This window comes from Nonomuraea sp. B208, from assembly GCF_057536035.1.
On record NZ_BAAJOU010000021.1, the window covers coordinates 276,030 to 388,506 of the forward strand.

Below are 112,477 nucleotides of genomic sequence, written 5' to 3' on the forward strand. Positions count from 1 at the left end.
GACCAGCCGTGGCAACCTTGCTGCTGCGCTGGGAGGGCTGGGGCGGTTGGAGGAGGCGGAGGCGGAGGGCCGGGCGGTCTGGCAGAGCCTGGTACGGGTTCTAGGCGCAGAGCACCCCAATACCAGAGCCAGCCGTCAGAACCTGGACAATGTGATTCTTGCGCGCAGGAGTCGGTCCGCCGAAAGCGCTCAAGCCCGAAATCGTGGTGTGAGTCGCAACGCTCTGTGCCCGTGTGGTTCGGGCCGGAAGTTCAAACGCTGCCATGGCGTTGGCGCGGCATCCTGAACGGTACGCCCGGCGTCCGGCGCGGGGGCTAGCCCCAGGTGAGCGGGGGATTCATGGATTTCCCGAGGATGCAGCGGTTCCGAACCGTACAGCAGTGGCGTACAGCAACGGCGGGGTTCGAATCCTCAAGGCGGCTCCGATCAAAGGCCCCTTCGCTTTCGCCAGCGGGTTTTGCCACGCAAGGATCTTGTGCGGGCACGCTCCAGACAACCCATGCCGACAGAGCGATCCGGCCCGGTGCGCTAACGAGGTCACCGTCTTCGGCCGGTTGGTTTCATCGGGGCGAGACCGAGGGCGGCGAGGGCGGCGGCGCCGCGTTCGGCGTGGGCGCCGCCGGCGAGTACGAGGGTCCGCGCGAACTGGTAGTGGCAGCCGGTGGTGTCGAACGCGTCCGCCGTGGCGAGCAGCGCCTCCCGGTCGCCGTCGAGCAGGGCGCCGGCTCGTTCCACAATGGCAGCGGCGACCGGGTTGCCGGCCACGACGGTGCGGGCATCGGCCACGATGGCGCGGGCGTTGCGGCTTTCGGCGAGTACGGCGGACTCGCTGCGCAGCGCGACATACCAGTGGTGCCAGATCCAGGTGATCCACTTCCACATCTGCCGGGGCTCGGGGGCCATCCGTTCCAGCGCCTCCGCTGCCTGCCCGTGGTGCAGCAGGAGCATCGCGTCGAAGACCGCCCCGTAGCCGTAGGTGTGCTCCGGTGAGGTGCCGAGCCGGCCCAGTATCTCCTGCCATGCGCGTCTGGCGTCGTGGTCGCCGCGCAGGCCGTGGATCATCGCCACCCCGGCCGCCGCCGGGGCGAGGATGGACCGGGCGGGGCCGCCTGCCCGCTGCCACGCTTCGAGGAACCGGACGCTGCCGGTGAGCACCTCGTCGACGTCGCCCGCCAGCGCGGCAACCATCAGCAGCCGGCACGTAGCGCGATGACCTACCTCCGCCAGCGATGGGTGATCGGCCAGTTGCCGTGCCCATCGGCGGGCGGCCTGCACGTCTCCCGCCCCGAGGGCGGCCTCGGCGACGATCCCGAGCGCGTCGATCAGCTCGTGGGTGCCGGCCGGAGTGTTCGGCAGGGGCGACAGGAGCATGATCCGGCGCCGGGCCGTGGCCGCGGCGGCGAACGTGTCGCCGGCCCAGCTCTGAGCGCCGGTGAGCGCGTCGAGTGCGGCCGACTCGGCGAGCGGATCGCCCGTCCGGCGGGCGAGTTCGACCGCGTGCTCGGCGCGTTCACGCGTCTCCGGTACGGCGTTGCCGGGCGGGCCCTGGACGGCGCCGAACGCGTCGGTGAGCACCGCGGCCTCGGCCAGTGCGACCGCAGCGTGCGCGGCCGGATCGTCGCCGGCCTGCTCCCGCGCCTCCGTGATCAGCTGGAGCGTCTCCTCCTGGGACGGGCGTCGTACGAATGTGGTCGAGAACCGGAACGCGATGGTGGCGGCGGTCGCCAGGTCGGTGGCGGCAGTGGCGCCGGACGCGCGGGCGGCGTCCGCGGCCGCGCGGCGCAGACGGTACATGTCATCACCGGCCGTCCGGCATCCGGCTACGGCTGCGGCCTGCCGGAGCATCGACGCGGAGGCGGCCCGGTCGGTCGCGAGTGCGGCGGCCTGCTCATAGCGCCGCTGGGACTCGCCGGTCAGGTGACGGGTGAAGGTCAGCTCGGCCAGGCACCGGGCGAGCTCGAACGCGTCGGCGCGCCGCTCCGGGCGGTCGGCCGCCCACGCCAGGGCGGCGCGGAGGTCGTCGGCCACCAGGTCGAACCGGGCCCGCCAATCTGGGTCCACCACTGCCAAGCCGGCCGCCTGCGCCAGGCACCAGCGAAGGTGCCGGGTTCGAGCGTCGATCAGCTCACCGGCCTCGGACAGCCGCTCCATGCCGTACTGGCGGATGGTCTCCAGCGCCCGGTACTCGGTCCTGCCCAGGGACGTCGTCACCGTCAGCAGACTCTGTCCGGCGAGCCGGGCCAGGCCGTCGGCGACCAGGCCCTCCTCGTCCTCGTCCCCGGTCACCTGCGCCGCGGCCGTGGCGGTGAAGGGTGCCACGAACACTGACACCCGGCGCAGCAGCGCCCGGCCGGCGGGCTCCAGCAGGGCGTGGCTCCAGTCCAGCGCCGCCCGTACCGAGCGGTGCCGGTCATCGGCACGGGAGCCGCCGGTGAGCATCCGCAGAGGGTGGGACAGGGCGGCGGTGATGCCGTCGAACCCGAGCATCGGACAGCGGGCGGCGGCCAGCTCGATCGCCAGCGCCATCCCGTCCAGCCGCTCGCAGATCGCGGCAACCTGGTCGCGCAGCGGCGGATCCAGCGGCCAGCCGACCGCCGCCGCCCGTTCCATGAACAACGCGACCGCGTCCGAGTCGCCGTCGGCGGCCAGCGACAGCGGCGGGACCGGATACACCCGCTCGAACGGCACCATCAGCCGGGCCCGGCTGGTCGCCAGCACCGTCACCCGCGGGCACGTCGCCAACAGCCGTTCGAGAAACAGCGTCACCCCGTCCGCCACGTGCTCGCAGTTGTCCAGCACCAGCAGCGCATGGCGGTCGGCCAGCGCGGCGAGCACGGACTCGGTCATGTCGCGGCCAGGCTGCTCACCGAGGCCGAGCGCTCCCGCGACCGCGGTCGCGGTCGCGATCAGGCCCGGATCGGTGACCGGGACCAGGTCGACGAACCACACTCCGTCGGCGTACTCACCGCTCACCTCCGCGGCCACCGCCAGCGCCAACCGGGTCTTGCCCACTCCGCCGGGACCGACCGCGGTCACCTGCCGGTGCGCCCTGGTCATCCCGGTCAGTTCGGCCCGCTCGCTCGCCCGGCCGATGAACGAGGTCAGCGGGGTGGGCAGGAACGGTGCCGGGACGGCACCGGCCGGCGTGGGCGTACGCCGGGCGAGCGCCCGCCTGTCCGGCACCTCCAGCTTTCGCAGCAGCGAGGAGACGTGGCTTTCCACGGTGCGTACCGAGATGCACAGCCGGGCCGCGATCTCGGCATTGCTGAGATGGGCACCGACCAGCTCCAGCACTTCGGTTTCCCGAGGCGAGATCTCCGCTTCTGTCACCACCGCCCCAGTTTGCCGCAGTCCCTCCTCGGGAAGCCGGGCAGGGCGGCAACGGTCTCAATCGCGAATCAGCGCGCTTCCCAGAGAAACGGTGCTGCCAGGGCGCAGCCCGAGGTCGCGGATTCTGAGCGACGCTCCAGAATGGACGTTGACCCGATAATAGCCGAATGATCCACCGCCCTCAGGCGCTCCGGCTTCGACGATGTATTCGTCATCGGTCAGCCAGACATGGCCGATCGCATCGCTCGGTTCCGAGAGGAGATGGAGCTTCAATTTCTTGATGATTTTTCCGGTCATGACGTCACGAGTGACAAGATAATCATCGCCGTCGTCGGAGCCGGCCTGTATGTCCACGAGGAACTGGCCGTCCGGGGAGAGACTTTCGGCGGAGTAGCCTTCTCGCCGTTCGCTGATGACGGCGCCATCGCGCTTCAGGATGGTCACCGTGCTCGGCTCGCTGATGCCGGAACACGTTCGTTGTGCCGCTATCCGTGCCGCATCACGGCTCATGCCGATGATCGCACAGAATCCTTGAAGGGTGGTGGTCTGTCCGGTGGCGAACTCGGTGATGAGCAAGCGAGGTCGGCTCCCGGCGAAGGACACCGCAAAGAATCCTCCGTCCGGTGAGATGTCCAGGTCGCGTACATCACCGAGTGCTTGGGCGTCGAGGCGCGGGGAGATCGCCTTTCGCTGCGCCGTCGGCAGATCCCAACCCACGAACTGCATGTATTGCTTGCTGAAGTAAGCGATGCGATGGCCGTCACGCGCGATCCGGAGCGTGACCCCGCGTCCCTTGGTAATGTTCAGCTGTACCTGACTGGCCGCGTCGTAAAGGTCGATGTTGCTGGTGCAATCGTCATCGCCGACACTGACCCCTTTTCGGTACCCGCCGCATCCCACCCCGTACGGGACGCCGATGTCCTGCCTTCCTCTACCGAGCTTGAGATTGACGTGTAACCGCCACTCGGTGCAAGTCACCAGCGGAGGTTCGTCTTCTTCCGCTGCATCGGGGGACCAGCCAGGACAGTTCGAATTCTCGGGAATGAAGGCGTATTGTACAGGCGGATCGAAAGGCTCCGGTGTCCATTCCCATGTCGATCGTGGCGACGCGTTCTGATTCACGTACAGCAAGCCGGCTCCGGCTATGCATATGAGGAGGAGAATGCCGGGCCACTTGGCACGCGGGCGTCTCGCGACTCCACCAGCCTCGGACGCATTCGTATTGATGGATGTCCTCATGGTTCCCAGGCATCTCGATCCGATGTCGATCGACACGGTAATCGAGTCAAGTAACGAGCGGATCACTCTGCAGAATTGTCACAAGAAATCAGGTTCGGCTCCTGTCCAGATGGTGCGCGACGCGCTGAGCCACTCCTGCCGCCCACTCGTATCCCATCTCGCCCAGGAAATCCCCCAGTTCCGCCCAGGCGCGGTGGCTGCCGGGGCGCAGCGTCAGCGCTTTCACCAGGAGGTTCACCGCCTCGTCCTGGTCACCTGTCCGCCGAACCGCCCGGGCGAGGATGCGGTAGGCAGGCGCGCACCACGGATAAGCGCTCAGCAAGTCCCTGAGCAGGGCCACGGCCTCGGGGGCGTTGTCTTGGCGCATGGCGTCCGCCGCCTCCAGCGTGCGGCGGACCTCCGCCGTACGTTGCTCCAGATCCGGTCTGCGCATGCTCTCCAGGCGGCCCTCGCCGCTCGTCCGGCCGAACGGCGAGCGGAGGAACGCTGTGTCGGACTCGCCCGCCAGGTAGGCGAAGAGGTTCGCCGGCCGCGGGTCCGGGATTCGCCACTTCGCGTCCAGAGGTGCGTCGAGCAGTTCCGGGGGGACGAGCATGCGTTCGCGGCGGAAGCGTCTCTCGGCGGCGGCCAGGTCGCCGGTCCGATGCGCGATGGCCTCGATGACGCCGGTCTCGTAGTCGATCACGCCTTCCATCGAGTCCAGCTCCATCGCCACCGTGATCGCGAACACGTCGGCGGCCAGCTCATCCAACTGGTCCAGGGCCGCCTCCACCGCCTGTGACGGCGAGGCGAGAGTCCACCAGAAGACGGACGGCACGAACCTCAGGTACGCGGTCAAACCGGTGAGCGCGCACCACCACTCGCCTGCGTCGGAGGCGGCCCGGATCACGGCGACGCGCCGCCAGGCGTCGGACAACAGCCCTTCCAGTAAGGGGGTGACCCGGGAGGAGGAACGCGGGACGGGTTGCTGGAACCGTTCGTCGAACAGGTCGGCGCCATAGGCGATCAGGCCGATGCCGTCCTCCGGGGGGTCGCCGAGGATCTCGTCGAACAGTTCGGCGTCGTCCCTGGTGACGGCGGCGGCCCGGAGCAAGGTCGACGCCGCGGAGGCCGCGGCGGACACGTCGAGGATCTGGCCGGTGTCGATCAGGTCAACGATGTGGCGCAGGCCGGCCGCCAGGCCGTGGCGGTGACCGACCAGGAGCGCCGGGTGCAGGATGCCTACGAACTCGTCATGGTCGTCGTCGCGCTCGATGATGAGCTGCCAGCGCCTCATGGTCGCGTACAGGACGGCGCCGACGGGCGGTGCCGGGTCGAGGGCCACGTCGCCGGCGAGCGGCACGCCTGGCGGCCGTGTCGCCAGGTGGAAGCGGTAGGGGAAACCGCGGCGTCCGGAGAACCTGAGCCCGGCCTCTCGTTCCAGGACGACCGTGAGGTAGCCGACGACGGGGTCGGCGCGCTCCAGGTAGGTGGCCATCAGTTGTCTCGCGCGGTCAGCGTCCCGGCCGTTTGCGGCGTGGTCCGCCGCGTGGCGGCCGGCCAGGAAGCGCTGATCGAGCAGTGCTTCGGCGATCGCCAGGATGGGCCCGGCCTGCTCGGGCCGTTCGCAGGTGAGCAGCGGCTCGGCGGGCTCGGCGGGCACTGTCAGAGCCCCAGGAGGCTGACGAGGTCCCAGCCGCGTTCGGACAGGAACCGACGGCCGTGGATCAGCCACTCCCGCAGGCTCGTACGTCCGGAGCGGGTGTAGGGGATGCGCTCGTTCAGCAGGCCGGCGGCGAGCACCGCCTGCCTGCCGGACCCTGGTGACCGGCTCGCGGCCTGGGCGGCGATCGAGAGGACCTTCCGCAGTTTGGCCCGCACCGCCTCCGGTTCGTGGTCGTCGACGAGGTGGACGTACACCACTTCGTCGTCGTGCCCGATGCCCTCGAAGAACGCGATGCCGGGCAGCGGCGGCACGGGCGAGGCGCCGAAGAGATGCCGCACCATCGTGTACGCGGGAGGGGCGGTCGTCTCCAGCGTCAGCCAGGACCCGAAGGAGGAGTCGTCCAACGGCGTGGGGGTGTCGGCGGTCTCGTCGAGGCAGAACATCACCAGGACATCCGGTCCGCTGTCCGCCGAGAGCGACCCGGAGAGCACGTATTCCTTGATCGCCTGATCGACACCGGGGTGAAAGGCAAGAAAGGCGTAGAAGGTGGCTACCTTCTCCAGAGCTGCCAGCCCTTCTGGCTGCAGCAATTTTTCCAGGTTTTCTATCTTTCCTGTTTGTCGATGCTCATCCGTCGCCGCGGACTCCAAGAGCGTGGCTATTGACAGTGCCAGCACGCCAGTCAGAATCGCACCGATCATTCGCCGTGTACAGGGCGGGATCTTGTTGTCCGAGTTCTGGGCGTGCCTTTGTCGGGGCGCGGGCAGCCTGGCCGGTATGGATGGTGCAAGACGGACAAAGGTCATCATCGGCACCGTTTTCATGGGCTCGGCCCTGGCCGGTTTCACGGCGCCCTCGGAGCCGCCGGGCGGTACGGGGGCGGGCGAGAGGGCGAGTGCCGCGGCCATGGACGCCGTCAAGGACTCCAAGGTCCTCTCGGTCCAGTCGAACAACGAGGGCCGGGTCTGGGAGGTGCAGCTCGCCGGGCCCGACGGCACCGAGCGGATGCTGGAGGTGGACGCGTCGGGGAAGGTCTCGGCGGCCAGGGTCAAGGACACCGGTGAGGGTGAGAAGGCCAGGGTGATGGGCCTCAGCAAGGACGCCCGGCTCAGCTTCAGGGACGCGGCGGCGAAGGTGTCGTCCGCGGTGCCGGAAGGCAGGATCACGCACATGAGCCTGGATCGGTACGGCGACGAGGCACTCGTCTGGGATGCCGATGTCCTCACTTCGGAGGGCGCCTGGCACGGGGTCAAGGTCGATGCCAGGACCGGGAACGTGACGAGGATCGGTTAGTGGAGCGCGTCGGCCTCCGGGCCGGCAGCGGCGGCGGCGGTCAGGTTGCGGGCGAGGCGGGCGGCGGCCTCACGGAGTCCAGGGGGGTCGAGGATCTGGGTCTCGAAGCCCAGGGCGGCGATGTGCACGGCGAGCCAGTTCAGATCGTCGCCCCCGGCTGTGAGCAGGCACCAGCCGTCCTCGGCGTCGGCCTCGACGCGGCCCACCTGTGGGGGGATGCGGTCGCGGACCTGGTCGGGGTGGGCGCGCAGGCGTACGCGGGCGTGGTGGCGGTAGGGGGACTCGGTCACGGAGCGCTGGACGTAGGCGGCCGGGTCGGGGTGGTTCCTGGGGCGGAAGCGCCAGGTCGTGGCGGTCACGTCGCGCATGCGGTCGAGGCGGAAGGTGCGCCAGTCGTCGCGGTCGACGTCCCAGGCCATGAGGTACCAGCGGCGGGCGGTGGCGACCAGGCGGACCGGCTCGACCGTGCGTTCGCGGGGTGACTGGGCGTTGCGGGGTTCGGCGTTGCCGGGCTGCGCGGCGTTGCGGGGTTCGGCGTTGCCGGGCTGCGGGGGGTTGCGGGGCTCGGCGTTGCCGGGCTGCGCGGCGTTGCGGGGTTCGGCGTTGCTGGGCTGCGCGGCGTTGCGGGGCCGGGCGTCGGGAGGCCGGGAGTCGCGGGGTTCGCGGTAGTGGGCGGTGTAGTGGAAGCGGACGCGGACCGCGTCGCGGCAGGCGCGGGCCAGGGTCACCAGCAGCTCAGGGTCGATCTCGATGCCGGGGCCGACCAGGGTGTCCATGGCCCCGTGCACGGCCCGGACCTCGGCGCGCAGCCGGGGCGGCATCACCTGGTCGAGCTTGGCGAGGGCGCGCAGGGCCGCCTCGCCCGCGCCGGCGACCGTCCCCCCGGACGCCAGCCGCAGGGACACCGCGGTCGCGATCGCCTCCTCGTCGTCGAGGAGCAGCGGCGGCAGCCGGGTGCCCGCGCCGAGCTGGTAGCCGCCGCCGACGCCTGCCGCGGCGTGCACCGGGTAGCCGAGGGCGCGCAGGCGCTCGACGTCGCGGCGGATCGAACGGTCGGTGACGCGCAGCTCGGCGGCCAGCTCGGTGGCGGTCCATGACGGGCGGCGCTGGAGCAGGGCCAGCAGGCGGAGCACGCGTTCGGTGGTTCCCTCGACGGTCACGTACGTCAGGGTTTCACGGATCGCGGACCGTACCTGTCCGGGAAAGGAGGGAAAGTGGGTTCCGTGAGCGAGGAAATCATCTGGAACCCGCTGTTGCGGGATCAGTTCGCGTGGCATTGGACCCAGCAGCTACGGCCGCGGCTCGACGGGCTCAGCGACGAGGAGTACTTCTGGGAGCCGGCGCCCGGCTCCTGGAACGTGCGGCCCCGGGGCACGGGGTCCGCGCCGATTCAGGGCGGGACGGGGGAGGTGACGATCGACTTCGCGTTCCCGATGCCCGAGCCGGCGCCGTTCACCACGATCGCCTGGCGGCTCGGGCACGTGATCGTCGGCGTGCTCGCGATGCGCAACGCCGCGCACTTCGGCCGCGCGGCCACCGACTACCACTCGTACGAGTACGCCGCCACCGCCGCCGAGGCGCTGGCACAGCTCGACGAGGAGTACGCACGGTGGGCGGCCGGCGTCGAGGCGCTCGGCGAGGCCGGCCTCGCCCGTCCCTGCGGGGAGGCGGAGGGCGAGTGGGCCGCCCACCCCATGGCGGCGCTGGTGCTGCACATCAACAGGGAGCTGATCCACCACCTCTCCGAGGTGTGCCTGCTCCGCGACCTCTACCTGCACACGACCGGACAGAAGGAGAAGAGCGACCATGGCGCTTGAGGTGCAGATCACGTTCGACTGCGCGGACCCGGCGAAGCTGTCGGCGTTCTGGGCCGAGGCGCTCGGCTACCGGCTGCAGGACCCGCCGCCCGGCTTCGCGTCCTGGGAGGAGGCGCTGGAGGCGATGGGCGTGCCGCCCGAGCGGCGCAACGACGCCTCCGCGCTGCTCGACCCGGAGGGGGCGGGGCCGCGGCTGTTCTTCCAGCGGGTGCCGGAGGGCAAGCAGGTCAAGAACCGGCTGCACCTCGACGTACGGGCCGCGCCGGGCCTGGAGGGCGAGGAGCGCATGGCGGCGCTGGAGGCGGAGGCCGAGCGGCTGGTGGGGCATGGCGCGACGCGGCTGGAGCGGCACGAGCCGGCCCCTCCGATGGCCGGCGGGCACATCATCATGGCCGACCCGGAGGGGAACGAGTTCTGCCTCGATTGACCCTCGCCGGAGCAGGAGTGCCATGCTGATGTGCTGGTGACCAGGAGCCGTGGGAGGGCGAGGCGGATGGCGGCGCGGGTGCTGGTGGTCGGGCTCGATCCGGCCACGCTGAAGGACTGGGATCCCGAGCCGGTGCGGGCGGCCATCGCCCGTGGCCGGGCCAGGTTCGCCGAGCGGGGCGTCGAGGCCGACTACTGTCTGGTCGACCTCGCCGCGGACCCCGAGGGAGCGCTGGTGGAGGCGCTGAGAAGGGGCGGTCATGAGTGCGTGGTGATCGGCGGCGGCATCCGAGGGCACGAGCCGGCACTGCACATTTTCGAGCGCATGATCAACTTGGTACGGGAGCACGCGCCGGACGCGGCCATCGCCTTCAACACCAGCCCGGAGGACTGCCTCGACGCGGCCCTGCGCTGGCTACGGCCCTAGAGCAGCAGGGCGCGGGCCTGGGCCAGCAGGTCCACCTGGGCCCGCCAGTCGTCGCCCGCCACGCCGACGACCGCGTGGTTCGCCCCGGCCTCCCGGTACGCGGCCAGCCTCTCCGCCGCCTGCTCAGGGGTGCCGGTGAGCGGAATGTCCATGACGTCGGCCAACGGCCGGTCGTAGACGGAGGCGATCCCCGCGGCCAGCTCGGCCCGGGAGGGCGCCCCGGCCCCCAGGGCCGCGCTGCAGCCGATGGCGATGACCGGCGCGGGGCGGCCGTGCCCGGCGGCCAGGTCGTTCAGCCGCGCGCGCCCGTCGGCCACCGCGCGCGGGGAGATCAGGGACGGGAACCAGCCGTCGCCGAGGCGCGCGGCCCGGCGCAGGGCGGCCGGGGAGGCGTTCCCCACCCACACCGCAGGCATCGGCACGGACAGGGACAGCTCGGCGGCCGAGCCGTCAGGCAGCGGCGTCCGCTCGCCGCACAGGAGGCTCGGGAGCAGCGTGAGCGCCGTGTCGGTACGGGCGCCGCGCTCGGCGTACGGCACCCCGGCCGCGGCCCACTGCGCCGGCCCGCCGCCCGATCCGACGCCGAGGACGAGGCGGCCGCCGGAGACGTGCTGGAGGGTCGCGATCTGCTTGGCGGCCCAGGCGAGGGGGCGGAGGGCGGGGACGAGCACGCTGGTGCCGATGGCGACGCGGCTGGTGACGGCAGCGGCGGTGGCGAGGGCGACGGGCGCGTCGAGGGTGGGGGCGCCGATGGCGAGGTGGTCGCCGTGCCAGACGCCGTCGAGGCCGGCCTGCTCGGCGTGCCGGGCGGCGGCGGGCAGGTCGAGGCCGTCGCGGCGCTGCACCGGGATGCCGGGCAGGATGACGCCGATCGTGAAGGGTTCCATGGGGATCCACCATGCAAGCTCAAGTCCGGTTGATGTCAAAGGAGAGCTTGCGCCCGCAGGAGAAATCGTCAACTCTTAGGAAAGTTTCCTGTAAGAAGAGGGGTGACGAGAGTGCGCGGGATTGCGGTCGTCGTCCTCGGGATCGTGCTGGCCGTCGCCGGCTGCGGCGCCCCGCCCGCCGAGCCCCCGCTGAACGCCGACGACGTGATGTTCGTCCAGATGATGGTCCAGCACCACCGCCAGGGCATCGAGATCGCGAAGCTGGGCGCCGAGCGCGCCAGGTCGCCCGAGGTCAGAACGCTCACCGCCGCCATCGAGACGACCCAGCAGGACGAGGTCGAGATGATGCTGCGCTGGCTGCATGACTGGGAGCAGCCGTTGCAGGCCGGCGAGGGGGCGCACGACCACCACGGCGGCATGCCGGAGACCGACGTGAAACGGATCCGGGCGCTGAAGAAGTCGAAGGACTTCGAACGGGACCTGCTCGACCTCCTCATAGCGCACCAGGGCGACGCGGTCAGGATGGCGCAGGAGGAGGTCGCGAGCGGGATCAACCCGGCGGCCAAGGCGTGGGCCGGGCAGGTGGAGAGCTCGCGGCGCGGCCAAGTGGAGATGATGAAAAAGCTGGTCCAAGGCTGAAAAACGAGGAAACAGCCAACTCCTCATAGACGCCGCCCGCGAGAAGTGATTAGATCACTTGATATGTCCGAGGTGACGCGGCCGACACTGTCCGACGCTCTGACCGAGCGCATGCTGGAGCTCATCCGTACGGGCGGGCACCGGCCGGGCGACCGGCTGCCGTCCACAAGGGAGCTGTCGCAGCGCTTCGCCGTCACCACGCCGACGCTGCGCGAGGCGCTCCGCAGGCTGGAGGCGACCGGCGCGATCGAGCTGCGCCACGGCTCCGGCATCTACGTCGGCGCCGACATCGAGCGCCTGGTCCTGCCCAACCCCAACATGCGCGAGATCCGCGCCGCCCGGCTGCTGGAGCTGCTGGAGGCCCGCCTCGTCATCGAGCCCCCGCTGGCCGCACTGGCCGCCGAGCGGGCCGGCGACGAGGAGCTGGCCGCGTTCCGGCGGGTGCTCGACGAGGCGGGGCGGCACCTGCGCGGCGAGGACGCCGAGCTGCACGACGCCAACATGGCCTTCCACCGGGCCACCGCCCGTACGGCGGGCAACGGCGTCCTGCACGAGGTGGTCGACTCGCTGCTCACCGTTCACGGCCCCGAGCAGCGCGAGATCCTGCAGATCTTCGACGACCGGCGGCGCGACTACGACGAGCACCTGGCGATCCTCGCGGCCATCGAAGCGCGTGACGCGGCGGCGGCCGAGGCCCGCATGCGGGCTCACCTGGCCGACGTGAAGACGGTCGTCGAGCGTCGGCTCCAGTCTCCTCCGGGAGACGCATCCCCCCGATAGAACCAAGAACCAAGGAGGCCGGCCCATGTTCCGGTCACGTGTTGCCACGCTGGGCGTGGCGGCGCTCGTCCTCGCCGCGTGCGGCGGCAACGGCGCCACCACGCAGGAGAAGAAGACCGAGCTGACGCTCTACAACGACAAGGGCGCGTGGACGAAGTTCTTCGACGAGATGGGCGCCCTGTCCAAGCAGCGGATCGGCCTGGGCATGAAGCCGACGGGATACACGGACTCGGCGCAGTACCAGGCGTTCATCAAGGCGTCGTTCCGCACGAACGTCAAGCCCGACCTGTTCACCTGGCAGACCGGGGGGATGCTGGAGGAGATCGTCAAGCAGAAGCAGGTGGCCGACACCACGGCCGTCTGGCAGGAGGCGATCAAGGCGGGCGACCTGTCGCAGGACCTCGCGCCCTACTACACGATCGGCGGCAAGCAGTACTGCGTGCCGATGAACGTCGCCTACTGGGGGATGTTCTACAACAAGAAGGTCTTCGACCAGCACGGCCTGACCCCGCCGCAGACCTGGGACGAGCTGATCAAGGTCGCCGACACCCTCAAGCAGAACGGCGTCAAGGCGTTCTACCACACGAGCGTGCTGTTCTCGTTCGTCTGGTTCGAGCAGCTCATGGCCGGCACCGACCCCGACCTGTACGACCGCCTGTCCACCGGCCAGGCGAAGTACACCGACCCCGGCGTGGTCCAGGTGATGGAGCGCTGGAAGTCGATGATCGACGCCGGCTACTTCATCAACCCGGGCGACAAGACCGACCCCGGTGACGTGCTGAAGAACGGCAAGGCGGCGATGGTGTCGTTCGGCACCTGGTTCAACACCAGCATGACGCAGCGGGACATGAAGGCCGGCACCGACTACGGCTTCTTCGTCATCCCCAACGTCAACGCGGCACTCCCCAAGACGTCGATGATCTTCGAGAGCGGGCCGCTCTGCTCGCTCACCAAGGCCGCCGACCCCGAGGCGAGCATGAAGTACCTCAAGTGGTGGACCAGCGCCGAGGCGCAGGAGAAGTGGGCCACCAGCCGCGGCGACGTGAGCGCCAACCCCAAGGTCGCCATCCAGGACGAGGCGCTCGGCGCGGTCACCAAGGACGCGGGCAGCGGAAAATACCGCCTGGTCAACCGCTACTTCGAGGCGACGCCGCCGCCGGTGCTGACGGCCGCGCTCGACGGGTTCGGCAAGTTCGTCACCGAGCCCGGCAGCTACAAGGAGGTCCTGGAGACCATCCAGAAGGCCGCCGACGAGTACTGGAGCACGCATCAGTGACCCGTTCACCGGTGCTCGGGAGGTTCCGGCACGGGTACGTGGCGCCCGCGGCCATCCTGGTCGCGGTGCTGCTCTACGCGCCGTTCGTGTGGACCGCCTACCTGAGCCTCACCCGGTACGACGGGCTGGAGCCCCCGGCATGGGCCGGCCTGGACAACTTCGTCAAGCTGTTCGGCGACCCGGCCCTGCTCACCTCGGTCCGCAACACGCTGATCTGGGTGGCCGGCACGATGGTGCTGCCGGTCGGGCTCGGCCTGCTGGTGGCGGTCCTGTCGTACGACCTCAAGGGCGGCGTCTGGTACCGCGTGCCGTTCATGCTGCCGTACGCGCTGAGCGGCGCGGGCCTCGCCATGGTGTGGAGCCCGGTCCTGTCCCATGACGGGATCGCGAACCTGCTGCTCGGCGTGGACACCGCGTTCCTCCAGGAGGCGCCGCAGAACACCCTCGCCATGCTGCTGGTCTGGACCTGGCAGCAGCTCGGCGTGAACACGCTGCTGTTCGTCGTCGGCCTGCAGTCCATCCCGAAGGAGCCGATCGAGGCGGCCCGGCTGGACGGCGCGTCGGGGTGGCGGCTGTTCCGGCACGTGATCTGGCCGCTGATGCGCCCGCTGACGGCGGTCGTGGTGGGCCTCGCGCTGGTGGCGAGCCTGAAGACGTTCGACATCGTGTGGGTGCTGACGCAGGGCGGGCCCGGGCGCAACTCCGAGACGCTGGCGGTGACGATGTACAAGGAGACGTTCGTGGCCAGCCAGTACGGCTACGGCTCGGCCGTGGCGGTGCTGCTCACGGTGGTGACCGGCCTCGCGTCCTACCTCTACCTGAAGAGGCAGGTGCGATGATCCGCAGGGCCGTGCTCATCGTGCTCGGGCTGATCTGGCTCGGGCCCACCTACCTGCTGCTGGTCAACGCCGCGCGGCCGGCCGAGTCGTACGACCCGTCGCGGGCGTGGGCGCCCGCCGGCGACTTCGCGCTGCTCGACAACGTGGCGAGGGCCGTCGAGGGCGCGGACCTCGGCGGCAGCCTGGCCAGCACCGCGCTCTACGCCGTGGTCTCGCCGCTGCTGGGCGTGCTGATCGGGGCGCTGGCCGGCTACACGATCGTGGTGCTGCGGCTGCGGCACGGCTTCTGGTGGTTCCTGCTGATCTTCGGCGGCACCGTGTTCCCGTCCCAGATGCTGCTGGTGCCGCTGTTCGTCAGCTACAGCGACGCCGGTCTGTACGACACCCGCCTCGGCCTCATCATCGTCTACACCGCGATCAACGTGCCGCTCGGCGCGTTCGTGCTGCGCAACTTCTACCAGGGCGTCGCCTTCTCCATCTTCGAGGCGGCCCGCATGGACGGCGCGTCCACCTGGCGCATCTTCTGGCGGATCTACCTGCCGATGTCGGCCAGCGCGCTGACCGCCGTGTTCATCCTGGAGTTCACCTTCATCTGGAACGACCTCGTCTTCGGCCTGACCCTCAGCCAGACCGCGGACGTACGGCCGGTCATGACCGCCATCGCGGGGCTCATGACCGACGTCTACGCCGGCATCCCGGTGCCGGTCGGCCTCGCGGCGGGCCTGGTGGTCTCGCTGCCGACGGTCGTGCTGTTCCTCGCCACCCAGCGCCTCTTCGCCCGAGGCCTTTCCCTAGGGAGTGTGCAATGACCAGCCGGTTGCTCCAGCGGAGCCTCGGGAGCCCCGACTACGACGGGATCAGGCAGGCGCTGCGGGACGACACCTCGACGCCCGTGATCAGCGAGCGCGGGCTGGAGGTGCGGGTGGCGGTGGTGCCGCTGTTCACCCACGACGGGCGTCAGGCGGTCAGGGTGTCGAGCACCGTGCCGCTGACGCACGTGCTGGTGGGCGTGGACAGCGCGACGGGCACGGACGTGACGCTGCTGGTGCCCGAGGTGGACGCGCCGCGCGCGCTGACGCTGGAGTGCCGCGACGAGAGCGGCGTGGTCGGCACCGCCCGGGTGACGGTGACGCCGCAGCGCAAGTGGAGCGTGTTCGTCGTGCACCACTCGCATCTCGACATCGGCTACACCGACCCGCAGGGCACGGTGCTCCGTCACCACCTCGACTACCTCGACGCGGCGGTGCGGCTGGCGGAGGAGACCGCGTCCTGGCCGGACGACGCGAAGTTCCGCTGGACGGTCGAGTCGTCGTGGCCGGCGCAGAAGTGGCTGGCCGCGCGGCCCGCCGAGGCGGTGGAGTCGTTCCGCCGCTTCGCGCGGGAGGGCGTGATCGAGGTGACGGCGCTGCCGTTCCAGCTCCACACCGAGGCGTGCTCGACGGAGGAGCTGCACCGGCAGCTCCGCTTCGCCCGCGAGTCGGGGCTGCCGGTCACCTCCGCCATGCACACCGACGTGCCGGGCGCGGTCGTCGGGCTGGTGGACGCGCTCAGCGCGGCCGGCGTCCGCTACCTCGCGGCGGCGCACAACTGGGCCGGGCGGTCGGTGCCCTACCTGCACGGCGGCGACAAGCTCACCCGGCCGTTCCGGTGGCGGGCGCCGAGCGGGAACGAGATCCTCGTGTGGTTCACGGACACGCCGCACGGGATGGCGTACATGGAGGGCAACACGGTCGGGCTGACCGACTCCTACGAGCTGGCCGACGACCTGCTGCCGCGCTACCTGGCGGCGCTGGCCACGCGCGGTTACCCGTACGGGCCGGGGACGTTCGGCTGGCAGGGTCCTGACGCGCCCCGGGAGCCGTACGAGCTGGACGTGCTGCACCTGCGGGTGCAGGGCGCGCACGCCGACAACGCGGGGCCGTCGATCGTGCCCGCCTCGATCGCCCGCCGCTGGAACGAGCAGTGGGCCTGGCCGCGGCTGCGCTCGGCGGTCAACAGCGACTTCTTCGCGCACGTCGAGGAGCACCACCTGGACCGGCTGGCGGTGCACGAGGGCGACTGGACCGACTGGTGGGCCGACGGGCTCGGCTCGGGCGCCCGGCCGCTCGGCTACGTACGCCGGGCGCAGTCGGCGCTGCGGGTGGCCGAGACGCTGCACACGCTGGCCGGCGTGGACGTCACCGCGCAGGTGGACGCCGCCTACGACGGGGTCGCCCTGTTCAACGAGCACACCTGGGGCGCGGCCAACCCGTGGGAGGACGCCGAGGAGGCCGGCGACTCCGGCGGCCTGCAGTGGACGCGCAAGTCCTCCGGCGCCTACCAGGCCCAGGACGACGCGGCGGACCTGCTGCACGCGGCCGTGCGCCGCTTCGCCGCCGCGCTGGCCGAGGGGGAGGGCCGGCCCGCGTTCGCGGTGTTCAACCCGGCGACCCGCGCGCGGACGGACGTCGTGCGCGCGTTCCTGCCGCGTGACGTGGTGCCGGTGGACGTGCCGATCGCGCTGGTGGACGCGCGGACCGGGGAGACGGTGCCGCACCACGAGGAGTTCGTGGACCCCGACGACTGGCCGACCCGGCCGATCGGGCGGCACATCCACGCGGTGGTCCGTGACGTGCCGGGCTTCGGGCACGTCCGGCTCGACGTGGTGCGGGCCGAGGCGCAGCCTCCCGAGCCCGCCGAGCCGCCGGCCGACGCGGTCATCGAGAACGAGTTCTACCGGGTGGCCTACGACGTGCGCGAGGGCCACCTCAGCTCGGTCTTCGACAAGCGGGCCGGGCGCGAGCTGGTCAACGGCGACGCCGCGGCCGGCTTCGGCCAGTACGTCTACGACCAGTACGCCACCGCCCCCCACTTCAACCACCTGTCCGGTCACGTCGGCGCGCACGACCGCACGCTGCTCGGCGACCGGGCCATCGGCCGGCACGCCACGGTCACCGAGTGCCGGCGCACGGCGGTCGGCGAGCGGCTGGTGGTCGAGCTGCGAGGCAAGGGCGTCGACTGGATCCGCACCACGATCGAGCTGCACTACGGCGTGCCCAGGCTCGACCTGACCTACCAGCTCGCCAAGCAGGGCACCCCGGCCAAGGAGGCGGTGTTCCTGGCCTTCCCGTTCGCCGCGGGGCCGCCCTCGGCATGGGAGCTGACCGGCGGCGTCGGCGGGCCCGACGTGCCGCGGGTGCCGGGTTCGGCGGCGTACATGCTGCCCATCAGGCACTGGATCGCCTTCGAGGACCCCGAGCTGACCGTCGCCTGGGCCACGCTGGAGGCTCCGCTGGTGCAGCTCGGCACCATCCACATGCCGTACGCGCCGTTCCCGCCCACGCTCGACCAGGAGGACGGCACGGTCTACTCCTGGGCGCTCAACAACATCTGGGACACCAACTTCCCCGCGCAGCAGCAGGGCGAGACCACGTTCAGGTACGCCGTGGCCTCCGAGGCGGGCGCCCCCGCCCGCCGGCTGGGCGCGGCGGCGGCGGCCGGGCTCACCGAGCCGTTCGTCGGCGCGCTGGTCACCGACGCCGCGCCGGTCACCACCACGTACGCCTCGGTGGACCATCCCGACGTGCTCATCACCTCGATCGGGCAGAACGGGGTCAGGCTCCAGTCGCTGGCCGCCGAGCCGGTCGAGGCGACGGTCGCCCTGGGGAACGAGACCACAACGGTACGGCTGCCCGCCTGCGGGGTGGCGGTCGCGGAGGGAACGCGCCTGTGAAGATCGTCGACGTCCGGGCCACCACGGTGGCCGTGCCGCTGGAGGCGCCGCTGCGGCACAGCAACGGCGCGCACTGGGGGCGCTTCGTCCGTACGATCGTCGAGGTCGAGGCCGACAACGGGCTCGTCGGCCTGGGCGAGATGGGCGGCGGCGGCGAGAGCGCGGAGTCGGCCTTCCGCGCGCTGCTGCCGTACCTGAAGGGCCACGACCCGTTCCAGCTCGAAGCCCTGCGGTTCAAGATCGCCAACCCGACGGCCTCGCTCTACAACAACCGCACCCAGCTCCTCGCCGCGATCGAGTTCGCCTGCCTCGACCTCATGGGGCGGCACCTCGGGGTGGCGGTGTGCGACCTGCTCGGCGGGCGGGTGCGGGAGGAGGTGCCGTTCGCCTCCTACCTGTTCTTCCGTTATGCCGACGACGGGTACGCCGAGGTCCGGACGCCGGACCAGCTCGTGGAGCACACCCGGCGGCTGAAGGAGGCGCACGGCTTCACCGTCCACAAGCTGAAGGGCGGCGTCTTCCCGCCGGACTACGAGCTGGAGTGCTACCGGGCGCTCGCCGAGGCGTTCCCCGGCGACCGGCTCAGGTACGACCCCAACGCCGTGCTGTCGGTCGCCGAGGGCCTGCGCTTCGGCAAGGCCATCGAGGGGCTGAACAACGACTACCTGGAGGACCCGGTCTGGGGCCTGGAGGGGCTGCGCGCGGTGCGCGAGCAGGTACGGGTGCCGCTCGCGACCAACACCGTCGTCGTCAACTTCGAGCAGCTCGCCTCCAACGTGCTGCGCAGGGCCGCCGACGTGGTGCTGCTGGACACCACGTTCTGGGGCGGGATCCGGCCGTGCGTGAAGGCGGCGGGGGTGTGCGAGACGTTCCAGCTCGGCGTGGCCGTGCACTCGTCGGGGGAGCTGGGCATCCAGCTCGCGACCATGCTGCACCTCGGCGCGGTGCTGCCCAACCTCACCTACTCCGCCGACGCCCACTACCACCAGCTCCGCGACGACGTCATCGAGGGCGGCAAGCTCGCCTACGCGGGCGGGGCCATCGCGGTGCCGACCGGGCCGGGGCTCGGGGTGGAGCTGGACCGCGAGCGGGTGGAGCGCTACGCCGAGCTGTACCGGGAGCTGGGCGGTTATCCGTACGACCGCGATCCCGGCCGGCCCGGCTGGTACGCCACCGTCCCGAACGAGCGTTTCGCGGACCCCGAGGTAGCCACCCCATAATGGGGCGCTATGTCGGAAACATCACAGCCTGCCCCTCCCGCTGACAACCTGGTGACCACCTCCCATTCCCTCCCCTCCGGCCAGACCTACACCGCCGTGACCGGCACGATGGTGCTGCGCGAGGAGGTGTTCACCGAAGGCAGGTTCGACGGGCTCCGGCCGAAGGCCGAGGTGTTCGTGACGGCGTACACGCTGGACGGCGCCGACCCCGCGAGCCGGCCCGTCACCTTCGCCTTCAACGGCGGGCCCGGCTCGTCCAGCGTGTGGCTGCACCTCGGCGTGCTGGGGCCGCGCCGGGTGGTGATGGGCGACGCGGGAGCGCTGCTGCCGCCCCCGTACGGGCTGGCCGACAACGAGGAAACCCTGCTCGCGGTGAGCGACCTCGTCTTCATCGACCCGGTCTCCACCGGCTACTCGCGGGCCGCCGAAGGGGAGAAGGCGGAGCCGTACCACGGCTTCACCGGCGACCTGGAGTCCGTCGGCGAGATCATCCGGCTCTGGACCACCAGGAACGGGCGCTGGATGTCGCCGAAGTTCCTGGCCGGCGAGTCGTACGGCACGGTCAGGGCGGCCGGCCTCGCCGACCACCTGCAGTCGCGCTACGGCATGTACCTCAACGGCGTCATGCTGATCTCCTCGGTGCTCGACTTCATCACCGGCGAGTTCAACCAGGGCAACGACCTCGCCTACGCCCTCTACCTGCCGACCTACGCCGCCATCGCCCACTACCACGGGCTGCACGGCGACCGGCCGCTCGCCGACGTGCTGCGCGAGGCAGAGGAGTACGCCGCCCGCGACTACCTGTGGGCGCTGGCCCGCGGCGCCCGCCTCACCCCGGAGGAGCGCGCCGCCGCCGTCGCGAAGATCGCCGCGCTGACCGGGCTGAGCGAGGACTACGTCGACCGGGTGGACCTGCGCGTCGAGCACATCAGGTTCTTCACCGAGCTGCTGCGCTCGCGCCGCCAGGTCGTCGGGCGGCTCGACGGCCGCTTCGTCGGCTGGGACCCCGACTCCGGGCGCGAGCACTTCACGGCCGACCCCAGCATGAACGCGATCATGGGGCCGTACAGCGCCGCGCTCAACCACTACCTGCGGACCGAGCTGGACTACGCGAACGACCTGCCGTACGAGCTGCTCACCTCGCGGGTGCGGCCGTGGTCGTACAAGGAGTTCGAGGGCGCGCACGTGCAGGTCGTCGACAAGCTGGCGGCGGCCATGCGGGCCAACCCGCACCTGCGGGTGCACGTGGCCTGCGGCTACCACGACGGCGCGACGCCGTACTTCGCGGCCGAGCACAGCTTCGCGCACCTGCCGGTGCCGCCCGAGCTGGCGGGCAACGTCGAGTTCGCCTACTACGAGGCCGGGCACATGATGTACGTCCACGAGCCCAGCCGGCTGCGCCAGTCAGCCGACCTGGCCGCTTTCGTGCGCGGCGAGAACGGCTGAGGCCCGCCGCAGCCGGTACGCCAGATCGGCGCGGAGCGCGGCGAAGCGGGCGGCGTTGTCGCGGACGAGCGCCCGCTGCAGCGCCGCGTCGGCCGCGTGCCAGGCGGCGACCAGGCCCGAGGACCATTTGCACCGCGTGTCGGCGACCGCGGTCCGTTTCTCGTCCTCGGTGACGGCCGGCTCGTCGAGGTTCCAGCGGCTGTCGGTGAGGGCCGCCTCGGGCGAGGCGTAGTCGTGGCCGGCCCGGCTCATGCACGCCCGCCAGCGGCCGGCCGCCGCGACCACCTCGGGAGCCTTGGCGGAGCGCTCCAGCGTGAGCACGTCCTGGCGGGAGAGCCACGGCCAGTCCGCCTTGCGCGCGCCGCGCTCCAGGACGAGCGAGGCCCGGTCCAGGCAGCCGCGCCGCTCGCCGGCGCCGTACAGGTGGCTCTGCGTGGCGGCGGGCAGCTCGGCCCAGGTGGCGGTCGTGTCGGGGGACGGCGGGCGGGCGAGGTGGTAGCCGTAGTGGCCGGCCGCCGCGGTGTCGGTGACGCCGTAGCGGCGGGAGTTGCCCGGGTCGAGCGCGGCGATGAGCGCCGCGTCCTCCGCGGGCGGCTCGACGGTGACGCCCCGCTCGCGCATGCACCGCGCCACCAGCAGGTTGTGCGCGTTCCCCAGCGTGGCCCGCTGCTCGGGGGTGGTCTTGTACGCGTCGAAGGGCAGCGTCAGCGGCGTGGTGGTGCTCGCCGGTGCGGCCGGCTCCTCCGCCCCGCAGGCGGTCACGGCCAGCAGTGACATGCCTGCGAGAAGAGCGCGACAGCCGGTCCCCAGCGGCCAGTTCCGGGAACCGGCGCCTGCGTTCACGGTCAGCGGCACCAGATGTCGAGCGAGCTGGCGCGGTTGTTGCCGATGGCGTTGTTCTCCAGGAACCCGTCGTTCGAGTTGTGGGTGAAGGTGCTGTGCGCGCCGGTGTAACCCGGGTGCTGCCAGAGCGTGGCGCTGCAACCGACGCGGTTGCGCACCGAGCTGGTGTCGTTGTCGATGCTTCGCCAGGAATTGCTGAAGTCCCAGTTCAGCCAGTTGTTGTCGGCGAAGTTCGCGTCGTCGGCGACGAAGTCGCGCCAGAGGTCGGTCTGCCCGCGGTTGTAGTCGAAGCCCGCGTACAGGCAGACGCGCCCGCCGTAGCAGGTCGAACGGGGGCTGGCCAGCGCGCTCGCGGCCGGGGCGGCCACGGTGAACAGGGCGGCGGCCGCCACGACGAAGCCGGCGGCCTTTTTGCTGAGCCTCACGAGGGTCTCTCCTTCTGTCGGGTGGGTTGTCGCGACCACCCAATCGCGGGAGTGACCTGTGAGTTCTCGGCGTTGACGCAATTCTTGCCATTCAGGAAAGGAAAAACGCCTATTCGGGGAGCGCGGCCGGGTTCTGCGCCAGCAGGCCGCCGTCCACGCGGTGCTCGGCCCCGGTGATGAACGACGAGCGCGGCCCGGCGAGGAAGGCGACCAGCTCGGCCACCTCCTCCGCCCGCCCCACCCGGCCCAGCGGATGCGCCCGCCCCCACTGCCGGACCTGCTCGTCCTGCGACAGCTCGCCCCGCCAGAGGTCGGCCGCCCAGCGCAGCATCGGCGTGTCCACCGACCCCGGGCACACCACGTTGACCCGGATGCCGTCGGCGGCGTGGTCGAGCGCCATGGCCCTGGTCAGGCCGTTGATCGCGGCCTTGCTCGCGGTGTAGGCCGCCACCTGGGCCTGGGAGGAGAACGCCTGCACCGACGACATGAGCACGATCGAGCCGCCGCCGCGCTCCCTGAGCCGGGGGACGGCGGCCTTGCAGGTGAGGTAGACGCCCTTGAGGTTGATGTCCAGGACCTCGTCCCAGACCTCCTCGGGGGTGTCCTCGACGGTGCCGTAGCGCTGCACGCCCGCGCAGGTCACCACGACGTCGAGCCCGCCGAACCTGGACACGGCCAGCTCCACCAGGTCGCGCATCTGGTCGGCGCGCCGCACGTCGGCGACCCGGCCGACGACCCGCTCACCGTCGAGCTCGGCGCCCTGGTCCACGCCGCAGAACACCACGGACGCGCCTCCGGCGGCCAGCCGGTCGACCACCGCCCGCCCGATCCCCGTCGAGCCGCCCGTGACCAGCGCCACCTTGCCGTCGAACTCGCTCACGCCAGCACCTCCGCGCGCATCCGCAACCTCTTCGTCTCGTGGGGGCCGAGGGCGAGGGCCGTCCCGTTGGCCACCGCGGCGGCGAGGCCGTCGGTCGGCAGACTGGAGAACGGTTCGAGGCCCACCGTGTACGCCCGTCCCCACCAGGGGTAGCCGGTGGACGCGCCCAGCTCCTGCCACATCCACAGGTAGGGGAGGAGCGTGGCATCCCACTCCACCCGCATGCCGATATTTTCGGAAATTTCGTACCAGCCTGTGTCGCCGAAGCCCGTCACGTACACGACGTCGCTCGGCGACCCCGGCTCCTGCACCACGCTCAGATCCGTCACCCCGCCCGCGTCGGCGGGGACCAGCGGCCACTCCCACGGCCCGCCCGCGCGCACCCGCCGCCCGCCGGGGGCGATCGCGCTCGCGTGCGGGATCACCCGCACGCCCTCCGGCAGCCTGATCCTGGCCCCCGGGCGCAGGAACGGCCGGCCGTACACGATGTGCTGACCCCACATGGCGTGCAGCGGGACCGGGGAGTCGTTCGTGGCCGCCCCCTCGACCTCCAGCGCGGCCGTGCCCGCCCGCAGCCGGAGCACCTTCTCCATCCGGTACGGCAGCCGCCGCGTCCGCACCGCGAGCCGGACCGCGACCTCGTCCTCGCGGTCGGCGACGATCTCGTACGACCACGGCAGCCCCGCGACCTCCCCGTGCTGGGCCAGCCGCGCGCCCTCGTACTCGCTGGGCGCGCCGCCGTTCGGGAAGACCTCCTGCCAGCCGCCCTCGTAGTGGTCCACGAACTGGGCGACGTCGTCGGCCGCGCCCTGGAGGTGGTCGCGCGGGCTGCGCAGGCCCTGCGGCGAGAGCCAGACGAAGTCGGTGTCGGTGGGCTTGTGCAGGAACTCCACCACGTCCCCGCCCTTGTCGGGGACGACGGTCACCCGCAACCGCTCGTTCTCCAGCACGACGGCCCGCATGCCGTCCAGCACGACCTCCCGCAGCCGAGCCCCCCAGTTGCGCCTCACCTGAAGGTCACGTCCAGGAAGCGGGGACGGTAGATGGTGACGTCGCGGTAGTGGTCGGTGTTGACGAAGCTGTTCACGTTGTACGACACCACGAGCCCGTCCCCCGCCACGTCGGGATGGGCGTGGGCGTTGTAGGTGAAGATGTTCCCGCCGGTCTCGGGCGTCGTGTAGACGTGCTGCCTGCCGGTGAACGGCCCGGCGGGGGAGCACGAGGTGTAGGCCACGATGTTGGGGCTCAGCGGCTCGGACGTGTCATGCGTGATCAGGACATATGAGGATCCGACCTTGGTGACGCTGTACTCGTTCGCCACCCCGCTCATGATCCGCGCCGAGTCGGTCTCGTTCCGCGACCACGTGCCCTCCGCCGTCAGGAACTCCCACGTCCCCAGCAGGCTCTGCCCCCGCACCCGCGCCAGGTGCATGTACTTCGGCGAGCCCAGGTCCTCGACCCCGTACACGTAGGTGTAACCGCCGTCCTTGAGCGTGGCGGAGGCCCAGGCGACGCCGTGCCCCGAGGGCAGGTCGTGCACGCTGATCGGCCGCTCCAGCCGCCCGGGGGCGAACCTGGCGACCACGTTGCGGTGCCAGCGCCAGTCCCACGCGCCGGTGCCGAAGCGCTCGTACTCCTGATAGGTGGCCTCGACGATGCCGCCCGCCAGCGTCGCGTCGCCGGCCCAGTACCAGTGGTTCTCGTCGCGCGGCGGCATCACGGCCGTCGGCTTGGCGGCGGTGCCGTCGTGGATGGTGGACAGGCGGCCGTCGCGCTCGACGGCGAAGGAGTTGTTGAGGAAGACCGTCGTGCCGCCCTCCTCGACCACCGGCGGGCGCGAGCCGTCCGCGTTGACCTGGCCGAGGAAGGTGTCGGAGAAGATCCACAGCTCCTTGCCGCTCGGCAGGCGGAGCGAGTAGGTGCCGTCGGCGCCGGTCCAGTCGTCCAGGCGGCTGTTGTCGTTGCCGTACGCGGTGAACAGATCGGTCAGCCGGGCGTCCGTGGTCGCGCCGGCGACCACGGCGGGGGTGCAGGCGGCGGGGGGCGCGGCGGCGGCCGGGAGCGGCACCGCCGTGAACCCGAGCAACGCGATGGCCAGGGGTGCGAGGGCGGGACGGAATCGCGTCATGGTGGTTCCTAGGGGGGTGAGGTTCCCTACAGTTCTAGTCATTAGATCACTTGCTGTCCAGGGTCCCCTGGCTTCTCCCGAGTAGCTGCTAGCTTTGTGCGCTTTGACAGGAAAAGTTGGTGAGGTTGACTCGATGCGGCGATTGATGTGGTTGGTGGGGTTCTGGGCGATGGCGGGGTGCTCAGTCCTGCCAGGGATCGGGCCGAAGACGCAGGCCCCGACCGCATCGCCCACCAGCACGCCGGCAGCCTCGGCCGGACCTGGCACGCCCGAGGGGATCGCCGCGTTCCTGGCGGACTACGTCAAGCGCAACAACGCCGCCAACAAGGCCATGAGCGCCAAACTGCTGGCGGGCTACGAGGGCGGCTCCAGCCTCGCCATCGACAAGGCGGGCTACCTCTCCCAGCTCAAGCTCGGCGACCGCGACCACGAGCCGTTCGGCTACACCCAGCCCAACCCCACCGCGGCGGCCGTCAAGGGAGGTGGCTGGTTCGTGACCACGGCGTACTGGAAGGGCAAGAAGGAAACCGCCAAGGAGCCGACGTACCTGCTGTTCGCCCGCGACGGCGAGTCGTGGCTGCAGATGTACGCCCCCGACGTCTTCAGCGACCAGGCCGTGGACGAACTCCCCGAGATCGCGAAGGACGCCTCGGGAGCGGCCGTGGAAGTGGCCCAGGCCGATGCCGCCGGGCTGATGATGTCGCCCGCCGCGTTCGCCAGGAGCTACGCCGCCCACCTGGTCGGCAAGGGCGACGCGGCGTCCAAGAGCCGCTTCGCCGCCGACCGGCTCACCACCGGCGCCGCGAGCACCCGCATCAAGATGGCCCCGTACGCCAAGCTCACCGAGAGCGCCCGCCCGGCCGCCGCGTATCCCTCCTACGCCGTGCGCACGGCCGACGGCGGAGCGCTCGCCTTCACCACCGTCGAACGGACCCGGCGCTATGACGTACGCCAGGGGCCGCAGCGCAACTACGTCCAGCAGAAGAACAGCGGGTTCCTGCCCGGCAAGTACTACACGTACATGAAGTTCACCGAGCTGATCCAGATCGTCGCCCACATCCCGCCGAAGACGGCCGGGCCCGGCCAGGTCGAGGTGATCGGTTCCTACAGTGGCATCACGTCGGGCCGTGGCCGCTAGCGCGGCGAGATCGTGCCTTTCACGGCCCTTTTCTGATCTTCGCCCACTAGGGTGTTGACTCCGCGAAACACCCCGAGTGGAGGTCACATGCCGTTGAGCCGTCGCGGTCTGCTCACGATCGGCGCGGGACTCGCCGCGACCGTCGCCGCGGGCACGTCGCGTGCCTCGGCCGCCGCCGGCCGCTTCGACCTGGCCGCGCCCGCCACCCAGCTCATCTGGAAGAAGGCCCTGTACGACGAGACCGTGCTGCAGTCGTTCGCCTTCGACAACCCGAAGGGGCACATCTACGCCGTCCAGCTCAAGAACGGCGCCGCCTCGGCCGCGGTCGGCGACCTCTGCCTGACCAGGCTCAGCCTGTCCGGCGCGGTGCTCGGACACATGTATCTCAAGGGCTTCGGCCACGGGGTGCAGATCGGCGTCGAGTCCCCGGGCGTCCTCTGGACGGAGACCGACGCCGCGCCCGACAGCTCGGGCGCCATGTGGGGCAGGCGACTGGCCCGCTTCTCCTTCGCCGACGGGCGCACGCTGACGCCGTCCTCCTCCGGCGTCACCACGTACACGCTGATCCCCGGCGCGACCAACACCACCTGCGCGATCGACCCCTCGACCGGCCGCCTGGTCATGCGCTACCTGCTCGGCGGCCAGATGCGGTACGCGGTCTACGCGCTGTCGGCCGTCAAGGCGGGCGGGAAGGACAAGCTGTACGACGTCGCGCAGCCGTCCGGGCTCGGCGTCTTCCAGGGCTACGCCGCCTACGGCGACCATCTCTACCTGCTGGACGGCACCGCCTACAGCGCCTCCAACCCCGCGCCGGGCAACACCTACATCACCTGCGTCGACCTGCGTACCGGGGAGCAGGTGCAACGCTCGCTCACCCAGGCCGGCAAGTCGCTCGACTACCGCGAGCCCGAGGGCATGGCGATCCAGATCGTCTCGGGCGCTCCCCGGCTGTGCCTGGGCCTCGCCTCCGGGGCGTCGGGGGCGCGCAGGGCGAGCATCTTCTACAAGAGCGCGCTCGTGTAGAAAAATCGGATGCGAGGGGCGGAAGCGCCCGGATAGCCTGCGCGGGTGGGCCACGTCGAAGTAGGACATCTGACATACGTGCTGCCCGACGGGCGCCCTCTGCTCAACGACGTCTCCTTCCGCATCGGCGAAGGCGTCAAGGCGGCACTCGTCGGGCCCAACGGCGCGGGCAAGACGACGTTGCTGCGCCTGATCGCCGGCGACCTCCAGCCGGTGGACGGCTCGGTCACGAGCTCCGGCGGTCTCGGCGTGATGCGCCAGTTCATCGGCAGCGTGCGCGACGGCAGCGGGGTGCGCGAGCTGCTGCTCGGCGTCGCGCCGCCGGCCGTGCGGCAGGCCGCCGAGCGGCTCGACGCGGCCGAGCTGGCGATGATGGAGCGCGACGACGAGAAGACGCAGATGCGTTACGCGCAGGCCATCGCCGACTACACCGACGCGGGCGGCTACGAGATCGAGGTGCTCTGGGACACCTGCACGGTGGCGGCGCTCGGGGTGCCGTACGAGCGGGTGAAATACCGGGACGTGGCGACGCTGTCCGGCGGCGAGCAGAAGCGGCTCGTGCTGGAGGCGCTGCTGCGCGGCCCCGACCAGACCCTGCTGCTCGACGAGCCCGACAACTACCTCGACGTGCCCGGCAAGGAGTGGCTGGAGCAGCAGCTCAGGGAGACGCCGAAGACGGTGCTGCTGGTCAGCCACGACCGCCAGCTCCTCGCCAACGCCGCCGACCGGATCGTCACGGTCGAGTCCGGCGGGGTGTGGATCCACGGCGGCGGCTTCGGGACGTACGCCGAGGCGCGCAAGGCCCGCAACGAGCGCCTGGACGAGCTGCGCCGGCGCTGGGACGAGGAGCACGCCAAGCTCAAGGCCCTGGTCAACATGTTGAAGAACAAGGCCAGGTACAACGACGGCATGGCCCCCGCCTACCACGCGGCCCAGACGCGGCTGCGCAGGTTCGAGGAGGCGGGCCCGCCCGAGGTGGCCCCCGCCGAGCAGAACATCCGCATGCGGCTGCGCGGCGGACGCACCGGCAAGCGCGCGGTGATCTGCGAGCGGCTGGAGCTGACCGGGCTCATGCGCCCGTTCGACCTGGAGGTCTGGTACGGCGAGCGGGTCGCGGTGCTCGGCTCCAACGGCTCGGGCAAGTCCCACTTCCTGCGCCTGGTCGCCGGTGAGCCGGTCGCGCACGAGGGCGTGGCCCGGCTGGGCGCCCGCGTGGTGCCCGGCCACTTCGCCCAGACCCACGCCCGGCCCGACCTGAGAGGCCGCACCCCGGTCGAGATCGTCATGACCGAGCACGCCCGGCTCAAGAACGAGGCCATGAAGGCCCTCGCCCGCTACGAGCTGGCCGGCCGGGTCGCCGAGCAGCGTTTCGAGACGCTGTCCGGCGGCCAGCAGGCCCGGCTGCAGATCCTGCTGCTGGAGCTGTCCGGGGCGACGCTGCTGCTGCTCGACGAGCCGACCGACAACCTCGACCTGGCCAGCGCCGAGGCGCTGCAGGCGGGGCTCGACGCCTTCGACGGCACGGTGCTGGCGGTCACCCACGACCGCTGGTTCGCCGCCGACTTCGACCGCTACCTCGTCTTCGGCTCCGACGGCAACGTCTACGAGTCGCCGCAGCCGGTGTGGGACGAGACCAGGGTGGCGCGCCCGCGTTAAAGAGTTGGTACGGCTGGCGCGTGTCACCGCCGGCCGTGCCCATGCGCGGGTTATCACGGCAAAGTGATCCCACGCAGCCGAACCGTCAGCCTTCTCGCACTCGGGGCGATCTGCCTCGCGGGGTGCTCCAGCGAGAAGCAGCCCGTGCAGGAGCTCAAGCCTCTCGCGCTCAAGGAACAGGTCTCGACCATCGCCAAGTCGGCGGACGGGTACGCCGTCAGCTGGGCCGGCGTGCTCAGCAACGCCAACCCGTGGCACTTCGGCGAGCACGTGGTGGCCACGATCGTCGGCCAGGACGCCAAGGGCGCGGAGGTCGTCCGGCTGGACCAGCCGCTCGACGCCGTGCCGCCGGGCGGGACGCTGGAGTTCACCGGCCAGGCGACCGCCGCCGAGCGGCCCGCCAAGGTGTCGATCCAGTACCGTCCGGCGCAGTGGCGGGAGGCGGCGCGGGTTCCGTCCGCGTTTCAGCGGTTTCCCGTCACGCGGGTGCAGACAATGCGCCAGAAAGACGGTTCCTACCTCATTACGGGATATGTGGGGAATCCGTACCAGCTGGTGGCCGGAAGTCTGGTGGTGAACGCGCTGCTGCGCGACAAGGCGGGCAAATTGCTCGGCGGCGGCAGCACGTTCGTGGACGACGTCAAAGCCGGCAGCCCGCCCCGCTTCATCCTGACCGTCTCGGGGCTGCCTCGCGGCACCGACGTGGCCAGGACCGACGTCACGGCCCGTACGTGGGGCTCCACCGGGCGGCCCTTCGAGGACCTGGCTTTGGCCGGGGCCGTGCCGGTGCACACGGTGAAGCCGACGACCGAGCCGTTCGCGGAGGATCGGCGCACGCAAATCATTGCGGATACTCAGCAATAGATACCGAAAAATCGGCATGTAATTCTTGGTGGTAGCGCGACAAGCGATGCCATCGGCGCGGAAACGGTAGAACTATTAGTTACCAATCCATTACCCTCGGTCATATGAACGACCGCAACCTGGTGGAAGCCCTTCGCGCCCGCGATCCCGGAGCCCCAGCCGTGCTCTACGACGCGTACGCGGAGGGCGTCTACCGCTACTGCCGGTCCCTCCTCCGCGACGCGGACGCCGCCCAGGTGGCGCTCCGCGACGCGCTCATCGCCGCCGAGGCACACGCCGAAGCCCTGGCCGAGCCCGCCCGGCTGCGGTCCTGGCTGTACGCCCTGGCCCGCGCCGAATGCCTCCGCCGCCGCACCGCCACCACCCGCACCCCACCCTCCTCGACCCCGCCCAGCTCCGGCGCGGCCGGCTCGGGAGCGGCAGGTTCGAGGGCGGCCAGCTTGGGGGCGGCCGGCTCCGGCTCGCCTGACTCCGGGGCGGCGGGCTCAGGCTCGCCCGGCTCCACCCCTCCCTCATCGGGCTCGCCGGGCTCCGCCTCGTCGGGCGCCGGTCCGCGATCCCCAGGTTCACCCGCCCCCGTCCCACCCGCCCCCGTCCCACCCGCCGCCGGCGCGTCCGCCTCTGGCGCACCAGGCGCCGGCGAGCCCGACGCCGAGTGGGCGCCGGACGCCGAGTGGCCCTTGGACGAGCTGCCGGACGGCCCCGGGGACTCGCGGCTGCAGATCATGGCGTGGGACGCCGTGCACAGCCTGCCGCCCGCCGACCGCGAGCTGCTGGAGCTGACCATCCAGCACGAGCTGCCGGACGCCGAGCTGGCCCTGGTGCTCGGCATCCCCGGCCGCCAGGTCGAGCCCGCGCGCGAGGCCGCGCTCCGCCGCCTGCGTGACGCCATCACCGTCGAACTCCTCGCCGGCCAGGACCCGGGCGACTGCCCGCGCCGGGCCGCCATCCTGAGGGGCTTCTCCGGCCGCCTGACCACGGAGAAGCGCGAGCGGCTGGTCCGCCACCTGTCGGAGTGCGCGATCTGCGCCCCGCGCCGGGGCCGGCAGGTCGCCGCGGCCAAGGTCTTCGAGCTGCTCCCGAAGCCGGAGCTGCCCGACGCGCTGCGGCTGCGGGTGCTGAGCTGCTTCGCCGACCCCGAGCTCGCGCCCTACCGCCGGTACGTCGCCCGCCGCACCTCGCGCCTGGGCGTCGCCGGGTTTCCCCTCCCCCAGAAGAAGGCGGCTCGGCGGTGGCCGAGGGCGCTGGCGTGCCTCCTGGCGGCGGTCGGGGCCGTGGTGGCGATAGCGGTCATCCTCCAGGGGCTCGGCCGCGACGGCGTCGTCTCGGACGTGGCGACGGCCGCGTTCCCGCCCGCGGGCGAGCCGCCCGCCGTACGTCTGCCCTGGCAGGATCGCCCCGAGGACGCTCCCGTGACCGTGGAGCCCGTCGCGAACGCCACGGGCATCCCGGCGGCGGCCGAGCCGGCCGCCGTCGTCACGCGCTCCGCGCCGACCGGCCGTCCCCCTGCCGCCGGCGACCCGACGGAGCCGAAAGCCGGTCCGCCAGACCGTCGGCCCGGCGATCCCGCCGCCGCCGAGCCGCCGAGCCCGATCGATCCCGGCGATCCACAAAATCCCGGCAATCCCCGTGACCCCGGCAATCCGCACGGCCCTCGCGGCCCGATCCCGGGCAGCTCGGCCACGCCCTCGCACCACGGCCGGCCCGACCGCCCCTGCCGGGGCCGCTTCCGCCCGCACTGCCTCCCGCCGCGGCCGACCCCGACGGTCACCGAGGCGCCGACGCAGCCTCCGACACAGGAGCCGACCACGCCGCCGACCACGGCACCGCCCGCGTCCTCGCCCGAGCCGCCGACCGCGCCGACCGCGCCGACCGCGACAGCCACCGCCGAGGAGCCGTCGGCCACGACCCCGTGACCCGGGCCGCTCCGTCACGTTACGTGAGCGAAACAGGTGGGAATCGTGTGCATAGAGTCACCATTGTTTCCGGGGGGACCTATGCGCACGATTCGGGCCACGCTGCTGACGGGCTGCCTCCTGGTGGCCCTGTGCCCGGCCGCCCACCCCGAGCCGCGCCCCGGCACCCACGACCTGCGTAAGGCCCGCCAGACCGTACGCGAACGTTCCCTCGCCCTCGCCACCACCAGCGCCAGGCTGGCCACGGCGCAGTCCCGGCTCGCCACCCTGGCCGCCCACGTGGAGCGGCTGGTCGAGGCCTACAACGGCCAGCTGGTGAGCCTGCGCGCCGCCGAGGAGAAGGCCCGCGACACCCAGGCCCGCCTGGCCGCCGCCGACGCCGAGGTCGAACGGGCCAGGCAGCCGGTCGCGCTGCTCGCCGCCGAGGCGTACGGCGGACTCGGCATGCTGGGCCCGATCCTCGGCCTGCTCACCGACCACGGCGACGACGAGGGCGCGCTGCACCGCGCGAGCGTGCTCGGCCAGCTCAGCGGCGAGCGGGCGGCGATGCTCGCGAGGCTCCGCGACGCCCAGCAGGTGGCCGCGATCCTGCGGACGCAGGCGGCGGAGGCGCAGGCGGAGCAGCAGGTCATGGCCGAACGCGCCCGCGCGGCGAAGGACGCCGCCAGGGAGGCGGTGGAGAGCCAGCGCCGTGAGACGACGGCGTTGCGGGCCCGCGAGCACCGCCTGCAGCGCCGGGTGGACGCCGCCCGCACCCGTGCCGACCTGCTGGCCAGGCGACGGGCGGTGGCCGCCTCGGCCGCCGGGCTGATGACCGGCGGCTCGGCGATGGGCGACGTGGCGGCCGACTGGGCGCTCACCCAGCTCGGCAAGCCGTACGTGTGGGCGGCCGACGGCCCCGCGACCTTCGACTGCTCGGGCCTGACCATGCGCGCGTGGGAGCGGGCCGGCGTCGCGCTCGACCACTGGACGGGCACCCAGTGGACGGCCGGCCCGCACGTCCCGCTCGACCAGCTACGCCGCGGCGACCTGCTGTTCTTCGCGCACGTGACGAGCGACCCGAGCACGATCCACCATGTCGGGATCTATGTGGGCCGCGGCCTGATGGTGCACGCCCCGCAGACCGGCGACGTGGTGCGGGTGGCCTCCATCTGGCGGGGGGACCTGGTGGGCGCCACCAGGCCCCTGTGAACACGCACTATGAGCGTGTCAGTGATGCCCGCCGGACTCCTTGAGCCGCTGGAAGGAGCGCTCGATCTCGGCCTCGGCCTCGGCGCGGCCCACCCAGTTGGCGCCCTCGACGGACTTGCCGGGCTCCAGGTCCTTGTAGACCTCGAAGAAGTGCTGGATCTCCAGCCGGTCGAACTCCGACACGTGATGGATGTCCTGGATGTGGTGCATCCGCGGGTCGGTGGACGGCACGCACAGGACCTTGTCGTCGCCGCCCTTCTCGTCGGTCATCCGGAACATGCCCACCGCCCGGCACGTGATGTAGCAACCGGGGAACGTCGGCTCCTGGAGCAGCACCAGGGCGTCCAGCGGGTCGCCGTCCTCGCCCAGGGTGTTCTCGATGAAGCCGTAGTCGGCGGGGTACTGCGTGGAGGTGAACAGGAGCCGGTCGAGCCTGATCTTCCCGGTTTCGTGGTCCACTTCGTACTTGTTCCGTTGCCCCTTGGGAATCTCAACGACAACGTCGAACTCCACCGCGGTTCCTCCGCTCAAGCCCCCGGGCACCCCCGGACGGGCGTTAATGTCTCTAGGCGAACACAGGAGAGAGGGCAGACGTGGCGCGGCACGACCGGTTGGTGATGCTGGCCACCCTCGCCGTGCTCCAGGTGCTGACGGTCGTCACCGGCGTGTACGCGATGACCACCGACTTCAGCCTGGGCGCGCTGACGAGGCAGACGTCACCGACCGAGCCGACGGCGTCCCCGCCGGAAGGGTCTCCTCCTCCCGCCCCCGTGGTCACCTCGGGGCCGGTGCTGGCCGGGCTTTCGGTGAAGTCAGGAGGCGGACCTCTCCCGACCAAGGGTACTTTGACGCGACAGCTCACCGACGCGCTGGGTGACGAAGCGCTCGGAAAACGGGTGGGCGCCGTGGTCCTCGACGCGGCCACCGGCGAGCGGATCTTCGCGGCCGGCGCCGACACCCCGATCACCCCCGCCTCCACCACCAAGATCGTCACCTGCGTAGCGGCGCTCGCCTCGCTGGGCCCCGACGCCCGGCTGTCCACCCGCGTGGTGCAGGGCGCGGATCCCGACGCGGTGGTGCTCGTCGGCGGCGGCGACCCGCTGCTGGCCGGCCCGTCGGCCCGGCAGGGCGGCTACCCGAAGCAGGCGAGCCTCGCCACCCTGGCCTCCCGTACGGCCGCCGCGCTCAAGGCCCGCAACGTGAAGAAGGTCACCCTCACCTACGACACGTCGCTCTACACCGGCCCCGCCACGGCCCCCGGCTGGAAGCCCGGCTACATCCCCGAGGGCAACGTGGCCCCCGTCCACGCGCTCGCCATCGACGAGGGCCGCCAGAACCCGCGCTCCAACACCCCGCGCGTGTCCGACCCGCCCGCCCACGCCGCCGCGGCCTTCGCCCGGCTGCTGCGCGGGAAGGGCGTCACGGTGGCCAAGTCGGTCCGGCCGGGCAAGGCCCCCGCCGGGGCCGCCGAGCTGGGCCGGGTCGACTCGGCGCCCGTCTACGCGCTGGTCGAGCACACCCTGACGCACAGCGACAACGACCTGGCCGAGGCCCTCGCCCGGCACGTGGCGATCAAGGAGGGGCAGCCCGCGTCGTTCGACGGCGGGACGAAGGCGATCATCGCGGTGCTCCAGCGGCTCGGCGCCGCCCAGGGGGTCGCGCTGTCCGACGCCAGCGGCCTGTCCATCCGCAACCGCATCAGCGCCGCCGCCCTCGCCAAGCTGGTGGCCATGGCGGGCTCGCCGGCCTCGCCCGGCCTGCACGCGGTCGCCTCCGGCATGCCGATCGCGGGGTTCTCCGGCACGCTCGGCAACGGCCGCCGCTTCACCGGCCGCGACAGCCGCGGCCAGGTGGGCCTCGTACGCGCCAAGACCGGCACGCTCAACAACGTCAACACCCTGGCCGGGCTGGCCACGACGAAGGACGGCCGGCTGGTCACCTTCGCCTTCCTGGCCGACCAGGTGCCGGTCAACGCCGAGCCCGTGCTCGACCGGCTCGCGGCCATCGTCGCGCGGTCTTGACCGGAAGCACGTACGGTGGACGGTATGCAGGTGATCGACTGGGATCTGGCCGTCACGACCGGCACGCGCCTCGTGCGCCCCGGTCCTCAAGTGAGCCGGGAGGAGGCCAGGCAGGCCGTCACCGAGCTCCGCACCCTGTCGCGTGAGGCAGAGGGCCACGTACGCGAGTTCACGAAGATCCACACGGAGACCGCGCCGCAGCCGGCGACCATCGTGGACCGGCCCGGCTGGATCAGGGCCAACGTCGAGGGCTTCCGCGTGGTGCTCGAACCACTGACCCAGCGCGTGGGCAACAGCCCCAACCCGCCGCCCGCCATCGTCACCGCCGTGGGCTCGCGGATCACCGGCGTCGAGGTCGGCGCGGTGCTGGCCTTCCTCGCCTCGCGCGTGCTCGGCCAGTACGAGCTGTTCCTGCCGCCCGACCCGACCGGTCAGGAGCCGGCCGGGCGGCTGACGCTCGTCGCGCCCAACATCGTCCACGCCGAGCGCGAGATGGGCGTCGACCCGCACGACTTCCGGCTGTGGGTGTGCCTGCACGAGGAGACCCACCGCGTGCAGTTCACCGGCGTGCCCTGGCTGCGCGAATACGTCCGCTCGCAGATGACCGAGTTCCTGCTGGCCTCCGACCTCGACCTGCCCACGCTGCTCGAACGCCTGCGCGGCGCCGCCGACACGGTCGCCGACGTGGTGCGGGGCGGTGAGGGCAACCTCATCGACGTCATCCAGTCGCCCGCCCAGAAGGCCATTCTCGACCGCCTCACGGCCGTGATGACCCTCGTGGAGGGGCACGGCGACTACGTGATGGACGCCGTCGGCCCGTCCGTGGTGCCGTCGGTGGCCGAGATCCGCGGCAAGTTCGCCCATCGCCGCGAGGGCGGCTCCCGCCTCGACCGCACCGTCCGCCGGCTGCTCGGCATCGAGGTCAAGATGAAGCAGTACGCCGAGGGCTCGGCCTTCGTGCGCACGGTCGTCGGCCGCGTCGGCATGGACGGCTTCAACAAGATCTGGACCAGCGCCGAGACCCTGCCCACCACCCAGGAGATCGCCGACCCCGGCCTGTGGATCAACCGGGTGATCGACACTCCGGCCCTGCCCGCCTGACCTCGGAGCGGCCAGGACCCGCGACAATGACGGTCGTGGGCCCACATCCAGCCGTAGCCGACGTCCGCAGAGCCGTACGGGAGGCGCTCGCCGACCTGCCGCCCGAGGCCCTGGTGCTGGCGGCGTGCAGCGGCGGGGCCGACTCCACCGCGCTGGCCGCCGCGCTGGCGTTCACCGCCCCGCGGGCCGGGCTGCGCGGCGGGCTGCTCACCGTCGACCACCGGCTCCAGGAGGGGTCGGGCGAGCGGGCGCGAGCGGTCGCCGCCCAGGGCGCGCGGCTGGGCCTCGACCCCGCGGAGGTGCTCACCGTCACGGTGGGCACGGCGGGCGGTCCCGAGGCCGCGGCCAGGGAGGCCCGTTACGCCGCGCTCGCCGCGGCCGCCGACCGGCACGGCGCCGCGGCCGTGCTGCTCGGCCACACCAGGGACGACCAGGCCGAGACCGTGCTGCTCGGGCTGGCCAGGGGGAGCGGGCCGCGCTCGCTGTCCGGGATGGCCGCGCGGGCGGGTCTCTACCGCCGCCCCTTCCTCGACCTGCCCCGGGCCACCACCGTGGCCGCCTGCCGGGCGCTCGGGCTCGACCCCTGGGACGACCCCCACAACGACGACCTCCGCTACACCCGGGTCCGCGTCCGCCGCCGGGTGCTGCCCGTGCTGGAGGAGGAGCTCGGGCCGGGGGTGGCGGACGCGCTCGCGCGTACCGCGAGGATGGCCCGCGAGGACGCCGACGCGCTCGACGCCTGGGCCGACGCGGCCTACCGGGATTGCGCTCTTAGCGATATCGCCGGATCCGTCACCCTCTCGGTGGCGGAGCTGGAGCGGCTGCCGGACGCCGTCAGGCGGCGGGTGCTGCGCCGGGCGGCCATCGCCGCGGGAGCGCCGTCCGGGGCGCTCTCCGCGACGCACGTGCTGGCCGTGGACCGGCTGGTCACCCGCTGGCGCGGGCAGAAGCCCGCCGATCTGCCCGGGGGTCTGAGCGCCGCACGGCGGTATGGCACCCTGATACTCGCCAAGAGTCCCCACGCGTAAGGAACCACAGGTGGACGCTGCCGACATGGGCAATGACCTGGAAAAAGTGCTCATCTCCGAGGACGACCTCCAGGCCAGGATCAAAGAGCTGGCCGGGCGCATCGACGACGATTACGCGGGCAAGGACGTTCTGCTCGTGGGCGTGCTCAAGGGCGCCGTCATGGTGATGGCCGACCTGGCCAGGGCCTTGCACGTGCCCGTGCAGATGGACTGGATGGCGGTGTCGTCCTACGGCGCGGGCACCAAGTCGTCCGGGGTGGTCCGCGTGCTGAAAGACCTGGACACCGACATCTTGAACCGCCATGTGCTGATCGTCGAGGACATCATCGACTCCGGGCTGACGCTGCACTGGCTGCTGGAAAACCTGAAGTCGCGCAATCCCGCCTCGCTGGAGATCTGCACCGCGCTGCGCAAACCGGACGCCGTGAAGGTGCCCATCGACGTCAAATACGTCGGCTTCGACATTCCCAGCGAGTTCGTCATCGGTTATGGGCTCGACTACGCCGAGCGTTACCGCAACCTGCCGTTCATCGGCACTCTCGCGCCCCACGTTTACCGTTAGAACGTTAAGCGTTCTCTCTTGCCACGGCCGGGAACATCGCGCAACGTGACGTACGTTGATAGGGCAAGGCCGGTGTAGCGGGCGGTCCCTCCGCCCGCTCTGCCGGTGTACCTTCAGACTCCGGAAGGGTGACCTTGAGTCCCCTTCGGGTAGTCAGAAGTCGCGGTGCCGGATGCCGCGGCCCCGGGCACGCCCGGGGTTCCAGGCCATGGTCAGGAAGGGACGGGCCCGCAAGGGGTTCCGCATCGGATGGATCTCAAGCGATTTACACGTGGGCCACTGCTGTGGATCCTGGGCATCGTCGTGCTGCTCCTGCTCGTCACCCAACTGTGGAGTGGCGGCGGAAACTTCAAGCAGGCCGACACGTCCTTGGTGCTCCAGCAGATTCGCGCCGGCAATGTCAGCAACGCCAAGGTCGTCGACAAGGACAACCGCATCGAGGTGACGCTGAAGAACCCCGTCACCGTGCGCAAAGGCGACCAGCCGACCAAGCTCGTCCAGGCCTACTGGGTCACGGGCTACGGCAGCAAGCTGACCGACGAGCTCCAGGCGCAGGTCGACGCCAAGAAGACGGACAGCTTCACCACTGAGGTGCCCCAGGAGAACCTCCTGGTCAGCATCCTCATGAGCTTCCTGCCGATCGTCATCATCGTGCTGATCTTCCTGTTCATGCTGAACCAGATGCAGGGCGGCGGCTCCCGGGTGATGAACTTCGGCAAGTCGAAGGCCAAGCTCATCAGCAAGGACACTCCCAAGACCACGTTCGCCGACGTCGCGGGTGCCGACGAGGCCATCGAGGAGCTCCAGGAGATCAAGGAGTTCCTGCAGGCCCCGGCCAAGTTCCAGGCGATCGGCGCCAAGATCCCCAAGGGCGTGCTGCTCTACGGCCCGCCCGGCACCGGCAAGACCCTGCTGGCCCGCGCGGTCGCGGGCGAGGCGGGCGTGCCGTTCTACTCGATCTCCGGCTCCGACTTCGTCGAGATGTTCGTCGGCGTCGGCGCCTCCCGCGTGCGCGACCTGTTCGAGCAGGCGAAGGCCAACGCCCCGGCGATCATCTTCATCGACGAGATCGACGCGGTCGGCCGCCACCGCGGCGCCGGCCTCGGCGGCGGTCACGACGAGCGCGAGCAGACGCTCAACCAGCTCCTCGTCGAGATGGACGGCTTCGACGTCAAGGGCGGCGTGATCCTCATCGCCGCGACCAACCGGCCCGACATCCTCGACCCGGCGCTGCTGCGTCCCGGCCGCTTCGACCGGCAGGTCACCGTCGACCGTCCCGACCTGGAGGGCCGCAAGGGCATCCTCAAGGTCCACGGCCGGGGCAAGCCGTTCGCGCCCGACGTCGACCTCGACACCATCGCCCGCCGCACCCCCGGGTTCACCGGCGCCGACCTGGCCAACGTGATCAACGAGGCCGCCCTGCTCACCGCGCGGGCCGACCAGAAGCTGATCACGATGGAGCTCCTCGAGGAGTCGATCGACCGTGTCATGGCAGGGCCCGAGCGCAAGACGCGGGTCATGTCCGACAAGGAGAAGAAGATGATCGCCTACCACGAGGGCGGTCACGCGCTGGTGGCGCACGCGCTGCCCAACTCCGACCCGGTGCACAAGATCACGATCCTGTCCCGCGGCCGCGCGCTCGGCTACACGATGACGCTGCCGATGGAGGACAAGTTCCTCGCCACCAGGTCCGAGATGATGGACCAGCTCGCGATGCTGCTCGGCGGCCGCGCGGCGGAGGAGCTCGTCTTCCACGAGCCCACCACCGGCGCCTCCAACGACATCGAGAAGGCCACGGCGGTCGCCCGCCGCATGGTGACCGAATACGGCATGAGCGAGCAGCTCGGCGCCCGCAAGTTCGGCAGCGGCCAGGCCGAGGTGTTCCTCGGCCGCGAGATGGGCCACGAGCGCGACTACTCCGAGAAGATCGCCTCCACGATCGACGAGGAGGTCCGCCGGATGATCGAGACGGCGCACGACCAGGCGTGGGACATCCTGGTCCAATACCGCGACGTCCTCGACAACCTCGTCCTGGAGCTCATGGAGAAGGAGACGCTCTCCCGCGAGCAGGTCCTGCAGATCTTCGCGCCGGTGGTCGTCAAGGAGCACCGTCCGTCCTACGCGGGATACGGCAAGCGCCTGCCCTCGGACCGGCCGCCCATCCTGACGCCGAAGGAGAAGCAGTCGGCCAACGGCTCGCTGTCCTCGGGCCACCAGGACGCGCTGCCGGCCGGCGGCGACGGCGTCTGAAGCAAGCACCACCGGAGCACTTTGTGACACAGCACGACGTCGACCTCGCCCGCATCGAGAAGGCCGTCCGCGAGATCCTCGCCGCCATCGGCGAGGACCCCGACCGCGACGGCCTGGTCGAGACGCCCGCCCGCGTGGCGAGGGCCATGGCCGAGCAGTTCTCCGGCCTCGGCCAGACCCCCGAAGACGTGCTCAACAAGGTGTTCGACGTCGATCACGACGAGATGGTGCTCGTCAGGGACATCGAGGTCTACTCGACCTGCGAGCACCATCTGGTCCCGTTCCACGGCCTGGCCCACGTCGGCTACATCCCCAACCAGCGGGGCCAGGTGACGGGCCTGTCCAAGCTGGCCAGGCTGGTGGACGTCTTCGCCCGCCGCCCGCAGGTGCAGGAGCGCATGACGTCCCAGATCGCCGACGCGCTGATGCGCGTGCTGGAGCCGCGCGGCGTGATCGTGGTGGTCGAGTGCGAGCACCTGTGCATGACCATGCGCGGCGTACGCAAACCGGGCGCGAAGACCGTGACCTCGGCGGTCCGCGGCGACTTCCGCACCAGCGACAAGACCCGTTCCGAGGCGATGGCGCTCATCCTCGGCAGGTGAGCCATCCTTATCCACAACCGGGGACCCGCGATGTCAGCAGGTGTGGTGGAACGCCTAGGCTTGGCCCATGACTAGCATGCCCATCAGCGTGCCGGGAGGGGCGGAGCGGTGTCTCGTCATGGGCGTGGTCAACGTGACCCCCGACTCCTTCTCCGACGGCGGCCGCTGGTTCGACGAGGCGGCCGCGATCAGGCACGGCTTCGAGCTGGTCGATGAGGGGGCCGACCTCGTCGACGTGGGCGGCGAGTCCACCCGTCCCGGCGCCGCCCGGGTCTCGCTGGAGGAGGAGCTGGCGCGGGTCGTCCCGGTGATCAGGGCGCTGGCCGCCGAGGGCGTGGCCGTCAGCGTCGACACCATGCGCGCCGAGGTGGCGCGGGCCGCGGTCGAGGCGGGCGCGCGGCTGGTCAACGACGTCAGCGGCGGGCTCGCCGATCCCGAGATGCCGCGCGTGGTGGCCGCGACCGGCGTCTCCTACGTCGTGATGCACTGGCGCGGCCACAGCCACGACATGCACACCAGGGCCGTCTACCACGACGTGGTCGGCGAGGTGCGCGAGGAGCTGAGCAAGCGGGTGAGCCTGGTGCTGGCCGAGGGCGTGTCGGAGCAGCAGATCGTGCTCGACCCCGGCCTCGGCTTCGCCAAGAACGCCGAGCACAACTGGGCGGTGCTGGCCGGCATCCCCCAGCTGGCGGAGCTGGGTTATCCGCTGCTCATCGGGGCGTCGCGCAAGAGGTTCCTGGGGCGGCTGCTGGCCGACCCCGACGGCACACCCCGGCCGTTCAGCAGGAGCGACGACGCCACCCTGGCCGTGACCGCCCTGGCGGCTCAGGCGGGCGCTTGGTGCGTACGCGTGCACGAGGTCGGCCCCAACGCCGACGCGGTGCGCGTGGCCGCCGCATGGACACGAGCGGGAGCAGGCACATGAGCGTCGACACGGCCGCCATCGAGACGGTCAACCAGGAGTTCTACACCGCGATCGAGGGCGGCGACCTCGACAAGATGACCGAGATCTGGGCCGAGGACACCGCCGACGACCAGGTGAGCTGCGTGCACCCCGGATGGGCGCTGCTGACCGGGCGGTCCGAGGTGCTGCGTTCGTGGGCCCTGATCATGGCCAACACGACCTACATCCAGTTCGTGCTGACCGACGTCAACACCACCGTGCTGGGCGACGTCGCCGTCCTCACCTGCGTCGAGAACATCCTCACCGCCGGCGACGAGGGGGAGGCGAGCTTCGCGGCGGGCAAGGTGGTCGCGAGCAACGTCTACCTCCGCACCTCCCAGGGCTGGCGGCTGTGGATGCACCACGGCTCGCCGGTGCTCCAGGGCGACGACGACGAGGAGGAGGACGGCGAGCTTGAGCCTTGATCGCATCGCGCTCAAGGGCCTGCGGGCCCGCGGGCGGCACGGGGTGCTCCTGGCCGAGCGCGAGCTGGGCCAGGAGTTCGTGATCGACGCCACGCTGTTCCTCGACACCGCGCCGGCCGCGGCCGGCGACGACCTCACGGCGACCGTCCACTACGGCGAGCTGGCCGAGGAGCTGACGCGGGTGGTGTCGGGCGAGCCGGTGCAGCTCATCGAGACGCTGGCGCAGCGCCTCGCCGAGGTCTGCCTGGCGTACGAGCCGGTGGTCAAGGTCGAGGTGAGCGTGCACAAGCCGGCGGCGCCCATCCCGCTGCCCTTCGACGACGTGGTCGTGACGATCGAGCGGAGTCGCGTATGAAGACCGTCATCGCGCTCGGCAGCAACCTGGGCAACCGCTTCCAGATCCTGCAGGGAGCGGTCGACGCCCTGTTCGACGCGCCGGGCCTGAAATTCGTGAAGGCGTCCCCGGTCTACGAGACCGATCCGGTGGGCGGCCCCGAGGGGCAGGACCCCTACCTCAACGCGATCGTGGTCGCCGAGACCACGCTGGAGCCGCGCACGCTGCTGGAGCGGGCGCTCAGCGTCGAGAACGCCTTCGGGCGGGAGCGCGCCGAGCGCTGGGGGCCGCGCACCCTCGACGTCGATCTCATCGTCGTGGGCGAGACCGTCTGCGACGACCCCGACCTGACGCTGCCGCACCCGAGGGCGCACGAGCGGGCGTTCGTGCTGGTGCCCTGGCTGGAGGCCGACCCGGCGGCCGTCGTGCCCGGCCACGGCCGGGTGGTCGACCTGCTGGCCGGGCTCGACCGGCAGGGCGTGCGGCCGCGGCCCGACCTGACCTTGCAGAGGCCCGATTGAGGCCCACGCATCCCGGCCACCTGGTCGGCATCCTCGTCGTTCTCGCGCTGCTCACCTGGGCGCTGCTGCACCGGTTCTACGGCGACATCGCGTGGCTCCTGCCGTGGACCGCGATCCCGACCCTGCTGCTGCTGGCACTCGGCGAGGGCTACAGCGGCTGGATCACCAAGGCCAGGATCGCCCGCAAGCCGGGCACCAAGCCGGTGGAGCCGCTGGCCGTGGCCCGGCTGGCGGCGCTGGCCAAGGCGTCGGCGTACGCGGGGGCGGCCTTCGGCGGCGGGTTCGCCGGCTTCGCGCTGCACACGGTGGGCATCCTCGACCGCGAGACGCCGCGCTCGGAGTTCTTCATCGCCACGGGGTCGTTCGCGGCGTGCGTGGTGCTGGTGGTCGCGGCGCTCTACCTGGAGCACGCCTGCCGGGTGCCGAAGGACCCGGAGGATCAGAAGCCCCGGTAGCGCCAGTCGCCGTCCTGCTCGTCCGGCAGGCCGGCGCCGGGCGCCGGCCCGGCCCGTCCCGGCTTTGAGCGCTATTTGTCGATGTCCCCCACGACGAAGAACATCGAGCCGAGGATGGCGACCATGTCGGCCACCAGATGTCCGGGCAGCATCTCGCGCAGCACCTGGACGTTGTTGTACGAGGCCGAGCGCAGCTTGAGCCGCCACGGCGTCTTGTCGCCCTTGGAGACCAGGTAGTAGCCGTTGATGCCGAGCGGGTTCTCGGTCCACGCGTACGTGTGCCCCTCCGGCACCTTCAGCACCTTCGGCAGCCGCTGGTTGATCGGCCCCGGCGGCAGCGAGCGCAGCCGTTCGACGCAAATGTCGGCCAGGTCGAGTGAGACCTTGACCTGCTCGAACAGCACCTCGAAGCGGGCCTGGCAGTCGCCGGCGTCGCGGGTGACGACCTTGACGGGCAGCTCGGGGTAGGCGAGGTAGGGGTCGTCGCGGCGCAGGTCGAGGTCGACGCCGGAGGCGCGGGCGATGGGACCGCTGACGCCGTACTGCATGACCTGCTCGCGGGTCAGCACGCCGACGCCCTTGGTGCGGGCGACGAAGATGTCGTTGTGCAGGATGAGGTCCTCGATGACCGGCACCCGGCGGCGGGTCTCGGCGACGGCCTCCGACACCCGGTCCAGCCAGCCCAGCGGCAGGTCCTCCTTGAGCCCGCCGACCCGGTTGAACATGTAGTGCATGCGTCCGCCGGAGATCTCCTCCATGACGGCCTGGATGCGCTCGCGCTCGTTGAAGGAGTAGAAGATCGGCGTCATCGCGCCCAGTTCCAGCGGATAGGAGCCGAGGAACATGAGGTGGCTCAGCACCCGGTTGAGCTCGGCCAGCAGGGTGCGCGCCCACACGGCCCGCACCGGCGGCTCCATGCCGAGGAGGCGTTCGGCGGCGAGCACCACGCCCAGCTCGTTGGCGAACCCGGCCAGCCAGTCGTGCCGGTTGGCCAGCATGATGATCTGGCGGTAGTCGCGGACCTCGAACAGCTTCTCCGCGCCCCGGTGCATGTAGCCGATGATCGGCTCGGCGGTGGCGATGCGCTCGCCGTCGAGCGTGAGCCGGAGGCGGAGGACGCCGTGCGTCGAGGGGTGCTGGGGGCCGATGTTGAGGATCATGTCCTCGGTGGCCAGCTCCTTCGCGCCCGCGCCCATCCCGACCACACGTTCCGTCATACGGCCATGCTCCCACCGTCCCTGGAGGTGAGCCAGCGCGGGGCACGGTCGTTGGTCAAGGATCGGTACGGATTCACCGCACCTGCGGGGACTTGGGGTGGTCGTGGGGAGAAGACGGGAGACGGGGGGAGAAGCACCATGAAGAGAGTTGTGTTCGATGTGGCGGCCCTGATCGCCCGGGTGGTCACCGGTGTGATCTTCGTGGCGCACGGCTTGCAGAAGTGGCAGGGCGGTCTCGGCGCGACGACGCAGATGTTCGGCGGGATGGGGGTCCCGCTGCCCGGCGCGGCCGCCGGCTTCGCCACCGTGGTCGAGACCGTCGGCGGCGTCTTCCTCATTCTCGGGCTGCTGGTGCGGCCGGTGGCGTTGCTGCTGCTGATCGACATGATCGGCGCGATCGTCTTCGTGCACGGGAACAGGGGCGTCCTGGTGGGCGAGGGCGGATGGGAGCTGGCGGGCGCGCTCGGCGCGCTGTGCCTGCTGTTCCTGGCGCTCGGCGGCGGCCGGATCGGGCTGGACGGGCTGTTCGGCGCGATCTTCCGGCGCCGCGCGCGGCAGCGGGTCGCCGAGGACGAGCTGATCGAGCACCGGCGCGGCCCGGCCATGGGTCCGGGCCCGTCCAACGTCAACGTCAGGCCCGGCGGCGCGGAGGGCGCCTACCAGCCGGGCGCCGGAGGGCCGATGACGCCCGCGGAGCCGGGGATGCCCGCCGAGCGGCCGGAGGCCCCCCGGCAGCCGGCCGCGCCGCGCACCCACGCGGGCGGGCTCGACGACGCGGACATGCGCGACATCGACGCCCTGGTCTCCGAGGACCAGCCGGAGCACCGCAAGCCGCCGAACCGCTGACCGGGCGCCCGGCCGCCCGCGGTCAGCGGGAGACGATGGCGCGCAGAGCCTCGATGAGCCGGTCCACGTGCTCCTGTGTGGTCCCGATGCCGATGGAGGCCCGTACGGCCGAGGCCGTGCCGTCCTCGCACCCGCCGTCGGCCGTGCCCAGCAGGTGCCGGACGAACGGGTGCGCGCAGAACTTGCCGTCGCGCACCCCGATGCCGTACTCGCCGGACAGCGCCTCGGCCACCTCCCGCGCCGTGTGCCCGTCCACGGTGAACGACACGATGCCCACGCGCGGGTGGTCGTCACCCCACAGGGCCAGCTCGCGTACGCCCTCGATGGTGGCGAGCCCGGCGCGCAGCCGCGCGAGCAGCCGCTCCTCCTCGCGCACCAGCGCGGTCCAGCCGGTGGCGCTGAGCGCGTCGCAGGCCGCGGCGAGCGCGATCGCGCCGAGCACGTTGGGGGTGCCCGCCTCGTGGCGCGGCTCGGGGTCCTCGTGCCACTCGGCCTCCTCGCCCACCGCGCGCACCGCGCCGCCGCCCTTCAGGTACGGCTCCCCGCCCGCCAGCCAGTCCCCGCGTCCCACCAGCGCCCCCGCGCCGAACGGCGCGTACAGCTTGTGCCCGGAGAAGGCCACGTAGTCGAGGTCCAGCGCGGTCAGGTTGAGCCGCCGGTGTGGCACGAACTGCGCGGCGTCCACCAGGATGCGCGCCCCGTGGCGGTGCGCGATGTGCGCCAGCGCGGCGATCGGCCACAGCTCGCCGGTGACGTTGGAGGCGGCGGTGACGACGAGCAGCTTGGGTCCGTCGATGGCGGCCAGCGCCTCGTCGGCGGCCCGTACGGCCTCACCGGGGAAGGCGGGCGGGGCCAGCCGGACGGCCTCGGCCCAGGGCAGGAGCGAGGCGTGGTGCTCGGTGTCGAAGACCACGACGGTGGTGCCGGCGGGCAGGCAGCGGGCCAGCAGGTTGGTGGCGTCGGTGGTGTTGCGGGTGAAGATCACGGCGTCGGAGGGGCGGGCGCCGACGAACGCCCGTACGGTGTGGCGGGCCTGCTCGTACCTGGCGGTGGTGAGCTGGGAGGCGTAGCCGGCGCCGCGGTGGACGCTGGAGTAGGCCGGGAGCGCGGCGGCGACGGCGGCGCTGACCGGCTCGAGACAGGGCGCGCTGGCGGCGTAGTCGAGGTTGGCGTACCGGACGAGCCGGCCGCCCTTGACCGGCACCTCCAGGTCGGCCCCGACCACGGCGGGGATGGGCCGGGCGCTCTCCGGCGCGGCGGCGGCGGGGGCCTCGGCGGGGGCGGCGGCGTCGTTGAAGATCGTCAGCGTGGGCACAGCACTGCTCCTCGGGTCATCGGACCCCAGGGAACGGCCTCGGAGCCCGCGCTTGCCCGCCACACCTCGTGACGGACCAGGTCTTCACCCGGGGCACCCCGCCGCGGACGCGAGGGTTGCCGGCCAGCTAGCCGGGGCTTGTCGCTGGCACTCATGACCTACGCCCGCACTATAACCGACACCCCGCGGCCGGACGCAAGCCCGTGAACTTATGCGGCGGGTAATGCGTTGTGCCCGAAAAGTTCTCGGCCCGCGTGTCACGGAGGTATGCAGATGTTGGACTGGGTCGCCGATCCCCAAATCTGGATCGGCTTCTTCACTCTCGTCGCCCTGGAGATCGTCCTGGGGATCGACAACATCATCTTCATCTCCATCCTGGCCGGGAAGCTGCCGCCCGAGCAGCGCGACAGGGCCCGGGTGCTCGGTCTGGCCGCGGCCCTGGTCAGCCGGCTGCTCCTGCTGCTCGGCCTGTCGTGGGTGGTGCAGCTCACCGAGCCGCTGTTCACGGTGCTCGGGCACGAGATCTCGGGGCGCGACCTCATCCTGCTGCTGGGAGGGCTCTTCCTGCTCGGCAAGAGCGTCACCGAGATCGGTCACACCATGGACGGCCCGGCGGGCAAGGACGGCAAGAACGCCGCCGCCGTCTCGTTCACGTCGGTGATCGTGCAGATCATGGTCCTGGACGTGGTCTTCTCGCTGGACTCGGTCATCACCGCGGTCGGCATGGTGGACGAGCTCGGCGTGATGATCGCGGCGGTCGTGGTGGCGGTGCTGGTGATGTTGTTCGCCTCGGGGCCGATCAGCCGTTTCGTGGACCAGCACCCGAGCGTCAAGATGCTGGCGCTGGCGTTCCTGGTGCTGATCGGCGTGGTGCTCGTGGCCGAGGGGCTGGACCAGCACATCCCGAAGGGCTACATCTACTTCGCGATGGCGTTCTCGGTGGTCGTGGAGCTGCTGAACATCCGGGTGCGCAGCAAGAACGCCAGGCAGCGGCAGGTGGAGGCTGCCGAGCAGGAGGGGGAGCCTCCTAAGATGCAATAGTGCACTTTGACCCCTGGAATCCGGATTTCGTAGCCCATCCGTACCCGGTCTACGACGAGCTGCGGCGCGAGCGGCCCGTCTGCTACTACGAGCCCACGAACCAGTGGCTCGTCTCCCGCCACGCGGACGTCAACGCCCTGCTCAGGGACCGCCGCCTGGGCCGGTCGTACCTGCACGTGGCCACGCACGAGGAGTTCGGCAGGCCGCAGGAGCCGGAGTTCCAGGAGCCGTTCTGGCGGGTGATCAGGGCGGGCATGCTGGACGTCGAGCCGCCGGTGCACACGAGGCTGCGCCGGCTGGTGTCGAAGGCGTTCACGCCGCGCATGGTCGAGTCCCTGCGGCCGCGCGTGCGGGCCATCGCGGGCGGCCTCGCGGACGCGTTCGTGGCGAAGGGCGGGGGCGACCTGCTCGCCGAGGTCGCCGAGCCGCTGCCGGTCACGGTGATCGCGGAGATGCTCGGCATCCCCGAGGCCGACCGCCACCTGCTCCGCCCCTGGTCGGCCGACATCTGCGGCATGTACGAGCTCAACCCGGCCGTCGAGGCGCAGCACACCGCCGTCCGCGCGGCCACGGAGTTCGCCGCCTACCTCAGGGACCTGGCCCGCGCCCGCCGCGCCGCCCCCGGCGACGACCTGATCAGCGCGCTCGCCCAGATCCCCGAGCTGACCGAGGACGAGCTGATCGGCACCTGCGTGCTGCTGCTCAACGCCGGCCACGAGGCCACGGTCAACGTCACCGGCAACGGCTGGTGGTCGCTGTTCAGGAACCCGGAGGAGCTGGCCCGGCTGCGCGCCAACCGCTCGCTGCTGCCCACCGCCGTCGAGGAGCTGCTGCGCTGGGACACGCCGCTGCAGATGTTCGAGCGGTGGGTGCTGGAGGACATCGAGGTCCACGGGGTGGAGATCCCGCGCGGGGCCGAGGTGGCGCTGCTGTTCGGCTCGGCCAACCGGGACCCGGCCGTGTTCGAGGACCCGGACCGGCTGGACGTGGGCAGGGCCGACAACCCGCACATCTCCTTCGGCGCCGGCATCCACTTCTGCCTGGGGGCGCCGCTGGCCCGCATCGAGCTGATCGAGTCGTTCGGGGCGCTGCTGGACCGTACGGCGAGCCTGGAGCTGCGCGAGGAGCCCTCGTGGAAGCCCGGCTACGTCATCCGCGGCCTGGAGGCACTCCACCTCACCGCCACCCCCGCCTGAGCGCCGTCAGCGCCGTCAGCGGCGCTGGTCGAGCCAGCCGAAGCCGCCGAGCCCGGACGGGTCGATGAGCTCGCCCTCCTCCGACGCCCGGGCCAGCGCCCGCAGGTAGCCGCGCGGATCCCGGTGCGCCAGCTCGACCGGCGGCCGGGCGCCGGTCAGCCCCAGGGAGCGCAGCGCCGCGCGCTGTGTGGACAAGGTTGTGGATATCGCGCCCGCCCGGCGGCCCGCCTCGGCGCAGGCGTCGAGCGCCACGTGCGCGGTGATGTCGCAGGTGCCGTCGGGTATGGGGCTGACGACCGCCCCGTCCCGATAGCCGGTCAGCGTGCCGCAGGGGGGACGGTTGTCCACAGGGTGTGCATAATCGACGGCGATCGCCCGGCCCCTGGTGAGGCGGGTGACGACGGCCGCCCACGCCTCGTCGCGCGGCCGGCCGATCTCGGCTCGCGCCCCCACCCGGGGCAGCGGCCACCACCGTTCCAGCCACTCCCGGTCGGCCGGCCGAAGGGGCCCGCCGATCCGCTCCGCGCCCGTGTGGACGTCCACCATGACCAGCCGCGGCCCGCTGGAGGTCTGCTCGACGACGTCCACCGGCACGTTGTCGAGCCATTCGTTGGCGATGGCGAGGCCCTGGATGGAGTCGGGCAGCCCGCCGCGCCACTCGATCCGCTCGGGCAGGCCCTCGGGCCGGGACGACAGATCGACCGCCGTGACCCGCAGCCGCTCGCTCAGGCCGGGCTCGGCGGCGGCCAGCACACGGGTGACCAGCGTGCCCTCACCGGCCCCGATGTCCACCAGGTCGAGCGTGTCCGGCTTGCCCAGCTCGGCGTCCACCTCGCGGAGCAGCGCGAGCACCGCCTCGGCGAACGCCGCCGAGGCGCTGACGGATGTGCGGAAGTGGCCCGAGGGGCGCTCGCGGAGGTAGAAGCCCGCCTCGCCGTACAGCGCTCGCTGGGTCGCCGCGCGCCAGGTCAGCCACATGTCATGGACTATCTCACGACCGGCTGACGGCACGCTTGGTCATCATGTGACTACTCATTGTCGTGCGCTTGCGCTATTGTTTACGTTCTGTCGCCAGACGGTCGCGTTGCGCCAACCCCCAGGTGGCGACTGCGGCGGCCGTTCCCGGCACAAGCCAACGTCCGCGGCCCCAGTGCCGCGCTGTCAAGAAGGAGCACACATGCTGAAGAAGACCCTGGTCCTGGTCGGTGCCGCCGCGGCTCTCGCGCTGGGCGCGCCCGCCGCCCACGCCGACATCACCAGCGGCAACGGCAGCATCCTGGGTGGCAACCAGATCCGCATCCCGATCAGCGTGCCGGTCAACGCCTGCGGCAACGCCGTCGCGGTCATCGGCCTCAGCGTCGCCGGCTGCAAGGGCGGGGCCTACTCCCACCAGACGAGCCGCTGACGAAAGCGGGGAGCCCGGACCGGCGCGGTCCGGTCCGGGCTCGGACTCCCGGCCGGGCAGTCGGCGGTCGCGCCGGCCAGGCGCACCTCCAAGAGGTCACACCCCGCGGGCGTCGGGTCCACTGCGGACTCGGCGCCCGCTGCTATGCGGTGAACCCCTCTCCTCATCTCTTCCGACAGGGGGTGCACTATTTGTCTGCCCTTGTCGCTTTTGCCAATAACTCAACCTCCAGCAAAGCACCAGTCACATTCCCTGGACGGAGAGGCCGTTACGCTGGGCGGCAGTGCCATCCGGTCGACAGGGGTGAGACGTCATGGAGGCAGGAGATCGCCCGGCGCGGCTCAGCGTGGGCGTGCTCGGGGCGGGCAAGGTCGGCTCGGCCCTCGGGGCCGCGTTGCGGCAGGCCGGACACCGCGTCGTCGCCGCCAGCGGCTTGTCCGACAACTCCCAGCGCTGGGCGGCCGAGCGGCTCGGCGTGACGCCGTCGCGGCCCGACGAGGTGGTGAACGCGGCCCAGCTCATCCTGCTGACCGTGCCCGACGACGCGCTGCCCGACCTCGTGGGCGGCCTCGCCGCCACCGGCGCCGACCTGCAGGGCAAGCTGGTCGTGCACACCAGCGGCGCGTACGGGCTGTCGGTGCTCGACCCGGCCGCCGAGCGCGGCGCGCTGCCGCTCGCGCTGCATCCCGTGATGACGTTCACCGGCCGCGACGACGACCTCAACAAGCTCACCGGCATCTCCTACGGCGTCACCGCCCCCGACGCGCTGCGCCCGATCGCCGAGGCCCTGGTGATCGAGATGGGCGGCGAGCCGGTCTGGATCGCCGACGCCGACCGCGCGCTCTACCACGCGGCCCTGGCCGGAGCCGCCAACCACATGGTCACCCTCATCGCCGAGTCCTCCGACCTGCTCGGGCGCATCGGCGTCGAGCACCCTGGCCGGATGCTGGGCCCGCTGCTCGGCGCCGCGCTCGACAACGTCCTGCGACTCGGCATCGCCGGTCTCACCGGCCCGGTCGTACGCGGCGACGCCGGCACCGTGCGCAAGCACGTCGACGCGCTCATCCTGGCCGCCCCCGAGGCGGCCGACGCCTACATCGCGCTGGCCAGGCTCACGGCCGACCGGGCACTCGCCGCCGGGCTGCTCAAACCGGAGGAGGCGGAGCGGCTGCTCGACGCGCTGGGCGGCAATATATGGACCTGACCGTGCGAGGAAGCGCCGCCGCGAAGCGGAGGCCATGAACGCGAGGGGCCGCCCGATGGACTTGATCGTCGCCAGGAACAGGGAAGACCTGGTCAAGGCGCGTGGCGGTGGCGAGGTGGCGCTGGTGCCGACCATGGGCGCGCTGCACGAGGGCCACCGCTCGCTCATGCGGCTCGCCCGGTCGCGGGCCGACCAGGTGGTGGTCAGCGTCTTCGTCAACCCACTGCAGTTCGGGCCCAACGAGGATTTCTCCCGCTATCCCCGTACGTTCGAGGCGGACCTGGAGGTGTGCCGGGCCGAGGGCGTGGACGTGGTCTTCCACCCGTCGGCCGAGGACATGTACCGCCCCGACCGCCAGGTGAGCCTCCTGGCCGGCCGGATGGGCGAGATCGTGGAGGGCGAGTCCCGCCCCGGGCACTTCGACGGGGTGCTGACGGTGGTGCTCAAGCTGTTCAACCTCGTCCAGCCGAGCGTGGCGGTCTTCGGCCAGAAGGACGCCCAGCAGCTCGCCCTGATCCGCCGCATGGTCGCCGACCTGGACGTGCCGGTCGAGATCGTCGGCGCGCCCACCGTACGCGAGCACGACGGACTGGCCCTGTCCAGCCGCAACCGCTACCTGTCCGAGGACGACCGGCAGGTGGCGCTGGCGCTCTCCCGCGCCCTGCGCGCCGGCGAGGCCGAGCGGCGGCCCGGCGCGATCCGTGAGGCCGCCCGCGCGGTCCTCGCCGCCGCCGGCCCCCGGCTCGACCTGGACTACGTGGTGCTGGTCGATCCCGCGACGTTCACCGAGGTGGGCGAGGAGCACGCGGGCGAGGCCGTGCTCGCCGTCGCGGCCAGGATCGGCGCCACCCGGCTGATCGACAACGTCGTCCTGACCGTGAATCCGGCCTGAGCCTGACCCCTGGGCATGCACGCGCTCCCGGAGGCGTTATCGTCATGTTGACGAAATCGCCCGAGTGGAGGAGAGCCCAATGAGCGCACCGGCGATTCCCCTGCGGCTGACCGCTCCCGCGCCCGGCTGGAGCGCCGAGGCCGACCTGGTCGTCGTGGGCTCCGGCATCGCGGGCCTGACCGTGGCCCTGCGCTACACGGAGCTGGAGCCCGAGGCCAAGGTCCTGGTCGTCACCAAGGACGTGCTGTCCTCGGGCTCGACGCGCTGGGCGCAGGGCGGCATCGCGGCCGTGCTCGACCCGCGCGACACGCCCGAGGAGCACCTGAACGACACGCTCATCGCCGGCGTCGGGCTGTGCGACGTACGGGCGGTGCGGACGCTGGTCACCGAGGGCCCCGGCGCGCTGCGCCGGCTGATCGAGCGGGGCGCCCGCTTCGACCGCACCCCGGACGGCGAGCTCCAGCTCACCCGCGAGGGCGGCCACCGCCGCAGCCGCATCGTGCACGCGGGCGGCGACGCGACCGGCGCCGAGGTGCAGCGGGCGCTCATCGAGGCGGTACGCGCCCGCCCCTCCATCGAGGTCATCGAGCACGCCCTGGTGCTCGACCTGCTCAAGGACGCCCACGGCCGGGCCAGGGGCGTCACCCTCCACGTGATGGGCGAGGGCGCCCGCGACGGCGTCGGCGCGGTGCTCGCGCGGGCCGTCGTGCTCGCCACCGGCGGCATGGGCCAGGTGTACGCGGCCACCACCAACCCCGTGGTCTCCACCGGCGACGGCGTCGCGCTGGCGCTGCGGGCCGGGGCGGTGGTGCGCGACCTGGAGTTCGTGCAGTTCCACCCCACCGTGCTCTGGCTCGGCGCGGACTCGACCGGCCAGCAGCCGCTGATCTCGGAGGCGGTGCGGGGCGAGGGGGCGTACCTCACCGACCACGAGGGCAACCGCTTCATGGCCGACGCGCACGAGCTGGCCGACCTGGCCCCGCGCGACGTCGTGGCCAAGGGGATCATGCGGACGATGCGCGCGACCGGCCGCGACCACGTCTTCCTCGACGGCCGCCACTTCGGCCGGCGCAAGTGGGAGACCCGGTTCCCCACCATCTACGCGGTCTGCCGTGAGCACGGCATCGACCCGGTGACCCAGCCGATCCCCGTGGCCCCGGCCGCCCACTACGCCAGCGGCGGCGTACGGACCGATCTGCGCGGCCGTACCTCGATCGACGGCCTCTACGCCTGCGGCGAGGTGGCCTGCACCGGCGTGCACGGCGCCAACCGGCTGGCCTCCAACTCGCTGCTGGAGGGCCTGGTGTTCGCCGAGCGCATCGCCGAGGACGTGCACGCGGCCCGCCCGGCCCCCGGCGACCCGGTGCCGGCCGAGGGAGAGTCCGGGTTGGTGGATCCGCGCGTCCGGGCCCGGATCCAGGCGCACATGAGCCGGGGCGCGGGCGTGCTGCGCAGCCGCGAGTCGCTGCGCGCCACCGCCAAAGCGCTGCTCGACGCCCGCTGGACGCCGGTCGCGGTGCCGCCGTGCACCGAGTCCTGGGAGGCGGCGAACCTGCTCACCGTCGCCACCGTGCTCACCGGCGCGGCGGCGGCCCGGCTGGAGACCCGGGGCTCACACTGGCGCGAGGATCATGAGACGCGCGACGACAACGAATGGCTGGGCCACCTCGACGTGACCCTGACGGAGGAGGGCCTTCGCATGACGTACACGCCGCACGAGGACACGATGCCGGCCCGGCTGGCGCAGGAGCTGTCGGCCGCCGGGCTCGACCCGGCCGAGGTGGACGCGCTCATCGCCCGCGCGCTGGAGGAGGACCTGTGGGAGGCCGGTGACGTGACGAGCCTCGCCACCATCCCCGCCGACCAGCGCTCGTCGGGCGACGTGGTGGCGCGCAAGGACGGCGTCGTGGCGGGGCTGGCGGTGGCGGAGGCGGTGTTCGTCCGGCTGGGGGCGGACCGGACCGAGCGCCGGGCCAAGGACGGCGAGCGGGTCCGGGCGGGCGACGTGCTGCTCACCGTCGAGGGGCCCACGCGCGCCCTGCTGACCGCCGAGCGCACGGCGCTCAACCTGCTCACGCACCTGTCCGGGGTGGCGACGCTCACCGGCAGGTGGGTCGAGGCGATCAAGGGCACCGGGGCCCGCGTCCGCGACAGCCGCAAGACGCTGCCCGGCCTGCGCGCGCTGGAGAAGTACGCCGTACGCTGCGGCGGCGGCGTCAACCACCGCATGTCGCTGTCGGACGCCGCGCTGATCAAGGACAACCACGTGGTGGCGGCCGGCGGCGTGGCCGAGGCGTTCCGCGCGGTCCGCGAGCGCCACCCCGACCTGCCGATCGAGGTGGAGATCGACCGGCTCGACCAGCTCCAGCCGGTGCTCGACGAGGGCGCGCGGGAGGTGCTGCTGGACAACTTCACGGTGGAGGACACCGAACGTGCCGTACAACTCGTGAAAAAGCAGGCGAAAAACAGGGTTGCCCTTGAGGCGAGCGGGGGATTGACCTTGGAATCGGCCCGTGCTGTGGCCGAAACTGGCGTTGACTACCTGGCGGTAGGGGCGTTGACGCACTCGGCGCCGGCCCTGGACATCGCACTGGATCTACGGGGGTAATTGATGCTGCTCACGATCGACGTCGGCAACACGCACACGGTGCTCGGGCTCTTCGAGGGCGAGGACGTCATCGAGCACTGGCGGCTGGCCACCGACGCCCGCCGCACCGCCGACGAGATCGCGGTCGTCCTGCAAGGGCTGCTGGCGCAGTCGCCACTGCTCAAGGGCGCCGACGTCGACGGCATCGCCATCTGCTCGACGGTCCCGAGCGTGCTCAACGAGATGCGGGAGATGTGCCGCCGCTACTACGGCGACGTCACGGCGGTGATCGTGGAGCCGGGCATCCGCACCGGCGTGCCGGTCCGCATGGACAACCCCAAGGAGGTCGGCAGCGACCGCATCGTCAACGCCCTCGCCGCCATCGACCAGTACGGCGGCCCCTGCGTGATCGTCGACTTCGGCACCGCCACGTCCTTCGACGCGGTCTCGGCCAAGGGCGAGTACATCGGGGCGGTCACCGCGCCCGGCATCGAGATCTCGGTGGACGCCCTCGCCTCCGCCGGCGCGCAACTGCACAAGGTGGAGCTGGTCAGGCCGCGCTCGGTGATCGCCAAGAACACCGTCGAGGCCCTGCAGGCCGGCATCATCTACGGCTTCGCCGGCCAGGTGGACGGCATCGTCGAGCGCATGACGGCCGAGCTGGCCGACGACCCCGACGAGGTCACGGTCGTCGCCACCGGCGGGCACGCCGGGCTGGTGGTCGGCGAGTCGCGCTCGATCGACGTGCACGAGCCGTGGCTCACGCTCATCGGCCTGCGCCTGATCTACCACCGCAACGCGGGCTGACACAGGAGCAGGCGGCCCCCCGCTCGGATAAGGGGCCGCCCGCGGTCTTCGGGTGCTCGGTCGTCATGGCGCCAGGGTGCTCGGATGCGAGCTCAGGCGTCACTACTCGTTCTCGTTGGTGTAGATGTAGTCCCAGCGGCCGCACTTGGTGGGGAACTTGCTGTTCAGGCCGATCTGGCAGACCTGCACGCGCAGGGTCTGGACGTCGTTCTCCTCGAAGTGGAAGCGCTGGAAGCTGGGGTAGCCGCAGTACTTCCGCCAGAAGACCGGCGACCAGTCGCCGTCGAAGTCCTCGGCCTGGAAGCGCACGTACGCGCACTTGCCGCCCTCGTCGTAGCTGCGGTTGTCGCGGTCCCAGAGCTTGCCGCGCACGTGGACCTCGTTCGACTCGCCGTCGTCGTCCCAGCTGACGGTGACGCTGCCCTCGGCCTTGGCCTGGAAGTGCTTGGCGTAGACCGGGCCCCAGTGCGAGGAGTAGTCGTCGGCGTGGGGCGCGGAGGCGAAGGCGGCGGCGGGCATCGACAGGGCGACTGCGGTGGTGGCGGCGGCGGCGAGGGTGCCGATCGCGAGCTTCTTGAACATTTCTCTCTCCTGGAGCTCCCCTGGGCCGGCTCCCTGCCGGCCTCCCCCTGAGCTCGTGAGTCATTGATAAAAGAGCCCTCTTGCAGGCACCCTGCAACGGGCCGACGAGCCCTTGCAGTTCGCCATATCCCCTACGCTTTAGTGCTGTGAGCGAAGAACTTCCCGAGCAGATGCGGATCCGGAGGGAGAAGCTCGACCGCCTTCGCAGTGAGGGCGTCGATCCTTACCCGGTGAATTTCCCCCGTACGGCGACCAACGCCGAGGTCAGGGAGAAATACCAGGGCCTTGAGCCCGACACCGCCACGGGCGAGAGCGTGTCGGTGGCCGGTCGCGTCATGCTCAGCCGCGTCGGCGGGAAGCTCTGCTTCGCCACCCTCCGCGACGGCGAGGCCGACCTGCAGGTCATGATCTCCCTCGACCGGGTGGGCGAGGAGTCGCTGGCCCGCTGGAAGCGCGACGTCGACCTCGGCGACCACGTCGGCATCACCGGCGAGGTCATCACCTCGCGGCGCGGCGAGCTGTCCGTGCTCGCCGACGACTGGCAGATCACCGCCAAGTGCCTGCGTCCGCTGCCGGAGAAGCACGTCGGCCTCACCGACCCCGAGGCCCGCGTACGCCAGCGCTACGTCGACCTCATCGTCAACGACGAGGCCAGGAAGATGGCCCGCGTCCGCAGCGCCACCGTGCGCGCGGTGCGCGAGTTCTGGCACGAGGAGGGCTACCTCGAGGTCGAGACGCCGATGTTGCAGCCGATCCACGGCGGCGCGGCGGCCCGGCCCTTCCGCACCCACATCAACGCCTACGACATGGAGCTCTATCTGCGCATCGCGATCGAGCTCTATCTCAAGCGGCTCGTGGTCGGCGGCGTCGAGAAGGTCTTCGAGATCAACCGCAACTTCCGCAACGAGGGCGCCGACTCGACGCACAACCCCGAGTTCACCATGCTCGAGGCGTACGGCACCTACCTCGACTATCACGACATCGCCGACCTGACGCAGCGGATGTACCAAAAGGCCGTCGTGGCCGCCCTGGACACCACGGTCGTCGTGCACGACGGCGTCGAGATCGACCTCGGCATGGCCGAGTGGCCCCGGGCGACGCTCTACGGCCTGGTCTCCGAGGCCGTCGGCGAGGAGATCACCACCTCCACCACGCTGGAGGAGCTCCGCAAGATCGCCGACCGGCGCGAGGTCCACTGGGACCCGAAGTGGGGCTCGGGCAAGCTCGTGCAGGAGCTGTTCGAGGCGCTGGTGGAGCACACGCTGGTGCAGCCGACGTTCGTCATGGACTATCCGCTGGAGACCTCGCCGCTGGCCCGCCTCCACCGCGACAACCCGCTGCTCACCGAGAAGTGGGACCTCATCGGCTTCGGCACCGAGCTGGGCACCGGCTACTCCGAGCTCAACGACCCGATCGACCAGCGGCACCGGCTGGTGGAGCAGTCACTGCTCGCCGCCGGCGGCGACCCCGAGGCGATGCAGCTCGACGAGGACTTCCTGGCGGCCCTCGAGTACGGCATGCCGCCCACGGGCGGCATGGGCGCGGGCATCGACCGGATGATCATGGCGTTCACCGGCAAGAACATCCGCGAGACGATCCTGTTCCCGCTGGTGAAGCCCACTCACTGACGATTGAGCCGCACGGGGAGCCGCGCGAGCCCCCGCAGCACCAGGTTCGGCTTGTACGGCGGCGCGGGATCGAGCAGCTCCATCCGTGGCGCCGCGACGGCCAGGGCGGAGAGCGCGATCTCGCCCTCCATCCTGGCCAGCGTCGCCCCGAGACAGAAGTGGATGCCGAGCCCGAAGGCGAGATGCCGCCCCGGCTCACGAGCGCCATCCGAGCGGGTGGCGTCGGAGCGGCTGAGGTCGGATCGGCCGGGGTCGGAGCGGCTGAGGTCGGGTCGGCCGGGGTCGGGTCGGCCGGGGTCGGATCGGGTGGGGTCGAGGTGGTCGGGGTCGGGGAAGACCGCGGGGTCGCGATTGGCCGCGCCGATCAGCGCGACCACGGCCGTCCCCGCGGGCACCGGCGTCCCGCCGAGCTCCGCGTCGCGCAGCGCCACCCGTCCGGTGAGCTGGACCGGCGGGTCGTAGCGCAGCACCTCCTCGACGACCTGCCGCGGCCGCTCGGCGGCGTACGCGAGCAGGCCGTGCCGGACCAGGGCGAGCACCCCGTTGGCGATGAGGTTGACGGTCGTCTCGTGCCCGGCCACGAGCAGCAGCACGCAGGTGGCCAGCAGCTCGCCCTCGGTCAGCTCCTCGACCCGGGTGAGTGCGCTCAGCAGGTCGTCGCCCGGCTGCCGGCGCCGGAGCTCCAGGAGGTCGCGGAAGTAGTCGCGGAACTCTCTTCCTGACCGCCCGCTCTCCGATATCAGCTCCGCTGTAAGCATCGGGTCAAGGCTGCGGGCGGCCGTCTCGCTCCAGCCCTGGAAGCGCTCGTGATCTTCCGGCGGCACCCCCAGCATCTCGCAGATCACCCTGACCGGCAGCGGGTACGCGAAGCCGGAAACCAGGTCGCCCTCCTCGGGCAGCGCCGCGATCAGCCCGGCGGTGACGGCCTCGACGCGCGGGCGCAGCCGTTCGACCATGCGGGGCGTGAACGCCCTGCTGACCAGACCGCGTAACCGGGTGTGATCGGGCGGATCCATCCGCAGAAATGACTCGACAGGCTGACCTGGATTGACGCGGTTGATGGGACTGGGGCCGTGACCGAAACGCGGATCGCGGAGCATGGCGCCGCACAATTCGTGATCGGTCAGGACGAACAGCCCGGCCGGCGTACGGAAGATCGGCCCGCGTTCGCGCAGCGCGTGGTAGCGCGCATAGGGATCAACCAGAAAGCCGGGGTCCGCGGGATCAAAACCCAGAAGGTCCGCCGAACCCGAAGGGGAGGGTGATGAGCCTCCGGACTGATCAACGAGATCGGTCATCGCGCGTCCAGCATCCGGTCGGCATATGGCGAGTAGGTCACATATACGCGATCATGTCAATAGCGCTCGTCAAGGGCGGGATTTATCACGCTTGACGACCTTTCAGAGATGCGTTTACCTTCTGCGAGACGAGCGGCTTTGGCCCGTTGTGAGGTCCAAATTCTGCTGTTGGGGGGGAGGGCTCCCGATGGAAGTGCTCACTGAAGGCGTTGAGCTGAGCCACGCGGATCTGGCTTTACTCGGCGAGCTGGCCAAGGGCGTCACTGTGGATCGAGTGGGGAGACGTCTGGACATCAGCGGACGCACGGTGCGCCGAAGACTGCGCGGCATCTGCGACCGCATCGGTGTGGCCACGGCCATCGAGGCCGTGGCCTGGGCGGCACGCCGCCATCTCATCTGAAGGGACGCTTGGAGCAAGGGTCACCGGGTCATGCCGGCTCAGTCTGCGATGCGCACCGCGCCCGCGAAGGGCCGGTTGCCGAGCGCGGCCACCCGTACGACGTCGCCGGTGCGCGGGGCGTGCACCATCATGCCCCCGCCGATGTAGATGCCGACGTGGTGCAGGTCGCTGTAGAAGAAGACCAGGTCGCCGGGGCGCATCTCCTCACGGGAGATGTGCCGACCCGCGGTCCACTGGTCGCCGGTGTAGTGCGGCAGCGAGATGCCGACGCGCCTGAAGGCGGCCATGACCAGGCCGGAGCAGTCGTAGGAGCTGGGGCCTCCCGCGCCCCACACGTACGGCTTGAGCTGCTGCGTGAGCGCCCACCTGGCGGCCGCGGCGGCCTTGCCGGTGCCGGGGATCGGCAGGTTGACGCGTACGGCGCGGGTGCCGGGCTGCCCGGCCTCGCCGAGGGCGCGGCGGAAGAGGCTGCTCTCCGTCTTGGCCACGAGGGCGGTGATCTTGTCGCGCTTGGCGTCGAGGTCGGCCACGATCCCGCGCAGCTCCTCCATGCGGGTCTTGGCGCCGGCCTCGGCGCGGGTGGCCGCGTCCATGGCCTTGAGCAGCTGGTTGACCTCTTCGCTCTGCTGCGTCTCCAGCGCGTGGGTGGTCGCGGCCCGGTCGAGGAACTTCTCGGGATCGTCGGACTGCATGAACGTGAGCGAGCGGTTGAGCCCGCCGGTGATGTAGGCGTTCTGGGCGAGCATGACGGCCTTCGCGCGCTTGGCGGCGAGGTCGGCCTGGCTGTCGGCCAAGGTCTGCTGGGCGGAGTCGGCGGCCTTCTTGGCGGTTTTGTACTTCTCCCGCTGGCCGTTGTACTGCTCCGTGAGCGTCTCGATCTCGACGTGCAGCTTCTCGACCCGCTCCGACAGCTCCTTGAGGGAGGGCTTGGGCTCCGCGGACGCTGGGGCGATGGGGGCCGCCAGTAACGCGCCGGCCATCAGGGCCGCCGCTCCGAGGCGGAACGGCCGCCGGAACCGCTCCCGACGGGGGGCGCTCCCGCCCGCCGTCCTCTCGTCCCCACGCGTGCGCGTGCGCTTCACCAACCGACTCCCTTCCTCGACGCCTACCGGGTTAGCTGACGGGTTCGGGCCGGAGGAGCCCTACCGAACGTTTCGGATTCACCCCAGTGATGGCGTGCGGCGGGCGCCATCGGCGGGTCCCCGGCTTCCCTTGCGGGAATTGGGCGTGTCTCCCGCGCGCGACACGCGGGGAACGTCGTCGCTGGACACTAATGCACTCCCGGTTCCTGCTCAACCAGAACTGCTTGATCTGTTGAGGTTTCACAACCGAAGGGTCACAAGGTGATCTCGTGATCAAGCGTACAGGAGAGACTTTATGTCCTTTTTGCCCTTGGTTTTGCCTGACGTCGGCGAACGTCGGACCTGCGCCTGGACAGTCGTACCGGACCCCGGGTACGGGGCGGTTGAGGGAGTTAGGTCCGAGCCGTAATGACATCTGTACTCTGGAGAGCCATGGAGCAGGTGGCCGAGCTGACAGCGCCCGAGACCGCGGTGGTGGTCCGGCGTGCCCGCACGCCCGACGTCCGCGGCATCAGGCGCCTGGTCGACACCTACGCGGGCGCGGGTCCTCGGCTCCTGGAGAAGACCACGGTGACGCTGTACGAGGACGTACAGGAGTTCTGGGTGGCCGATCTCGGCGGGCGGGTCGCCGGCTGCGGCGCCCTGCACGTCCTGTGGGAGGATCTCGCCGAGGTCCGCACGGTCGCCGTCGATCCGGAGTGCCGGGGCATGGGCATCGGCCACCGGATCGTGGAGGCTCTCATACAGCAGGCCAAGGATCTGGGTCTGCGGCGCGTATTCTGTCTCACTTTCGAGATCGAATTCTTCGCCAGGCACGGGTTCCGGCCCATCCAGGGGACACCGGTCTCACCGGAGGTCTACGCCGAACTTCTGGCCTCGTACGACGAGGGTGTGGCCGAGTTCCTCGACCTGGAGCACGTCAAGCCGAACACCCTGGGCAACACCCGCATGCTGCTCCATCTGACATCGGGTGACGCGGACCTTGACCAATTGGAAAGGTGATTGTTGATACCTATGTCGATACGTTGGGCAGCACAGGCATGTGCCCTGACACGTGCCACATGCGCACGCGAAGCGAGGTGACACGGTGAGCACCGGACAGCCGCCGTATCCGCAAGACGAATCCGGCGAGAACTCCGCGCCTGGCAATCCCCCCTACGGCCAGCAGCACCAGGGCCGTCACCCCGGCGAGCCCGACCCCGACGCCACCGTGGTCGGCTACCGCACGGACGACGCCTTCGGCCAGTCCCCCTACAACCAGCAGCAGCCCGGCTACGGCCAGCAGCCCCAGTACGGCCAGCAGCCGGGCTACGGCCAGCAACCGCAGTACGGCCAGCAGCAGGGCTACGGCCAGCAGCCCCAGTACGGCGGCCAGCAGCAGGGCTACGGCCAGCAACCGCAGTACGGCCAGCAGCAGGGCTACGGCCAGCAGCAGGGCTACGGCCAGCAGCCGCAGTCCCAGCCTGACTACGGTCAGCAGGGCTACGGCCAGCAGGGCCAGTCCCAGCCGGGCTACGGCCAGCAGCCCCAGTACGGCCAGCAGCCGCAGTCGCAGCCGGGCTACGGCCAGCAGCCCTCCTCGGGCCAGTACGGCACCCAGCCGGGCTACGGCCAGCAACCGCAGTACGGCCAGCAGCCGCAGTCGCAGCCCGACTACGGCCAGGGCTACGGCCAGCAGCCGCAGTCGCAGCCCGACTACGGCCAGCAGCAGGGCTACGGCCAGCAGCCCCAATACGGTCAGCAGCCGCAGTCCCAGCCTGACTACGGTCAGCAGGGCTACGGCCAGCAGGGCCAGTCCCAGCCGGGATACGGCCAGCAGGGCCAGTCCCAGCCGGGCTACGGCCAGCAGTACGGCGACCAGCAGTACGGTCAGCAGGGCTACGGCCAGCAGCAAGGCTACGGACAGCAGGGCTACGGCCAGCAGCAGGGCTATGGCCAGCCCGGCTACGGCCAGCCGGTCGGCGTCCAGCCGCCCGGCGCGCCCGCCCCGCTCGCCGAGTGGTGGCAGCGCCTGGTGGCCAGGTTGATCGACGGCGTCATCCTGTTCGTCATCAACTTCGTCGTGGGCCTGATCCTCGGCATCTTCTTCGTGGCGAGCTACAGCTCGCTCGACGGCACCAGCAGCGGCATCGGCACGTCGTTCCTCGCCAGCATCCTGGCGGCGCTCGTCGCGGCGGCCCTCTGGGTGGCTTACGACTTCTTCCTGCTGAAGATGAGCGGCCAGACCGTCGGCAAGATGGTGATGGGCATCAAGGTCGTCCTCGTCGGCCAGCCCATGCCCCCCAAGGGCCTGCCGAACGACGCCGCGCTCAAGCGGGCCGGCGTCACGTGGGGCTGGTGGGTGTTCAACGCCATCCCGCTGCTCGGCTGGGTGCTCGCCTACGCGGGCGTGGGAGTCAACGGCGCATCCCAGCTCTGGGACAAGCCGTTGCAGCAGACGTTCGCCGACAAGGTCGCGCGTACGGTGGTCGTGAAGATCAAGTAGTCCGCGCGGGACGCGAACCTGGGGGCCGGCTTACCGCCGGCCCCTATGTTTTGCCCGCCGGGCCGTACCAGAATGGGGACACCCGCACTCCCCATTCGGGGCCGCCGACGACGCGAGGTGGAGGTTATGACCGGGACCGCGCCGCGAGCGGACACGCTGCCGGCGGAATGGTGGGAACGCCTCGGCGCCCGGCTGATTGAGGGGCTCGTCTTCGGGGTCTTCTATTACATTCTGTTCATCGCGCTCTGGGGCGTCTTCCGGACTGTCGGGTTGTTGGAGCTGTTCGACGGCAGGCTGCCCGGTGTGGGCGCCTCCCTGGCCGTCGGAGCCGGTTATACCGGCTACGACTGGTGGGCCCATTCCCGCGGGGGCCGGACGTTCGGCAAGGCGATCATGCGGATTCGCCTGTCCCCCGAGGCGCCGGCGTCCAGGGCGGCGCTGAAACGGGCCCTGGTCTATCCGGGCGCGCTCATGCTGATCGGCATTCCGGTGGTCAATCTCCTGGCCGGAATGCTGCTGTTCGCGGTGGGGCTGCTGATCCTGATGGACAAGCCGCTGGAGCGCGGCCCGCACGACCGGCTGGCCGGAACGCGTGTGGTAAAAGATCTTCGCTGAGCCTTCCACACCTGGGCGGATGCCTTTCGCAAAATTTCCGCTTGATCCGGTAAGGAGTCTGGAGAGACTGCCATTAGGCTATGGGGCGTCCGGGTTGCCGGATGTCGGCGCCCCTGAGACTCGCAGGGCATGTGTGTGCCGCTATGGTCAGTTGCGGGCGGTTGCCGCCGTACGCTGCACTGGGGTCACGCTCCTCCGGGCAGCGGCCCCGGGCGCATATAGCGCCCTCGAAACCCCGTCAGCCGTGGAGGCGAGGACGAATGGAAGCCCTAACAGATGTATTGTCAGCGCTCATCCCCCCGGCCGTGGTCGCCGGAGCCTTCATCTTTGGCGTGGTGAAGTTGGTCCGCCACGAGGGCGCCGGGCGCCGGCCTAAGGCTCAGCAGCCCGCCGAGAAGCAGAACTGATCGGCCAGTCAGCGAATCCCCGCTGTGCTGAATTGTCTCCGCGCCTTTTCGGGTATATGTTTGGGCAGGCGAATGAAACAATGCCCGCGAAAGGATTGCGTAGATGGCCAAGCACATCCAGGAGATTCTCATCGATGACCTCGATGGGGGCGAGGCCAATGAGACGGTCAGCTTCGCTATTGACGGCTCCTCCTATGAGATTGACCTCAGCGACCTTAACGCCAAGAAGCTGAGGGACGCGCTCTCGCCTTTCGTGCAGCACGCGCGCCGGGCGGGCGCCACCACCACGCGTCGTCGCACCCGCGGCGGCAACCGTGCGATGACCCGGGAGAAGAGCTCGGAGATCCGGCAGTGGGCCAAGTCCCGCGGCCTGCCGGTCAGCGAGCGCGGCCGTATCGCCTCCACCGTCGTCGAGCAGTACGAGGCGGCTCACTGAAAGAGTCGTCGCTCGACCGTGCGCTTATGCCGTTCGCCTTGGACCCCGGCGGCCGCCATAAGCGCATGATCGTATTCAGGGGCGTCTCGAATGGTGGAACGCCCCAGAGGACGATCTGCTGATGCGCTCACATATGCGGGCGTTTTGATCGGCTGTCGCGGCTGGTGTCGGCCGCCGATTCGCCGGCCGCGCCCGCATATGTGAAGCGTCGTCCCCGGCCTGCTCCAAAGCCGAAAGGCCCCCGCTGCCCGTTCGTCCGGGCATGCACGCGGGCTCCTCCACCGCGTTCCTCGCCTGTTCCTCGTGCTGTTCCTCCCGCTGTTCCTCGCGGGTGTTCCTGAGTAAAAGCTGGGAAGCGTCTGCGAGAGGCGGGGCAAAACCGGCTTGGCGGGGCGGGTGCGCACAATGCCCGGTCCCCACGCGCCCGCGTGATGAGGCCGGTAACCCGGCTGACCGGATGAGCTTTTGCGACGGGAGCGGTAGGTGCCGGGTCATGCTCAGGGCGTAGTGACCGCGCTTGGCCATCCCCGCCACACGACATAGGATGATTACGCATGAGAAACGGACGCGGCATCATCGGCGATGCGGCGGGCGCGACCCCTTCGCCGGGCCGCACGCCCGGGCGTCCGGCGGCCGATCCGTGTCGATCTGCATACGCCGCGGCGGCAATTCGGTGTCGTCTCCCCGTAGCGGCCTAAACATCGTTCGCTTGCGGCGTATCGGGAACACGTGACCCCCGAACAGTAGTTGGATAGAGGGTGAACGCCCTGCTCTCGGGGAACGTCTCTGCTATAGAGCGTGTCAGAGGCGAGTGGGCACGGTTCGCCGAGCCAGGGCTAGCATGCGGGAGGACGGGACCGGATTTACCGGCCCTGACTGACCGCTCTGTGAGGAGCGACGAGATGTTCGAGAGGTTCACCGACCGAGCGAGGCGTGTTGTCGTCTTGGCCCAAGAAGAGGCCAGGATGCTCAACCACAACTACATCGGCACTGAGCACATTCTTCTTGGTTTGATCCACGAAGGTGAGGGCGTTGCCGCCAAGGCTCTGGAGAGCCTGGGCATCAGCCTTGAGGGTGTGCGCCAGCAGGTCGAGGAGATCATCGGCCAGGGCCAGTCGGCTCCGTCGGGGCACATTCCCTTCACCCCGCGGGCCAAGAAGGTCCTCGAGCTGTCGCTCCGTGAGGCTCTGCAGCTGGGCCACAACTACATCGGCACCGAGCACATCCTGCTCGGGCTCATCCGTGAGGGTGAGGGTGTGGCGGCCCAGGTGCTGGTCAAGCTTGGAGCTGATCTCAACCGTGTCCGGCAGCAGGTGATCCAGTTGCTGCACGGTTACCAGGGCAAGGAGCCGGCGGCCGCGGGCGGCCCCCAGGAGTCGGCCCCGTCCACGTCCCTGGTGCTCGACCAGTTCGGCCGCAACCTGACCCAGGCGGCCCGCGAGGGCAAGCTGGATCCGGTCATCGGCCGTGAGAAGGAGATCGAGCGGGTCATGCAGGTCCTCTCCCGGAGGACCAAGAACAACCCCGTTCTCATCGGCGAGCCCGGCGTCGGCAAGACCGCCGTCGTCGAGGGCCTGTCGCAGAAGATCGTCAGGGGCGAGGTGCCCGAGACGCTGAAGGACAAGCAGCTCTACACGCTTGACCTCGGCGCCCTGGTCGCCGGCTCCCGTTACCGCGGCGACTTCGAAGAGCGCCTGAAGAAGGTGCTCAAGGAGATCCGCACGCGCGGCGACATCATCCTGTTCATCGACGAGCTGCACACGCTCGTGGGTGCGGGCGCCGCGGAGGGCGCGATCGACGCCGCCAGCATCCTCAAGCCGATGCTGGCCCGCGGCGAGCTGCAGACGATCGGCGCGACCACGCTCGACGAATACCGCAAATACCTTGAGAAGGACGCCGCGCTCGAGCGCCGCTTCCAGCCGATCCAGGTGGCCGAGCCCTCGCTCAGCCACACGATCGAGATCCTCAAGGGTCTGCGTGACCGCTACGAGGCGCACCACCGCGTGTCCATCACGGACGACGCGCTGGTGGCCGCGGCGCAGCTGGCCGACCGCTACATCAGCGACCGCTACCTGCCCGACAAGGCGATCGACCTCATCGACGAGGCCGGCTCCCGGATGCGCATCCGCCGGATGACCGCTCCGCCGGACCTGCGCGAGTACGACGAGAAGATCGCCAACGTGCGTCGCGACAAGGAGTCCGCGATCGACGCGCAGGACTTCGAGAAGGCGGCCGCTCTCCGCGACCAGGAGAAGCAGCTCCAGCTCAAGCGCGAGCGCCGGGAGAAGGAGTGGAAGGCCGGCGACATGGACGTCGTGGCCGAGGTCACCCAGGAGCTCATCGCCGAGGTCCTGGCGACCGCCACCGGCATCCCGGTCTTCAAGCTGACCGAGGAGGAGTCGCAGCGCCTGCTCCGCATGGAGGACGAGCTCCACAAGCGGATCATCGGCCAGGACGACGCCATCAAGGGCCTGTCGCGGTCCATCCGGCGCACCCGCGCCGGGCTGAAGGACCCGCGCCGTCCCGGCGGCTCGTTCATCTTCGCCGGCCCCTCGGGCGTCGGCAAGACCGAGCTGTCCAAGGCTCTGGCGGAGTTCCTCTTCGGTGACGAGGACGCGCTGATCAGCCTGGACATGTCGGAGTTCATGGAGAAGCACACCGTCTCGCGGCTGTTCGGCTCGCCTCCCGGCTACGTCGGCTACGAGGAGGGCGGCCAGCTCACCGAGAAGGTGCGGCGCAAGCCGTTCTCCGTGGTCCTGTTCGACGAGATCGAGAAGGCCCACCCCGACATCTTCAACTCGCTGCTGCAGATCCTGGAGGACGGTCGCCTGACCGACGCCCAGGGTCGCGTGGTCGACTTCAAGAACACGGTCATCATCATGACCACCAACCTCGGCACCCGTGACATCTCCAAGGGCATCGGGGTCGGGTTCGCGAAGTCCAACGACACCGAGTCCAACTACGAGCGGATGAAGGCGAAGGTCCAGGAGGAGCTCAAGCAGCACTTCCGGCCCGAGTTCCTCAACCGTGTCGACGACATCGTGGTCTTCCACCAGCTCACGCCGGTCGAGATCATCCAGATCGTGGATCTGATGCTCGCCCAGGTCGACGCGAGGCTGAAGGACCGCGACATGGGGCTCGAGGTCTCGCAGGAGGCCAAGCAGCTGCTGGCCGACCGCGGCTACGACCCGGTGATGGGCGCCCGGCCGCTGCGCCGGACCATCCAGCGCGAGCTGGAGGACTCCCTGTCCGAGAAGATCCTCTACGGCGAGCTCCGTCCGGGGCAGGTCGTGAAGGTGACGATCGAGGGCGAGGGCGACGAGGCCAAGTTCATCTTCCGGGGCGAGACGTCCTCGAAGGTGCCCGACTCGGCGGCGGCCATCGCGGCTCCGATCCAGCACTGACCCGTCCGGCGCTCCGGCGCCGGCGTGACACCGGAGAGCTCCCGTGTGCTTCGTCACACGGGAGCTTTTCGCGTCTCCGGGGTGCGGCGCTCTGTGGCATCGTGTGGCGTCACAGGTCACGGACGTGAGGAGTTCGTCGCCACCCGGGTCGGGGAGCGCTCTCCGTGGCTCCTGGGGCCGGCCAGTGCCCCTTTCCGGGCGTCGGCTCGCCCGTCGTCACCACGTCGTTGCGTAATTGTTGGATGACCGGGTATCCCGCCACCGGTGGTAGTACTACACTGCGTAGAGTAGAGCCAAGTCTCATCCAAGTGAGCCGCAAGAGCGCGTCCCTAACGTGGGGGCCTGCTCCCCGGGGAGTAGTCAGGAATCAACTCTGGGCGGACGCCGGCGGGACCCGCGAGCAGGCATGCTCGACGAGGTCCGGCACGTCCGAGGCGGGCGACGGACACACATAAGCAAGCCGTGGAGGAAACCGATGCGCCTGCGTCACGATGACGGAACGCTCGTTCACCTCGCCTACAACGCAGGCGTCCATCCCGCTGAAGACCTGGAGAACCTGATCGCCCATCTCACTCGCTACGCCGTGCCGGTGCGCAAGCGGCTCGGCGTGGAGCGGATGGGCATCGGCCTGTGGCTGTCGCCGAGCGTCGCCGACCACCTCACCGCCGACCGCATCGAGCTCGTCCGGCTGCGCCGCTCCCTGGAGGAGCGCGGTCTGGAGGTCGTGAGCCTCAACGGCACCGGCGGCCGCAACCAGGAGGTCCCCGGCCCCGACTGGGCCAAGCCCGAGCGCTACCGCTACACCATGGCGCTGGCCCGCATCCTCGCGTTCCTGCTGCCTGAGGACGTACGTTTCGGCAGCATCTCGACCATACCGATCGGCTGGCGGCGTGACTGGCCGGCCGACCTGCACAGCATCGCCACCCGCCGCCTGGAGCGGCTGGCCCGCGAGCTGCGCGGCATCCACAGCGTCACCGGCAAGACGATCCGCGTCGGCTTCGAGCCGTGGCCCGGCTGCGTGCTGGAGACCACCGAGCAGGCGCTGGAGCGGGTCGGCGGCATCGACTCCGAGCATCTCGGCGTGTGCCTGGACGCCTGCCACCTCGCCTCCGGCGACGAGGAGCCGGGCGCGGCGCTCAAGAACCTGGCCGCGGCCGGGGCGCCGGTCGTCAAGCTCGGCCACGTGCACAACCACACCGGCCGGACGTCCAGCACCGGCGAGGTGCTGCACGACACGCTGACGGCCATGCTGTCGGGCGCGGTCAGCGGCAGCGCCCACATCGAGGTCGAGACGCACAACCTGGCCGTGCCGGGACGCGCCAAGGGGCCGGGGGCGCTGGTGTCGCTGCTGGCCGAGGAGCTGGACTGGGCCCGCAGCAACCTGACCGGCCTGGGCCTCCAGCTGGCCGCCTGACCTCACTCAGAGTGAGGTGAACCAGGCGGGCGTGTCCAGCCGCCACGGATTGGCCGGCGTGACCTTGCGCAGGTCGGCCTCCAGCGCCCGCAGCCGCTCCACGCCCAGCTCGGCGGCCCAGCGGGCGCGGAGCTCGTCGAAGATGCGGGCCGAGCGGTGGAGCGCATCCATCCCGTACGGCGTCAGCCGTACGATCTTGCGCCGGCTGTCGTGCGGATCGGTGGCGCGCTCCACGTAGCCGACGCGCTCCAGCGACTCGACGGTCTTGCCGGCCGCCTGCTTGGAGACGCCCAGCGCGCGGCCCAGCTCGACGGCCGTCGTGCCGGCGGGGCCGATGGCCTGCATGACGAATCCGTGCATGGGTCTGATGTGGGGGTGTCCCTGCCGGGACAGCTCGGCGTGCAGCTCGTCGATGAGCGCCCGGAACGCCAGCAGCAGGCGCAGCGGCAACTCGAACCCAGGGGCGTCGCTTGACACAATAGACAACCTGATTGACTATATTGATGGACAACGTGGTTGCCTATCCTAAGGGGTTTCCCGCATGACCGTCATTCGTGCCGCCGACGCGCGGCGTACCGAGACACCCGGCGGCGTCATGACGACCTTCGCCTCGCCCACCCAGGGAGCGGCCGGGCGGTCGCTCTGGCGCGTGGAGGCCAAGCCCGGCGTGGCGGGGCCGCTCCACGACTTCGACGTCGAGCAGGTGTGGAGCTGGCTCGACGGGGCGGCGACCGTCGAGCTCGGCGAGGAGAGCTTCGCCGTGGCGGCGGGCGACACCGTCGTCATGCCGGCGCGCACGCCGCGTCGCGTCACCGCCGGCCCGGACGCCGGCTACACCGCCGTCGTCACCGCCCGGGCCGGCGCCCGTGCCATGTCCGCCGACGGGGCCGACCTCGGCACCCCGCCGTGGATCGCGTGAAAGGGAGGATGCCCGTGTCTGTCGTGCCGAACGCCGAATGCCGGCGTACCGAGACGCCCAACGGCGTGATGACCACGCTCGCCTCCCCGACGCAGGGGCAGGCGGAGCAGGCCGTGTGGCGGGTGGACGCCCGTCCCGGCATGGAGGGGCCGGTGCACGCCTTCGACGCCGAGGTGCTGTGGACGTGGCTCGACGGGGCCGCGGTGGTGGAGCTGGGCGAGGAGCGCCACGAGGTCGCGGCGGGGGACACGATGGTGCTGCCCGCGGACGTGAGCCGGCGGATGTTCGCCGATCCGGTGCGGGGGTTCGTGTCGATCGTGACCGCCCCGGCCGGGACGAAGGTCTACAACCCGGACGGCACATCCGCCCCGGACGCCTGCGACCTGGCCCCGAAGGGCTCCGAACGCCTGGTGCCGCCCTGGGTCAGCTGACCCTGAAGGTCAGGCGTGGGGGAGGCGGTAGGTGTCGTCGTCGAGGGCTTCGGCCAGGCCGTCGGCGATGAGGCCGTCCAGGGCGCGTTCGCGCTGGACCGCGTCGTCCCACACCACGTCGAGCGCCGCCTTCGGCACCGGGCCGTGGGCCTCGCGCAGCACCGCCAGCAGCCGCCCCCGGCACTGGCGGTCGGTGCCGGCGTAGGTCTGGCCCTTGCGCGCGGGGCCGGCGTGCGGCGGCTTGCCCGCCAGCCGCCAGGCGCACACGTCGGCGATGGGGCAGTCGGCGCAGCGCGGCGCGCGGGCCGAGCACACCAGGGCGCCCAGCTCCATCACCGCCACACCCCAGCGGGCCGCGCCCAGCTCGGGCAGCAGGGACTCGGCGAGCCGCCGTTCGGCCGCCGAGGTGGCCGTAGGAGGGTATTCCTCGGCGCGTACGGCCCTGGCGAACACCCTCCGGACGTTGGTGTCCAGCACCGCGTGCCGTCCGCCGTAGGCGAAGCTGGCGACCGCGGCCGCTGTGTACTCGCCGATGCCCGGCAGGGCCAGCAGCGTCGCGTGATCGGCGGGCACCTCGCCGCCGTGCTCGTCGGTGATCGCCCGGGCGCAGGCGTGCAGGCGCAGCGCCCGCCGCGGGTAGCCGAGCCTTCCCCAGTGCCGGACCGCCTCGCCCGGCTGCTCGGCCGCGAGATCCTTGGGGGCCGGCCAGCGTTCCATCCACTCGTGCCAGACGGGCAGGACGCGGACGACCGGGGTCTGCTGCAGCATGATCTCGCTGACCAGCACCCCCCAGGGCGTGGCGTCAGCGGCCCGCCAGGGGAGGTCTCTCGCGTTGTCTTCGTACCAACTGAGGACAGCGTTGTGCAGAAGATGAGGCTCAACCACGCCGACAAGGGTATGCCGATGGGAATGACCTCGGCGTGTCGTCACCCTGAGTGACCTTCTGGTTACCATGCTGGGTCTCATGGATCCGGAGACGATGCGTGGCGACGGCGGTGACGTTTACTGGCGGCGCCGGATGAGCGTGCTGGTGGCGGTGCTCGTCGTGGTGGCCGTGGTGGCCTGGGCGTGCTCCAGCGGGGGCAAGGGCGGGCCGGAGCAGAGCTCCTCTGAGGCCAAGGTCTCACCCAGCGTCTCGCCGGCGGTCGACCCGCTGCTGGCCGGGCTGCGTACGCTCGCCATGGGCACCGCCACCCCCTCGCCCACGCCCAGCGCGCGACGGCCGAGCCCGTCGCCCAGCCGCGTCAGGCGGGCGGGCGCGCCCTGCGCCGAGGAGGACCTCGTGCTGAGCCTGCAGGGGGGCAAGGACCAGATCTACGCGGGCGGCTCCCGGCCGTCCTTCATCGTCACGCTCGTCAACACGGGGCCCGTGATGTGCAGGGCCGACGTCGGGCCGCGGGCCATGGAGATCCGCATCATGTCCGGCCAGGACCGCATCTGGTCGACGGCCGACTGCGTGAGCGGGGCCGGCGAGGACGTCGCCGAGCTGCAGCGCGGGGTGCCGTACGTGCGGACGCTGAACTGGGACAGGAAGCGCTCCAGCGCCGACTGCCGCGCCACGCCGCCGCCCGCGCTGCCCGGCACGTACGTCGCCATGGCCCGCTTCGGCAAGCTCCGCAGCCCCAAGGGCGTCTTCCACCTCCGGTGACGCCCGTCGCCGGTCAGACGTAGCGTTCGAGTATCGAGGACTCGGCGAGGCGGGAGAGGCCCTCGCGGACGCTGCGCGCGCGGGACTCGCCGACCCCGCCCACGGCCTGCAGGTCGTCGATGCTGGCCGCGAGCAGCTTCTGCAGCCCGCCGAAGTGGTTGACCAGCCGGTCGACGACGGTGGCGGGCAGGCGGGGGACCTTGGCGAGCAGCCGGAAGCCGCGCGGGCTGACCGGGCTGTCGAGCTTGTCGGCCCCGTGCCCCAGGACGTGGGCGACCGCCGACAGGTCGAGCAGGTCGGCGCCGGAGAGCTGGTCGAGGTCGTGCATGGCCTCGGGCAGCCGCTTGTGGCGCCGGCCCGAAGGCGCGGGGAGGTAGTCGCGCACGACCAGCTCCCGCTCGGAGTCGACCCCGGCCACCAGCTCGTCGAGCTGCAGGGACAGCAGCCGCCCGTCGGTGCCGAGCTCGACGACGTAGCCCTTGATCTCGTCGGAGATGCGCCGCACCATCTCCAGCCGCTGCGCGACGGCGGCGACGTCGCGGACGGTGACGAGGTCCTCGATCTCCAGGGCCGACAGCGTGCCGGAGACCTCGTCGAGACGGTGCTTGTAGCGTTCGAGCGTGGCGAGGGCCTGGTTGGCCTTGGACAGGATGGCCGCCGACTCCTCCAGGACGTAGCGGATGCCGTCGAGGTAGAGGGCGATGATGCGCATCGACTTGCTGATCGCGATGATGGGCAGGCCGGTCTGCCGGGCCACGCGCTGGGCGGTGCGGTGGCGGGTGCCGGACTCGTCGGTGGGGATGGCCGGGTCGGGCACGAGGTGCACGGCGGCGCGTACGATCTTGTCGTCGCCGCTGATCACGATGGCGCCGTCCATCTTGGCGAGCTCGCGCAGCCGGGTCGCCGAGAAGTCGACGTCGAGGGTGAACCCGCCGCTGCAGACCGCTTCGACGTCGTCGTTGTAGCCGAGAACGATCAGCCCGCCGGTGGACCCGCGCAGGATGCGCTCCAGGCCGTCGCGCAGGGGCGTGCCCGGCGCCACCGCCGCCAGAGCTTCGCGCCGGCGGTCGTCCAGACTCCTATCCACCTGACCCCCGTGTCGATCGGTCACGCCCAGCTTAGCGGCGCTATGTGACGTGTGTGAGTGCGTCCCAGACGTTCTCCGCCTGGACGACCTCGAACCCGGGGGCGAACGCGACGGGCCCGACGGGCACGAGCGCGCGCTGGCCGTTGTGCCTGCGGGTGCCGTCCTCCAGCGACCCCGCGGGGACGAGCGCCCGCTTGAAGCCGAGCCGGGCGGCCTCGTTGAGCCGCCTGCGGACGTCCTTGACCGGCCGCAGCTCGCCGGCCAGGCCGACCTCGCCGAGCGCCACCAGCCCGGGGGGCAGCGGCTTGTCGCCGGCGGCGCTCGCCACCGCGAGCATGACCGACAGGTCGACCGCGGGGTCGGCCAGCTTGATGCCGCCGACGGTGGCGGTGAAGACGTCGCAGCCGCCGAGGCGGGCGTTGAGCCGCCGCTCCAGGACGGCGAGGATCATCTGCACGCGGAAGGTGTCGAGGCCGGAGGAGGTGCGCCGGGGCTGCTGCGCCTCGGTGCGCGCCACCAGGGCCTGCACCTCGGCGGGCAGCGGCCGGGTGCCCTCGACGGTGACGGTGACGCAGGTGCCCGGCACCGGCTCGGTGCGCCGGGAGACGAACAGGCCGCTGGGATCGGTGATGCCCTCGATGCCGCGCTCGTGCAGGTCGAAGCAGCCGACCTCGTCAGTGGGGCCGAACCTGTTCTTGATGGCGCGGACCATGCGGAGCCGGGAGTAGCGGTCGCCTTCGAAGTTGAGCACGACGTCGACCAGGTGCTCCAGGGTGCGCGGACCGGCGATGGAGCCTTCCTTGGTGACGTGGCCGACGAGGACGGTGGCCATGTTGCGCTCCTTGGCCAGGCGCACGAGGTTGGCCGCGACCTCGCGGACCTGGGTGACGCCGCCGGGCACGCCGGTGGCCTGCGCGGAGCCGATCGTCTGCACCGAGTCGACGACGAGCAGCGTGGGCTGGACCTTCTCGACGTGGGTGACCAGCGCCGACAGCTCGGTCTCGGCGGCGAGGTAGAGCTGGGGCCTGATGGCGTCGATGCGGTCGGCGCGCAGCCGCACCTGGGCGGAGGACTCCTCGCCGGTGACGTAGAGGACGGTCTCGCGCTCGGCGATGCGGGCGGCGGCCTCCAGCAGCAGCGTGGACTTGCCGATGCCGGGCTCGCCGGCCAGCAGCACGACCGCGCCGGGGACCAGACCGCCGCCGAGCACCCGGTCGAGCTCGCTCACGCCGGTGGTGCGGGCCGTGGCGACCTCGGCCTTGACCTGGCCGATCGGCAAGGCGGGCGCGGTGGTGGCGCCACCCTGGACGATGGTGACGCCGGCCCGGCCGCCCTCCGCGTCGACCGTGCCCCATGCCTGGCACTCGCCGCACCGGCCGACCCACTTGGTGGTGCGCCATCCGCACTCGGCGCAGCGGTAACCGGGCTTCGGGGCAGACGTCTTCGCCATGCCGAGCAGGCTAGCGCCGCGCACCGACAAACGGCTCCGACGATCCGCCCCGACATGCGCGCCAGATCGGGCAGGCCGGGTTAGATCAGGCCCAGGTCGGACTCCAGGAGGCGCTTGGGCTTGGCTCCGACGACCCGCTTGACCGGCTCGCCGTTCTCGAACAGCAGCAGCGTCGGGATGCCCATGACGCCGTACTTGGCCATGATCTCGGGGTTCTCGTCGGTGTTGAGCTTGCCGATGGTGAGGCCGCGCTCGGCCTCGATCTGCTCCAGCACGGGCGCCACCATGCGGCACGGCCCGCACCATTCGGCCCAGAAGTCGACCAGCACCGGCCGGTCGCTCTTGAGCACCTGCTCCTCGAAGTTCTCGGTGGTCAACGTGATCATGTCCTCATCCCCTCACGAAACATCCTGGGCACGACTGGGAGAGCTGGGCGGCGACCTCGGCGCGGCGGCCGAGCAGGACCCGGATCTCGGCGTCGATCTCGTCGAGCTTGCGCTGGTAGACCTCGACGGACTCGGCGCACGAGCCTCCCGTGCTGTGCCCTCTGCGCAGGCAGTCGACGAACGGCCGGGTGTCCTCCAGGGAGAACCCGACCGCGAGCAGGGCGCGGATCTCGGTGACGAGCCGCACGTCCTCCTCGGTGTACTGCCGGTAGCCGTTGGGGCCGCGCCGGGCCTGGAGCAGACCGTGCTGCTCGTAGTACCGGAGCGAACGGGTGCTCGCCCCGGTGCGTTCCGCCAGCTCTCCGATGCGCATGCCCCCACGGTAAACGTTGACACCGGCGTCAAGGGAAGCAGGCCCGCGGCGGCCGTACTCGTTCCTGATTTCGTAAAGGCTTGAATAGCTCCTTGTCATATATGACCCGCTTTTGCTTTCATGCCCGATAAGTCATGCGTGTAAGGGTGATCGTCCCCGGGGATGACCGTTCACGCTCACTACTGCGCATTTCGCGATCAGTACGATTCGGGGGAACAATTAAATGCGTGCAAACAGGATCCACCGGGCTGCCGGGGGCGCCATTCTCGCGGCCGCGGCGCTCATGGCCGGAATGCCGGCGGCAAACGCGCTGGCGACCGTGCCGTGCTCCGGGAGCGCCCTGGTGAACGCGATCAGAAACGCCGCGTCGGGCGCCACGCTCAACCTCACGCCCGGCTGCACCTACGTGCTGACCAACAGCACCTTCAACCCGATCAACCCGGCCGGCCTGTCGATCAACAGACCCCTCACCATCCACGGGCGCAACAGCACGATCCAGCGGAGCGCGACCGCGAAGTTCCGCCTGTTCACCGTCAACGCCAACTTCACCCTCGACCGCGTCAGGCTCAGGGAGGGCGACGCGACGACCTCTCCGGGCGGGCTCGGCGGAGCCATCGCGGTCAACAGCGGGACCACGAACCTCGACGCGGTGCTCATCCAGAAGAACACCGCCACCTTCTCCGGCGGCATCGGCGCCGTCAGCGGAACCATCGTCAACGTGACGAACAGCATCATTCAAGGAAATTCCGCGACCAGGAACGGCGGCGGCACCGGAAACAACGGAAGAATGACGGTCGCCAACAGCGTCATCAACGGCAACCGCGCCGGGGAGAAAGGCGGCGGAATAGCGAACGACGGAACCCTCGCGGTGGTCCAGAGCCTCATCACCCGCAATGAGGCCGGCACCGTCGGAGGAGGCATCGCGAATTTCGTTCCCGGCACCGTGACCGTCACCCGCAGCCTGGTCAACAGCAACAAGGCGACCACCGCCCCCGGAGGCATCGACAACGAGAACGGCGTCGGCGCCGTGGTGCGGTCGGCCGCGATCGTGCAGGGCAACACCCCGACCAACTGCTCACCCGTTCCCGCGCCGGCCGTGTCTCCCGTCACCGGGTGCCGGAACTAGGCCCGTCCCCGCGTGGAGCCTCCGTGGGGACGGCTCGTCCCGCCGGAGGCTCCACGCGGCTCAGTAGTGGCGCCAGCGGAGCACGTTCGGGTAGTCGAGCTCCAGTCCCGGGGTCTCGGCGATGGCCTGCTCGGCCACCTGGGGCGCGAACTCGATGCGCAGCACCGCCTCCAGGTCGGCCCGGCGCTCGAAGGCCATGCGCAGGTCGAGCGGGCGGCGCTGCCAGCCGTGGCGGTCCCAGAACGCCTCGACCTCGCGGGCCGAGTACGTCGGCACCGTCCGCGAGAACCACCGGCCGAACGCGCCGCGCGTGGCGTCCAGGTCGATGACGAACGCGGTGCCGCCGCGCCGCAGCACCCGGGACAGCTCACGCAGCCCCGGCTCGCAGCCCGGCCCGAAGAAGTACGCCCACCGCGCCATGGCCACGTCCACGCTCGCGTCCGGCAGCGGCAGGTCCTGGGCCACGGCGGTGTGCACGTCCACGTTGGCGAGCGCGGCGCAGCGGCGGCGGGCCAGCGCGGCGAGGTCGCCGTGCGGCTCCACTCCGATCACGCGGGCGGCGACCGCGGCGAGGCCCGGCAGGTGGTAGCCGGTGCCGCAACCAATGTCCAGAACGGTGGCGCCCTCCCAGGAGCGCACCGCGCGCATCGCCGCGTCGGCGGCCCGCTCGGGATCGACGGCGCGGTTCTCCACCTCGTAGACCTGCGGAGTGTTCCAGATGTTCGGGCTGGGAATCGCCCCCCTCGCAATGCGTGGCATGCCCCCAACGCTAGGGCGTCGCGCGCCTTATCGGCTTCTCCGGCTTAGGCTGGCAACGTGGCTGATGTCATCCGCGTGCCCAATGCGAAGATCGCATTGTCCACCGCCTCGGTATATCCGGAACGCACTCCTGACGCGTTCGAGCTGGCCGCGCGCCTGGGCTACGACGGCGTTGAGATCATGGTCGGAGCAGACCCCGTGAGCCAGGACATCGACGTGATCGAGCGGCTCTCCGACCACTATCAGGTCCCCGTGCTGGCGATCCACGCCCCCTGCCTGCTGGTCACGCAGCGGGTGTGGGGGCGCGACCCGTGGGCCAAGCTGCTCAAGGCCCAGAAGGCGGCCGAGCGGCTCGGGGCCTCGGCGGTCGTGGTCCATCCTCCGTTCCGCTGGCAGCGCGACTACGCCCGCGAGTTCGAGGTCGGGCTCGCGAGAATGCGCGACGAGACGAATGTCACGTTCGCGGTCGAGAACATGTTCCCGCTGCGGGCCAGGGGGAGTGACGTGGTGCCGTACGCGCCCGACTGGAACCCGATCGACTACGACTTCCCGCAGGTCACGCTCGACCTGTCGCACACGGCCGTGTCGGGCTCCGACGCCATGGAGATGGCGACCAAGCTCGGCGACCGGCTCGCCCACCTGCACCTCGCCGACGGCATCGGCGTGACCAACAAGGACGAGCACCTGGTGCCGGGACGGGGCAACCAGCCGTGCGCGCAGGTCCTGGAGCGCCTGGCCAACACCGGCTACTCCGGGCTGGTCGTGCTGGAGGTCAACACCCGCAAGGCGGCCAGCCGCACCGAGCGCATCGACGACCTGGCGGAGGGGCTGGCCTTCGCCCGGCTCCATCTGGCGGCCACCACATGAACATCGGTCCGATGCGGGAGCTGGGCGGGGTCTTCGACCGCGTGGCCGACGCCTACGAGGCCGGGCGGCCCAGCTATCCCGACGAGATGTTTCGCGCGGTGTGCGAGCTGACGGGCGTGGACCTCGACGGCGCGACGACGGTCGACGTCGGGGCGGGCACCGGCATCCTCACGCGGGCGCTGCGGGCGCGCGGCTCCCGCGTGGTCGCCGTGGACCCGGCCGCGGTGATGCTGGGCCGGCTGCGGTCGCGCGCCGACGGCGAGCCGCCGCTGGTCGCCGCCGTGCAGGGCGACGGCAACGCGCTGCCGGTGGCCGACGGGGTGGCCGACCTCGTGACGTACGGGCAGTCGTGGCACTGGCTCGACCCCGCGGCCTCCATCGCCGAGGCCCGGCGGGTGCTGCGGCCCCACGGGGCGATCGTGGGCTGCTGGAATCTGCACCACGCGGCGCAGGCCGACTGGCTGGCGGCGTACGAGGCCCGGCTGGCCGAGGAGGTGCCCGCCTACTGGGGGCCGGCGGTGGAGGAGTGGGCGGTGCCGCCGATCGCCGCGGCCTTCGAGGTGATCGCCGAGCGGTGGCTGCCGTGGACCCGCCTGGTCGGCATCGAGGACTTCCTGCTCGCCCTGCGCTCCCACTCGTACATGGCGGCGCTGCCGGCGGAGACGGCCGACGCGCTGGTGGAACGGCAGCGTACGGAGCTGCGCCGCGAGTTCCCCGAGGGCATGCTCTCGGTGCCGATGCGCGTCTACCTGGCCGTGGGCCGGTGACGAACGGCGTATGGCGACCGAGCCCGCCTCGCGGAGCGAGGCCATGAGCAAGAGGGGGCCCGGGCGGCGGCCTGGGTCGGCGGACACGCGTGGGGAGATTCTGACGGCGGCCCGGCGGGTGTTCGCGGAGAAGGGGTTCGACAAGGCCACCGTGCGCGGCATCGCCAGGGAGGCGAACGTCGACCCGGCACTCGTCCATCACTATTTCGCCACGAAAGAGGGCATTTTCGCGGCGGCCATGCGCCTGCCGCTGAACCCGGAGACGATCCTGCCCGAGCTGCTGGACGGGCCGCGCGAGGAGGTGGGGGAGCGGCTGGTGCGCCTGCTCCTCCGGGTGACGGCCGCGCCGGAGACCCGGGAGCCGATGGTGGCGTTGCTGCGCTCGGCGATGACGAACGAGCAGGCGCAGGCGATGTTCCGCGAGTTCATCACGAACGCGCTGCTGTTCAAGGTGGCCAACGGGCTCGGGGTGCCGCACCTGCGGATCGAGGCCGCCTTCGCGCAGATGTTCGGCGTGGTGATGGCCCGCTACGTCCTCAAGCTGGAGCCGATGGCGAGCGCGGACCCGGAGGAACTGGTGGCGCTGCTCGCCCCGACGCTCCAGAGGTACTTCACAGGCTAGAGCATTGTTCTGGAGGGGCCTGCCACCTTAGGGTATGTCGCGTACCCCGGATAAGTTACCGGCCGGTAGGATCCGGGGTGAGGTCTGTATAAAGGCTGCACGTACGCTTGACAGCCAGCGACAGCCAACGTCGTCTGTGGGAGGACCCCGTGCTCTGGGTAGCCATCATCGGGCTCGTCATGACCGTCCTGGCGGTGGCCGTCGCCGGCCGCCGGGTTCAGTTCCTGTACAAGCTCGCCACTGTGGGGCCGCCCGCGCCCGAACGCGTCGAGTACGCCAAGGCGAACGCGGGCGAGGAGCTGAAGGCGCAGCTGGTCGAGGTCTTCGGTCAGAAGAAGCTGCTGAAGTGGACGCCCTCCGGCGTGGCGCATTTCTTCGTCATGTGGGCGTTCTTCATCCTGCTGACCGTCTACATCGAGGCGTACGGCGCGATCATCCAGGGCGCGATCACCGGCCGCGCGAACTTCCACATCCCGATCGTCGGGCAGTGGCCGGTCCTCGGGTTCCTCCAGGACTTCATCGCGGTCGCCTGTCTCCTCGGCCTGGTCGCCTTCGCGATCATCCGGCTCAAGAACTCGCCGAAGACGCTGGGCCGCAAGTCCCGCTTCTCCGGCTCGCACCTGGGCGGCGCCTGGCTCGTCCTGTTCATGATCTTCAACATCATCTGGACGCTGTTCCTGGCCCGTGGCGCGGCCGCCGCCAACGGCAACCTCCCCTACTCCTCCGGCGCGTTCGCGTCGCTGGCGCTCGGCGAGGTGCTCCCGGCGAGCGGGCTGCTGGAGGAGATCGCGCTGCTCCTGCACATCGGCTTCATGCTGGTGTTCCTGGTCATCGTGGTGAACTCCAAGCACCTGCACATCTTCACCGCGCCGCTCAACGTGCTGTTCTCGCGCCGCCCCGACGGGCTCGGCGCCGCGCCGGAGATGCGGGTGGACGGCAAGCCGGTCGACTTCGAGGACGAGGACCTCGACCCCGAGCGGCTCGGCCGCGGCAAGATCGCCGACACCACGTGGAAGGGCTTCCTCGACTTCTACTCCTGCACCGAGTGCGGCCGTTGCCAGTCGCAGTGCCCGGCCTGGAACACCGACAAGCCGCTGTCGCCCAAGATGCTCATCCTCGACCAGCGCGACCACGCCTTCCAGGTGGCCCCCTACCTGCTGGCCGCCGCGAACGGCGTCGAGCACAAGGACACCGACGTGCTGGCGCTGCTGGACAAGCCGCTGGTCGGCGAGGACGGCGTGATCCACCCCGACGTGCTCTGGTCGTGCACCAACTGCGGCGCCTGCGTCGAGCAGTGCCCGGTGGACATCGAGCACATCGACCACATCCTCGACATGCGCCGCTACCAGGTGATGGTGGAGTCGTCGTTCCCGTCCGAGGCGGGCGTGATGGTCAAGAACCTGGAGAACAAGGGCAACCCGTGGGGGATGTCCGAGATGAAGCGGGCCGACTGGATCGAGGAGCTCGACTTCGAGGTCGAGATCGTCGAGGACAAGATGCCCGAGGGCACCGAATACCTGTTCTGGGTCGGCTGCGCGGGCGCGCTGGAGGACCGCGCCAAGCGCACCACCAAGGCGGTCGCCGAGCTGCTGCACATCGCCGGCGTGAAGTTCGCGGTGCTCGGCCCGATGGAGGCCTGCTCCGGCGACCCGGCCCGCCGGCTCGGCATGGAATACCTGTTCAACATGCTCGCCCAGCAGAACATCGAGACGCTGAACGAGGCGGGCGTCAAGAAGATCGTCGCGACCTGCCCGCACTGCTTCAACACCCTCGCCAACGAGTACCCACAGCTCGGCGGCACGTACGAGGTGGTGCACCACACCCAGCTCCTCGCCAAGCTGGTCGACGAGGGCCTGCTCACCCCGGTCACGCCGATCGAGGAGAAGATCACCTACCACGACCCGTGCTTCCTCGGCCGGCACAACAAGGTCTACTCCCAGCCCCGCGACATCATGGCCAAGGTGCCCGGCGTGCAGGCGCAGGAGATGCACCGGCACAAGGACCGCGGCTTCTGCTGCGGCGCGGGCGGCGCGCGCATGTGGATGGAGGAGCGCATCGGCAAGCGCATCAACACCGAGCGCGTGGACGAGGCGCTGACCACCAACCCCGACACCGTCTCCACCGCGTGCCCGTTCTGCATGGTGATGCTCGGTGACGCGATCAACGAGAAGAAGAACAGCGGCGAGGCCAAGGAGTCGCTGGAAGTCGTGGACGTCGCCCAGCTCCTGATCAAATCGGTCAAGGGCGCTTCCTGAGGACGCGAAACGCAGCTCCTCCACACCCCGTGTGGAGGAGTTTCGCGTGTCGACAAGGGCGACGACAAGAAATCTGCCATCCACATAACGGGAAAATCACGGTAACCTCAACGTCGCATGGGTCTATTCGACGGGGAGGGGGCTCGCGATGGGCGTCGTCGTCACCGACGCCGAGGTGACCCTGGCGGACGTGCTCTCCCTGCGACTGGCCATCGACGAACCACTCCGCGAAGGCACCGAGCTCGTCCTGCGGCACCGCACCACGGGGGTGGAGCGTGAGGTGCGCCTCGGCACGCCGGGGGCACGGGCGCGCGAGGCCACGCTGGCGGTCTCGCTGGCGCCGCTCGGCCTCACGGCCGGCCGCTGGGACGCCTACCTGCGCCACGACGGCCGGCGCAGCCGGCTGCTGAGCGTCGACCCCGGCTTCTCGCTCGACCATCTCGACGCGTACGCCCTGTGCAGGCGCACCCTCGCCTACCGCTCCTACCGGACCCGCAACGGCTACCTGGCCCTGAAGATCACCGACGCCGAGCCAGGGGCCGAGGTGCGCAGGGTGTGGTTCAGGGAGGGCCGCTTCGAGGTCATGGGGCTGCTCACCTACACCGGGCTGGAGGACGACGACTCCCGCCACGAGGCCACGCTCACCCTCGACCGGCGGCAGGCCGGCGCCCGGGTGTCGGCCACGGCGTACGTCCAGGGCGTGCGCTTCCACGCGGCCGTCTCGCTCGTGGACGTGCTGGCCGCCGACCCCGACGGCGCGGGCACGTGGGAGCCCGCGCTCCAGGTCGCGGGGGTGCCCGCGCCGCTGCGGCTCGCCTCGCGCCTCGACGACGTCGACGGCAAGCGCCGCCGGCTCCACTATCCGGCGGCCGAGGTGGACGGCGTGCCCGTACGGCCCTGCTACACCGCCGACGACGAGCTGCGCATCGAGGTGGGCGCATGAGGATCGCCCTGCTCCTGCCGTCCGCCTACGGCATGCGGGGTGATGTACGCGCGACGCTCAACCTGGCCAACGCCCTCGCCGAGCGGCACGAGGTCGAGGTGATCAGCGTACGACGGCAGAAGGAGAAGCCGTTCTTCCCCGTCGGCCCGAACGTCGTCATGCGCAGCGTCGTGGACGCCCGGCCGGGGGTGCGGCACCTGCTGCCGCGCGGCCAGGTGCGCACCGAGGTCGCGCTCTGGCGGGTGCTGCGCGGGCTCAGGTGCGACGTGCTCGTCACGACCAGGCCGGGGCTCGGCGTCCAGGCCGCCAGGCACGCGCCGCGCGAGGTGCTGAAGCTCGCCAGGGAGTGGACCAGGCCCGCCGTGCCGGCGCCCGTCAGACGGTTCTACCCGCGCCTCAACGCCGTCGTGGCGGCCACGGAGGCCGGTCAGGAGGAATGGGGCAGGCTGCTCGGCGAGGGGCTCACCGGGCCCGCCGTGCGCTTCGTGCAGGACGCCCTGCCGGCCGGCCCCTGGCCGCGCTCGCGCATGGACAACAGGATCGTCGCGGCCGGAGGCCGCTGGGTGGCGGTCAAGGGCTACGACCGGCTGATCCGGGCGTTCGCCGTCGTGGCCGACAAGCGCCCCGACTGGCAGCTCCGCCTGTACGGCGGCGGCCCGGAGGAGCGCCGGCTGCGCGCCCTGGCGCAGGAGCTCGACCTGCACAACCACGTCTACTTCATGGGCACCACGCCCGACCTCGCCGGCGAGTTCGCCAAGGCGTCGATCGTGGCCAACCCCTCGCGCGGCGACGACCAGGCCATGACCGTGCTGGAGGCCATGAGCTGCGGGGTGCCGGTGGTGGCGTACGAGGGGGCGCGGGCCCCGGCCGAGTTCGTGGCCACGGGCTACAACGGGGTGCTGGTGCCGGAGTCCGGCGCCGACGAGGAGATGTTCGCGGCGGCGCTGCTGGCACTGATCGACGACGAGCGCAGGCGGCGCTCGCTCGCGGCCGGCGCCCTCGACACCGCGACCCGGCACGCGGCGGCCGAGGTCGCCGGTCAGTGGGAGAAGCTGATCGCGGATCTCCGCTGACCCCCGCTCCCCATACGGGTTACGGGTACCGTAGAACCATGCATGGGTACAGCGGAGACAAGCAGGCATATCTGACGCGCCTCCGGCGAATCGAGGGCCAGGTCAGGGGCCTGCAGCGCATGGTCGAGGACGACGCCTACTGCATCGACATCCTCACCCAGGTCTCCGCCGCCACGCGCGCGCTCCAGGCGGTGGCGCTGGGCCTGCTGGAGGAGCACATCTCCCACTGCGTGGCCGACGCGATCAACACCGGCGGCCCGGAGGCCGAGGCGAAGGTGAAGGAGGCCTCGGCGGCCATCGCGCGCCTCGTCCGGTCTTAAGGATCTTGTGAGTGGCGGGCATCCTCCTTTCGTAGGAGGCGGCCCGCGCAAGTGACTAGTTATGCGAAACCCCGGGAACTAGGTCCCCGGGGCTCGGTAATCGTCGTGATGCTTCTTCAGCGGCTCGCCGAAGTCCGCAATCCGAGCGCGTCGTCGAGTTCGTCCAAGGTCAGCCGCCGCTCGCTGACAGCCACGGCCGTGAGCACCTCGGCGTAGAGCGCAATCTCGTCCAACGCGACACGGTCGTGGACCCGAGAGTCCAGGTCGTCGTGCCCCACCGCGTCGTCCTTTCCTTCCGCAGCCCACACCCTCTCCGAGGTTACGGGGGGACCCCCTTCGGGCGACATGGCCCATCGGAGTCATTCCTTTCGGCGCCCCGGGGCCCCAGTGGGGTCATTTCCCGAAGTGGAGATCACAATTCAGCGAAATTACTGATCCTTCGGGTGTTAGAACGATACAGGCGAGGTAAGAGGGAAATAGCGGGATTAGTGGTTTAGATGTGACCGGTGTCGCTCACGTGATGATCATCGCGTTCGTGCACCAGCTTGCTCACGAGCGCCGACTGCCCCGCGAGACCCCGCCCCGGCACCTTGGCGCCCGTCAGGCGCTCCCAGGCCCGTCCCGTCGCGTACGCCGCCCCCAGCACCCCCGCCGCGCTCGTCCGGTCGGGCGGCGCCACCTCCAGCACCGGCGCGGGCACGGTCGACACCCCGCCCCGCGAGCCGGCGGGGAACCCCTCGGGCGCGGTCGTCTCGGCGACCGAGGTCTCGGTCATCCCCGCCCGCTCCAGTTCCTCGTACGCCGCCCGCAGCCGATGATCGAGCAGCGCGGGCAGCCGCCGCCGCGAGTCGGACAGGTCGGCCAGGAACCCCGCCGTGGCCCGCGCGGGATCGGGCGTGAAAGCCAGCGCCTCGGCCAGGTCGTAGACCGCGTGCCGGAAGTGCGCCGCGACGTCGGTCTCCGGCAGCAGCGCCCGGCCCAGCCGCGCCGGAGCGCGCTCCAGCCACGCCCGGCACACCTCCTCCGCGCCCGCCAGGCCGTCGTCGAGACCGGGGTCGCGCAGCGCGGGCTCGACCATGGTGAGCAGCGCGAGCGCCCGCGGCCTGAACCGGGTGTCGGACATCAGGACCTGCGCGGTGTCGGCCATCACGGCGGCCAGCCGGCGCGACTCCCTGGCCCGCCCGGCCTCCGCCCGCTCCACGACCATCGTGACGAGGTCCAGCAGCGGCGGCGCGGGCAGCCAGCGCACCCACTCGTCGCCGGGGAGCGGCCGGCGCAGGTATTCGCCGAAGACGGTGAGCAGCCGCTCGTTGCCGTCGAAGGCCGGCGCGTACGAGCACCACATGATCGTGCCCCACACGGCCGCGACCGTGCTCGGCACGTCCCTGGCGAAGATGTCGTCGAAGGCGGTCAGCGGGTAGTCGAGCTCGGACTTGCGCCCGCAGGCCCGTACGAGCACGCGCAGCCGCTCGGTGAGGTCGGCGGAGACGTCGGGGCCGATGAAGGCCATCGTGGAGCCGGGCTCGGCGTGGAAGTCGGGTCCTGACGGCACCACGTCCTCCGGCAGGTCGGCGGCGGCGTGCCGGACCTCGCGGGCCCGCTCGCCCCGGGGCGGGGGCGCGAGGTGCCAGCGGCCCGAGGCCGGGTCGTGCAGGTGCCAGCGGGCGTGCGCGCCGAACAACCACCGGTCGCCGTCGCGGGTGACGAGGACCCTGGCGGCCAGGACGTGGGCGCGATCGGGCACCGGGAGCTCAGGCCAGCGCGGGTCGGCGACCATCGCGCGGACCGCCGCCTCGGTGGCGGTGAACGCATCCCAGGGTGGCACGGGCGTCATCGTACTTGCCGGTCGTGGATCATCCGACGGCCAGACACGGCAGAATGTGCCCTATGAGGGCGAAGGTAGCAGGGACGTTGGCGGTCGCGAGCGTGCTCGCCGGATGCGGCACGACGACCTCGGCCGACCCCACGGTCACCGGCCCCGGCATGCTGACGCTTGAGCGGGCCACCCCTCCCGCGCCCGGCGGCGAGGTGGGCGAGGCCTCCACGGAGTTCGCGAAGGCGACCGACCTCGCCATGTGGACGAAGCTGAGCGACACCGAGAAGGACGTCGACCGGATCGCCAAGCTGGACGTGAACAAGACCGCGAAGGGCGCGCTCTACCTGGAGCCCAGGACCTCGGCCTGGTTCGACGGCTTCCGCGGCCCCTTCCTCTACCAGGACCTCGCCGGCGACATCGTCATGCACGCGCGGGTCAAGGTCGAGGGGAAGAACGGCGGCCGGCCCAAGCGGAAGTTCTCGCTCGGCGGGCTCATGGCCCGCCAGCCGGGCTCGTACGCCACCCCCAACTGGGTCTCCATCACCACCGGCACCGGCGAGAAGAGCGGCCAGATCGAGGTCAAGTGGACCGAGAACGGCAGCTCCAAGCCGAAGGAGATCCCGGTCAAGGCCGGCTGGGTCGACCTCGTCCTCGCCCGTGCCGGGCGCGCCTTCGCGGCGCTCTACAAGGAGGAGGGCGGCACCTGGAAGGTGGGGCAGCGCTGGGCCTCCAGCCTCCCCGACGCCCTCCAGTGGGGCGTCACCGCCTACACCGACTGGGACAGCTACGGCGCCGTCAAGCAGGACCCGGCGAAGGCCAACGCCCGGCTGGTCAAGGGCCTGCCCGACTTAAAACTGACCGTCGACTTCGTCCGGTTCCTCCGGCCCGAGCTGCCGGAGTACGCCGACCCGCTCAACGACAAGTCGGTGCCGGACGACGTGCTCGTCAAAGCCTTGACGCCTGCCGGTGCCTGAGTGCCTTGGCGATGTAGTTGTCCGGGGTGTGGGCGAAGGAGGCCCGGTCGTCGTCGGTGAGCTCGCGTACGATCCGGCCGGGCACCCCGGCGACCAGCACGCCCGACGGGATCTTCTTGCCGGGGCCCACCAGCGCTCCCGCGGCCACCAGCGTGCCCGCGCCGACGCGGGCGCCGCCGAGCACGATCGCGCCGATGCCGATCAGCGCGCCGGAGTCGACGTGGGCGCCGTGGACCATGGCCTTGTGGCCGAGACTCACCCGATCCTCCAGGACGGCGGGCTCACCGGGGTCGGAGTGGAGGCAGCACAGGTCCTGTACGTTGCACTCCTCGCCGATCTCGATCCGCTCGTCGTCGCCCCGCAGAACGGAGCCGTACCAGATGCTCGACGCCCGGCCGACGCTGACCCGGCCGACCACGGTCGCGCCGGGGGCGATGAACGCCTCGGGATGGATGTCGGGGGAGGCCCCGGCATCCAGCGCTGCTATGTACATTCGACACATCGTAATTGCCGGTCCGGGTATGGCGTTCCGGTTGCGGACGTGGGCAGATGGCAGGAAAGTCGATTCCTGAGTCTCGCTGTCAGACCCTCACAACCCGCAGTTGTTCCCCGCCTCACGCAATCCACCCTTAGGTAACCTCCATGATGAACCAGCACGACAGCAGCTTCCCCGACCTGATGCAAGAGGACACCTTCGAGGTCGTCATGCGCGGCTACAACCGCCGCCAGGTCCATGACTACATGCTCCGCACCCGCAACCAGATCCGCGATCTGGAGGAGCGGCTGGCGCGGGCCATCGACCAGGCCGAGCAGGGCCGCATCGAGCTGGCGGAGGCCCGGCGGCGCATGGTCGAGACGCCGCAGAGCTACGAGGACCTGAGCCCGCGGCTCGCCCAGATACTCCAGCTCGGCGAGGAGGAGGCCGCGGCCAAGAGGGCGGAGGCCGAGGCCGAGGCCGCCCACCTGCGTGAGACGGCGAGCGCCGAGGCCGCCCACCTGCGTGAGACGTCGACCGCCGAGGCCCAGCGGCTGCTGACCACCTCCCGCGAGACCGCCGACAACATCCTCACCTCCGCGCAGGCGGAGGCGGAGCGCCGGGTGAACGAGGCCACGCAGGCCGCCGAGCGCATGCTGTCCCAGGCGAGCGCCGACGCCGACGAGCAGCTCACCTCGGCCCGCGCCGAGGCGGAGGAGACCGTGCGCGGGGCGCGGAGCGAGGCGGAGCGCCTGCTGACCACGGCCCAGGCCGAGTCCGAGCAGCTCATGAAGGACGCCGCCGCCCAGGCGGAGCAGATCCTCATGAGCGCGCGGGCCGAGGGCGAGGCGATGCTGGAGACCGCGCGCCGGCGTACGGCGGCGCTGGACGAGCAGGCCGGCCGGCGGGTGGACTACCTCACCAACACGCACACCGAGGTGGTGCGGCGGCTCAACGAGATCGGCTCGGTGCTCGGCGACCTCATGCGCACCGAGGCGGGCGCCGGGCCGCTGGTGCCGGAGGCCATCGCGCCCCCGCGGCAGCAGCCCCAGATCGCGGCCCCGTCCGAGTCCGAGTCCGAGTCCGAGCCCCAGTCCCAGTCCCAGTCCCAGTCCCAGGAGCGGCAGCAGCCCCACCCGCAGGACGACGTGCGGGTGATCGTCGAGGACGACGACGAGGAGGAGCGGCCGCGGGAGGCCGGCGCGGAGGAGCGGCCGGTCTCCGACGACACTGAGGTCACCGTCGTCCGCGTGCCCCCGAAGTGACGCCGGCCTCCTGAGCCGGCGGCGTCAGGAGCGGAAGCCTCCGCCCCCGATCGGGTCGGAGGCTTCCGCGCTCGTGGCCCCGCCGTTCTGGTGGCCCGGTGCCGGGGCCGCCGAGACGCTGGACCCGGCACCGGGCTGCTCGTGTGCGCCCGCGGCGGGTCGTTCCCGCTGCGGACGCCTGGGTGGACGTCGGGGTGGTGCGGGGCCGGCTCCCCAGTCCTGCGGCTCGCCGGCCCGTCGTTCCTGGTCCCGGAGGTGGTCCCGCAGGCCCTCCGGGTCGTCCGCGTCGATGGTCATCGCGCATCCGGCGTCGCGCTGTTCGGCGCTCAGCGGATGGTGTCTCGTGGCCCACCAGCGGCCCGCGTCGCTCCGCCAGATGGTCCACTGGGGATACTCCCGGGCGATCTCGGCGAGATGCCGGTCAAAGGACATCGCTGCCCGCCTTCCGGGGGCCCCAGGTGAGGTTTCCATCTCCTTAGACGATGAATGACTTCTCTAGAGAATTCAAGGGCAGGTCAACCTAACGCTTGACAGATCGGGTTGAACTAGGCGTCGAAGTCGTACTGGAGTACGTATGCCGCCGAGTCCAGCACCATCTCGTTGACCTCCACGGGAAGCCCGCCCGACGTGTACGCCGTGCGCGCGATGACGATGACGGGGGTGCCGCCCGGCAGGTCGAGCAGCGCGCTCTCGCGCGGTCGCGGCATGCGGGCGCGTACCTCCTCGGTGAAGTGGGCGGGGGCCGCGCCGAGGTCGCCCAGCCGGGCGTAGACGCCGCCGGGGCCGGTGTCGGTGAGGGTGATCGCGCTGTCCTGGACCAGGTGCGCGGGGAAGTAGGAGGCCGCGAGCTGCACGGGCCTGGCGTCGACCGAGTAGCGGCGGCGGCGTACCCACACCTCGGCGCTGTCGAGGATGCCCGCCACGTGCTCGGCCGCGCGCTCCAGAGCCACCTCCAGGTGATCGACGGTGAACGGCCGGCCACGGGTGTCCGCGTCCCAGATGGCCAGGCCCTGGCCCCACTGCTCGCGTGACAGCCGGCGTGAGCCGTGCCGCCGGATGGGTTTGAACAGCCGCACGTAAACCCCCGAACCTCGTCTGGGCACCGCCAGCCCTTCGTTGATCAGTACGGCGAGCGCCTGCCTGGCGGTGGCTCGCGCGATCGCGTAGTCGGCCATGAGTGCGTTCTCGCCCGGCAGTCGGTCCCCGTCACGCAGCTCGCCGGCCAGGATCCGGGCGCGGAGACCGTCGGCGATGCGGCGATAGATAGGGGGCTCGTGGGGTACCGGGGATTCAGACAACTTTGATCACCCTCTGTCACCAACCAGGTTGTGGCGTCTCCAGAGAACTTGCCCCGTCTTGTCCACGATCGCACAGATACAGAGGTTGGTCCCGAGCTGTTTTTGAGCTGATCGTGCCCGTGTGGTGAACTACGCCGTGTTTAAGCGGACCGTTACCGGGCAACTGTCCCGGCCGGTATTCGCCCGGCCCACCAGCGGCGAGTAACCGACGCGGAGATCACCGCGCCCGCCGTGTTGAGCAGGACGTCGTCGACGGACGAGAAACGTCCGAGTTGCAGCACGAGTTGCAGCACCTCGACGAGGACCGAAAAGGCCGCCGCGACCGCCGCAACCCGGCCCGTCGAAGCCATCGCCGCGGTGCGTACCGGCAGCAGCGCGCCCAGCGCCGCGAACACCAGCAGATTGCCCCCGACCTGCACGAACACCGTCTGCCACGGGGCCGAGGCGAGATCGGCCAGGTCCGCGAACGGGATCAACCCGACGCCGCCGGGACCGCTCGCGGGGGTCAGGATCATCCAGATCCACGGAGCCGTGCCGACCACGATGCCCACATCGGCGATCGCGGTGCGCAGCGGCGCCGGGCGGCCGGCGCGGGCGCGGCGGCGGAAGAGCAGCACGACCGCGAGCGGGGTCAGGAACAGCGCAAACGTACCAGCAATAATGACGGATCCCCACAATTCCCACGTCTGCGCCATCCGATCATGATGGACAGCGATCAAGGGGTACCGGAAGATGTCCATTCGGACAGGTCTTCTCCGCGTCCTCTCCTGCCTGGTCGGGGGAGACGATGGCGATCGAGGGGCCCGTCGTCCCCCGGATGCCATCCCCCGGATGTCGTCCCCGGAAGGAGGAGACCGCAGTGCTGACCCACTTCATCGGCGGCGAGCCGGTGGCCGCGGGCACGGCCTTCCCGGTTCACGATCCGATGACCGGCGCGGTGATCAGACAGGTCGGCGAGGCCGACCCGGAGGTGGTGGACCGGGCGGTGCGCGCCGCGCGGGAGGCCGCCCGCGACTGGGCCGCGCTGCCGGTGGCCGAGCGGGCGGGGTGGCTGCGGCGCCTCGCCGAGGGCATCGAGGAGCGCTTCGACGACCTCGTGGCCGCCGAGATCGCCGACACCGGCAAACCGCTCGACCAGACCCGCACCCTCGACATCCCGCGCGGCATCGCGAACTTCCGCGCCTTCGCCGAGATCGCCGCCCACCGCCCCGACGAGGCCTTCCACCTGTCGGGCGTGCTCTCCTACACCGTGCGCCGGCCGCTCGGCGTGGTCGCGGTGATCGTCCCGTGGAACCTGCCGTTCCTGCTCATGACGTGGAAGCTGGCCCCCGCCCTGGTGGCCGGCAACACCGTCGTGGTCAAGCCGTCGGAGCACACGCCGGGCTCGGCCGCCGTGTTCGCCGAGATCTGCGCCGCCGCCGGGCTGCCGCCGGGCGTGGTCAACATCATCTACGGCCACGGCTCCGCCGGGCAGCTCCTGGTCGAGCACCCCTGGGTGGACGCCGTGACGTTCACCGGCTCGACCAGGACCGGATCGGCGATCATGAAGGCGGTGGCCGACCGGGTCAAGCCGGTCTCGTTCGAGCTGGGCGGCAAGAACGCCGCCCTGGTCTTCGAGGACTGCGACCTGGACCGCGCGGTCGAGGGCTGCGTCAGGTCCGTCTTCACCAACGGCGGCCAGGTCTGCCTGTGCACCGAGCGCCTCTACGTCCAGCGCCCGATCTTCGAGGAGTTCTGCACCCGGCTGGCCGCCCGCGCCCAGGAGGTCGTGCCGCAGCCGATGATCTCGGCCGAGCACCGCGAGAAGGTCCTGTCCTACTACGCCTTGGCCCGCTCGGAGGGAGCCAAGGTGCTGGCGGGAGGCGGCACGCCGTCCTTCGGGGACAAGCGCGACGCGGGCTATTTCGTGGATCCCACCGTGATGACAGGCTTGTCCGAGTGGTCCCGCTTCAACAGGGAGGAGATCTTCGGCCCGGTGTGTCACGTGGCCCACTTCGACACCGAGTCCGAGGCGATCGACCTGGCCAACAACAGCGAGTACGGCCTGGCCGCGGCGATCTGGACCGGCGGCCTCGACCGCGCCCACAGGGTGGCGCAGCGTCTGGAGGCCGGGCTGGTCTGGGTCAACACCTGGTATCTGCGCGACCTGCGCACGCCCTTCGGCGGGCTGCGCCTGTCGGGCATCGGCAGGGAGGGCGGCACCCAGTCGCTGGACTTCTACTCCGAACCCACCACGATCACCATCAAGATGGAGCAACCCGATGCATGACGAATGGTCGCAGGCGGTGGACGCGCGTGCGCAGGCCGCCGACCGGCTGGCCGAGGCGGCGCGCACCGGCAAACCGTGCGCGCCGGTCCGTGACCTGATCGGCACGCTCGCCGACGCCTACGCCGTCCAGGACCTCGCCACGGAGACGGCGCTGGCCGAGGGGCGGCGGCCGGTCGGCCGCAAGGTCGGCGTCACCAACCCCGACGTCCAGCGGCAGCTCGGCATCGACCATCCGACCTGCGCCCCGCTCTTCGCCGACGCGGCCTACCTCGACGGGCTGCCCATCCCGTACGAGCGGCTGCTGCAGCCGCGCGCCGAGGCCGAGATCGCGCTGGTGCTCGGCGCGGACATCGCGGGCGGCCCGTTCACGGCCGCCGAGGTGCTGAGGGCGGTGGACTTCGCGCTGGTCGCCATCGAGATCGCCGACTCCCGCGTGGCCGGCTGGGACATCGGCCTGTTCGACACCGTGGCCGACAACGCCTCCTCCGGCGTGTACGTGCTCGGCAACACCCCGGTCCCGCTGCACGGGCTCGACCTGCGCGCCGCCGCCATGACGATGACCAGGGCCGGCGAGCAGGTCTCCGCGGGGACGGGCGCCGCCTGCCTCGGCCATCCGGTCAACGCCGCCGTCTGGCTGGCCAACCGGCTCGCCCGCACCGAGCGGCCGCTGCGGGCGGGCGAGGTCGTGCTGACCGGCACGCTCGGCCCGGTCGTGCCGGTACGCCCCGGCGACGAGCTGGAGGCCCACGTCGAAGGGCTCGGATCGGTGCGGGCGGTGTTCACGCAGTGAGGACGACCCCGTGATGGCCAAGGGCATCCGCGTGCCCGGCAAGGCCACGCCGCGCGGCCGGTTCCCGCACGTCAAGCGGGCCGGCGACTTCCTGTACGTCTCCGGCACGAGCTGCCGCCGCCACGACGACACGTTCGTGGGCGTGGAGGTGGACAAGTACGGGGCGACGAACCTCGACATCCGCGCCCAGACCAGGGCGGTCATCGAGAACATCGGCGACATACTCAAGGCCGCCGGCGGCTCGCTCGCCGACCTCGTCCAGATCACCACCTATCTGGTGAACATGAACGACTTCAAGGGATACAACGAGGTCTACGCCGAGTTCTTCGACGAGGAGGGCCCGACGCGGACCACGGTGGCGGTGCACCAGCTTCCGCACCCGCACCTGCTCATCGAGATGCAAGCCGTCGCCTACCACCCCCAGGAGCGATCGTGATTCCCCCCATTGACTTCACCAAGTGGATCGACGAGCACGCCCACCTGCTCAAGCCACCGGTGGGCAACAAGCTGGTCTTCGAGGAGGCCGAGGACTTCATCGTGATGGTGGTGGGCGGGCCCAACGCGCGCACCGACTTCCACGTGGACCCGTACGAGGAGCTGTTCTACCAAGTGCGCGGCAACATGCACGTCAACGTGGTCACCGAGAACGGCCCCGAGACCGTGCACGTCCGCGAGGGCCAGATGTGGCTGCTGCCCGGCGGGATGCCGCACTCGCCGCAGCGGCCCGAGGAGGGCTCGGTCGGGCTGGTGATCGAGCGGATCAGACCGGAGGGCACGCTGGAGCGCTTCCAGTGGTACTGCGCGGAGTGCGGCGGCCTGGTGCACGACGTCGAGCTGCAGGTACGCGACATCGTGAAGGACCTGCCCCCGGTCTTCGAGGCGTTCTACGCCGACGAGAAGGCCCGCACCTGCGGCCGCTGCGGCGCCCTCCACCCTGGCAAGGGCTGAAGTGATCGTTGACGTCCACACGCACCACGTCCCCAAGGGCTGGCCCGACCTGGGCCGGCCCGGGGCGCCGCGGCTGCGCGTCGACTCCGAGCGCGAGGCGACCATCCTCGTGGGGGAGCGCGAGTTCCGCCGGATCCAGGACGACTGCTGGGACCCTGAGGTCCGGCTGGCCAGGATGGACGCCGACGGCGTGGACCGGCAGGTGGTCTCGCCCACCCCGGTCTTCTTCGGCTACGACCTGCCGGCCGAGGAGGGCGTGCGGATCGCGAAGATCTTCAACGACCTGGCGCTGGAGATCTGCGCGCACGAGCGGTTGATCCCGTTCTGCCAGGTGCCGTTGCAGGATCCCGAGCTGGCCTGCGCCGAGCTCGACCGCTGCCTGGCGAACGGCCACCGCGGCGTCGAGATCGGCAACCACGTCGGCGACCGCGATCTCGACGACCCCGGCGTGGTCGCGTTCCTGCGGCACTGCGCCGAGCGCGGTGCGCCCGTCTTCGTGCACCCGTGGGACCTGCCGGCCGGGCCGCGCGTCGAGCGCTGGATGGCCCAGTGGCTCGTCGGGATGCCCGCCGAGACCCACCTGTCGATCCTCGCCATGATCCTCGGGGGCGTCTTCGACCAGGTGCCCGAGAGCCTGCGGATCTGCTTCGCGCACGGCGGCGGCTCCTTCGCCTTCTGGCTCGGCCGCTTCGAGAACGCCTGGCATCGCCGCCCCGGCGTGGTCGGCGTCTCGGAGCATCCGCCGTCGCACTACCTCGGCAGGTTCGGCGTCGACTCCGCGGTCTTCGACGAGCGGGCGCTGCGCCTGCTCGTCGACACCTTCGGCGAGGACCACGTGCTGCTCGGCAGCGACTTCCCCTACCCGCTCGGCGAGTCGCCGGCGGGCGGGCTGATCCGGCGGGCCGGGTTCCTGTCCGGGACCGCGCGGGCCAAGCTGCTCGGCGGCAACGCCCAGGTGTTCCTGGGCGCCTGACCGGTCACACCGGGCGCTTGTAGCCCGTGTCGCCGTCGGCCAGCACCAGGTTCACCTGCGGGGTGCGGACGATGGTGGCGGCGGTGCCCGCGCAGCCGTCGTCCGCCCCGGCGGGCGCGGCGGGGACGGTGCTCAGCGCCAGCGCCGCGGCGCAGGCGGCGGCGCAGCGGGTCCAGGTGCGGATGGTCATGGGTACGCTCCCAACCGAGCGAATCAGGGGTGCCGACCTTCAGCATCGGCGTCACGGGCGGCTCTGTCCAGACCCAGCGCGGCGCGGGACGAGCCGGGCGGTACGAGGTCCGGCAGCGACAGGGCCAGCCACAGGCGCAGCCGGTGGCCGGGGTCGGTGAGCGGGCCGCCGGAGACCCGCTCGGCGGCGGCCAGCCGGCGTCGCAGCGTGTTGCGGTGCACGCCGAGGCGGCGCGCGGCGGTCTCCGCGTTGTCGCCCGCCTCCAGGTACGCGCGGAGCGTGCCCACGAGGTCGCCGCCGTGCCTGGCCTCGTGCTCGCGCAGCGGGCGCAGCACGGCGGTGGAGAAGCGGCGGGCCGCCTCGGGCACGAAGGCGTCCCGCAGCAGCGCCTGCGGCTCCAGGTCGTCCACGTGCGCGTAGCCGTCGCCGCCACGCGCGACCAGCGCGGCCGCGTGCCGCACGGCGGCCGGCACCTCCTCCAGCCCACCCGCCCGACAGCCACCCCCGGCCACCCCGAGCCGCGCACAAAGCCGAACACCGAGCCGCCCATGGGCCCGCCCGAAGAGCCGCCCATCCGTCCGCTCGCCGAGCCGCCCGCCCATCTGCTCGCCGAGCCCTCCGCCCGCCGGCTCGCCGAGCCGCCCGCCCGCCTGCTCCCCGGGCACGCCACTGCTCTCCGGCAGCACGAACACCGTGCCCTCCGGCCGTTCGCACACCAGGGCCGTCTCCTCGTCGCCGGCCTCGGCCACCTCCTCCAGCGCCTCGACCGCCGCCTCCAGGCTCACGCCCGGCCGGACCACCACCACCTCGTACGGCGCCGCCGCCACCGAGCACAGCTCGCCGAGCCGCGCCGCGGGCAGCCGCCCGTCGAGCACGGCGGCCAGCAGCGCCCCCCGCTGGGCGTGCATCCTGGACCGCCCTACCCGCAGCCCGAGCAGCTCGATGGCGAGCAGGCAGGCGGCGTGGCTGGTGAGCATCCGCACGTGCCAGTCGAGCGGTGACGCGGTGCGCACCGCGAGCCAGCCGGTGGCCGGGCCGGAGAACCCGAGGCTGTGCACCTGGACGGCCTCGATCCCGTCGTCCAGCACCCCGGCGCTGCGCCCGCCGCCGCTCGCCGCCGCGGCCTCGGCGGCGCGGGCGTGCCAGGGCCGCTCCCGCGCCGGCACCGCGTGCTTGTGCTCGCCGTGCGGCCCGAGCAGCAGGGCCTCGCCTCCGGCGTGCTCGGCCAGGGCGCGCAGGATGCCGGCGGTGCCGTGCGCGAGCGCCGCCCGCGCCATGGCCTCCTGGGCCGCGACGACCCGGCGCTCGCCGCGTACGCGCTCGTCGGCGTGCCAGCGCGCGACCGCCTCGGTCACCGAGATGAACGAGGTCAGCACCTCCAGGACGGGCAGTCCGCAGGCGTCGGCGGCGTCGAGCAGGTCGCGCGGCACCTCGTCCACATGCTCGTGCAGGGCGAAGGCGAGCGCGGCGCAGCCGGCCGCGGCGAGCCGTTCGACGTAGGCCCTGCGGCCCTCGGGCTCGGCGGGCAGCCCCAGCCCGATGGTCATGACGAACTCGCCGCCGGACAGCCACGGCACGGGGTCGGCCAGCTCCGACACGTGCGCCCAGCGCACGGCCCGCCAGGTGCCGGTGCGCCCGGCCAGCAGCCGCATCCGCATCCCGGGAAGCGCCATCGTACGGGCGACCGTCAGCGACATGAGCGCCTCTCCGTGTGGTGCATACCGCACTCTAACGCACCCCCCGGAGTGCGTTTTGGCTCGACCCCATCCGGCTGACCTGCGCTTATCGTCATCGCAGCCCCCAGACACCCCGGAGGATCCCTTGAACCGTGCCACCCGGGCGGCCGGAGCCGCTTTCATCGGGACCACCATTGAGTGGTACGACTTCTACGTCTACGCGACGGCCGCCGCACTGATCTTCGACGATCTGTTCTTCCCCAACGCGAGCAGTCCGGCCGTCGCGCTCATGGCGTCCTTCGCGACCTACGCGGTCGGCTTCTTCGCCCGGCCGCTCGGCGGCATCGTGTTCGGCCACTTCGGTGACCGGGTGGGGCGCAAGTCGGCGTTGGTGGTCACGCTGCTGATGATGGGCGCGGCGACGTTCGCGGTCGGCGTGCTGCCGACGTACGCCTCGATCGGCGCGCTCGCCCCCGCGCTGCTGGTGCTGCTGCGCTTCATCCAGGGCCTCGCGGTCGGCGGCGAGTGGGGCGGTGCCGTGCTGATGGCGGTCGAGCACGCCCCCGAGGGCCGCAAGACCTTCTACGGCGGGTTCGCCCAGCTCGGCAACCCCGCCGGAGCGCTGCTCGCGACCGGCGCCTTCAGCCTGATCACGCTGTTCGGCGACGACGCGCTGATGTCGTGGGGCTGGCGGGTGCCGTTCATCGTCTCGGCCGTGCTGGTGCTGGTCGGCCTCCTGATCAGGCTCCGCGTGGAGGAGTCGCCGGTCTTCGCGCGGACCGAGAAGAGCGCGATGCCGATCAAGGCCGTCTTCCGCACGTCCTGGCGCTCGGTGCTGCTCGGCATCGGCACGCTGCCGGTCGCGATCGGCGGTTACTACATCCTCACGACGTTCCTGCTGGCGTACGCCACCGGGTCCTCGGTCGGCGAGTCCGAGCAGCTCATTCTCAACGGCCTGAGCTTCGCCGCGTTCGTCGAGCTGGTGGCCACGCTCGGCATCGCCTACCTGGGCGACAAGTTCGGCTCGCGCAAGGTCGCCATCTGGTTCCTGGTCGCCACCGCCGTGCTCGCCGTGCCGCAGTTCGCGGTGCTCGGCTCGCACAGCACGTTCCTGATCTTCGGGATGCTCGGCCTCATGCGGCTGGCCACCTCGGGCACCTACGGGCCCATGGCGGCCATCCTGTCCGAGATGTTCCCGCCGCAGGTGCGCTACACGGGCATCTCGCTCGCCTACCAGGGCGCCGGCGCGATCTTCGGCGGCCTGTCGCCGCTGGTCGCCACGGCGCTGGTGGCCGGGGCCGGCGGCGCCGCGTGGCCGGCCGTGGCGCTGCTCGTCGGCATGTGCGCGCTCAGCGTCGTCTGCCTCGCCGTGGCGCCCCGCCACCGCGACCCCGTCCCCACGACCGTCTGACCGCGCCCGCCCGCCCGTACAAGCAAGTCCTCACCGACAAGGAGACCGAGTGTCCACCACCGTCATCACCGGCGCGAAGGTCCTCACCATGGACCCCGCGAACCCCTCCGCCGAGGCCGTCGCCGTCCGCGACGGGCGGATCCTGGCCGTGGGCCGCGAGGCCGACGTGCTGGCCGCCGCCGGGCCGGGCGCCGAGGTCGTGCGGGCGGGCGGGCGCAGCGTGCTGCCGGGCTTCATCGACCCGCACAACCACCTGCTGTCCACGGCCGAGACCCTGGTGGCGGTGGACGCGCGCTACCCGGCGGTGGGAAGCGCGGCCGACCTGGTCGCGGCCGTCGCCGCCGAGGCGGCCCGCACGCCCGCCGGGCAGTGGATCCGCGCGTACGGCATGGACGACGCCAAGTACCCCGGCGGCCGGCCCACCCGCGCGCAGCTCGACGAGGCCACCACCGAGCACCCGGTGATCGTCTACCACGTGTCGGGCCACCAGGCGGTGGTCAACTCGGCGGCGCTCGCCTGGCGCGGCATCGGCGACGACGTGGCCGACCCGGCGGGCGGGTCGTTCCTGCGCGACGAGGGCGGCCGGCTCACCGGCATGGTGCTGGACTCCGCCATGGAGCTGCTGCTGCCGGTGGCCGTCGACATCGGCTGCCACGGCCCGAACTTCCACGTAAACCTGCCGGGCGAGCAGCTTCTCGGCTGGCTGGAGGGGGCGCGGGAGACGTACCTGCGGGCCGGGGTGACGACGGTCTGCGACCCCCAGGTCTCGCGGCGCGAGCTCAAGGTCTACCGGGCCGCGCACGCGGCGGGCACGCTGCCGGTGCGTACGGTCGTCATGCCCCTGTCCCACCTCCTGGACGAGCTGACGGAGGTGGGCCTCGCCGGGCCGTTCGGCGACGACCGGCTGCGTTTCGGCGCCATGAAGTTCTACTGCGACGGCACGCTGCTCGGCGGCACCGCCATGTTCGACGAGCCGTACGGCGACAACTTTACCGGCTCGCTCTACCACCACCCCGACGAGCTCACGGACCTGGTGCGCCGGGCCGCCGTCGCGGGCTGGCAGGTCGGCATCCACACCCAGGGCGACCGCGCGATGGGCTACTCCCTGGAGGCGATCAAGGCGGCGGTGGCGGTCTCGGGCGACGACGCCCGCCCGCGCATCGAGCACTGCGGCCACCCGACGCCCGCCCAGGTGCGGGAGTTCGCCTCGCTCGGCGTGATCCCGGTCAACCAGCCGAACTTCCTGTACGACAGCGGCACCGACTTCGTGCGCCGCCTCGGCGAGCGGCGGGCGCACCGGCTCCAGCCGATGCGCGAGGAGATCGACGCCGGGCTGCGGCCGGTGCTGTCCAGCGACTCGTTCGTCTCCTCGCTGCGGCCCATGGAGACGGTCTCGAACGCGGTGCGCCGGCGCACCCGCGAGGACGGGCCGATCGGCGCCGAGCAGGCGGTCACGCTGGAGGAGGCGCTGCGCGCCCACACCATCGACGCGGCGTACGCGCTGCGCATGGAGGACCGGATCGGCTCGCTCACGCCCGGCAAGCTGGCCGACGTGGTGGTGCTGGACGCGGACGTGACCGCGCTCGCCACCGACCAGCTGTCCGGCGTGGACGCGTGGCTGACCATGCTGGACGGCCGCGTCGTCCACCGCAGCCCGGCCGCCTCCCGTTAGGGCGTGCGGCCGCGGAACTCGGCGAGCTTGCCCTCGATGCGCTCCTTGATCCGCTCGCGGGCGGTCATCCGCGGCACCCCGGACATCAGCAGCTCGTCGTAGTCGGTGTCCAGATGGCGGATGGACGCGATCACGGCCAGGGTGATCGCGTTCTCGTCGAGCGCCCTGGCCGCCGCCGTCCGGCCGACCCGGCCGCTGCCGCGCTGGCCGGCGTGCTCGGCGATGTCCCGCGCCCGCTGCTCGGGGCAGCCGGGGAACAGCCGGGCGATCTCGGCCGCCATCCTGGCCTGGAACTCCACGTCCTGCTCGGTCCGGCGGACCCGGTCGCGTTCGCGGCGGCGCTCGCGGGCCTCCTCGTCGGCCAGGCACCGCTCCTCGGCCGCCTCCAGCGCGGCCTGCTCGACCAGCAGGCCGACGCGCTGGTAGACCTTGCGCCGCCGGTTGTAGCGCACGACCAGGGCGGCGAGGCGGCTCTCCTGCTTGGCCCGGCGGCTCAGCGCCGCGTTCCCCGACGGCAGGAACACCAGGTGGTCGAGGTCGGCGCAGGTCAGGCAGTGGGGACGGTCGTCCTCCATGATCAGGTAGGGGCCGGTGTCGCCGCAGGCCGCGCACGTCCAGGGCTCCAGCGGCGCCACCGCCACCAGGTCGGGCGCCTTGCTCTGCCGCTCGGTGAGCCGGCGCACCCGCGCCTCGCTCAGCTCCGGCGAGATCCAGTGGACGCGGAACGGCTCCTGCGGATGGCCGGAGGTGAACCGCAGCTCGCGGCGGTCGCGGGTGCCCGCCACGTAAGGGGTGTCGACCGGCTTGAGCCCCTTGGCCAGCGCCCAGTCCTTCAGCAGCGCGGCCGTCGCCACCAGGCGGTCCTCGTCCACGGCCGCCAGGCCGGCCAGCGTGGGCGCCCGGCCCTGCCGCCATTGGTCCACGTGCCGAGAGTGCAGCCAGCGGAGCCCGGTGACCACGTCGATGAACGTCACGTACTTGCGGGTGGTCAGCGCGATCTCGGCCGCGTCCGCGACCCTCCGCGCCAGGCTGGGCTTGCTCACGGATCCCAGTCTCCCGCGCCTTTGTCGGGAGATGGACGAAGCCCGGGCTTTGCTTGTGCGCTCCACGGCGAAGAACCCCTCGGATCTTTCGTGCCCTGGAGGAAGACCGTGCGCCTGTTCTGGCCCGCCATGCTGATGCTCGCCACCTCGTGCGGCTCCGCCTCGCACACGGGGGCCGAGGAGGGCGCGCAGCCCGTCGTCAGCGGCGGCTTCGGCAGCAGGCCGGTCGTGTCCATCCCCGCGGGCAAGCCCGGCCGCATGCCCCGCATCACCGTGCTGTCGTCGGGCAGCGGGCGGCGCACCCTGCCGGGGGACGTCGTGCTCGCCGACGTCGACATCCGCCGCTGGGCCGGCAACCGGCCGTACCTCAGCACCTTCGACGGCAACCAGCCCGCCACCGTCGTCTTCGACGGCCGGCAGGTGCCGGAGGTCTGGCGGCGCTCGCTCATCGGCCGTCCGGCCGGCAGCCGGGTCATGCTGGTCGGACCGGCCGCCGACGCGCTCGGGCCCGGCCTGCCGTGGGCCGGGGTGTCGCCCTCGGACACGCTCGTCGTCGTCTTCGACATCCTGGGCGGCTATCCGCCGGACGCGCGGCTGGTGGGGCGGACCCTGCCGGTCGTGCCGGCCGACCTGACGCCCGCCGACCCGCCCCGCGTCCTCATCGACGGCTCCGGCGAGGAGATCAGGGCGGGGTCGAAGGTCATCGTCCAGTACGTCGCCGCCGCCTGGCCGTCGCGGGCGCTCGTGGACTCGTCGTACCGGCGGGGCGGGCCGAGCGCCTTCACCCTGAAGCCGGGCGCGGCGCCCCCGGCCTGGCTGGACGCGCTGCCCGGCCGCCACGTCGGCTGCCGCCTCGCGGTCCCGTCGCCGGGGGACGAGCCCAGGATCTACGTCATCGACGTCCTCGACACCATCACGGCGCCGAGCTGACCGTCAGGGGCGGGAGACCAGGCGGCGGACCAGGCCACCGAAGCGGGAGCGCCGGGGCGGCGGCGGCGCGGTCAGGGCCTGCAGCGCCTCGGCCGCCGACGGCCGCTTGGCGGGGGAGTGGTCGAGCATCCGGCGCACCACCTCCGGCACGTCGGGGCCGTCGGCGTCGGCGCTGGTGGGCAGCTCGCCGGTGAGGAGCTGGTGGGCGATCACCCCGGCGGAGTAGACGTCGGAGGCCGTGGTCATCCGGTCGGGCCGCTCGTGGCACTCGGGGGCGACGTAGTGGGCGTCGAGCACGTTGCCCAGCTCGTGGGCGACGGTGTAGTTGCGCGGGCCGAGCTTGGCGTAGTCGAAGCCGGTCAGCACGGCGTGGCCGTCGTCGGTGACCAGCACGCTGGCCGGGGTGAGCGCGCGGTGCACGACGCCGTTGGCGTGGGCGTGCGCGAGCCCGCTCAGCAGGTCTTGAAGCACGCTCATGCGCGCGCCCCGGGGCGGCGACAGGTGCAGCGACTGACCGTGCACGTCGTCGAGCACCAGCACGAACCGGCTCTCGTCGTCGATCGCGAAGAAGTCGCGCGAGCGCACCACGCACGGGTGCGGCGGGATGCGGGCCAGGCTCTGGTAGGCGTTGGCGATGCGCTGCCGCTCGGCCGCCCGCGACTCGTGGTCGGCGAGCGGGTCGGCCTGGTAGACCCGCAGCAGCACGGTCTCGCTGCCCGGCAACGTGGCGTTGAAGGCGCGGTATTCGGTGACCTTGGCGTCGCCGCCGAGCTGCTCCTCGACCTCCCAGTTGCCGAAGCGGGGCGGGGCGGTGCTGCGGCGTACGGTCTGGTTGAGCGCGTCGAGCACGGCCGTCATGTAGGGGCGTACGTGCGGGCTGCAGCCGCGCCGCACCCGCGAGACGTCGCTCAGCGTGGCCACCAGCTCGGGCACGGTCGTGACGTTGACCGCGTCGCGCCCGGCCGGGTCGATCAGCTCGGCGTCGGGGGAGCTGAGCACGACCAGGCTGTCGACGTAGACCCGTTCGAGCTGGGTGGACCTGGACACCAGCAGGCCCTTCAGCGCCTTGGCGGTGCCCCGCAGCTTGGCCACCGGTGAGCCGAACGCCTCCCGCCGGGGCGGGAACCAGCGCGTGCCGGACACCTCGATGCGTCCCCGCGTGCCCTTGACGTCGACGACCACGAGCGAGTGGCCGGTCAGCACGAGCAGGTCGACCTCGAAGACGTCGTTGCCGCGCGGGACCTCGATGTTGTGCAGCAGCAGCCAGTCGGCGGGCGCGTGGTCGCGCAGATATGCGATGACGCGCCGTTCGGCGTCGTTGACCGGACGTCCACCGCCGACGATCTCTGCCATGGGCCTATCCTCGCACGGCTGGTGATTGACAATGTGCTGTCTAAATGACAGGATGTTGTCATGAAGCCCACCGTGCACCACGCCGTCTACGACACGCTCGCCGACTGGGAGACCGGTCACGCCACCGCGCACCTGCGCAGCGGCGTCTACCAGCGCGAACCCGGCGGCTACGAGATCGTCACCGTCGGGCTCACCAGCGATCCCGTCGTCACCATGGGCGGCGCCAGGATCGTCCCCGACCTCACACTCGACCGGCTCTCCCCGGAGGACAGCGCGCTGCTGATCCTGCCGGGCGCCGCGCTCTGGGACGCGGGCGACCTGCTCGCCCCCTTCGCCCGCAAAGCAGGGGAGTTCCTGGCGGCCGGCGTGCCGGTCGCGGCCATCTGCGGCGCCACGGCCGGGCTCGCCAGGGAGGGACTGCTCGACGAGCGCGACCACACCAGCGGCGCCGTCCAGTACCTGGAGGCCCAGCAGGGCTACGCGGGCGCGAAGCGCTACCTCGACCACGACGCCGTGCTCGACGGCGACCTCATCACCGCCGGGCCCACGGAGCCGGTGGCCTTCGCCAGGGAGATCTTCCGCAGGCTCAACGCCTACCGCCCCGATATCCTGGACGCCTGGTTCCGGCTGTTCTCGCGGAGTGACCCGAGCGCGTACGAGGTGCTGATGACCGCATGAGAGAGAACCAGCACCTGGTGTCCGGGCTGGCGCTCGGCGCCTTCCGCCTCAACGGCCAGTTCCTCCACGTCGCGGAGGGGCTGGCCCGGCCCGCGGGCATGACGGCGGCCTGGTGGCAGGTGCTCGGCGCGGTGCTGCGCGAGCCGCTGCCGGTCTCCGGGATCGCCCGCGAGATGGGGATGACCAGGCAGGGCGTGCAGCGCATCGCCGACCTGCTGGTGGAGCGGGGCCTCGCCGAATACCGGCCGAACCCCGCGCACCGCAGGGCCAAGCTGCTCCAGCCGACGGCGGCCGGGCGGGAGGCCATCGCCAAGATCAACCCGGGGCATGGGGAGTTCTCCGACCGGCTCGTCGCGGAGCTGGGCCCGGAGGAGGCCGAGCGGTGCCTGGAGGCCGTACGCCGCCTGTCCGCCGCCCTCGACAGGATCGGCGACCAAGATCGATGAAACCGCTCCCGGGCCTGGAAGACGGGCAGTCCGGACGCTAGGTTGAAGATCCCGCGGATCCGACATCACTGGAGCAGCTCCATGACCGGAGAACCGTACGCCGCCGGAGAGGCCGTCTCGCCCCGCATCGACACCGGCGTCCCGCACGCCGCCCGCATGTGGAACTACTGGCTCGGCGGCAAGGATCACTACGACGTGGACCGGGCGGCCGGCGACCAGTTCAGCGCCGCCTTCCCCGACATCGTCGAGATCGCGCGCCTGTCCCGGCACCTGCTCGCCCGCATCGTGCGGCACCTGGTCGAGGAGGCGGGGGTGCGGCAGTTCCTCGACGTCGGCACCGGCCTGCCGACCGTGGACAACACGCACGAGGTCGCCCAGCGCGCCGACCCGGCCTGCCGGGTGGTCTACGTCGACAACGACCCCCTGGTGCTCGCCCACGCCCGCGCCCTCCTGATCGGCACCCCCGAGGGCGCGACCGACTACGTGGACGCCGACCTGCGCGAGCCCGAGAAGATCATCGCCGCCGCGGCGGGCACCCTCGACCTCACCGAGCCGGTCGCGCTCATGCTCATGGGCATCGCGGGCTACGTGAGCGAGGAGGACGGGGCCTACTCGATCGTCGGGCGGCTGATGGAGGCCCTGCCGTCCGGCAGCTACCTCGCCATGTGGGACGGCGTCAACGTGGTCACCGGCGAGGCGCTCGACCGGGCCCAGGAGGAGCACAACGAGGGGCCGGGGGCGCCGTACCATCTGCGGAGCCGCGCGGAGTTCGCCCGCTTCTTCGACGGGCTGGAGCTGGTCGAGCCCGGGGTGGTGTCGATCACCCGCTGGCGGCCCGACCCCGACCCCATGGCCTCGCTCGCCGAGGTGGACGCGCTGTGCGGGGTCGCCCGCAAGCCCTGACCGGGCTCGCGTCAGAGGCGCTCGATCATCCCGTGCAGGATCGCCGGGGTCTCGGCCGGGGGCGGGGCGTGCACGCCCAGCTCGTTGAGCAGGTGGCGGTAGTGGCGCACCTCGCTCTCCTTGTTGAGGTATTGGGCGCCGGTGAGGTGTTCGAGGTAGACCACGTCGGGCAGCTCCTCCTGGCCGAAGCGCAGGAGGGTGACCGGGCCGACCCCGCCGAGCGCGGAGCCGCTGGCGAACGGGAACACCTGGAGCGTGACGTTGGGCAGCTCGGCCATGCGGGCGAGGTGTTCGAGCTGGGCCCGCATGACGTCCGTGTCGCCCACCACGCGGCGCAGCGCGCCTTCGTCCAGCACCGCCCAGAGCTTGCGCGGGGCGGGCGCGTCGAGGGCGCGGCGGCGGAGCAGGCGCACCGTGAGCAGGCGGGCGATCCGCTCGGCGGGCTCGCCCTCGTGGTTGCGGGTGATGACCTCGCGGGCGTAGTCCTCGGTCTGCAGCAGGGCGGGGACGTGCTGGACGCCGTAGGTGCGGATGAGCGCGGCGTCCTGCTCCAGCCCGAGGTAGGGCTCGAACCAGTCGGGGACGACGTCGCGGTATTCGTGCCACCAGCTCGGCGCGTTGGCCTGCGCGACCAGGGCGAGGAGGCTGTCGCGCTCGGCCCGGTCGCGTACGCCGTAGAGGGCGAGCAGGTCGGCCACGTCGCGCGGCTTGAAGCTGGTGCGGCCGGCCTCCAGGCGGCTGATCTTCGACTGTGAGCCGCGGATGGCGTAGGCGGCGGCCTCGCGGGTGACGTCGGCCGCCTCGCGGAGGCGGCGCAGGTGAGCGCCGATGAGCAGGCGCAGCGCGCTCGGCCCGGATTGCAGGGAATCACTATCGGGTATTTCGGTCATGTCGCCCATATTGTGAGCACCCCGCATCTATGCTCCTCAAATCGGCATCTCGCCACGGCTCCGGCCCGTGCCAATCCTGCCACGGCTTCCGCCCCGTGTACTGTATTTCCCGCCGAACGAAAAGCGTCGGCTATTTGTGCATTTACTGCGGATTTGCCTAATTTCTGGCCGTGGCGAGGATGACCCCCGAGCCGTGACCGCCCAGCTCGACGGCGGCCAGCCGGGCATGGCCGAGCAGAGTGCGCCGCACCGCCTCCTGCCTGGCCGCGAACTCGGAGTCCCAGGTCGAGCCGGGCGCCGGCGTCATGTCGTCCACCACCAGCACACCGTGCGGGGCGAGCGCGGCGATGGTCAGCTCCAGCCCCACCTGTTTGCCGGCCACGGTGTCGGCGAAGATCAGGTCGAAGGCGCCGAGCCTGGGGAGCAGCTTCAGCGCGTCACCCGTACGGAAGTCCACGAAGCCGGGCCAGTCGCCGGACGCGGCCAGCGCGGACCGCTCCTGATCCAGCTCGACGCTCGTCACCGTCGCGTCCTGCCGCGGCCGCAGCCCGCTCACCAGCCAGGCGGTGCCCACGCCCGTGCCCGTGCCGAGCTCCAGCACCCGCCCGCGCTCCGGCACCGCCGCCGCCAGCACGGCGAGCAGGCGGCCCACGTCCGGGTCGCAGGAGTAGGCGAACCCGGCGGCACGCGCCCGCTCCGCCGCGGCCCGGACGAGTTCTGGCGTTTCAGGATTCATGACTGATTACTATCCCACCGAGGCACGCGCGAACGGCACCCCAAGTTTGGGGTGATCGTTCCTCATCCCGAGGTGAAAGCCGATCGCGCATTTCCCGCCCCCGGCTAAAACGCCTGCCTTTCGGCGGCTCGGGCGGGCGAAATACAAGTAGTACCTCGTCGATGCGGATCAAAACCTCATGCCAAGAAACCGAGGCGCCCGCTTGACCATAGGAATGGCAATCCGAGTTGCGGAACCCGCGACCTGCCGCGATTGTTATTCCCGGCACCTCACAGCCCTGCACAAACGACTATGGCGTCGGGAATTCCGCGCCGATCCATGGAGGAAACAATCATGATCCGTCGTATCCTCGCGGGTGCAGCGATCGCGACCGTCGCTTTCGGCTTCTCGGCCTCCGCTGCCACCGCCAACGCGAACCCCGGCCCCAACAACAGCGGCCAGGCCGTCCTCAGCCAGTGGCAGATCATCGACGACGTCCTGAACGACGTGGCCAACCACTCGCTCAACAACCTCGACGTCAACATCATCCAGCTCGCGGACGAGATCGACCTCGACCTGCTGAACAACAACCAGCCCGAGGTCGGCGACGGCAACAAGGGCGTCAACCTCAGCAACGCCGGCACCTACATCAGCTAGGACGGCGCGAGCAGGAAGGTCGATCGCGGCTCCCGTGCGCGGAGCCGCCTGGCCAGTCGCCTTCCTGGTGCCCAGGTGAGCGACCGGGGCTCGGCGTGGTGATTCGCGAGACCACGAAGAGCCCGGTCGGCCGCCGCATCCTTACGGGCGTGCTGTGCGGTCCCGGGCCGGCCCTTTCGCGAGGGGCCGGCCGGGGGCCGCACTGCTTTTTCCCCGATCACACCTCCGCACCGCCGGCCCCCGGCCGTACCGCTCCCAGGAAGTCGGCCCGGTCGAGCGGGTCCGTCCGCACGAACGCCCCCGTGTACGGCGCGTGCACCATCGTCGTCGCGTCCACCGCGATCCCCACGTGCTCCGGCCCGGGACTGTCGGGGTCGTTGTCGAAGAACACCAGGTCGCCGGGCTCGATCAGCTCCTTCGGCACCCGCAGCCCCGAGCGCCACTGCTCCTGCGAGGTGGTGCCGATGGCCGCCCCCGCCCGCGCGTAGGCGTACTCGGTGAGCCCCGAGCAGTCGAAGCCCTTCGTGCCGGCGCCTTTCCCGATGCCGTAGCCGGGCCCGTTCACCCCGCCGCCGCCCCACGAGTAGGGGACGCCGATCATCTCCATCGCCGCGCGCAGCGCGATGCTTCCCGCGGCGGCCGCGCGCGTCTTCCGCGCGGCCAGCGCCGCGTCCGCCTGAAGAGCGGACGCCAGCACGCACGCCAGCCCGCACGCGAGCACCCGCGCCGCCGTTCCTTTCCCGGTCACGTGTCTTCACCATCCCCGCAAGGCCCGTTTGTGAGCGTTGTCTGCTGTGTGGCTTTGTACCGCCGAAAATCGCGACGAGTCTTCCGACATAAACGGACGAGTCGCAAAATTTCGGGGCCGGGAAGATCCACGGCAAAACGGGCAGAAGGGGCATCTAGCTCCGGCCTACACGGCCCTGCCGGAGGACCGGATCACCTACGAAAAGGCCACCGGGGGCACCTCTTCAGGATTCCGCGCGAATTCGGTCATATTCTCGCGAAGATTACATAGTGAAACATACTTCGTGTAGCCTTGGTTCTGGCTGACGCGCCGACATGACGCACGGCCACAAACCCCCGGGGAGCGTGCGTGTAGGGGGGTGTGAGGAGCGTGAACCGTCTCGAAGAGCGGCTGCTCTACCAGGACGAGCAGCTCAAGGTCACGGTGCGCGCGGCGGCCGAGGGGCCCGTCGTCACGCTGTTCGGCCAGGTCGACGCCTCCAACAGCTGCGCCCTGGCCATCGCCCTGACGGGCTGCAGCCAGGGCCGGCACGTCGTCGTCGACACCGGCGGGCTGACCTTCATCGACGTCTCGGGGCTGCGCGTGCTGGCCCTGCCCGGGTTGCCGCCGGAGCAGCGCTGGATCAGGTTGCGCAACCTGACGTCGTACCAGCTCCGGCTGTTGCGGCTGATGGGCTGGCACCACGAGTCCCGAGCCCATCGACTGCCCATCTGAGGAGCGTTCTCACCTGCCGGACAGTGTGGCGAAGGCGACCGCCGCCGAGGTGCCCAGCCCGGTGGGGCCGCCGAGCGTGAAACGCGGCGGCCGGTGGTGCCGGCGCAGGCTCTCCTCGTCGTAGCGGAAACAGCCCCGGTGCCAGTTGAGAATGGCGGCGAGCCAGTCACGCAGCCCGGCCAGGAAGCCGTCGACGCCGGCGCGCGCCTCGGCGTCGAGGCCGAGGTCGGCGCAGACGATCGGCAGCTCGTTCGCCACGATGTGCTCGAACTGCCGGACCCGCGAGGCCAGCAGGTCGGTGACGATGCGCAGCGCGGCCGGATAGCCGCAGTCGAAGAAGCTCTGGACGACGAGCACGCAGTTGTGCACCTCGCCCTCGAACTCGATCTCCTTCTGGTAGGAGAAGATGTCGTTGATCAGGCAGCCCGCGTCCATCATGGCGTTCTCCAGCGCCCGCATCGGGCCGCTGGCGTAGACCTCGTCCGGCACGCCCTGGGCGTGGCGCAGCCGGCAGAGGTTCATGGTCAGGTCGGAGCCGAAGGTCAGCCGGCGCATCTCCAGATAGTCGACCGGGTCGGGCACCCGATGCGCGAGCTCGCCCGCCAGCTCCCACAGCCACCCCTGGCACATCTTCTCCACCGCCTCGCGCAGCCTGCGGCGATGCTCGACCGGCATGGGTCCGGCCGTACGGGCCCAGACGTCGGCGAGGCCGCGCTCCAGCGCGTTCGCGGGCGGCGGCGCCGGCGAGCCGTCGAGCGGCATGCACGCCGAGAACCGGTCGACCGCGATCTTCGCGGCGGCCAGGTTGCCGGTGCGGCCGAAGACGGCGGGGAAGTAGTCGTCGCCGTACGTCCCCCAGGCCAGCCAGAACGATGCGAGGTCCAGCTCCTCGGGGGTGGCGCCGGGATGCAGCCCGGCGGCGCACAGCGCCAGGTCGTAGTCGACCAGCTTCCGCTCGTCCCACACCGCCGAGCCGGCCACCCCCGGCTGCGCCTCCAGGATGCCCATCGCCGCGCACCACTCGACGATGTGCCGCCGGGCGTCGTCGAGATGCGGCGAGAGCCGCAGCGGGAACGGCACGTACAGATCGTCGGGGATCACGCTCGGCCCCACCCGCTCGTACGGCACCCGCGTGAAGTTCCTGATCCGCTTGGCGCCCAGCAGGTCGACGACCGACGACATGCCGAGCGGCCGGCTCGCCGCCGCCCCCTGGTTCATGTAGCGGCTGGAGCGCAGGTGCCACTCGTGCCCGCCGGACTGCCAGTCCTGCAGCCCCTTGACGTAGGCCAGCACCCCGGCCGCCGACACCGGATCGATGCCGTGCTCGGCGAACAGCGGCCCGAGCTCGGTCACCGCCGTGTGCTCGAACTGCTGCAGCCGCGAGGTCAGCAGGTCGTTGACCGCGTTCGCGGCCTCCTGGGTGGTGCAGCCGAGGAAGGTCTCCAGCACCAGCACGCCGTTGCTCAGCTCGCCCTCGTCGCGGACCTCCCGCTCGTACGAGAACAGGTCGTTGCGCAGGTGGACGGCGTCGGAGAAGGTGTCCTTGAGCACCCGCAGCGGCCGGGTCGCGGCCAGCCGGGCCGGCACCTCGGCCCCCACGGCGTGCTCCACCAGCCCCGCCGACCAGGGGGCGCCGCCCACCTTGCGGCGCATCTCGATGTACTCGACTGGGTTGGAGATCCGGCCCTTGTTGATGTTGGCCAGCTCCCACAGCGACTCGTTCAGCAGGTTGCGGGTGCTCTCGGCGAAGCGTTCACGCCAGTCCTGCGACATGCCGGGCACCGTGCGCACCCACAGGTCGGCCAGCCCCGCCTCCACCGGGTTGGCCGGCTCCGGCATGGACAGGTCGCCGCCCATCGGCATGAACGCGGCCAGCCGGGCCAGGTAGCCCCGGCTGCCCTCCAGGTCGCCTGAACGCTTGAACACCTCCAGGAAATGGTCGTCGAAGAAGAACACCCACACGTACCAGTCGGTGATCAGGCAGAGCTCGTCGGCGTCGCAGTCGGGATGGGTGTAGGCGCACATCAGCGGGTAGTCGTGGGCGTCGAGGTCGGACTCCTCCCACACCCCCGAGCCCTCCAGCATGCCCATGTCGCGGGCCCACTGCTTGGAGTGCGTCTTCGCCGCCTCCAGATGGGGGTTGAGCCGGGCCGGGTACGGGACGTAGAAGTCCGGCAGTTCGAACGGTTGGCTCATCGAAGCTCCTTCAGAACGTTCAGCCGGCCACCTCGACGTGCTCCAGCGCGCCGAGCGCGTCCGGCACCAGGACGGCGCCCGAGTAGTAGGCGCTGACCAGGTAGGAGGCGATGCCCCGCGCGTCGATGCCGGTGAAGCGGACGCTCAGCCCCGGCTCGCGCTGGTCGGGGACGGCGGCGGGCCGCAGCCCGACCACGCCCTGGTCGTCCTCGCCGGTGCGCAGGACGAGGATGGTGCTGGTGCCCCGCCGGGTGACCGGGATCTTGTCGCAGGGCAGGACGGGCACGCCCCGCCAGGCGGTCAGCCGCGTCCCGTGCAGCTCGACGCTGTCGGGGTAGACGCCGCGGGCGCTGCACTGCCGGTGGAAGGCGGCGATGGCCCGCGGGTGGGCGAGGAAGAAACGGGACTTCTTCCTGCGGCACAGCAGCTCGTCGAGGTCGTCGGGACCGGGCGGCCCCGACCGGGTGTAGAGCCGCTGCCGGGGATCGACGTTGTGCAGCAGCCCGAACTCGCGGTTGTTGAGCAGCTCGTGCTCCTGGGACTCGCGCAGCGCCTCGACCGTGAGGCGGAGCTGCTGCTCGGTCTGGTCCATCGGCTCGCCGTAGAGGTCGGCGACGCGGGTGTGGACGCGCAGCACGGTCTGCGACAGGCTCATGGGGTATTCGCGCGGCCCCGGGTCGTAGTCGACGAACGTGCCGGGCAGCGGGTGCTCGCCCCGGTGCCCGGCGGCGAGCGCGACGGCCGCCTCGCCGTGTTTGTTCTGCGGCCTGGCCAGCCGGTCGCGGTGCCGCTCGATCTGGGCGAGCAGCGCCGGCGAGCGCGCGGCCAGGGCGTCCAGCTCCTCGCGCGGCAGGGCCAGCACCGTGCAGGGGGTGCTG

The 112,477-nt window shown here is 71.2% G+C and carries 112 protein-coding genes and 2 riboswitches (2 of these 114 only partly in view); of the genes, 72 read left to right on the forward strand and 40 right to left on the reverse strand.

The features are described from left to right. Positions 1-286, forward strand: the 3' end of a protein-coding gene (fxsT, locus tag AC27IY_RS18220; RefSeq protein ID WP_487178642.1) for an FxSxx-COOH system tetratricopeptide repeat protein. 2,996 nt of this gene lie to the left of the window's left edge; the window shows 286 of its 3,282 coding nt (coding positions 2,997-3,282); the start codon falls outside the window, past its left edge; its stop codon occupies positions 284-286. A 251-nt stretch (positions 287-537) separates the two neighbouring features. On the opposite strand, the gene AC27IY_RS18225 is transcribed toward fxsT, so the two are convergent. The 4 genes from AC27IY_RS18225 to AC27IY_RS18240 all read right to left on the reverse strand — a co-directional run bounded on the left by AC27IY_RS18225 (position 538) and on the right by AC27IY_RS18240 (position 7,134). Further along, on the reverse strand, positions 538-3,333 hold the full coding sequence (locus tag AC27IY_RS18225; protein WP_487178643.1) for an ATP-binding protein: 2,796 nt from the start codon (positions 3,331-3,333) through the stop codon (positions 538-540). Between the two features lie 54 nt (positions 3,334-3,387). After that, complete coding sequence (locus tag AC27IY_RS18230) at positions 3,388-4,461, reverse strand: WD40 repeat domain-containing protein (protein ID WP_487178644.1); 1,074 nt, start codon at positions 4,459-4,461, stop codon at positions 3,388-3,390. A gap of 196 nt (positions 4,462-4,657) precedes the next feature. Then, complete coding sequence (locus tag AC27IY_RS18235) at positions 4,658-6,211, reverse strand: tetratricopeptide repeat protein (RefSeq protein ID WP_487178645.1); 1,554 nt, start codon at positions 6,209-6,211, stop codon at positions 4,658-4,660. 2 nt (positions 6,212-6,213) lie between these two features. Continuing rightward, positions 6,214-7,134, reverse strand: coding sequence for a hypothetical protein (locus AC27IY_RS18240; protein ID WP_344213659.1), 921 nt, complete (start codon positions 7,132-7,134; stop codon positions 6,214-6,216). Between AC27IY_RS18240 and AC27IY_RS18245 the strand changes: the two genes are divergently transcribed. Next, entirely contained in the window at positions 7,121-7,507 is a 387-nt protein-coding gene (locus AC27IY_RS18245; protein ID WP_487178646.1) for a PepSY domain-containing protein, read from the forward strand. The genes AC27IY_RS18240 and AC27IY_RS18245 overlap by 14 nt on opposite strands. Here AC27IY_RS18245 and AC27IY_RS18250 read toward each other — a convergent pair. Next, a complete protein-coding gene (locus tag AC27IY_RS18250; RefSeq protein WP_487178647.1) occupies positions 7,504-8,667 on the reverse strand; it encodes a helix-turn-helix transcriptional regulator in 1,164 nt (387 codons plus the stop codon). The two genes, AC27IY_RS18245 and AC27IY_RS18250, sit on opposite strands and share 4 nt — an antisense overlap. 63 nt (positions 8,668-8,730) lie before the next feature. On the opposite strand from AC27IY_RS18250, the gene AC27IY_RS18255 reads away from it, so the two are divergent. The 3 genes from AC27IY_RS18255 to AC27IY_RS18265 are packed head-to-tail and all read left to right on the forward strand — an operon-like array spanning position 8,731 to position 10,177. Further along, complete coding sequence (locus AC27IY_RS18255; RefSeq protein WP_423451968.1) at positions 8,731-9,324, forward strand: DinB family protein; 594 nt, start codon at positions 8,731-8,733, stop codon at positions 9,322-9,324. Then, on the forward strand, positions 9,314-9,751 hold the full coding sequence (locus AC27IY_RS18260; protein ID WP_449949566.1) for a VOC family protein: 438 nt from the start codon (positions 9,314-9,316) through the stop codon (positions 9,749-9,751). Before AC27IY_RS18255 ends, AC27IY_RS18260 begins: the two co-directional genes overlap by 11 nt. A gap of 36 nt (positions 9,752-9,787) precedes the next feature. Beyond that, positions 9,788-10,177, forward strand: coding sequence for a hypothetical protein (locus tag AC27IY_RS18265; protein WP_487178648.1), 390 nt, complete (start codon positions 9,788-9,790; stop codon positions 10,175-10,177). Here the strand turns inward: AC27IY_RS18265 and AC27IY_RS18270 are convergent. Beyond that, on the reverse strand, positions 10,174-11,064 hold the full coding sequence (locus AC27IY_RS18270; protein ID WP_487178649.1) for an LLM class flavin-dependent oxidoreductase: 891 nt from the start codon (positions 11,062-11,064) through the stop codon (positions 10,174-10,176). The genes AC27IY_RS18265 and AC27IY_RS18270 overlap by 4 nt on opposite strands. Positions 11,065-11,175: 111 nt before the next feature. On the opposite strand from AC27IY_RS18270, the gene AC27IY_RS18275 reads away from it, so the two are divergent. The 8 genes from AC27IY_RS18275 (at position 11,176) to AC27IY_RS18310 (ending at position 20,976) form a co-directional block, all read left to right on the forward strand. After that, a complete protein-coding gene (locus tag AC27IY_RS18275) occupies positions 11,176-11,703 on the forward strand; it encodes a DUF305 domain-containing protein (protein WP_487178650.1) in 528 nt (175 codons plus the stop codon). Between the two features lie 63 nt (positions 11,704-11,766). Beyond that, a complete protein-coding gene (locus AC27IY_RS18280) occupies positions 11,767-12,483 on the forward strand; it encodes a FadR/GntR family transcriptional regulator (RefSeq protein WP_344213643.1) in 717 nt (238 codons plus the stop codon). Between the two features lie 25 nt (positions 12,484-12,508). Beyond that, positions 12,509-13,759, forward strand: coding sequence for an ABC transporter substrate-binding protein (locus AC27IY_RS18285; RefSeq protein ID WP_371248897.1), 1,251 nt, complete (start codon positions 12,509-12,511; stop codon positions 13,757-13,759). Then, entirely contained in the window at positions 13,756-14,598 is an 843-nt protein-coding gene (locus AC27IY_RS18290; RefSeq protein WP_423451963.1) for a carbohydrate ABC transporter permease, read from the forward strand. The genes AC27IY_RS18285 and AC27IY_RS18290 overlap by 4 nt, the downstream gene beginning before the upstream one ends. Beyond that, positions 14,595-15,407, forward strand: a complete 813-nt coding sequence (locus tag AC27IY_RS18295; RefSeq protein WP_449949578.1) for a carbohydrate ABC transporter permease — start codon at positions 14,595-14,597, stop codon at positions 15,405-15,407. Before AC27IY_RS18290 ends, AC27IY_RS18295 begins: the two co-directional genes overlap by 4 nt. Next, positions 15,404-18,310, forward strand: coding sequence for a glycoside hydrolase family 38 N-terminal domain-containing protein (locus AC27IY_RS18300; RefSeq protein WP_487178651.1), 2,907 nt, complete (start codon positions 15,404-15,406; stop codon positions 18,308-18,310). The genes AC27IY_RS18295 and AC27IY_RS18300 overlap by 4 nt, the downstream gene beginning before the upstream one ends. Continuing rightward, the gene (locus AC27IY_RS18305; protein ID WP_487178652.1) at positions 18,307-19,530 is read left to right on the forward strand and encodes an enolase C-terminal domain-like protein; all 1,224 of its coding nucleotides are present in this window, start codon (positions 18,307-18,309) and stop codon (positions 19,528-19,530) included. The genes AC27IY_RS18300 and AC27IY_RS18305 overlap by 4 nt, the downstream gene beginning before the upstream one ends. A gap of 9 nt (positions 19,531-19,539) precedes the next feature. Further along, entirely contained in the window at positions 19,540-20,976 is a 1,437-nt protein-coding gene (locus AC27IY_RS18310; RefSeq protein ID WP_487178653.1) for a S10 family peptidase, read from the forward strand. On the opposite strand, the gene AC27IY_RS18315 is transcribed toward AC27IY_RS18310, so the two are convergent. From AC27IY_RS18315 to AC27IY_RS18335, 5 genes are all read right to left on the reverse strand, one after another. Then, positions 20,935-21,753 carry a hypothetical protein gene (locus tag AC27IY_RS18315; RefSeq protein ID WP_487178654.1) on the reverse strand — a complete coding sequence of 273 codons (819 nt, stop codon included), beginning with the start codon at positions 21,751-21,753 and terminating at the stop codon, positions 20,935-20,937. The two genes, AC27IY_RS18310 and AC27IY_RS18315, sit on opposite strands and share 42 nt — an antisense overlap. 68 nt (positions 21,754-21,821) lie before the next feature. Then, positions 21,822-22,244, reverse strand: coding sequence for a peptidase inhibitor family I36 protein (locus AC27IY_RS18320; RefSeq protein WP_344213629.1), 423 nt, complete (start codon positions 22,242-22,244; stop codon positions 21,822-21,824). 109 nt (positions 22,245-22,353) lie between these two features. Further along, positions 22,354-23,124 (reverse strand): SDR family NAD(P)-dependent oxidoreductase, encoded by a 771-nt coding sequence (locus AC27IY_RS18325; RefSeq protein WP_423451957.1) that lies wholly within the window; start codon positions 23,122-23,124, stop codon positions 22,354-22,356. Beyond that, positions 23,121-24,134, reverse strand: a complete 1,014-nt coding sequence (locus AC27IY_RS18330; protein ID WP_487178656.1) for a DUF4432 family protein — start codon at positions 24,132-24,134, stop codon at positions 23,121-23,123. Before AC27IY_RS18330 ends, AC27IY_RS18325 begins: the two co-directional genes overlap by 4 nt. After that, positions 24,131-25,252 carry a glycoside hydrolase family 183 protein gene (locus tag AC27IY_RS18335; RefSeq protein ID WP_487178657.1) on the reverse strand — a complete coding sequence of 374 codons (1,122 nt, stop codon included), beginning with the start codon at positions 25,250-25,252 and terminating at the stop codon, positions 24,131-24,133. Before AC27IY_RS18335 ends, AC27IY_RS18330 begins: the two co-directional genes overlap by 4 nt. Before the next feature lie 133 nt (positions 25,253-25,385). Here AC27IY_RS18335 and AC27IY_RS18340 point away from each other — a divergent pair, with 133 nt between their 5' ends. From AC27IY_RS18340 to AC27IY_RS18365, 6 genes are all read left to right on the forward strand, one after another. Then, entirely contained in the window at positions 25,386-26,390 is a 1,005-nt protein-coding gene (locus AC27IY_RS18340) for a DUF8094 domain-containing protein (protein WP_487178658.1), read from the forward strand. A gap of 87 nt (positions 26,391-26,477) precedes the next feature. After that, positions 26,478-27,413: a phage baseplate protein gene (locus AC27IY_RS18345; RefSeq protein ID WP_487178659.1), complete on the forward strand. Its 936-nt coding sequence runs from the start codon at positions 26,478-26,480 to the stop codon at positions 27,411-27,413. A gap of 45 nt (positions 27,414-27,458) precedes the next feature. After that, the gene (locus tag AC27IY_RS18350; protein ID WP_344213617.1) at positions 27,459-29,069 is read left to right on the forward strand and encodes an ABC-F family ATP-binding cassette domain-containing protein; all 1,611 of its coding nucleotides are present in this window, start codon (positions 27,459-27,461) and stop codon (positions 29,067-29,069) included. 144 nt (positions 29,070-29,213) lie between these two features. Then, positions 29,214-29,933 (forward strand): hypothetical protein, encoded by a 720-nt coding sequence (locus AC27IY_RS18355; protein WP_364460638.1) that lies wholly within the window; start codon positions 29,214-29,216, stop codon positions 29,931-29,933. Positions 29,934-30,037: 104 nt separating this feature from the next. Beyond that, complete coding sequence (locus AC27IY_RS18360) at positions 30,038-31,849, forward strand: hypothetical protein (RefSeq protein WP_487178660.1); 1,812 nt, start codon at positions 30,038-30,040, stop codon at positions 31,847-31,849. Positions 31,850-31,930: 81 nt separating this feature from the next. After that, on the forward strand, positions 31,931-33,040 hold the full coding sequence (locus tag AC27IY_RS18365; RefSeq protein ID WP_487178661.1) for a C40 family peptidase: 1,110 nt from the start codon (positions 31,931-31,933) through the stop codon (positions 33,038-33,040). 18 nt (positions 33,041-33,058) lie between these two features. Here AC27IY_RS18365 and AC27IY_RS18370 read toward each other — a convergent pair whose 3' ends face one another. Then, complete coding sequence (locus AC27IY_RS18370) at positions 33,059-33,553, reverse strand: inorganic diphosphatase (RefSeq protein WP_091081296.1); 495 nt, start codon at positions 33,551-33,553, stop codon at positions 33,059-33,061. A gap of 80 nt (positions 33,554-33,633) precedes the next feature. Between AC27IY_RS18370 and dacB the strand changes: the two genes are divergently transcribed. From dacB to AC27IY_RS18425, 11 genes are all read left to right on the forward strand, one after another. Then, entirely contained in the window at positions 33,634-35,061 is a 1,428-nt protein-coding gene (dacB, locus tag AC27IY_RS18375) for a D-alanyl-D-alanine carboxypeptidase/D-alanyl-D-alanine endopeptidase (protein ID WP_487178662.1), read from the forward strand. Positions 35,062-35,085: 24 nt separating this feature from the next. After that, positions 35,086-36,162 (forward strand): zinc-dependent metalloprotease, encoded by a 1,077-nt coding sequence (locus tag AC27IY_RS18380; RefSeq protein ID WP_364460625.1) that lies wholly within the window; start codon positions 35,086-35,088, stop codon positions 36,160-36,162. 26 nt (positions 36,163-36,188) lie between these two features. Further along, positions 36,189-37,190 (forward strand): tRNA lysidine(34) synthetase TilS, encoded by a 1,002-nt coding sequence (tilS, locus tag AC27IY_RS18385; RefSeq protein ID WP_423477437.1) that lies wholly within the window; start codon positions 36,189-36,191, stop codon positions 37,188-37,190. Between the two features lie 10 nt (positions 37,191-37,200). Further along, positions 37,201-37,752 (forward strand): hypoxanthine phosphoribosyltransferase, encoded by a 552-nt coding sequence (gene hpt, locus AC27IY_RS18390; RefSeq protein ID WP_329588489.1) that lies wholly within the window; start codon positions 37,201-37,203, stop codon positions 37,750-37,752. A gap of 249 nt (positions 37,753-38,001) precedes the next feature. Further along, the gene (gene ftsH, locus AC27IY_RS18395; protein ID WP_423451948.1) at positions 38,002-40,002 is read left to right on the forward strand and encodes an ATP-dependent zinc metalloprotease FtsH; all 2,001 of its coding nucleotides are present in this window, start codon (positions 38,002-38,004) and stop codon (positions 40,000-40,002) included. Then, a complete protein-coding gene (folE, locus tag AC27IY_RS18400) occupies positions 39,999-40,604 on the forward strand; it encodes a GTP cyclohydrolase I FolE (protein WP_051112430.1) in 606 nt (201 codons plus the stop codon). The genes ftsH and folE overlap by 4 nt, the downstream gene beginning before the upstream one ends. Positions 40,605-40,671: 67 nt before the next feature. Continuing rightward, positions 40,672-41,529, forward strand: coding sequence for a dihydropteroate synthase (gene folP, locus AC27IY_RS18405; protein WP_449949618.1), 858 nt, complete (start codon positions 40,672-40,674; stop codon positions 41,527-41,529). Next, positions 41,526-41,972 (forward strand): nuclear transport factor 2 family protein, encoded by a 447-nt coding sequence (locus tag AC27IY_RS18410; RefSeq protein WP_020540842.1) that lies wholly within the window; start codon positions 41,526-41,528, stop codon positions 41,970-41,972. The genes folP and AC27IY_RS18410 overlap by 4 nt, the downstream gene beginning before the upstream one ends. Next, positions 41,962-42,327 (forward strand): dihydroneopterin aldolase, encoded by a 366-nt coding sequence (gene folB, locus AC27IY_RS18415; protein ID WP_487178663.1) that lies wholly within the window; start codon positions 41,962-41,964, stop codon positions 42,325-42,327. Before AC27IY_RS18410 ends, folB begins: the two co-directional genes overlap by 11 nt. Next, entirely contained in the window at positions 42,324-42,827 is a 504-nt protein-coding gene (gene folK, locus AC27IY_RS18420) for a 2-amino-4-hydroxy-6-hydroxymethyldihydropteridine diphosphokinase (protein WP_344213597.1), read from the forward strand. Before folB ends, folK begins: the two co-directional genes overlap by 4 nt. Next, positions 42,824-43,282: a DUF3180 domain-containing protein gene (locus tag AC27IY_RS18425; RefSeq protein WP_344213595.1), complete on the forward strand. Its 459-nt coding sequence runs from the start codon at positions 42,824-42,826 to the stop codon at positions 43,280-43,282. The genes folK and AC27IY_RS18425 overlap by 4 nt, the downstream gene beginning before the upstream one ends. 71 nt (positions 43,283-43,353) lie before the next feature. Here the strand turns inward: AC27IY_RS18425 and AC27IY_RS18430 are convergent, their stop codons facing one another. Beyond that, the gene (locus AC27IY_RS18430; RefSeq protein ID WP_487178664.1) at positions 43,354-44,499 is read right to left on the reverse strand and encodes an NADH-quinone oxidoreductase subunit D; all 1,146 of its coding nucleotides are present in this window, start codon (positions 44,497-44,499) and stop codon (positions 43,354-43,356) included. 138 nt (positions 44,500-44,637) lie between these two features. Between AC27IY_RS18430 and AC27IY_RS18435 the strand changes: the two genes are divergently transcribed. Continuing rightward, the gene (locus AC27IY_RS18435; RefSeq protein ID WP_423451946.1) at positions 44,638-45,345 is read left to right on the forward strand and encodes a DoxX family protein; all 708 of its coding nucleotides are present in this window, start codon (positions 44,638-44,640) and stop codon (positions 45,343-45,345) included. Positions 45,346-45,367: 22 nt separating this feature from the next. On the opposite strand, the gene AC27IY_RS18440 is transcribed toward AC27IY_RS18435, so the two are convergent. Continuing rightward, the gene (locus AC27IY_RS18440; protein ID WP_487178665.1) at positions 45,368-46,660 is read right to left on the reverse strand and encodes an aminotransferase class V-fold PLP-dependent enzyme; all 1,293 of its coding nucleotides are present in this window, start codon (positions 46,658-46,660) and stop codon (positions 45,368-45,370) included. Between the two features lie 43 nt (positions 46,661-46,703). After that, positions 46,704-46,819: riboswitch (SAM riboswitch) on the reverse strand. A gap of 114 nt (positions 46,820-46,933) precedes the next feature. On the opposite strand from AC27IY_RS18440, the gene AC27IY_RS18445 reads away from it, so the two are divergent. Further along, entirely contained in the window at positions 46,934-47,701 is a 768-nt protein-coding gene (locus AC27IY_RS18445; RefSeq protein WP_487178666.1) for a TerC family protein, read from the forward strand. Further along, positions 47,701-48,897: a cytochrome P450 gene (locus tag AC27IY_RS18450; RefSeq protein WP_487178667.1), complete on the forward strand. Its 1,197-nt coding sequence runs from the start codon at positions 47,701-47,703 to the stop codon at positions 48,895-48,897. The genes AC27IY_RS18445 and AC27IY_RS18450 overlap by 1 nt, the downstream gene beginning before the upstream one ends. 15 nt (positions 48,898-48,912) lie before the next feature. Here the strand turns inward: AC27IY_RS18450 and AC27IY_RS18455 are convergent, their stop codons facing one another. After that, the gene (locus AC27IY_RS18455; protein WP_423451942.1) at positions 48,913-49,875 is read right to left on the reverse strand and encodes an SAM-dependent methyltransferase; all 963 of its coding nucleotides are present in this window, start codon (positions 49,873-49,875) and stop codon (positions 48,913-48,915) included. Positions 49,876-50,074: 199 nt separating this feature from the next. Here AC27IY_RS18455 and AC27IY_RS18460 point away from each other — a divergent pair, with 199 nt between their 5' ends. The 5 genes from AC27IY_RS18460 to AC27IY_RS18480 all read left to right on the forward strand — a co-directional run bounded on the left by AC27IY_RS18460 (position 50,075) and on the right by AC27IY_RS18480 (position 55,792). Next, the gene (locus tag AC27IY_RS18460) at positions 50,075-50,302 is read left to right on the forward strand and encodes a chaplin family protein (RefSeq protein WP_364462231.1); all 228 of its coding nucleotides are present in this window, start codon (positions 50,075-50,077) and stop codon (positions 50,300-50,302) included. Positions 50,303-50,615: 313 nt separating this feature from the next. Continuing rightward, complete coding sequence (locus AC27IY_RS18465; protein WP_344213583.1) at positions 50,616-51,506, forward strand: Rossmann-like and DUF2520 domain-containing protein; 891 nt, start codon at positions 50,616-50,618, stop codon at positions 51,504-51,506. 55 nt (positions 51,507-51,561) lie between these two features. After that, on the forward strand, positions 51,562-52,398 hold the full coding sequence (gene panC, locus AC27IY_RS18470; RefSeq protein ID WP_344213581.1) for a pantoate--beta-alanine ligase: 837 nt from the start codon (positions 51,562-51,564) through the stop codon (positions 52,396-52,398). A 79-nt stretch (positions 52,399-52,477) separates the two neighbouring features. Then, a complete protein-coding gene (locus tag AC27IY_RS18475; protein ID WP_344213579.1) occupies positions 52,478-55,006 on the forward strand; it encodes an L-aspartate oxidase in 2,529 nt (842 codons plus the stop codon). Between the two features lie 3 nt (positions 55,007-55,009). Further along, positions 55,010-55,792: a type III pantothenate kinase gene (locus tag AC27IY_RS18480; RefSeq protein WP_329588513.1), complete on the forward strand. Its 783-nt coding sequence runs from the start codon at positions 55,010-55,012 to the stop codon at positions 55,790-55,792. Between the two features lie 102 nt (positions 55,793-55,894). Here AC27IY_RS18480 and AC27IY_RS18485 read toward each other — a convergent pair whose 3' ends face one another. Then, a complete protein-coding gene (locus tag AC27IY_RS18485; RefSeq protein ID WP_423451940.1) occupies positions 55,895-56,374 on the reverse strand; it encodes a hypothetical protein in 480 nt (159 codons plus the stop codon). 146 nt (positions 56,375-56,520) lie between these two features. On the opposite strand from AC27IY_RS18485, the gene lysX reads away from it, so the two are divergent. Then, a complete protein-coding gene (gene lysX, locus AC27IY_RS18490; RefSeq protein WP_344213575.1) occupies positions 56,521-58,002 on the forward strand; it encodes a bifunctional lysylphosphatidylglycerol synthetase/lysine--tRNA ligase LysX in 1,482 nt (493 codons plus the stop codon). On the opposite strand, the gene AC27IY_RS18495 is transcribed toward lysX, so the two are convergent. Further along, positions 57,996-59,018 carry a cytochrome P450 gene (locus tag AC27IY_RS18495; protein WP_487178668.1) on the reverse strand — a complete coding sequence of 341 codons (1,023 nt, stop codon included), beginning with the start codon at positions 59,016-59,018 and terminating at the stop codon, positions 57,996-57,998. The genes lysX and AC27IY_RS18495 overlap by 7 nt on opposite strands. Before the next feature lie 469 nt (positions 59,019-59,487). Here AC27IY_RS18495 and AC27IY_RS18500 point away from each other — a divergent pair, with 469 nt between their 5' ends. Continuing rightward, positions 59,488-59,700, forward strand: coding sequence for a LuxR C-terminal-related transcriptional regulator (locus AC27IY_RS18500; protein WP_091081333.1), 213 nt, complete (start codon positions 59,488-59,490; stop codon positions 59,698-59,700). Positions 59,701-59,738: 38 nt separating this feature from the next. Here the strand turns inward: AC27IY_RS18500 and AC27IY_RS18505 are convergent, their stop codons facing one another. Next, on the reverse strand, positions 59,739-60,782 hold the full coding sequence (locus AC27IY_RS18505; RefSeq protein ID WP_423477429.1) for a C40 family peptidase: 1,044 nt from the start codon (positions 60,780-60,782) through the stop codon (positions 59,739-59,741). A gap of 5 nt (positions 60,783-60,787) precedes the next feature. Continuing rightward, positions 60,788-60,938: riboswitch (cyclic di-AMP (ydaO/yuaA leader) on the reverse strand. Between the two features lie 276 nt (positions 60,939-61,214). On the opposite strand from AC27IY_RS18505, the gene AC27IY_RS18510 reads away from it, so the two are divergent. The 6 genes from AC27IY_RS18510 to AC27IY_RS18535 all read left to right on the forward strand — a co-directional run bounded on the left by AC27IY_RS18510 (position 61,215) and on the right by AC27IY_RS18535 (position 69,543). Continuing rightward, complete coding sequence (locus tag AC27IY_RS18510) at positions 61,215-61,784, forward strand: amino-acid N-acetyltransferase (RefSeq protein WP_344213568.1); 570 nt, start codon at positions 61,215-61,217, stop codon at positions 61,782-61,784. Positions 61,785-61,869: 85 nt separating this feature from the next. Then, positions 61,870-63,267 (forward strand): RDD family protein, encoded by a 1,398-nt coding sequence (locus AC27IY_RS18515; RefSeq protein WP_487178670.1) that lies wholly within the window; start codon positions 61,870-61,872, stop codon positions 63,265-63,267. A 126-nt stretch (positions 63,268-63,393) separates the two neighbouring features. Then, the gene (locus tag AC27IY_RS18520) at positions 63,394-63,882 is read left to right on the forward strand and encodes an RDD family protein (protein ID WP_423451936.1); all 489 of its coding nucleotides are present in this window, start codon (positions 63,394-63,396) and stop codon (positions 63,880-63,882) included. A gap of 510 nt (positions 63,883-64,392) precedes the next feature. Further along, positions 64,393-64,725, forward strand: coding sequence for a histone-like nucleoid-structuring protein Lsr2 (locus AC27IY_RS18525; protein ID WP_329588529.1), 333 nt, complete (start codon positions 64,393-64,395; stop codon positions 64,723-64,725). Positions 64,726-65,627: 902 nt separating this feature from the next. Next, entirely contained in the window at positions 65,628-68,129 is a 2,502-nt protein-coding gene (locus AC27IY_RS18530) for an ATP-dependent Clp protease ATP-binding subunit (RefSeq protein WP_329588530.1), read from the forward strand. Positions 68,130-68,604: 475 nt separating this feature from the next. Then, positions 68,605-69,543, forward strand: coding sequence for a sugar phosphate isomerase/epimerase family protein (locus tag AC27IY_RS18535; protein ID WP_344213562.1), 939 nt, complete (start codon positions 68,605-68,607; stop codon positions 69,541-69,543). A 6-nt stretch (positions 69,544-69,549) separates the two neighbouring features. Here the strand turns inward: AC27IY_RS18535 and AC27IY_RS18540 are convergent, their stop codons facing one another. Then, positions 69,550-70,020, reverse strand: coding sequence for a MarR family winged helix-turn-helix transcriptional regulator (locus AC27IY_RS18540; protein WP_344213560.1), 471 nt, complete (start codon positions 70,018-70,020; stop codon positions 69,550-69,552). 64 nt (positions 70,021-70,084) lie between these two features. Here AC27IY_RS18540 and AC27IY_RS18545 point away from each other — a divergent pair, with 64 nt between their 5' ends. Together AC27IY_RS18545 and AC27IY_RS18550 are read left to right on the forward strand one after the other, a co-directional pair. Continuing rightward, a complete protein-coding gene (locus AC27IY_RS18545) occupies positions 70,085-70,462 on the forward strand; it encodes a cupin domain-containing protein (protein WP_344213558.1) in 378 nt (125 codons plus the stop codon). Positions 70,463-70,476: 14 nt separating this feature from the next. Then, positions 70,477-70,893, forward strand: a complete 417-nt coding sequence (locus AC27IY_RS18550) for a cupin domain-containing protein (RefSeq protein ID WP_364462200.1) — start codon at positions 70,477-70,479, stop codon at positions 70,891-70,893. A 9-nt stretch (positions 70,894-70,902) separates the two neighbouring features. Here the strand turns inward: AC27IY_RS18550 and AC27IY_RS18555 are convergent, their stop codons facing one another. Beyond that, the gene (locus tag AC27IY_RS18555; protein WP_371248995.1) at positions 70,903-71,661 is read right to left on the reverse strand and encodes an HhH-GPD family protein; all 759 of its coding nucleotides are present in this window, start codon (positions 71,659-71,661) and stop codon (positions 70,903-70,905) included. A 196-nt stretch (positions 71,662-71,857) separates the two neighbouring features. Here AC27IY_RS18555 and AC27IY_RS18560 point away from each other — a divergent pair, with 196 nt between their 5' ends. Continuing rightward, positions 71,858-72,541 carry a hypothetical protein gene (locus AC27IY_RS18560; protein WP_344213552.1) on the forward strand — a complete coding sequence of 228 codons (684 nt, stop codon included), beginning with the start codon at positions 71,858-71,860 and terminating at the stop codon, positions 72,539-72,541. Between the two features lie 13 nt (positions 72,542-72,554). Here the strand turns inward: AC27IY_RS18560 and disA are convergent, their stop codons facing one another. The 4 genes from disA to AC27IY_RS18580 all read right to left on the reverse strand — a co-directional run bounded on the left by disA (position 72,555) and on the right by AC27IY_RS18580 (position 75,837). After that, the gene (gene disA / locus AC27IY_RS18565; RefSeq protein WP_344213550.1) at positions 72,555-73,628 is read right to left on the reverse strand and encodes a DNA integrity scanning diadenylate cyclase DisA; all 1,074 of its coding nucleotides are present in this window, start codon (positions 73,626-73,628) and stop codon (positions 72,555-72,557) included. A 40-nt stretch (positions 73,629-73,668) separates the two neighbouring features. Beyond that, on the reverse strand, positions 73,669-75,078 hold the full coding sequence (gene radA / locus AC27IY_RS18570; RefSeq protein ID WP_487178671.1) for a DNA repair protein RadA: 1,410 nt from the start codon (positions 75,076-75,078) through the stop codon (positions 73,669-73,671). Between the two features lie 80 nt (positions 75,079-75,158). Beyond that, positions 75,159-75,464 carry a thioredoxin gene (trxA, locus tag AC27IY_RS18575; RefSeq protein ID WP_364462191.1) on the reverse strand — a complete coding sequence of 102 codons (306 nt, stop codon included), beginning with the start codon at positions 75,462-75,464 and terminating at the stop codon, positions 75,159-75,161. Positions 75,465-75,468: 4 nt separating this feature from the next. Beyond that, positions 75,469-75,837: a MerR family transcriptional regulator gene (locus AC27IY_RS18580; RefSeq protein ID WP_344213544.1), complete on the reverse strand. Its 369-nt coding sequence runs from the start codon at positions 75,835-75,837 to the stop codon at positions 75,469-75,471. Between the two features lie 343 nt (positions 75,838-76,180). Between AC27IY_RS18580 and AC27IY_RS18585 the strand changes: the two genes are divergently transcribed. Then, on the forward strand, positions 76,181-76,963 hold the full coding sequence (locus AC27IY_RS18585; protein WP_487178672.1) for a hypothetical protein: 783 nt from the start codon (positions 76,181-76,183) through the stop codon (positions 76,961-76,963). A gap of 60 nt (positions 76,964-77,023) precedes the next feature. Here AC27IY_RS18585 and AC27IY_RS18590 read toward each other — a convergent pair whose 3' ends face one another. Further along, positions 77,024-77,722, reverse strand: coding sequence for a class I SAM-dependent methyltransferase (locus AC27IY_RS18590; protein WP_364462184.1), 699 nt, complete (start codon positions 77,720-77,722; stop codon positions 77,024-77,026). A gap of 57 nt (positions 77,723-77,779) precedes the next feature. Here AC27IY_RS18590 and AC27IY_RS18595 point away from each other — a divergent pair, with 57 nt between their 5' ends. The 7 genes from AC27IY_RS18595 (at position 77,780) to AC27IY_RS18625 (ending at position 84,569) form a co-directional block, all read left to right on the forward strand. Continuing rightward, positions 77,780-78,589, forward strand: a complete 810-nt coding sequence (locus AC27IY_RS18595; RefSeq protein ID WP_344213538.1) for a sugar phosphate isomerase/epimerase family protein — start codon at positions 77,780-77,782, stop codon at positions 78,587-78,589. Then, positions 78,586-79,356, forward strand: coding sequence for a class I SAM-dependent methyltransferase (locus AC27IY_RS18600; protein WP_344213536.1), 771 nt, complete (start codon positions 78,586-78,588; stop codon positions 79,354-79,356). The genes AC27IY_RS18595 and AC27IY_RS18600 overlap by 4 nt, the downstream gene beginning before the upstream one ends. A 43-nt stretch (positions 79,357-79,399) precedes the next feature. After that, entirely contained in the window at positions 79,400-79,978 is a 579-nt protein-coding gene (locus AC27IY_RS18605) for a TetR/AcrR family transcriptional regulator (RefSeq protein WP_487178673.1), read from the forward strand. 149 nt (positions 79,979-80,127) lie between these two features. Beyond that, a complete protein-coding gene (locus tag AC27IY_RS18610; RefSeq protein WP_344213532.1) occupies positions 80,128-82,233 on the forward strand; it encodes a (Fe-S)-binding protein in 2,106 nt (701 codons plus the stop codon). Positions 82,234-82,381: 148 nt separating this feature from the next. Continuing rightward, complete coding sequence (locus AC27IY_RS18615) at positions 82,382-83,176, forward strand: hypothetical protein (protein WP_344213530.1); 795 nt, start codon at positions 82,382-82,384, stop codon at positions 83,174-83,176. After that, on the forward strand, positions 83,173-84,249 hold the full coding sequence (locus tag AC27IY_RS18620) for a glycosyltransferase (protein WP_371248930.1): 1,077 nt from the start codon (positions 83,173-83,175) through the stop codon (positions 84,247-84,249). The genes AC27IY_RS18615 and AC27IY_RS18620 overlap by 4 nt, the downstream gene beginning before the upstream one ends. Before the next feature lie 38 nt (positions 84,250-84,287). After that, positions 84,288-84,569 carry a metal-sensitive transcriptional regulator gene (locus tag AC27IY_RS18625; RefSeq protein WP_026213852.1) on the forward strand — a complete coding sequence of 94 codons (282 nt, stop codon included), beginning with the start codon at positions 84,288-84,290 and terminating at the stop codon, positions 84,567-84,569. 116 nt (positions 84,570-84,685) lie between these two features. Here AC27IY_RS18625 and AC27IY_RS18630 read toward each other — a convergent pair whose 3' ends face one another. Both AC27IY_RS18630 and AC27IY_RS18635 read right to left on the reverse strand, forming a co-directional pair. Further along, positions 84,686-84,847: a hypothetical protein gene (locus AC27IY_RS18630; RefSeq protein ID WP_020540796.1), complete on the reverse strand. Its 162-nt coding sequence runs from the start codon at positions 84,845-84,847 to the stop codon at positions 84,686-84,688. Positions 84,848-85,062: 215 nt separating this feature from the next. After that, on the reverse strand, positions 85,063-86,403 hold the full coding sequence (locus AC27IY_RS18635) for a hypothetical protein (protein WP_487178674.1): 1,341 nt from the start codon (positions 86,401-86,403) through the stop codon (positions 85,063-85,065). Positions 86,404-86,456: 53 nt separating this feature from the next. Between AC27IY_RS18635 and AC27IY_RS18640 the strand changes: the two genes are divergently transcribed. Beyond that, on the forward strand, positions 86,457-87,359 hold the full coding sequence (locus AC27IY_RS18640; RefSeq protein WP_487178675.1) for a DUF1349 domain-containing protein: 903 nt from the start codon (positions 86,457-86,459) through the stop codon (positions 87,357-87,359). Here AC27IY_RS18640 and AC27IY_RS18645 read toward each other — a convergent pair. Further along, entirely contained in the window at positions 87,331-87,852 is a 522-nt protein-coding gene (locus AC27IY_RS18645; RefSeq protein ID WP_487178676.1) for a gamma carbonic anhydrase family protein, read from the reverse strand. The genes AC27IY_RS18640 and AC27IY_RS18645 overlap by 29 nt on opposite strands. A 149-nt stretch (positions 87,853-88,001) precedes the next feature. On the opposite strand from AC27IY_RS18645, the gene AC27IY_RS18650 reads away from it, so the two are divergent. After that, complete coding sequence (locus tag AC27IY_RS18650) at positions 88,002-89,099, forward strand: hypothetical protein (RefSeq protein WP_487178677.1); 1,098 nt, start codon at positions 88,002-88,004, stop codon at positions 89,097-89,099. Positions 89,100-89,123: 24 nt separating this feature from the next. On the opposite strand, the gene AC27IY_RS18655 is transcribed toward AC27IY_RS18650, so the two are convergent. The 3 genes from AC27IY_RS18655 to AC27IY_RS18665 all read right to left on the reverse strand — a co-directional run bounded on the left by AC27IY_RS18655 (position 89,124) and on the right by AC27IY_RS18665 (position 91,137). After that, a complete protein-coding gene (locus AC27IY_RS18655; protein ID WP_344213517.1) occupies positions 89,124-89,531 on the reverse strand; it encodes a hypothetical protein in 408 nt (135 codons plus the stop codon). Between the two features lie 113 nt (positions 89,532-89,644). Beyond that, entirely contained in the window at positions 89,645-90,397 is a 753-nt protein-coding gene (locus AC27IY_RS18660; protein ID WP_423477418.1) for a GntR family transcriptional regulator, read from the reverse strand. A 152-nt stretch (positions 90,398-90,549) separates the two neighbouring features. After that, entirely contained in the window at positions 90,550-91,137 is a 588-nt protein-coding gene (locus tag AC27IY_RS18665) for a VanZ family protein (RefSeq protein WP_487178678.1), read from the reverse strand. A 119-nt stretch (positions 91,138-91,256) separates the two neighbouring features. On the opposite strand from AC27IY_RS18665, the gene AC27IY_RS18670 reads away from it, so the two are divergent. Genes AC27IY_RS18670 through AC27IY_RS18690 form a run of 5 tightly spaced genes read left to right on the forward strand, consistent with a single transcriptional unit; the run spans position 91,257 to position 95,377 of the window. Then, the gene (locus tag AC27IY_RS18670; protein ID WP_487178679.1) at positions 91,257-92,666 is read left to right on the forward strand and encodes an aldehyde dehydrogenase family protein; all 1,410 of its coding nucleotides are present in this window, start codon (positions 91,257-91,259) and stop codon (positions 92,664-92,666) included. Continuing rightward, positions 92,659-93,456, forward strand: coding sequence for a 2-keto-4-pentenoate hydratase (locus AC27IY_RS18675; protein WP_487178680.1), 798 nt, complete (start codon positions 92,659-92,661; stop codon positions 93,454-93,456). Before AC27IY_RS18670 ends, AC27IY_RS18675 begins: the two co-directional genes overlap by 8 nt. 13 nt (positions 93,457-93,469) lie before the next feature. Further along, positions 93,470-93,892: a RidA family protein gene (locus tag AC27IY_RS18680; RefSeq protein WP_020540786.1), complete on the forward strand. Its 423-nt coding sequence runs from the start codon at positions 93,470-93,472 to the stop codon at positions 93,890-93,892. Next, entirely contained in the window at positions 93,889-94,404 is a 516-nt protein-coding gene (locus tag AC27IY_RS18685) for a 3-hydroxyanthranilate 3,4-dioxygenase (protein WP_344213508.1), read from the forward strand. The genes AC27IY_RS18680 and AC27IY_RS18685 overlap by 4 nt, the downstream gene beginning before the upstream one ends. A 1-nt stretch (position 94,405) precedes the next feature. Beyond that, on the forward strand, positions 94,406-95,377 hold the full coding sequence (locus tag AC27IY_RS18690) for an amidohydrolase family protein (RefSeq protein WP_487178681.1): 972 nt from the start codon (positions 94,406-94,408) through the stop codon (positions 95,375-95,377). 4 nt (positions 95,378-95,381) lie between these two features. Here AC27IY_RS18690 and AC27IY_RS18695 read toward each other — a convergent pair whose 3' ends face one another. Further along, a complete protein-coding gene (locus AC27IY_RS18695; protein WP_487178682.1) occupies positions 95,382-95,567 on the reverse strand; it encodes a hypothetical protein in 186 nt (61 codons plus the stop codon). 23 nt (positions 95,568-95,590) lie between these two features. After that, entirely contained in the window at positions 95,591-97,264 is a 1,674-nt protein-coding gene (locus AC27IY_RS18700; RefSeq protein WP_487178683.1) for a PucR family transcriptional regulator, read from the reverse strand. 124 nt (positions 97,265-97,388) lie between these two features. Here AC27IY_RS18700 and AC27IY_RS18705 point away from each other — a divergent pair, with 124 nt between their 5' ends. After that, positions 97,389-98,654 carry an MFS transporter gene (locus tag AC27IY_RS18705; RefSeq protein ID WP_344213500.1) on the forward strand — a complete coding sequence of 422 codons (1,266 nt, stop codon included), beginning with the start codon at positions 97,389-97,391 and terminating at the stop codon, positions 98,652-98,654. Between the two features lie 49 nt (positions 98,655-98,703). Beyond that, the gene (locus AC27IY_RS18710) at positions 98,704-100,326 is read left to right on the forward strand and encodes an amidohydrolase (RefSeq protein ID WP_487178684.1); all 1,623 of its coding nucleotides are present in this window, start codon (positions 98,704-98,706) and stop codon (positions 100,324-100,326) included. Here the strand turns inward: AC27IY_RS18710 and AC27IY_RS18715 are convergent. Further along, positions 100,323-101,369: a DUF2293 domain-containing protein gene (locus AC27IY_RS18715; protein ID WP_487178685.1), complete on the reverse strand. Its 1,047-nt coding sequence runs from the start codon at positions 101,367-101,369 to the stop codon at positions 100,323-100,325. The two genes, AC27IY_RS18710 and AC27IY_RS18715, sit on opposite strands and share 4 nt — an antisense overlap. Before the next feature lie 90 nt (positions 101,370-101,459). Between AC27IY_RS18715 and AC27IY_RS18720 the strand changes: the two genes are divergently transcribed. Beyond that, positions 101,460-102,299 carry an FKBP-type peptidyl-prolyl cis-trans isomerase gene (locus tag AC27IY_RS18720; RefSeq protein ID WP_487178686.1) on the forward strand — a complete coding sequence of 280 codons (840 nt, stop codon included), beginning with the start codon at positions 101,460-101,462 and terminating at the stop codon, positions 102,297-102,299. A gap of 3 nt (positions 102,300-102,302) precedes the next feature. Here AC27IY_RS18720 and mads6 read toward each other — a convergent pair whose 3' ends face one another. Next, positions 102,303-103,652: a methylation-associated defense system protein kinase MAD6 gene (mads6, locus tag AC27IY_RS18725; RefSeq protein WP_344213492.1), complete on the reverse strand. Its 1,350-nt coding sequence runs from the start codon at positions 103,650-103,652 to the stop codon at positions 102,303-102,305. A gap of 60 nt (positions 103,653-103,712) precedes the next feature. On the opposite strand from mads6, the gene AC27IY_RS18730 reads away from it, so the two are divergent. From AC27IY_RS18730 to AC27IY_RS18740, 3 genes are all read left to right on the forward strand, one after another. Beyond that, positions 103,713-104,330 (forward strand): DJ-1/PfpI family protein, encoded by a 618-nt coding sequence (locus AC27IY_RS18730; RefSeq protein WP_487178687.1) that lies wholly within the window; start codon positions 103,713-103,715, stop codon positions 104,328-104,330. Then, entirely contained in the window at positions 104,327-104,776 is a 450-nt protein-coding gene (locus AC27IY_RS18735; RefSeq protein ID WP_487178688.1) for a MarR family winged helix-turn-helix transcriptional regulator, read from the forward strand. The genes AC27IY_RS18730 and AC27IY_RS18735 overlap by 4 nt, the downstream gene beginning before the upstream one ends. Positions 104,777-104,857: 81 nt before the next feature. Continuing rightward, entirely contained in the window at positions 104,858-105,679 is an 822-nt protein-coding gene (locus AC27IY_RS18740; protein ID WP_487178689.1) for an SAM-dependent methyltransferase, read from the forward strand. Between the two features lie 11 nt (positions 105,680-105,690). Here the strand turns inward: AC27IY_RS18740 and AC27IY_RS18745 are convergent, their stop codons facing one another. Then, a complete protein-coding gene (locus tag AC27IY_RS18745; RefSeq protein WP_487178690.1) occupies positions 105,691-106,569 on the reverse strand; it encodes a helix-turn-helix domain-containing protein in 879 nt (292 codons plus the stop codon). Positions 106,570-106,726: 157 nt separating this feature from the next. Continuing rightward, positions 106,727-107,305 carry an O-methyltransferase gene (locus tag AC27IY_RS18750; protein ID WP_423477410.1) on the reverse strand — a complete coding sequence of 193 codons (579 nt, stop codon included), beginning with the start codon at positions 107,303-107,305 and terminating at the stop codon, positions 106,727-106,729. A gap of 333 nt (positions 107,306-107,638) precedes the next feature. On the opposite strand from AC27IY_RS18750, the gene AC27IY_RS18755 reads away from it, so the two are divergent. Beyond that, complete coding sequence (locus AC27IY_RS18755) at positions 107,639-107,941, forward strand: hypothetical protein (RefSeq protein WP_423451913.1); 303 nt, start codon at positions 107,639-107,641, stop codon at positions 107,939-107,941. Positions 107,942-108,158: 217 nt separating this feature from the next. Here the strand turns inward: AC27IY_RS18755 and AC27IY_RS18760 are convergent, their stop codons facing one another. Next, a complete protein-coding gene (locus tag AC27IY_RS18760) occupies positions 108,159-108,689 on the reverse strand; it encodes a C40 family peptidase (RefSeq protein ID WP_487178691.1) in 531 nt (176 codons plus the stop codon). Between the two features lie 369 nt (positions 108,690-109,058). Here AC27IY_RS18760 and AC27IY_RS18765 point away from each other — a divergent pair, with 369 nt between their 5' ends. Next, a complete protein-coding gene (locus AC27IY_RS18765) occupies positions 109,059-109,403 on the forward strand; it encodes an STAS domain-containing protein (RefSeq protein WP_344213476.1) in 345 nt (114 codons plus the stop codon). Between the two features lie 9 nt (positions 109,404-109,412). Here the strand turns inward: AC27IY_RS18765 and AC27IY_RS18770 are convergent, their stop codons facing one another. Both AC27IY_RS18770 and AC27IY_RS18775 read right to left on the reverse strand, forming a co-directional pair. After that, positions 109,413-111,599 carry a terpene synthase family protein gene (locus AC27IY_RS18770; protein WP_423477408.1) on the reverse strand — a complete coding sequence of 729 codons (2,187 nt, stop codon included), beginning with the start codon at positions 111,597-111,599 and terminating at the stop codon, positions 109,413-109,415. A gap of 19 nt (positions 111,600-111,618) precedes the next feature. Beyond that, positions 111,619-112,477, reverse strand: the 3' portion of a protein-coding gene (locus AC27IY_RS18775; protein WP_344213471.1) for a family 2B encapsulin nanocompartment shell protein. Its footprint extends 509 nt past the window's final position; the window shows 859 of its 1,368 coding nt (coding positions 510-1,368); the start codon falls outside the window, past its right edge; it ends in the stop codon at positions 111,619-111,621.

Coding starts and splice junctions, on each gene's coding strand:
- AC27IY_RS18245 (WP_487178646.1), top strand. CDS start 7,121: ATGGACGCCGTCAAGGACTCCAAGGTCCTCTCGGTCCAGTCGAACAAC.
- AC27IY_RS18260 (WP_449949566.1), top strand. CDS start 9,314: ATGGCGCTTGAGGTGCAGATCACGTTCGACTGCGCGGACCCGGCGAAG.
- AC27IY_RS18270 (WP_487178649.1), bottom strand. CDS start 11,064: ATGGAACCCTTCACGATCGGCGTCATCCTGCCCGGCATCCCGGTGCAG.
- AC27IY_RS18280 (WP_344213643.1), top strand. CDS start 11,767: ATGTCCGAGGTGACGCGGCCGACACTGTCCGACGCTCTGACCGAGCGC.
- AC27IY_RS18285 (WP_371248897.1), top strand. CDS start 12,509: ATGTTCCGGTCACGTGTTGCCACGCTGGGCGTGGCGGCGCTCGTCCTC.
- AC27IY_RS18295 (WP_449949578.1), top strand. CDS start 14,595: ATGATCCGCAGGGCCGTGCTCATCGTGCTCGGGCTGATCTGGCTCGGG.
- AC27IY_RS18300 (WP_487178651.1), top strand. CDS start 15,404: ATGACCAGCCGGTTGCTCCAGCGGAGCCTCGGGAGCCCCGACTACGAC.
- AC27IY_RS18310 (WP_487178653.1), top strand. CDS start 19,540: ATGTCGGAAACATCACAGCCTGCCCCTCCCGCTGACAACCTGGTGACC.
- AC27IY_RS18315 (WP_487178654.1), bottom strand. CDS start 21,753: ATGTCACTGCTGGCCGTGACCGCCTGCGGGGCGGAGGAGCCGGCCGCA.
- AC27IY_RS18335 (WP_487178657.1), bottom strand. CDS start 25,252: ATGACGCGATTCCGTCCCGCCCTCGCACCCCTGGCCATCGCGTTGCTC.
- AC27IY_RS18340 (WP_487178658.1), top strand. CDS start 25,386: ATGCGGCGATTGATGTGGTTGGTGGGGTTCTGGGCGATGGCGGGGTGC.
- AC27IY_RS18345 (WP_487178659.1), top strand. CDS start 26,478: ATGCCGTTGAGCCGTCGCGGTCTGCTCACGATCGGCGCGGGACTCGCC.
- AC27IY_RS18360 (WP_487178660.1), top strand. CDS start 30,038: ATGAACGACCGCAACCTGGTGGAAGCCCTTCGCGCCCGCGATCCCGGA.
- AC27IY_RS18365 (WP_487178661.1), top strand. CDS start 31,931: ATGCGCACGATTCGGGCCACGCTGCTGACGGGCTGCCTCCTGGTGGCC.
- AC27IY_RS18380 (WP_364460625.1), top strand. CDS start 35,086: ATGCAGGTGATCGACTGGGATCTGGCCGTCACGACCGGCACGCGCCTC.
- tilS (WP_423477437.1), top strand. CDS start 36,189: ATGACGGTCGTGGGCCCACATCCAGCCGTAGCCGACGTCCGCAGAGCC.
- ftsH (WP_423451948.1), top strand. CDS start 38,002: ATGGATCTCAAGCGATTTACACGTGGGCCACTGCTGTGGATCCTGGGC.
- folP (WP_449949618.1), top strand. CDS start 40,672: ATGACTAGCATGCCCATCAGCGTGCCGGGAGGGGCGGAGCGGTGTCTC.
- AC27IY_RS18410 (WP_020540842.1), top strand. CDS start 41,526: ATGAGCGTCGACACGGCCGCCATCGAGACGGTCAACCAGGAGTTCTAC.
- folK (WP_344213597.1), top strand. CDS start 42,324: ATGAAGACCGTCATCGCGCTCGGCAGCAACCTGGGCAACCGCTTCCAG.
- AC27IY_RS18430 (WP_487178664.1), bottom strand. CDS start 44,499: ATGACGGAACGTGTGGTCGGGATGGGCGCGGGCGCGAAGGAGCTGGCC.
- AC27IY_RS18435 (WP_423451946.1), top strand. CDS start 44,638: ATGAAGAGAGTTGTGTTCGATGTGGCGGCCCTGATCGCCCGGGTGGTC.
- AC27IY_RS18445 (WP_487178666.1), top strand. CDS start 46,934: ATGTTGGACTGGGTCGCCGATCCCCAAATCTGGATCGGCTTCTTCACT.
- AC27IY_RS18455 (WP_423451942.1), bottom strand. CDS start 49,875: ATGTGGCTGACCTGGCGCGCGGCGACCCAGCGAGCGCTGTACGGCGAG.
- AC27IY_RS18460 (WP_364462231.1), top strand. CDS start 50,075: ATGCTGAAGAAGACCCTGGTCCTGGTCGGTGCCGCCGCGGCTCTCGCG.
- AC27IY_RS18465 (WP_344213583.1), top strand. CDS start 50,616: ATGGAGGCAGGAGATCGCCCGGCGCGGCTCAGCGTGGGCGTGCTCGGG.
- panC (WP_344213581.1), top strand. CDS start 51,562: ATGGACTTGATCGTCGCCAGGAACAGGGAAGACCTGGTCAAGGCGCGT.
- AC27IY_RS18475 (WP_344213579.1), top strand. CDS start 52,478: ATGAGCGCACCGGCGATTCCCCTGCGGCTGACCGCTCCCGCGCCCGGC.
- AC27IY_RS18480 (WP_329588513.1), top strand. CDS start 55,010: ATGCTGCTCACGATCGACGTCGGCAACACGCACACGGTGCTCGGGCTC.
- AC27IY_RS18485 (WP_423451940.1), bottom strand. CDS start 56,374: ATGTTCAAGAAGCTCGCGATCGGCACCCTCGCCGCCGCCGCCACCACC.
- AC27IY_RS18495 (WP_487178668.1), bottom strand. CDS start 59,018: ATGGATCCGCCCGATCACACCCGGTTACGCGGTCTGGTCAGCAGGGCG.
- AC27IY_RS18500 (WP_091081333.1), top strand. CDS start 59,488: ATGGAAGTGCTCACTGAAGGCGTTGAGCTGAGCCACGCGGATCTGGCT.
- AC27IY_RS18510 (WP_344213568.1), top strand. CDS start 61,215: ATGGAGCAGGTGGCCGAGCTGACAGCGCCCGAGACCGCGGTGGTGGTC.
- AC27IY_RS18520 (WP_423451936.1), top strand. CDS start 63,394: ATGACCGGGACCGCGCCGCGAGCGGACACGCTGCCGGCGGAATGGTGG.
- AC27IY_RS18525 (WP_329588529.1), top strand. CDS start 64,393: ATGGCCAAGCACATCCAGGAGATTCTCATCGATGACCTCGATGGGGGC.
- AC27IY_RS18530 (WP_329588530.1), top strand. CDS start 65,628: ATGTTCGAGAGGTTCACCGACCGAGCGAGGCGTGTTGTCGTCTTGGCC.
- AC27IY_RS18535 (WP_344213562.1), top strand. CDS start 68,605: ATGCGCCTGCGTCACGATGACGGAACGCTCGTTCACCTCGCCTACAAC.
- AC27IY_RS18545 (WP_344213558.1), top strand. CDS start 70,085: ATGACCGTCATTCGTGCCGCCGACGCGCGGCGTACCGAGACACCCGGC.
- AC27IY_RS18555 (WP_371248995.1), bottom strand. CDS start 71,661: ATGCTGCAGCAGACCCCGGTCGTCCGCGTCCTGCCCGTCTGGCACGAG.
- AC27IY_RS18560 (WP_344213552.1), top strand. CDS start 71,858: ATGGATCCGGAGACGATGCGTGGCGACGGCGGTGACGTTTACTGGCGG.
- radA (WP_487178671.1), bottom strand. CDS start 75,078: ATGGCGAAGACGTCTGCCCCGAAGCCCGGTTACCGCTGCGCCGAGTGC.
- trxA (WP_364462191.1), bottom strand. CDS start 75,464: ATGATCACGTTGACCACCGAGAACTTCGAGGAGCAGGTGCTCAAGAGC.
- AC27IY_RS18580 (WP_344213544.1), bottom strand. CDS start 75,837: ATGCGCATCGGAGAGCTGGCGGAACGCACCGGGGCGAGCACCCGTTCG.
- AC27IY_RS18590 (WP_364462184.1), bottom strand. CDS start 77,722: ATGCCACGCATTGCGAGGGGGGCGATTCCCAGCCCGAACATCTGGAAC.
- AC27IY_RS18600 (WP_344213536.1), top strand. CDS start 78,586: ATGAACATCGGTCCGATGCGGGAGCTGGGCGGGGTCTTCGACCGCGTG.
- AC27IY_RS18605 (WP_487178673.1), top strand. CDS start 79,400: ATGAGCAAGAGGGGGCCCGGGCGGCGGCCTGGGTCGGCGGACACGCGT.
- AC27IY_RS18615 (WP_344213530.1), top strand. CDS start 82,382: ATGGGCGTCGTCGTCACCGACGCCGAGGTGACCCTGGCGGACGTGCTC.
- AC27IY_RS18620 (WP_371248930.1), top strand. CDS start 83,173: ATGAGGATCGCCCTGCTCCTGCCGTCCGCCTACGGCATGCGGGGTGAT.
- AC27IY_RS18625 (WP_026213852.1), top strand. CDS start 84,288: ATGCATGGGTACAGCGGAGACAAGCAGGCATATCTGACGCGCCTCCGG.
- AC27IY_RS18635 (WP_487178674.1), bottom strand. CDS start 86,403: ATGACGCCCGTGCCACCCTGGGATGCGTTCACCGCCACCGAGGCGGCG.
- AC27IY_RS18640 (WP_487178675.1), top strand. CDS start 86,457: ATGAGGGCGAAGGTAGCAGGGACGTTGGCGGTCGCGAGCGTGCTCGCC.
- AC27IY_RS18645 (WP_487178676.1), bottom strand. CDS start 87,852: ATGTACATAGCAGCGCTGGATGCCGGGGCCTCCCCCGACATCCATCCC.
- AC27IY_RS18650 (WP_487178677.1), top strand. CDS start 88,002: ATGATGAACCAGCACGACAGCAGCTTCCCCGACCTGATGCAAGAGGAC.
- AC27IY_RS18655 (WP_344213517.1), bottom strand. CDS start 89,531: ATGTCCTTTGACCGGCATCTCGCCGAGATCGCCCGGGAGTATCCCCAG.
- AC27IY_RS18665 (WP_487178678.1), bottom strand. CDS start 91,137: ATGGACATCTTCCGGTACCCCTTGATCGCTGTCCATCATGATCGGATG.
- AC27IY_RS18675 (WP_487178680.1), top strand. CDS start 92,659: ATGCATGACGAATGGTCGCAGGCGGTGGACGCGCGTGCGCAGGCCGCC.
- AC27IY_RS18680 (WP_020540786.1), top strand. CDS start 93,470: ATGGCCAAGGGCATCCGCGTGCCCGGCAAGGCCACGCCGCGCGGCCGG.
- AC27IY_RS18695 (WP_487178682.1), bottom strand. CDS start 95,567: ATGACCATCCGCACCTGGACCCGCTGCGCCGCCGCCTGCGCCGCGGCG.
- AC27IY_RS18700 (WP_487178683.1), bottom strand. CDS start 97,264: ATGTCGCTGACGGTCGCCCGTACGATGGCGCTTCCCGGGATGCGGATG.
- mads6 (WP_344213492.1), bottom strand. CDS start 103,652: ATGGCAGAGATCGTCGGCGGTGGACGTCCGGTCAACGACGCCGAACGG.
- AC27IY_RS18730 (WP_487178687.1), top strand. CDS start 103,713: ATGAAGCCCACCGTGCACCACGCCGTCTACGACACGCTCGCCGACTGG.
- AC27IY_RS18735 (WP_487178688.1), top strand. CDS start 104,327: ATGAGAGAGAACCAGCACCTGGTGTCCGGGCTGGCGCTCGGCGCCTTC.
- AC27IY_RS18740 (WP_487178689.1), top strand. CDS start 104,858: ATGACCGGAGAACCGTACGCCGCCGGAGAGGCCGTCTCGCCCCGCATC.
- AC27IY_RS18745 (WP_487178690.1), bottom strand. CDS start 106,569: ATGACCGAAATACCCGATAGTGATTCCCTGCAATCCGGGCCGAGCGCG.
- AC27IY_RS18750 (WP_423477410.1), bottom strand. CDS start 107,305: ATGAATCCTGAAACGCCAGAACTCGTCCGGGCCGCGGCGGAGCGGGCG.
- AC27IY_RS18755 (WP_423451913.1), top strand. CDS start 107,639: ATGATCCGTCGTATCCTCGCGGGTGCAGCGATCGCGACCGTCGCTTTC.
- AC27IY_RS18770 (WP_423477408.1), bottom strand. CDS start 111,599: ATGAGCCAACCGTTCGAACTGCCGGACTTCTACGTCCCGTACCCGGCC.